This is a genomic window from Anaerobacillus alkalidiazotrophicus (assembly GCF_001866055.1).
Map to the genome: position 1 here is coordinate 519,043 of NZ_MLQS01000001.1, position 115,343 is coordinate 634,385.

Sequence of the window (115,343 nt, forward strand, 5' to 3'; positions counted from 1 at the left end):
AACTAGAACGCTATGTAGAGTTAAAAGGTGTAAGCATCTAGCAGGGATTTTCCCCTGTTTTTTGTTTACCCTTTTCTAAACTTTTCAATGTTCACTAGTAAGTTCTTAAAGAAAAAGTAAATAACTTTTTAAATTTACAAGGTAAGAAAGTATAAAATTTCTAACTTAGAAACTGTCTAGCGCCCTATCGACTAGAAAGCTTCCTTCGTCTCGTCTACGATAAGTCGAGAACGAAAGTCTAACGACTTTCGACTCTCCTATATCTCACTCGACTCAGTCCAGCTTATTACGTCGATGAGCAAGGGAACTTGCGCTTTTCTTATTAGTTAGATCTCACGACTTAAGAAACCATATCCAGTAAAATGGATCCGTTATCATCAAGTAATAGTTTTTTTCGCAAGAGATTACAGGGATCATAGAATTGATTTTAGCAATTTTTTTAATTGTTTTAAATTATTTAGTTTTGAAAAAGCAAATATTGGTTACAATTGTACAGTATATTGACACTATCAAAGCCCTGTGATATGGTTGATTAGTATGTGAATATTAACAATTACAAGATTGGGGTAATCTATAGTGCGAAAGAAAATTGTTCTTGCATGTGATGTCTGTAAGTCTCGCAACTACACTACGGAAAAGAATCATTCTTCTAATACAGAGCGTAAAGAAATGAAGAAATTCTGTAAAGTATGTAATGAGCACACCCTTCATCTTGAAACAAAATAACCTCGTAAGTACTCATCATATAGTACAAGCTTATGGATAAACGGTATAGAAAACACGATTTACCAATATTGTATGTTTATGGTTTTTCTGAAGTTCTTGCGTTTTAATCCTAAACCGAAGTTTCATGTTTAAAGTATAAATGATTCGCTAAAAGTAAGTGTGTAAAGGGCGGAGGTGGCTTAATGGCTGGAGTGGTTAAGAGAACGAATGATTTTTTGCGAGATGTAGTAAAAGAATTAAAAAGAGTTTCGTGGCCTAGTCGTAAAGAGTTAACAAGATACACCGTAGTAGTAGTAGCTACAGTGGTGTTTATTGCACTCTTTTTTACAGTCGTAGACTTTGGTATCTCTACGTTAATTCGCTTTATATTAGGATGATTGGTCTATCCTTTTTATTTATACGACCTTTAACCTTAATGGGTTAGTTGGGAGTGTAAGAAAAATCTAATTGCATGGTAGATTTTTCTAACTAAGTGGGATTGATCCATAGAGGAGGGAAGGGCGTAAGGTCCTATTCATTATGGAGAAAAATTGGTTTGTAGTTCATACTTATTCAGGGTATGAAAATAAAGTAAAAACAAATTTAGAAAAAAGAGTAGAATCCATGGATATGACAGATAAAATATTCCGTGTTTTAGTTCCTGTTGAAGAAGAAACAGAAACAAAAAACGGTAAAACGAAATCTGTTGTTAAAAAAGTATTTCCTGGATACGTACTAGTTGAAATGGTAATGACTGATGATTCGTGGTATGTAGTAAGGAATACGCCAGGAGTAACAGGGTTTGTTGGTTCTGCTGGTGCAGGTTCAAAGCCTACTGCACTTCTACCTGAGGAAGTAGAGTCTATTTTACGTCAAATGGGAGTCGAGGAACCTAGAGCAGAAATTGACTTTGAATTAAAAGAATCTGTTAAAGTAACAGACGGTCCATTCGCAAATTTTGTAGGTTCCATTGAAGAGATTCAAATAGATAAACAAAAACTTAAAGTTCATGTCAATATGTTTGGCCGTGAAACGCCAGTCGAATTAGACTTTTCTCAAGTAGAAAAAATCTAATAGAAAATAAAACTTGCTATCTTGTTTACAAAGTGATAAAATCTTCTTTGTTCTTAATGCGAATTTTGAACAAAGCTTTCTAATGAAAGTAAAATCGAGTGGGAGGATCTAATTTAGAAGATCCGGCTAACCACATCACGGACTTAAGGAGGTGTGTCGCGTGGCTAAAAAGGTTATTAAAATGGTAAAATTACAAATTCCTGCTGGGAAAGCAAATCCAGCACCGCCAGTTGGACCTGCACTAGGTCAAGCGGGAGTAAACATTATGGGATTCTGTAAAGAATTCAATGCTCGTACTGCTGATCAAGCTGGTTTAATTATTCCGGTTGAAATTACGGTATTTGAGGACCGTTCATTTACATTCGTTACGAAAACTCCACCTGCTGCAGTATTACTTAAAGTAGCTGCTGGTATCCAAAGCGGATCAGGTGAGCCGAATCGTAAAAAAGTAGCAACAGTAAAGCGTGATAAAGTACGCGAAATCGCGGAAACAAAAATGCCAGACCTTAACGCAGCTAACGTAGAGTCAGCTATGCGTATGGTGGAAGGTACTGCACGCAGTATGGGAATTGTTATTGAAGACTAATTCTCACGGTTTGCAAGAAGGTAATGAGCGAGGTTGCGGATAGGTCTATCAAAGACCTCGCAACCTTTATTTAAGGGCAAAATTGTCCTAAAACCTGGATAGCTTTCTAGCTCCAGGCGCCATCGGATTGAGCACGTTAAATCGTTGATACGATCATTAGTGTGTCGCCGATAGGCGGGCGCCTTGCGCTTTTCTTAGTGGGAGGTACTACCGCTAAAACCACAATCAAGGAGGAAATAAAATTGGCTAAAAAAGGTAAAAAGTATCAAGAAGCTGCAAAGCTTGTTGATCGTACAAAAGCTTACCCTGTAGAAGAAGCAATTGAATTAGTAAAAAAGACTTCATCAGCATCTTTTGATGAAACAGTTGAAGTTGCATTTCGTTTAGGAGTTGATCCTAAGAAAGCTGATCAACAAATTCGTGGAGCAGTTGTTCTTCCACATGGAACAGGTAAAACTCAACGTGTATTAGTATTTGCTAAAGGTGACAAAGCTAAGCAAGCAGAAGCAGCTGGAGCGGATTACGTTGGGGATGAAGATTACATTAACAAAATCCAACAAGGTTGGTTTGACTTTGATGTTGTAGTAGCTACTCCAGACATGATGGGGCAAGTAGGTAAACTTGGACGTGTATTAGGTCCTAAAGGTTTAATGCCAAACCCTAAAACTGGAACAGTTACGTTCGAAGTTGAAAAAGCTGTTAATGAGATCAAAGCAGGTAAGATTGAATATCGTGTAGATAAAGCTGGAAACATTCATGCTCCAATTGGTAAAGTTTCTTTTGATACAAATAAGTTAGTTGAAAACTTAACTACAGTTGTAGAAACTTTAATTAAAGTTAAACCTGCAGCTGCAAAAGGAACTTACATGAAGAACATCGCTGTAGCATCAACGATGGGACCTGGTGTTAAAGTTAATGTAGCAGCCGCTACAAAATAATTCCAGTTGACTCTTTTGTTTTAAATAGATATACTAACAAATGTGAATTGAATAATTCATACCGTAGACAGTAGGTGCGCATCATTCGCTTAATTTCCTACCGAGGTTGTTAAAAGTTGATCTAATCACTATAACAATAGCCTCCGTGTGTCTCGGCATATGGGGGCTTTTCCTATAGAAAGGATCACCTCATAAAAAAACGGTATGGTTTTAATACTATCAAGCTTTGATAGTATAAGAAACTTCGGGGTAAAACCTGGAAGTTTTCGAATAATCATAGGAGGTGTAAATATGAGCGTACGTGAACAAAAACAACAAGTAGTATCTGAGATTGCTGGAAAACTTCGTGATAGCAAAACAACAGTAGTTGTTGACTATCGTGGGTTAAACGTTGCTGAAGTAACTGAGTTACGTAAGCAATTACGTGAAGCAAATGTTGATTTTAAAGTTTACAAAAACACAATGACACGTCGTGCAACTGCAGAAGTAGAATTAACACAATTAGATGAAGTGTTAGTAGGACCAACTGCGATTGCTTTTAGTAGTGATGATGTTATTGCTCCAGCTAAAATTCTTAACGACTTTGCTAAAAAGCATGATGCGTTAGAAATTAAAGCAGGTGTAATCGAAGGTCAATATGCTACATTAGAAGAAGTTAAGGCACTAGCTGAACTTCCTTCAAGAGAAGGGTTACTTTCTATGTTGCTTAGCGTTCTTCAAGCTCCAATGCGTAACTTTGCATTGGCTACAAAAGCTGTTGCTGAACAAAAAGAAGAACAAGGTGCTTAATCCGAGCATAACTTTAATTTAAATTTAAACTTACATTTAGGAGGAAATATAAAATGAGTAAAGATCAAATCATTGAAGCGATTAAAGAAATGACAGTTTTAGAATTAAACGATCTTGTAAAAGCAATTGAAGAAGAATTTGGTGTAACTGCTGCTGCACCTGTAGCTATGGTTGGTGGCGCTGGTGCTGCTGCTGAAGCTGAGCAAACAGAATTTGATGTAATTCTTACATCTGCTGGTGCATCTAAGATCAACGTAATCAAAGTTGTTCGTGAAATCACTGGTTTAGGATTAAAAGAAGCAAAAGCATTAGTTGATGGTGCTCCAGCTCCGCTTAAAGAAGGCGTTGCTAAAGAAGAAGCTGAAGAAGTTAAAGCTAAACTTGAAGAAGCTGGTGCTTCTGTAGAAGTTAAGTAATAAATAAAAAGCTCGCATTTATGCGGGCTTTTTATTTGCAATTTCATAGGGTTATTTTAAAAGCAGAAAATTTGTATAGTTTTTATTTATTAAAGTAATAATGAATATTGGTGTAATAAGTAAAGGTGTGATGGATTTTGGCGAATCACTATTATTCGGAAAAACCGACAGTGAAAAGTTCTCGTAGAAGTTGGGAGTCGCAGCTAAGAGGAATGAAAATGTCATTTACTTCTGATGCGGGTGTGTTTTCTAAAAAAGAAGTAGATTTTGGTACACAATTACTTTTGGAAACATTTCGTTTCCCAGAAAGTATGGCTGCCATTTTGGATGTAGGATGTGGGTATGGTCCTATAGGTTTAACGTTAGCAAAAGAAAGAGCTGATTATCGTTTTGTTATGGTGGATATTAACGAAAGGGCTCTAGAGTTAACGGAACTAAATGCAAAATTAAATGGTATAAATAATGTAACGATTAAAAAAAGTAATTTGCTTAGTGATGTAAAGGGGGATACTTTTGCTGCTGTTCTTTCAAACCCACCTATAAGAGCCGGTAAAAAAGTTGTTCACCAGTTGTTTGAGGATGCATTTGAGCAATTAGAGCATTTGGGAGAATTGTGGATCGTCATTCAGAAAAAGCAAGGAGCTCCATCTGCCATTGAAAAGTTGGAGAGCTTATTCAAAGATGTAACTGTGGAGAAGAAATCAAAAGGGTATTATATTATAAAAGCAAAAAAATATTGACTTTATTTTCCGGTTGTGATAGTGTTATTTAATGCGTATGAATATCGTTTATACTAGTTTTTCTCGAAAGTCAACATGTTTTTTGAGTATAAAAAAACCATTTTATGGGCAAACTAATATAATCTTAAATTTTCTCAATTGCTTAAGTATTTTTGTTTATTATAACACAATTTGAAGAATCAGAACGTGATTTTGTAATTTGATTTGAGCAAAAATACATAGTTGCATTTTTCGCATCCGAGAATGAACTTTTTTACAACGTGGTCTTTTGGAACAAAAGGCCTTTATGAGTTGTATTTTTTTGAGAAAACCTTTTTCTTTTTAACAAAGGAAAAAGTTGTTGTCAAAACTAAGTTTTATCCTTTAATAAAGATTTCCTTTGTTAAAGTGTTATTTTTTGAAAACTAAGATCGATACTAATGTTTGTCTATCTTCATTGTTAGCAAATGTAGGTATGTACCTAGTTTTCCTAATAGACTTGGTTTCAAAGCTAAGTATTAAAAATCATATGTATTCCATATGATAATTATTTCATTGAAAACAAAAACGCTAGATTTAAGGGGTGAATCAGTTGACAGGTCAACTAGTTCAGTATGGACGACACCGCCAACGAAGAAGTTACGCTAGGATTAAAGAAGTATTAGATTTACCTAATCTTATTGAAATTCAGACGGCTTCTTATCAATGGTTTCTTGATGAGGGTTTAAGAGAAATGTTTCAAGACATCTCTCCGATTCAAGATTTTACAGGAAACTTAATTTTGGAGTTTATTGATTACAGTTTAGGTGAACCTAAATATTCTGTAGAAGAGTCGAAGGAACGTGATGTTACTTACGCTGCTCCTTTACGAGTAAAGGTACGTCTTATAAATAAAGAAACAGGAGAAGTGAAAGAACAAGAAGTCTTTATGGGTGATTTCCCTCTTATGACTGAAACAGGTACGTTCGTCATCAATGGTGCAGAACGTGTTATTGTATCACAGCTTGTTCGATCTCCGAGTGTTTACTATAGTAAGAAAATCGATAAAAACGGTAAAAAAGGTTTTACAGCAACTGTAATTCCTAACCGTGGAGCTTGGTTAGAACTTGAAACAGATGCTAAGGATATTGTTTATGTTCGTATAGACCGTACAAGAAAAATCCCTGTTACAGTTCTACTACGCTCCTTAGGATTCGGATCTGATCAAGAAATCATTGATCTACTTGGAGAAGATGAGTATTTAAGAAATTCATTAGATAAAGACAACACTGATAGTACGGAAAAGGCACTGCTTGAAATCTATGAGCGTCTTCGTCCTGGTGAGCCACCAACGGTAGAAAACGCTAAGAGCTTATTGGAATCCCGCTTTTTTGATCCAAAGCGTTATGATCTAGCAAATGTAGGCCGCTATAAAATTAATAAAAAGTTACACATAAAAAATCGTCTCTTCAACCAGCGTTTAGCTGAAACGTTAATTGACCCTGAAACAGGAGAAGTTTTAGCGGAAGAAGGAGTCATGATTGATCGCCGTCTTCTTGATCGCTTAATTCCTTATTTAGAAAACAATGTAGGATTTAAAAATGTATCTTTACATGGTGGCGTTATGGATGATGTTGAAGTCCCGTTACAATCAATAAAAGTTTATGCGCCGAACAACCAAGAAGAAGATGTGGCTATTAATGTAATTGGTAACGGTAATGTTGATAATAGCATTAAAAACATTACCCCAGCTGATATCATTGCATCAATAAACTACTTCTTTAACCTTCTTCATGGAATTGGTGATACGGATGATATTGATCATTTAGGAAATCGTCGCCTTCGTTCTGTTGGGGAATTATTACAAAATCAGTTTAGAATTGGTTTATCAAGAATGGAACGTGTTGTTCGTGAACGAATGTCTATTCAAGATGCGAATATGATTACCCCTCAAGCGTTAATTAATATTCGTCCGGTAATTGCTTCTATTAAAGAGTTCTTTGGTAGCTCGCAGTTATCGCAGTTCATGGATCAAACAAATCCATTGGCGGAATTAACACATAAACGTCGTCTATCGGCGTTAGGTCCTGGTGGTTTGACTCGTGAGCGTGCTGGATTTGAAGTACGTGACGTTCACTATTCGCATTATGGGCGTATGTGTCCGATCGAAACACCGGAAGGTCCGAATATTGGGTTAATCAACTCTTTATCCTCATTTGCGAAGGTTAATCAATTTGGGTTTATGGAAACGCCGTACCGTCGTGTTGATCCTGAAACTGGAAAGGTTACGGAACAAATTGACTACTTAACAGCAGATGAAGAAGATAACTACGTAGTTGCCCAAGCGAATGCAAAGTTAGCAGACGATGGTTCGTTTGTCGATGATAACATTATTGCTCGTTTCCGTGGAGAAAACACAATTGTTAAGCGTGAACGTGTAGACTACATGGATGTATCACCGAAACAAGTTGTGTCTGCAGCGACAGCTTGTATTCCGTTCTTAGAAAACGATGACTCCAACCGCGCGTTAATGGGAGCGAACATGCAACGTCAAGCTGTACCTTTATTACAACCTCAATCCCCGTTAGTTGGAACTGGGATGGAACACGTATCTGCTAAAGACTCTGGTGCAGCTGTAGTAGCTAAGTACAAAGGTGTTGTTGAGCGTGTAACAGCGAAGGAAATTCAAATTCGCCGCTTAATGGATGTAAATGGTAACGAGGTAAAAGGAGATCTTGATCGTTACAATCTTTTGAAATTTGTTCGTTCTAACCAAGGGACTTGTTATAACCAACGTCCAATTGTTAAAGAGGGTAACGTTGTTACTAAAGGAGAAATCCTTGCTGATGGACCTTCGATGGAATTAGGAGAACTAGCTCTAGGTAGAAACGTACTTGTAGGGTTTATGACTTGGGAAGGGTACAACTACGAGGACGCGATTATCTTAAGTGAGCGCCTTGTTAAAGATGATGTATACACTTCTATTCATATTGAAGAATATGAATCAGAAGCCAGAGATACAAAACTAGGTCCAGAGGAAATTACACGTGACATTCCAAACGTTGGTGAAGATGCGCTTCGTAATTTAGATGAGCGTGGAATCATTCGTGTCGGTGCTGAAGTAAAAGATGGTGATATTCTCGTAGGTAAAGTTACACCAAAAGGGGTTACGGAACTTACTGCAGAAGAACGTTTATTACATGCTATTTTCGGAGAAAAAGCAAGGGAAGTTCGTGATACATCACTTCGAGCTCCTCATGGTGGAGATGGTATCATTTTAGATGTTAAAGTCTTCAATCGCGAAGACGGAGATGAGTTACCACCAGGTGTTAACCAACTTGTTCGTGTATATATCGTTCAAAAACGTAAAATTCACGAGGGAGATAAAATGGCCGGTCGTCATGGTAACAAGGGTGTAATCTCAAGAATTATGCCAGAAGAAGATATGCCATATTTGCCTGATGGAACGCCAATTGATATCATGCTTAACCCACTAGGGGTACCATCGCGTATGAACATCGGACAAGTGCTTGAGCTCCATATGGGAATGGCAGCCAGACGTTTAGGTATTCATATTGCATCTCCTGTATTTGACGGAGCGCGTGAAGAAGACGTTTGGGGTACTCTTGCAGAAGCAGGCATGGCTAGAGACGGTAAAACTGTACTTTATGATGGAAGAACAGGTGAACCGTTTGATAACCGTATTTCTGTTGGTATTATGTATATGATCAAGCTTGCTCACATGGTTGATGATAAACTACATGCTAGATCAACAGGTCCATACTCACTTGTAACGCAACAACCATTAGGAGGAAAAGCTCAATTTGGTGGACAGCGTTTTGGTGAGATGGAGGTGTGGGCACTAGAGGCATATGGTGCAGCATATACATTACAAGAAATTCTTACTGTGAAATCAGATGATGTAATTGGTCGTGTGAAGACATATGAAGCGATTGTTAAAGGCGAAAATGTACCAGAACCTGGTGTTCCAGAGTCATTTAAAGTATTAATAAAAGAGCTTCAAAGTTTAGGTATGGATGTCAAAATGTTGTCAAGTAATGAAGAGGAAATTGAGATGCGTGAGCTTGATGATGAAGAAGAAGATCAAACGAACGAAAAACTTAATTTGAATCTTGAAACCACTGAATCTAACGGATAATCGTAGAACCTGAAAGTTGAAAGGGAGGTTGACCCCTTGATAGATGTAAACAATTTTGAATACATGAAAATTGGTCTCGCTTCGCCAAATAAAATCCGCTCGTGGTCTCGCGGAGAAGTAAAGAAGCCTGAAACAATTAACTACCGTACGTTAAAGCCAGAAAAGGATGGTCTTTTCTGTGAGAGAATCTTTGGACCTACAAAAGACTGGGAATGTCATTGTGGGAAATATAAACGCGTTCGTTACAAAGGTGTTGTTTGTGACCGATGTGGAGTAGAAGTAACAAGAGCGAAAGTACGTCGTGAGCGGATGGGGCATATTGAGTTAGCTGCCCCTGTCTCACACATTTGGTACTTTAAAGGGATACCAAGCAGAATGGGTCTTGTTTTAGATATGTCACCAAGGTCATTAGAAGAGGTTATTTACTTTGCTTCCTACGTAGTGACTGATGCTGGTGAAACTCCTCTAGATACAAAGCAACTTCTTTCTGAAAAAGAGTATCGTACGTATCGTGAAAAATATGGAAAAGGCTTTACAGCACAAATGGGTGCAGAGGCAATTCGTAAACTATTATCAGATATTGACCTTGAAAAAGAAGTAGATTCTTTAAAAGAGGAATTAGTTACGGCTCAAGGTCAACGTCGTACAAGAGCCATCAAACGATTAGAAGTACTGGAGGCATTTAGAAATTCAGGTAACGATCCTTCTTGGATGATACTTGATGTTCTGCCTGTAATTCCGCCAGAATTACGTCCTATGGTTCAGTTAGATGGTGGTCGTTTTGCAACGTCAGATTTAAACGATTTATATCGACGTGTAATTAATAGAAATAATCGTCTTAAGCGTTTATTAGACCTTGGGGCACCCAATATTATTGTTCAAAACGAAAAGCGTATGCTTCAAGAAGCGGTAGATGCTTTGATTGATAATGGTCGCCGTGGTAGACCGGTTACAGGTCCAGGTAATCGACCGTTAAAGTCTTTATCACATATGTTAAAGGGTAAGCAAGGACGTTTCCGCCAAAACTTACTTGGAAAACGTGTAGACTACTCAGGTCGTTCGGTAATCGTTGTAGGCCCACATCTACAAATGTATCAATGTGGTCTGCCGAAAGAAATGGCTCTAGAGTTATTTAAACCATTTGTAATGAAAGAGTTAGTAGCTCAAGGGATTGCTCATAACATTAAAAGTGCTAAGAGAAAAGTTGAGCGTGTTCAACCGGAAGTTTGGGATGTACTAGAAGAAGTAATTAGAGAGCATCCGGTTTTATTAAACCGTGCCCCAACACTTCACCGTTTAGGAATTCAGGCTTTTGAACCAACTCTAGTTGAAGGTAGAGCAATTAAGCTGCATCCGCTTGTTTGTACTGCTTATAACGCTGACTTTGACGGAGACCAAATGGCCGTTCACGTTCCTCTCTCAGCAGAAGCGCAAGCTGAAGCAAGAATTTTAATGTTGGCAGCACAAAATATCTTAAATCCTAAGGATGGTAAACCAGTTGTTACACCATCACAGGATATGGTATTAGGTAACTATTATCTCACATTAGAGAGAAAAGATGCTGTAGGTGAAGGTGCAATTTTTAAGGATACAAACGAGGCGTTGATTGCCTATCAAAATGGCTATGTACATTTACACAGTCGCGTAGCTATTCCGGTCGCATCGTTAAAGAAAACAACGTTCTCAGAAGGCCAACAAGGGCAACTATTATTGACTTCAGTTGGGAAATTAATCTTTAATGAAATTTTACCTGAAACGTTCCCATATATTAATGAGCCATCAATGACAAATCTTCAGGTAGCAACGCCTGAAAAATACATTGTTCCTCTAAGCTCAAATGTAAAGGAAATCTTCCAGGAAAGAGACGTTGTGTCTCCGTTTAAGAAAGGTTTCTTAGGTAACGTCATTGCAGAAGTATTTAAAATCTTTAAAATTTCTGAGACATCAAAAATGCTTGATAGAATGAAAGCATTAGGATTTAAATACTCAACAAAAGCGGGTATTACGGTTGGTGTTGCTGATATTGTCGTATTAGCTGAAAAGAAAGAGATTTTAGCTGAAGCAGAATTAAAAGTAGACAGAGTTGTAAAACAATTCCGTCGTGGTTTAATCACGGAAGAAGAAAGATATGACCGAGTTATCTCTATTTGGAGTGCGGCAAAAGATGTTATTCAAGATAAGTTAATGGGAACGCTTGACCACTTAAACCCTATCTTTATGATGAGTGACTCTGGTGCCCGTGGTAACGCATCGAACTTTACGCAGCTTGCGGGTATGCGTGGATTAATGGCTAACCCGTCAGGTCGCATCATTGAGTTACCGATCAAATCAAGTTTCCGTGAAGGTTTAACTGTATTAGAGTACTTTATCTCTACTCACGGTGCTCGTAAGGGTCTAGCGGATACAGCGTTAAAGACAGCTGACTCAGGTTACTTAACTCGTCGTCTAGTTGATGTGGCTCAAGATGTTATCGTTCGTGATGATGATTGTGGTACAGATAGAGGACTTAAGGTTGCTGCTATTCGAGAAGGAACAGAGATTATAGAAAGCTTATACGATCGTCTCGTTGGTCGTGTAGTATTCAAAACGGTTCACCATCCAGAAACAAATGAGTTAATCATTAATAAAAATGAATTGATTACAGAAGACCTTGCGAAAGAAATTGATGATGCAGGTATTGAAGAAGTAACGATTCGCTCTGCATTTACATGTGACACTAGACATGGTGTGTGTAAGGCGTGTTATGGACGTAATTTAGCGACAGGTTCTGACGTTGAAGTAGGGGAAGCTGTAGGAATTATTGCTGCCCAATCTATCGGAGAACCTGGAACACAGCTTACAATGCGTACATTCCATACAGGTGGGGTAGCAGGAGACGATATCACTCAAGGTTTACCGCGTATTCAGGAGTTATTTGAAGCGCGTAACCCTAAAGGTCAAGCGGTTATATCAGAAATCGACGGTAAAGTTATTGATGTATCAGATGCTACTGAAAAGCGTGAAGTTACTGTTCAAGGAGAGATTGAAACAAGAAACTATCCAATTCCTTACGGTGCTAGAATCAAAGTAACTGTTGGGCAAGAAGTGATTGCTGGTGAAGTTTTAACAGAAGGTTCAATTGACCCTAAAGAACTATTAAAGGTTTCGGGTATTAATGGAGTACAAGAATACTTGTTACGAGAAGTTCAAAAAGTTTACCGTATGCAAGGGGTAGAGATTGGCGATAAGCACGTAGAGGTAATGGTACGTCAAATGCTTAGAAAAGTTAGAGTATTAGATGCTGGTGATACAGATGTTTTACCTGGCTCATTAATTGAGATCCCGCAATTTAATGATGCCAATAAGAAAGTTCTAATTGATGGTGGTCAACCTGCTACAGGTCGCCCAGTACTTTTAGGTATTACAAAAGCATCCTTAGAAACAGACTCATTCTTATCTGCAGCATCGTTCCAAGAAACAACACGTGTACTTACAGATGCAGCTATTAAAGGTAAACGTGACGAGTTACTAGGTCTGAAAGAAAATGTAATTATTGGTAAGTTAGTTCCTGCTGGTACAGGAATGACTCGTTACCGTAATATTGACCTTAAGCTTGAAGGCCAAGAAGACCTAATAGATCTAGAAGTAGAAGAGAATGAAAAAGAAATTGTACTTCATGACTAAGATAGGTTGACAATAGCGCGCAAGGATGATACTATGTCTAAGTGCGTCAAAGACACCTGATACTTTGGAGGATGAACAATGTCTTATGAAAAAGTAGCGCAGGCTAAAGAAAAAGTAATTGGCACGAAACAAACCTTAAAAGCTTTAGAGGATGGGATTGTTAAAGAACTCTATATTGCAACGGATGCTGATTATAAAGTTATTTATAAAGCAATTGCATTAGCGGAGAAAAAGGATGTCCCTACCATAAAAGTTCAATCCATGAAAAAGCTTGGAAAAGCTTGTGGAATTGATGTTTCAGCAGCCACTGTAGCGATAATAAAGTAAATACGTTTTTGCTGAAGGGATAATCCTTTGGCAAAAACGTTGCTTTTGGGAAAAAATGAACCACCTGGCTCAGTGGTCTTAGTAAATGTTTTAGAAAGGAGGAAAATAAATGCCTACAATTAACCAATTAGTCCGTAAAGGTCGTCAAGATAAAGTAAAAAAATCTGACTCGCCAGCGTTAAATAAAGGTTATAACAGCTTCAAAAAAGCACAGACAAACCAATCTTCGCCTCAAAAGCGCGGTGTTTGTACTCGTGTTGGAACTATGACTCCAAAGAAGCCGAACTCAGCATTACGTAAATATGCTCGTGTGCGTTTAACTAACGGTATTGAGGTTACTGCATACATTCCAGGTATTGGTCACAACCTACAAGAGCACAGTGTTGTTCTTATCCGTGGCGGTCGTGTAAAAGACTTACCAGGGGTTCGTTACCATATCGTACGTGGAGCTCTAGATACAGCTGGAGTACAAAATCGTATGCAAGGTCGTTCTAAATATGGAACTAAGAGACCGAAACCAGCTAAAAAATAATAGCAAACAAAAAAATATGTTTAAGTATTGAAAGGAGGGGAAATAATGCCTCGTAAAGGACCTGTAGCTCGTAGAGATGTATTACCTGATCCACTTTATAATTCAAAATTAGTAACTCGTCTAATTAACCGTATCATGGTTGATGGGAAAAGAGGAGTAGCGCAAACAATTTTATATAAAGCTTTTGATTTAGTTCAAGAACGTACTGGTAATGATCCAATGGAAGTTTTTGAGCAAGCTCTTAAAAACATTATGCCAGTTCTTGAAGTTAAAGCTCGTCGTGTTGGTGGTGCAAACTATCAAGTGCCGATCGAAGTTAAGCCTGAGCGTCGTACGACGTTAGGACTTCGTTGGTTAGTAAACTACTCTCGCCTTCGTGGAGAGAAAACGATGGAAGAGCGTTTAGCTAACGAAATCATGGATGCTGCGAATAACACTGGAGCATCTGTTAAAAAGCGTGAGGACACTCACAAGATGGCTGAAGCGAACAAAGCCTTCGCTCACTATCGTTGGTAGGATTAAACGAACTAATAATCATTTCTTTATAGCATGAAGTCGGACAGACGTTTAGTTTCGCGCTAAACGTCTATAGTCAGGCTTGTTACGCTATATAGAGAAAAAATAACTTTCAACACTAGGAAGGAGAAAGAAACCTATGGCAAGAGAGTTCTCCTTAGAAAAGACACGTAATATCGGTATCATGGCTCACATTGATGCTGGTAAAACAACTTGTACAGAGCGTATTCTTTTCTATACTGGCCGTATCCACAAAATTGGTGAAACTCATGAAGGAGCTTCACAAATGGACTGGATGGAGCAAGAGCAAGAGCGTGGTATTACAATCACATCTGCTGCAACGACTGCTCAATGGAAAGGTCACCGTATCAACATTATCGATACACCAGGACACGTAGATTTTACAGTTGAAGTTGAGCGTTCATTACGTGTACTTGATGGTGCAGTTGGTGTTTTAGATGCACAGTCAGGTGTTGAACCTCAAACTGAAACTGTTTGGCGTCAGGCTACTACATATGGTGTTCCTCGTGTAGTTTTCGTAAATAAAATGGACAAAATCGGTGCAGACTTCTTGTATTCAGTTAGTACATTGCATGATCGTTTAGGTGCAAATGCACATCCGATCCAATTACCAATTGGTGCTGAAGATCAATTCGAAGGAATTATCGATCTTGTTGAAAATTGTGCGTACTTCTATGAAGATGACCTTGGTACACGTACGGATGCACAAGAAATTCCGGATGAGTATAAGGAACAAGCTGAAGAGTGGCGTACAAAGTTAATCGAAGCTGCTGCAGAACAAGATGAAGAATTAATGATGAAATATCTTGAAGGGGAAGAAATCACGAAAGAAGAGCTTAAAGCGGCTATCCGTCAAGCTACTACCAACGTTGAGTTCTATCCTGTATTATGTGGGTCAGCTTTTAAAAACAAAGGTGTTCAGTTATTACTAGATGCTGTACTTGATTATCTTCCAGCTCCGACTGATGTACCAGCAATTAAAGGTACTTTACCAGATTCGGATGAAGAAGTTTCACGTGAATCTAGTGATGAAGCTCCATTTTCGGCACTTGCGTTTAAAGTAATGACAGACCCTTATGTAGGGAAACTTACATTCTTCCGTGTTTACTCAGGTACAGTAAAATCTGGTTCATATGTAGTTAACTCAACAAAAGGTAAGCGTGAAAGAATGGGGCGTATCCTTCAAATGCACGCTAACTCACGTGAAGAAATCTCTATTGTATATGCTGGAGATATTGCTGCTGGTGTTGGTCTTAAAGATACAACAACTGGTGACACACTTTGTGATGAGAAAAATCAAGTTATTTTAGAGTCAATGCAATTCCCTGAGCCAGTTATTTCATTATCAGTAGAACCGAAGTCAAAAGCGGACCAAGATAAAATGGGTATGGCTCTTTCAAAATTAGCTGAAGAAGATCCAACGTTTAAAACTCACACTGACGAAGAAACTGGACAAACAATCATTGCTGGTATGGGTGAGCTTCACTTAGATATCATCGTAGATCGTATGCGCCGTGAATTCAAAGTAGAAGCAAATGTTGGTGCTCCTCAGGTTGCTTACCGTGAAACAATCCGTAAAGCGGCAAAAGTTGAAGGTAAGTTCGTACGTCAGTCTGGTGGACGTGGACAATACGGTCACGTATGGATCGAGTTCTCTCCACTTGAAGAGGGCGAAGGTTTTGTCTTTGAAAACAAAATCGTTGGTGGTGTAGTACCACGCGAATATGTACCTGCTGTTGAAGCTGGTATTAAAGAATCTATGCAAAATGGTATGCTTGCAGGGTATCCATTATTAGACCTTAAAGCTACTATATTTGATGGTTCTTACCATGATGTTGACTCTAACGAAATGGCGTTTAAGATTGCCGGATCTATGGCTCTGAAGAACGCGAAATCACATTGTGCTCCTGCAATTCTTGAGCCAATGATGAAAGTAGAAGTTGTAGTTCCAGAAGAGTATATGGGAGATATCATGGGAGACGTAACAAGCCGTCGTGGACGCGTTGAAGGAATGGAAGCTCGCGGTAATGCGCAAGTAGTTCGTGCGATGGTTCCACTTTCTGAAATGTTTGGTTACGCAACTTCACTACGTTCTCGTACTCAAGGACGTGGAACATACTCAATGCACTTCGATCACTATGAAGAAGTACCAAAGAGTATTAGTGAAGAAATTATTAAAAAGCAAACAGGACAATAATTAATTAACATTATTGTATCTGAGAGTAAAATGTTGTAAGCTAAGAAAGGTGATTTAAGGTCGCCTTTCCTAAATAATAAAAAATAATTCTCGTTTATTTTAAGGAGGAATTCCAAATGGCTAAAGAAAAATTCGACCGTTCGAAAACGCATGCTAACATTGGTACAATCGGACACGTTGACCATGGTAAAACTACATTAACTGCTGCTATCTCTACAGTTCTTCATAAGAAGTCTGGTAAAGGTACTGCTATGGCTTATGATCAAATCGATGGTGCACCTGAAGAGCGTGAGCGTGGTATCACAATCTCAACTGCACACGTTGAGTATGAAACTGATTCTCGTCACTATGCACACGTTGACTGCCCAGGACATGCTGACTACGTTAAGAACATGATCACTGGTGCTGCTCAAATGGACGGTGGTATCCTAGTAGTATCTGCTGCTGATGGTCCAATGCCACAAACTCGTGAGCACATCCTTTTATCTCGTCAAGTAGGTGTACCATACCTTGTTGTATTCATGAACAAGTGTGACATGGTTGACGACGAAGAGTTACTTGAGTTAGTAGAAATGGAAGTACGTGACCTTCTTTCTGAGTACGACTTCCCTGGTGATGATATTCCAGTAATCAAAGGTTCTGCTCTTAAAGCTCTTGAAGGAGACGCTGAGTGGGAAGCGAAAATCTTTGAACTTATGGATGCTGTAGATTCTTACATTCCAACACCACCTCGTGACACTGAAAAACCATTCATGATGCCAGTTGAGGACGTATTCTCAATCACTGGTCGTGGTACAGTTGCTACTGGACGTGTAGAGCGTGGAGTAGTTAAAGTTGGGGATGTAATTGAGATCCTTGGATTAGTTGAAGAGCCAAAATCTACAACTGTAACTGGAGTAGAAATGTTCCGTAAGCTTCTTGACTATGCTGAAGCTGGAGATAACATTGGTGCATTACTTCGTGGTGTATCTCGTGAAGATATCCAACGTGGGCAAGTACTTGCTAAGCCAGGTACTGTTAAAGCACACACTAAATTCAAATCAGAAGTTTACGTTCTTTCAAAAGAAGAGGGTGGACGTCACACTCCATTCTTCTCTAACTACCGTCCACAGTTCTACTTCCGTACAACTGACGTAACTGGAATCATCCAACTTCCAGAAGGCGTTGAGATGGTAATGCCTGGAGATAACATTGAAATGACTGTTGAACTAATCGCTCCAATCGCAATCGAAGAAGGAACTAAGTTCTCTATTCGTGAAGGTGGCCGTACTGTAGGTGCTGGAGTAGTTGCAACTATCGTTGAGTAATTTTGATTAATAAAAAGGTAACCTTTCGAGGTTACCTTTTTTTATATACAGAATTTATAAATTTATAAATTTCTAACTTAGAAACTGTCTAGCTCCAGGCGCCATCGGCTCGACCACTTCAGCCAAGCAACTAACTTCAATTACCTCTTGAAATTCTTCGTTGATTAGCCTCATGGAGCTTTGCTTCGAGGAAGCTTACTACGAAGCAGTACTTGAAGACGCTTTGCTCTTGAGCATACGGAGTGGCACAGGAGCACCTGATCGGGACCAAGGCTCTTGCGATTTTCTTATATAGAATTTGAGATAGGGGGTTTATATGTGTAATAATGAAATCGTGTATTATAAAGAGCATCGGGTTGAAAATGGTAAGCGAGTAGAACGTAATCGAGTATGATAAGCGTGGGAAATCAGTATTAGGGTGCGCGAATAGAAGTAAAAAGCTATAACTAAACATAAAGAAGATCGTCCATGCCTCTTTAATGAAGATTTCCGTTTAGTACTTTTTAGAAACAACCCAACACGAATCGAACATGATTGTTGTTGTAATTGGCTGTGTTGAAAATAGCATCTTCCATTCATCCCACTTCGTAAAACAGCTCCTTCAATTCTTTCATTATTATTAAGTAATCTCTGAAACAGTGTATCATACCTTTGTAATTGAACATGGAGGTTTATAATTTCAGATTTACGGGACAAATACCAGCGGCCTCCTTCTATATAATAGTCACCTTCATAATTTTTAACTTGAAATATATAAGTTTGGTCAGGAGATATTATAACCTTATAAACCTGAAAGGTGGTGTTATTAATTTTAACGAGTAAACCATAAAGTATGAGCCAACTTTCTATTAAATGGTCAATTATGTTATCAAAAGCTAACTCTCCAATCCCCTTTTCTAAATAAGAGTAATACATTCTACCCTTTTCAAGTAAATTCAGACGTATATTCAACTGACTAAATAGCATCAATTCGTACTGTCATTCCGGGTTTTAATGATCATAAGTCAATACCACTCTAATTACTAACTGTATTTTATATTTCCGTAACAATAAAACAATTATAAATTTAGAACATCAATAAGTAATCAATATATTATAGAAGAAACACGAAAGCGCTTCAAATATTTCTCTGACAACATAAATTAAAACAAACGAAACTCTTGGGAAAAATTCCATGCTGCATAAGTGTATAAATTTTTTCGACAACACTTGCAATAGTAATAAGATGTATATATAATAGTAAAAGTGCGACCGAGCAAATTAAATAAATACTTGCTTTATATATTTGAAGTATGTATAATATATAATGTTGGTCGTTGACAGCGATGATGTGGAAGGTTGCTGACACACCCGAGCCCGTTGCCATGGCTAGTGGTGAGGAAATTTTCACGGAGTATGTCTGTTTATAAAATGGACGATAAAGGAGGTTATCAAATGGCAAAGCAAAAAATTCGCATTCGTTTAAAAGCTTATGATCACAGAATTCTAGATCAATCTGCTGAAAAAATCGTTGAAACAGCTAAACGTTCAGGTGCTCAAGTTTCTGGACCGATCCCTCTTCCTACAGAGAAGTCGATTTACACGATTTTAAGAGCGGTTCATAAGTACAAAGATTCTCGTGAGCAATTTGAAATGCGCACACATAAGCGTCTGATTGATATTGTGAACCCAACTCCACAAACTGTGGATGCTTTAATGCGTTTAGACTTACCGTCAGGCGTAGATATCGAAATCAAACTTTAATTGTTTGACCAAACAAAAAATAAATGGCAAAAACAAATAAATTACTTAATATCAGGAGGTGTGACTCATGACCAAAGGAATCTTAGGGAAAAAATTAGGAATGACTCAAGTTTTCACTGAAAAAGGCGACGTGGTGCCAGTGACTGTTATCGAAGCTGCTCCAAACGTTGTTCTTCAAAAGAAAACAGTTGAATCTGACGGATACGTTGCGATTCAATTAGGTTTTGATGATGTGAAAGCATCGCGAGTAACGAAACCAGCTAAAGGCCATGCCGCTAAGGCGAACGCTAATCCTAAGCGCTACATGAAAGAAATTCGTGGCACGGAATTTGATGCTTACGAAGTTGGTCAAGAAGTCAAAGTAGATACATTTAGCGAAGGTGACGTAGTTGACGTAACTGGAACTTCGAAAGGTAAAGGTTTTGCGGGTGCGATCAAACGCCACAACCAATCACGTGGACCGATGGCTCACGGATCGCGTTATCACCGTCGTCCTGGTTCAATGGGACCAGTTGCTCCAAACCGTGTTTTCAAAGGTAAATTATTACCTGGTCGTATGGGCGGAGAGCAAATTACAGTTCAAAACTTAGAAATCGTTAAAGTAGATACAGAGCGTAACTTATTATTAGTAAAAGGTAATGTGCCTGGAGCTAAAAAGGGTTATGTAACTATCAAGAGTGCTGTTAAAGCGAACTAATTGTTAATAGGAAAGGAGGATGCCTCATGCCAAAAGTTGCATTATTTAACCAAAACGGAACGCAAGTTGGGGATATCGAATTAGCTGAAACAGTATTCGGTATTGAGCCAAATGAAAGTGTATTACATGATGCTGTTGTAATGCAGCAAGCTTCATTACGTCAAGGGACACATGATGTAAAAGGACGTTCAGAAGTTCGTGGTGGCGGACGTAAACCATGGCGTCAAAAAGGAACTGGTCGCGCAAGACAAGGTTCTATCAGATCACCTCAATGGGTTGGTGGTGGAGTAGTATTCGGACCAACACCTCGTAGCTATAGCTACAAATTACCAAAGAAAGTACGTCGTTTAGCGATCAAATCAGCTTTATCTTCAAAGGTGGTAGCTGAAGAAATCGTAGTACTTGAAGGTTTAAATTTAGAAGCTCCAAAAACAAAAGAAATGGTTTCGATCTTAAGTGGTTTATCTGCTGATCGCAAAGCGTTAGTAGTTACAGCTGATTACAATGATAATGTTGCATTATCAGCTAGAAACATTCCAGGAGTAACGTTTGTTACTGCTGAAGGAATTAACGTTCTTGATGTATTAAAGCATGACAAACTAATTATTACTAAAGAAGCTGTTCAAAAGGTAGAGGAGGTGCTAGCGTAATGGAAAACGCTCGTGACATCATTAAGCGCCCCGTAATCACTGAACGTTCTACTGACTTAATGTCAGAAAAGAAATATACATTTGAAGTAGATGTTCGTGCTAACAAAACTCAAGTTAAAGATGCTGTCGAAGAGATCTTTGGAGTGAAAGTTGCTAACGTAAATACGATGAACTACAAAGGGAAGTTCAAAAGATTTGGACGTCACTCAGGTTATACACCTCGTCGTAAGAAAGCAATCGTTACGTTAACTGCTGATAGCAAAGAACTAGAATTCTTTGAAGGTGTTTAAGTTTTAAGTGAAGGAGGGAAATAACAATGCCGATTAAAAAGTATAAACCGACCTCAGCTGGTCGTCGTGGTATGTCTGTTTTAGACTTCCAAGACATCACAACTGACAAGCCGGAAAAATCATTACTTGCGCCACTTCATAAAAAGGGTGGACGTAATAACCAAGGTAAGTTGACTGTACGTCATCAAGGTGGCGGACACAAACGTCAATATAGAGTAATCGATTTTAAACGTAACAAAGATGGAATTCCAGGACGCGTTGCTACGATCGAATATGATCCAAACCGTACTGCTAACATTGCATTAATTAACTATGCTGATGGAGAAAAACGTTACATTCTTGCGCCAAAAGGACTACAAGTTGGTATGGAAGTAATGAGTGGTCCAACAGCTGATATTAAAGTAGGTAATTCATTACCGCTTATTAACATCCCAGTAGGTACTGTTATTCATAACATTGAGTTAAAACCAGGTAGAGGTGGCCAATTAGTTCGCTCTGCAGGAACAGAAGCTCAATTACTAGGTAAAGAAGGACAATATGTACTTGTACGTCTTAACTCAGGCGAAACTCGTATGATCCTTTCTGAGTGCCGTGCTACAATCGGTCAAGTTGGTAACTTAGAACACGAACTTGTGAACATTGGTAAAGCTGGTCGCTCTCGTTGGTTAGGTAAAAGACCTACTGTTCGTGGATCTGTAATGAACCCTAACGATCACCCACACGGTGGTGGTGAAGGACGTTCGCCAATCGGACGCAAATCACCAATGTCTCCATGGGGCAAACCAACTCTTGGTTACAAAACTCGTAAGAAAAACAAACATTCCGACAAGTACATCGTACGTCGTCGTAAAAAATAACGGGATTGCACTACGGTTCATAGGAACCGTAGCACAATCGCGAAGGGAGGTATACTCATGGGTCGTAGCTTAAAAAAGGGACCTTTTGTTGATGATCACTTGATGAAAAAAGTTGTTGAAATGAATGAAAAAGACGAAAAAAAGGTAATTAAATCTTGGTCACGTCGTTCAACAATCTTCCCAGAATTTATTGGTCACACAATTGCGGTATATGATGGACGCAAACATGTACCAGTATACATTTCTGAAGATATGGTCGGTCATAAGTTAGGTGAATTTGCACCAACAAGAACTTATAAAGGCCATGCTGCAGATGATAAGAAAACAAGACGTTAATTCGAGAGGAGGTTCTCTATATGCAAGCGAAAGCAGTTGCTAAACAAGTGCGTATTGCTCCTCGTAAAGTTCGTCTAGTTATAGACTTAATTCGGGGCAAGCAAGTTGGTGAAGCTGTAGCGATTTTACGTCATACACCTAAAGCGGCTTCTCCAGTAGTGGAAAAAGTATTAAACTCTGCGATTGCAAATGCAGAACATAACTATGAAATGGACGTAAACAATCTAGTTATTAGTGAAGCATTTGTTGATGAGGGAGTTACATTAAAAAGATTCCGTCCTCGTGCTATGGGACGTGCAAGCAGAATAAACAAACGTACTAGTCATATTACTATCGTTGTTTCAGAAAAGAAGGAGGGATAAAGCGTGGGTCAAAAAGTAAATCCGATAGGACTTCGTGTCGGGGTCATCCGTGACTGGGAGTCAAAATGGTATGCTGAAAAAGACTATGCAGATTTATTACACGAAGACTTAAAAATTCGTGAGTATATCGAAAAACGTCTTAAAGATGCATCTGTATCTAAAATTGAAATCGAACGCGCTGCTAACCGTGTGAATGTTACAGTTCATACAGCTAAGCCTGGTATGGTTATCGGTAAGGGTGGTTCAGAAGTAGAAGCTTTACGTAAAGCTTTAAACCAACTTACAAACAAGCGAGTTCATATTAACATTTTTGAAATTAAGCAAGCTGATTTAGATGCTAAATTAGTAGCTGAAAATATTGCTCGTCAATTAGAAAATCGTATTTCATTCCGTCGTGCTATGAAACAAGCGATCCAACGCACAATGCGTACTGGTGCTCTTGGTATCAAAACTGAAGTATCTGGTCGTCTAGGCGGAGCTGATATCGCTCGTTCTGAACACTATAGCGAAGGAACTGTTCCACTTCACACGTTACGTGCTGATATTGATTACGGAACGGCAGAAGCTGACACTACTTATGGTAAACTTGGAGTAAAAGTTTGGATTTACCGTGGTGAAGTCCTTCCAACGAAAGGAACGAAAAAAGAGGAAGGAGGCAAATAATCATGTTATTACCTAAACGTGTTAAATACCGTCGTGAACATCGCGGAAAAATGCGCGGAAAAGCAAAAGGTGGTACTGAAGTACATTTTGGTGAGTTTGGTCTTCAAGCTACTGAAGCTTCTTGGATTACAAACCGTCAAATCGAATCTGCTCGTCGTGCGATGACTCGTTACATGAAACGTGGCGGTAAAGTTTGGATTAAAATTTTCCCATCAAAGCCTTATACAGCTAAGCCTCTTGAGGTTCGAATGGGTTCCGGTAAAGGTGCTCCTGAAGGATGGGTAGCAGTTGTTAAACCTGGAAAAGTTATGTTTGAAATTGCAGGTGTTTCTGAAGAAGTGGCGCGTGAAGCATTACGTTTAGCTTCTCATAAATTACCAGTAAAATGTAAGTTTGTAAAACGCGAAGAAGTGGGTGGTGACGCAAATGAAAGCTAATGAGATCCGTAACTTAACCACTGCCGAGATCGAACAGAAAGCAAAGTCACTGAAAGAAGAGTTATTCAACCTACGCTTTCAATTAGCGACTGGACAATTAGACAATCCAGCCCGCATTCGTGAAGTTCGTAAAGCGATAGCTCGTGCAAAAACAGTATTGCGTGAGAGAGAGCTAGGTATAACTAACGAATAATTTGAAAGGAGGTTTGCGCAATGACTGAGCGTAACCAACGTAAGGAATATACTGGTAAAGTTGTATCGGATAAAATGGATAAAACAATTACAGTAGTAGTAGAAACTTACAAAACTGATAAGTTGTACGGCAAACGTGTTAAGTATTCAAAAAAATATAAAGCTCATGATGAAAATAACTCTGCAAAAATCGGTGATATCGTAAAAATTATGGAAACACGCCCATTATCAAAGGATAAGCGTTTCCGATTAGTTGAAATCGTTGAAGAAGCAGTAATCATTTAATTAAAATAGATCTTGTATTGGTTCCGAAGGGAGGTAAGATCGTATGATTCAACAAGAAAGTCGTTTAAAAGTTGCTGATAACTCAGGTGCACGTGAAGTGCTTTGTATTAAAGTTTTAGGTGGTTCTGGACGTAAAACTGCTAATATTGGTGATGTAATCGTTTGTTCGGTGAAACAAGCAACACCAGGCGGCGTTGTCAAGAAAGGTGACGTTGTTAAAGCTGTTATCGTTCGTACTAAAACAGGTGCTCGTCGTAATGATGGTTCATACATTAAATTTGACGAGAATGCTGCAGTAATTATTAAAGAAGATAAGAGCCCTCGTGGAACTCGTATTTTCGGACCAGTTGCACGTGAACTTCGTGAAAAGCAATTCATGAAGATAGTATCACTTGCTCCAGAAGTTCTTTAATAACAATTATCAAAAGAAGCAAGAAGTCCGAGAACGAAGTTTCGCGCTTATTTTGATAATTGATGAACGGATTAATATAGAAAATGCCTTTTAAGGAGGTGCGATTATGTCAACACCTAGAATGCATGTTAAAAAAGGTGACACTGTCAAAGTGATCTCTGGTAAAGATAAAGGTAAGCAAGGCGTTATTTTAGAAGCATACCCAAGCAAAGGACGTGTACTTGTAGAGGGAATTAACATGGTAAAGAAACATGCTAAACCATCTCAAGCAAACCCACAAGGTGGTATCATCAATATGGAAGCGCCGATTGCTTCATCAAACGTTATGCCTATCGATCCAAAAACAGGTGAGCCTACACGTGTAGGATATAAAGTTGAGAACGGTAAAAAAGTACGTATTGCAAAGAAATCTGGCGAAGTTTTAGATAAGTAGTCAGGTCTGAAAGGAGGTCAATCACATGAATCGTTTAAAAGAGAAGTACCAAAACGAAATCGTCCCTGCACTAGTTGATAAATTTAACTATAGTTCAGTAATGGCTGTACCTAAAGTTGAAAAGATCGTTATCAATATGGGTGTTGGTGACGCAGTTTCTAACGCAAAAGCTTTAGATAAAGCTGTTGAAGAATTAACTCAAATTACAGGTCAAAAGCCACTTATCACAAAAGCAAAAAAATCAATCGCTGGTTTCAAGCTTCGTGAAGGTATGCCAATTGGTGCGAAGGTAACTCTTCGTGGCGAGCGCATGTATGAGTTTTTAGATAAATTAGTTTCAGTTTCCTTACCACGTGTACGTGACTTCCGTGGGATTTCAAAGAAAGCATTTGACGGACGTGGAAACTACACTTTAGGAGTTAAAGAACAATTAATCTTCCCAGAAATCGATTACGATAAAGTTGACAGAGTTCGCGGTATGGACATCGTAGTAGTAACTACTGCTAATACGGATGAAGAAGCTCGTGAATTATTAACTCAAATGGGAATGCCATTTCAAAAATAGTCGGTAAATAATTGAAGAAGGAGTGAAAACTTTGGCGAAAAAGTCTATGATTGCTAAGCAGAAGCGTCCACAAAAGTTCAAAGTGCAAGAGTATACTCGTTGCGAACGTTGTGGTCGTCCTCACTCAGTCATTCGTAAATTCAAATTATGTCGGATTTGCTTCCGTGAGTTAGCATATAAAGGTCAAATCCCTGGCGTTAAAAAAGCAAGCTGGTAATTTCCAAGTACGGAAGGAGGTAAAACAGATGGTCATGACAGATCCTATTGCAGATATGCTTACTAGAATTCGTAATGCAAACACTGTTCGTCACGAAAAATTAGAGCTACCTGCATCAAAAGTTAAAAAAGAAGTCGCTGAAATCCTTAAGCGTGAAGGTTTTGTTCGCGATGTTGAATATATTGAAGATAACAAACAAGGTATCATTCGCATCTTTTTAAAGTATGGTGCGAATAACGAGCGTGTAATTTCCGGACTAAAGCGCATTAGTAAGCCTGGTTTGCGTGTATACGCTAAAGCTACTGAAGTACCTCGTGTTCTTGGTGGTTTAGGAATTGCGATCGTATCTACTTCTAACGGAATTCTTACTGACAAAGAAGCACGTCAACAGCAAATCGGCGGAGAAATTTTAGCATACGTTTGGTAAGAATATAGAAAAGAAACGGAGGTGTATCGAATGTCTCGTATTGGTAATAAGCCAGTTGAAATTCCAGCTGGTGTAACTGTTACGTTAAATAATAATACTATTACTATAAAAGGACCTAAAGGAGAACTTAATAGAGAAGTTCATCCTGACATGGTTGTAAAAGTAGAAGAAAATACTCTCACAGTAGAGCGTCCTTCTGATAATAAATTACATCGTTCTTTACACGGTACTACTCGTAGTATCATCAGTAACATGGTCGAAGGTGTAACGAAAGGGTATGAAAGAGCATTAGAACTTATCGGTGTCGGTTACCGTGCGTCTAAACAAGGACAAAAATTAGTTCTTAATGTAGGTTATTCTCACCCAGTAGAAATCACTCCTGAGGCAGGCCTTGAAGTTGAAGTTCCTTCAAACACAAAGGTTATCGTTAAAGGGATTGACAAAGAGCGTGTAGGTGCTCTTGCATCAAATATCCGTGCTGTACGTTTACCTGAGCCTTATAAAGGAAAAGGTATTCGTTATGAAGGTGAATTTGTTCGTCGTAAAGAAGGTAAGACTGGTAAGTAAATAGTAAGATAACGGAAAGGACTGACGTTCAATGATTACGAAGCCAAGCAAAAATCTGGCACGTAAGAAGAGACATGCACATGTTCGTCGTACAATTACAGGAACTGCTGAACGTCCTCGTTTAAATGTATTCCGTTCTTCTAAGCACATCTATGCACAATTGATTGATGATGTTGCAGGTGTAACTGTAGCTAGTGCAAACAGCTTAGACAAAGAACTTAATCTTGAAAACGGCGGAAATATTGAAGCAGCTAAAAAAGTTGGCGAGCTTGTAGCTAAACGTGCTATTGAAAAAGGTTATGAAACAATTGTATTCGATCGTGGTGGTTACTTATACCATGGACGTGTTAAAGAATTAGCAGACGCAGCCAGAGCAGCTGGATTGCAATTCTAAAGAACAAAGGAGGGAAAATAATGCGCATTGACCCAAATACTTTGGAACTAGAAGAAAAAGTAGTAGCGGTCAACCGTGTAGCAAAGGTTGTTAAAGGTGGACGTCGTTTCCGCTTTGCTGCACTGGTTGTTGTTGGAGATAAAAACGGTCATGTTGGCTTTGGAATGGGTAAAGCACAAGAAGTACCGGAAGCAATTCGTAAAGCAATTGAAGATGCAAAGAAAAACTTAGTAACTGTGCCGATCGTTGGTACAACAATTCCACATCAAATCATTGGTCACTTTGGTGCGGGTAATGTATTATTAAAACCTGCTAGTGAAGGTACTGGAGTTATCGCTGGTGGTCCAGTACGTGCGGTACTTGAACTTGCTGGTGTAGGTGACATCTTATCTAAGTCTTTAGGTTCGAACAACCCAATCAACATGGTTCGTGCTACAGTAACTGGACTTAAAAACTTAAAACGTGCTGAAGATGTTGCTAAATTACGCGGAAAATCCGTAGAAGAACTATTAGGATAGGAGGGAACGTAAATGGCTAAGAAATTAGAAATTACCCTCACTAGAAGCTTAATTGGTCGCCCTGAGGATCAACGTGTTACTGTAAACACATTAGGTTTACGTAAAATGCATCAAACAGTAGTACAAGAAGATAATGCTGCTATTCGCGGTATGGTTAACAAAGTATCTCATTTACTAACTGTTAAAGAAATAGAAGCTTAAAATTTATAGATTGAGGAGGTGCTAAGATGAAACTTCACGAACTGAAGCCTGCTGAAGGTTCACGTAAAGAACGTAATCGTGTAGGACGCGGTATTGGTTCTGGTAACGGAAAAACAGCTGGACGTGGACATAAAGGTCAAAATTCACGTTCTGGTGGTGGAGTACGCCCAGGTTTTGAGGGTGGTCAAAACCCGTTATATCGTCGTCTTCCTAAACGTGGATTTACGAACCCAACTCGAAAAGAATATGCGATTCTTAACCTTGATCAGTTAAATCGTTTCGAAGATGGTACAGAAGTAACTCCAGAGTTACTACTTGAAACAGGTACGGTAAGTAATGCAAAGGACGGAATTAAGATCCTCGGAAACGGTAAGCTTGAAGTTAAGCTTACGGTAAAGGCTAACAAATTCTCTGCTTCTGCAGTAGAGGCAATTGAAGCTGCTGGCGGAAAAACTGAGGTGATTTAATGTTTCAGACGATCTCCAATATACTACGCGTGGGTGATTTGCGACGTAAAGTCTTTTTCACCCTGCTAATGCTCATTGTATTTAGGATTGGTGCCTTTATTCCTGTTCCTGGAGCAAACGCTGAAGTGCTTCAGTTTCAAGATCAAATGAATGCATTTGGTTTCCTAAATACCTTTGGTGGAGGTGCCCTAGAAAACTTCTCAATTTTCGCAATGGGGATTATGCCTTACATTACTGCATCTATTATTGTTCAATTACTACAAATGGATGTTGTACCAAAGTTTGCTGAATGGGCAAAACAAGGAGAGGCGGGCAGACGTAAATTAGCTCAGTTTACCCGTTATGGAACAATCGTACTAGGTTTCATACAAGCGATTGGAATGTCGGTTGGTTTTAATCGACTCGTTCCAGGCTTAATTCCTAATCCTAGTTTTGGAAAATTTATTATAATTGCATTAGTATTGACTGCAGGTACAGCCTTTCTAATGTGGTTAGGTGAACAAATTACCGCTAAAGGTGTAGGAAATGGTATATCTATCCTAATCTTTGGAGGGATCGCCGCAGGAATTCCTAATGCCGCAAACCAAGTTTATGCAACAAGAATTCAGAATGCTGGTGAACAGTTATTCTTAAATATAGTAGTAGTTTTATTACTGTTACTAATACTTCTTGCTATTGTTGTTGGAGTTATCTTTGTACAACAGGCATTAAGAAAAATCCCAGTACAATATGCTAAACGATTAGTTGCTGGAAAACCACAAGGTGGCGGCTCAACACATTTGCCATTAAAAGTGAATGCTGCAGGGGTAATTCCTGTCATTTTTGCAATGTCATTGTTTATATTTCCACCAACGATAGCTGGATTTATAGGTGATGATAATACTGTAGCTAGATGGATTACTACTTATTTTGATTTCTCAAACCCATATGGAATGGTTGTTTACGCGGCCTTAATTATTGGGTTTACGTATTTTTATACGTTTATTCAAGTTAATCCAGAGCAAATGGCAGAAAACCTTAAAAAGCAAGGTGGCTATGTCCCTGGTATTCGTCCCGGTAAAACAACACAAGTTTACTTAACTAGAATTTTATACCGTTTAACATTTGTTGGCGCACTATTCCTAGCGACAATTTCTATTATCCCAGTGTTTTTTACAACAGGTCTTAACTTACCATCATCTGTTCAAATTGGTGGAACTGGTTTGTTAATTGTTGTTGGTGTAGCCCTGGATACGATGAAGCAAATTGAAGGTCAACTTATTAAACGTCATTATAAAGGGTTTATTAAGTAATAAAGGGAAATGGGGAGATCCTCCCCAAATCCAGTTGTTAAAACGGATGATGGAGGGATATATATGAACCTAATTTTAATGGGGCTTCCAGGTGCTGGTAAAGGCACACAAGCTGAAAAAATTGTTGAAAAGTACGGTATTCCACATATTTCTACAGGAGATATGTTTCGTGCAGCAATTAAGGATGGTACAGATTTAGGTAAACAGGCAAAATCTTTTATGGATGCTGGTAACCTTGTTCCTGATGAAGTAACAATTGGTATTGTTCGCGAACGTTTAAGCAAAGAAGATTGCAACAAAGGCTTTTTACTTGATGGTTTTCCAAGAACAGTAGCACAGGCAGAAGCATTAGAAACGATGTTAGCATCGCTAGATCGTAAAATTGACTCAGTTATCTATGTTGAAGTTCCTAAAGAAGAACTTTTTGAACGTTTAACAGGTCGTTGGGTTTCTCCTACTTCTGGTGCTACTTATCATATTAAATTTAACCCACCAAAGGTTGAAGGTATTTGTGATAAAGATGGAAGTACTCTTGTACAACGTCAAGATGATAAGCCAGAAACAGTAGCAAATCGCTTAGAAGTTAATTTAAAACAAACTCAACCATTAATCGATTTTTATTCTGAAAAAGGATATTTAGAGCGAATTGATGGTAATCAACACATTCAAAAAGTCTTTGAAGATGTTGAAAATATCTTGAAAGGGATCCCTGCATGATTATATGTAAAACGCCTAGAGAAATTGAAATAATGCGTGTTGCTGGTAAAATTGTTGCATTGACCCATCAAGAGTTGAAGAAATATATACAACCAGGCATTTCTACTAAGGAATTAGACTCAATTGCTGAAAAATTTATTAGGCAACATGATGCGATTCCATCTTTTAAAGGCTATAATGGATTTACCGGTAGTATTTGTGCTTCAGTTAATGAAGAATTGGTACATGGAATACCAGGAGAAAAAATATTGAAAAATGGTGATATCATCAGTATAGATATTGGTGCGAAATACAATGGGTATCATGGTGACTCGGCTTGGACTTATGCTGTTGGCGAAATTTCTGCTGAAACTCAGAAACTTTTAGACGTTACTGAACAGTCTTTATATAAAGGACTTGAAGAAGCAAAGGCAGGAGTAAGACTATCTAATATATCCCATGCTATTCAAACGTATGTAGAATCGTACGATTTCTCCGTTGTTCGAGAGTATGTTGGCCATGGTATTGGTCAAAATTTACATGAAGATCCACAAATTCCACACTTTGGACCACCTGATAAAGGACCAAGATTAAAACCTGGAATGGTACTTGCAGTTGAACCAATGGTAAATGCAGGGAAACGTTATGTTCGGACTCTCCCTGATAATTGGACGGTTGTAACTACTGATGGAAAGATGTGTGCTCATTTTGAACATACTATTGCAATTGTGGAGACAGGGTATGAAATTTTAACGAAAGCCTAAAGTGATGGTGATTAATTATGATCGATCCTGATTCAATACCTCACATCGGACAAATGGTGAGGATAATGAAAGGCAGAGATGCTGGTGGAGTAGCATGTATCATTCAAATAGAGGATTCGCGTTTCGTGTATATCGCTGATGGTGATAAACGAAAGGTAGATCGCTCTAAGAAGAAAAATGTGAATCACTTACATTTGTTTGACTTTATTTCTCCAGAAGTGAAAAATAGTATTGAACAAACTGGACGTGTAACCAATGCGAAGTTGCGTTTTGCAATTTCCACTTTTATGAACGATTATAATTTCCTGATGGAAGGAGAGTAAATTCATGGCCAAAGAAGATGTAATCGAGGTAGAAGGTACGGTAATTGAGCCGCTACCAAATGCCATGTTCCGAGTAGAGCTTGAAAATGGACATAAAATATTAGCTCATGTTTCAGGTAAAATTCGTATGCATTTTATTCGTATATTACCAGGAGACAAAGTAACTGTTGAATTGTCACCGTATGACTTAACACGTGGGCGTATCACGTATCGATTCAAATAAATAAAGAGCATGTTTAAAAAAGAAAACTTATTTCCGTATTTTTTAAACATCCTCTAAAGAAAAACGTGAACACACTCCGTAGTAATAGGGAGGTAAAAAACATGAAGGTAAGACCATCTGTCAAACCAATTTGTGAAAAGTGCAAGGTAATCCGTCGTAAAGGTACGGTTATGGTTATTTGCGAAAACCCTAAGCATAAACAAAAACAAGGTTAAAATAAAGGAGGTGCGATAAAAAATGGCACGTATTGCTGGTGTTGACATTCCTCGTGATAAACGCGTGGTTGTGTCTTTAACATACGTATTTGGTATCGGTAAAACTAGAGCTTCTGAAATCCTTGCTCAAGCAGGTATTTCTGAGGATACTCGTGTACGTGATCTAACAGAAGAAGAATTAGGTAAGATCCGTGATATTATTGATGGATACAAGGTAGAAGGTGACCTTCGCCGTGAAGTATCATTAAACATCAAACGTTTAATTGAAATTGGTTGCTACCGTGGTGTTCGTCACCGTCGTGGGTTACCTGTTCGTGGTCAAAATTCAAAAAACAATGCTCGTACGCGTAAGGGACCTCGTCGTACTGTAGCTAATAAGAAGAAATAGTAAAGGAGGTAGCATAGAATGGCAAAAGGAAAAACAACTCGTCCTAAACGTCGCGCTCGTAAAAATATTGAAGCTGGTGTTGCTCATATCCGCTCAACATTTAACAATACAATTGTGACAATCACTGACACACAAGGAAATGCAATTTCTTGGGCAAGTGCTGGTGGATTAGGATTTAAAGGTTCTCGTAAATCAACACCATTTGCTGCGCAAATGGCAGCGGAGACTGCTGGTAAAGCTGCTATGGAACATGGCATGAAGACACTTGAAGTTTCTGTTAAAGGACCAGGCGCTGGTCGTGAAGCAGCTATACGTTCATTACAAGCAGTAGGACTTGAAGTAAGCATGATTCGTGACGTTACTCCAGTTCCACATAATGGCTGCCGTCCACCAAAACGTCGTCGAGTATAAAAAAGAAATCGAATTATTGTATAGATTTCCTTGATTTGTCAATAATGTGTAAGAAGTTATTTTTTAATTAATTAAAGTACGGTTCTTACAAAGGTTGACTCAATTAGGTATGAACGGCTCAGAACTACCTAATCGGGAATTCCGGTTGGACTAATACAAGTCGACCGGAGTTTCGACGTTTTGAAGGAGGGTTTGTTTAATGATAGAAATTGAAAAACCAAAGATTGAAACGGTTGAAATCAGCGACGATGCTAAGTATGGTAAGTTTGTTGTTGAACCACTTGAGCGAGGCTACGGAACGACTCTAGGCAATTCGTTACGTCGTATTTTACTATCATCATTACCAGGTGCAGCTGTAACAGCGGTACAAATTGATGGCGTATTACATGAGTTTTCTACTATTGAAGGTGTAGTAGAAGATGTGACCTCAATCATCCTTAACTTGAAACAACTTTCTCTTAAAATCTATTCTGATGAAGAAAAAACATTGGAATTAGACATTCAAGGAGAAGGTGTAGTTACAGCAGCAGATATTACTCATGATAGCGATGTTGATATTTTAAACCCTGATTTGCATATAGCAACTCTTTCAAAGGGAGCACATCTTCATATGCGTTTAACCGCTCGTCGTGGACGTGGTTATGTTCCAGCTGATGGAAACAAGAAAGAGGACTTGCCTATTGGAGTAATTCCAGTTGATTCTATTTACACGCCTGTATCTAGAGTTAACTATCAAGTGGAAAATACTCGTGTTGGGCAAGTAACAAACTATGACAAACTAACCCTTGATGTCTGGACAGATGGAAGCATTCGACCAGAAGAAGCTGTTTCTATTGGTGCAAAAATCTTAACAGAACATTTAAACATTTTTGTCGGTCTTACTGACCAAGCGCAAAATGCTGAGATTATGGTTGAAAAAGAGGAAGATCAGAAAGAAAAAGTACTTGAAATGACGATTGAAGAACTTGATCTTTCAGTTCGCTCTTATAACTGCTTGAAGCGTGCTGGGATTAATACTGTACAAGAATTAACTCACAAGTCTGAAGAAGATATGATGAAAGTTCGTAACCTCGGACGTAAATCACTAGAAGAAGTTCAGGAGAAGCTTGGTGAGCTAGGACTAGGTCTTCGTAATGAAGATTAATTCATAGTTTTATTGGTAAAGAAAAAAGTCAGGAGAAACCTGTACTTTATATCGTTTAGATTGTTTAACCATGTTAAATAATTAAAGTATGACAAACTTTTGCTTGAACATATTGTTTAGCAAAGTTTTAGATAGATTTGATTACTAAATGAACAGAAGAGTTACAAAAGAATGATATCTCTTCTTACTTCAAAACAAAAAGGAGGGAATCTCTAATGGCATACGCAAAATTAGGCCGTGATAGTTCTGCTAGAAAGGCTTTGTTCCGTGATTTAGCTACAGACTTAATCATCAATGAAAGAATCGAAACTACTGAAGCAAAAGCAAAAGAACTTCGTTCAATCGTTGAGAAAATGATCACACTTGGTAAACGTGGCGACCTACATGCTAGACGTCAAGTTGCTTCTTTCGTTCGTCGTGAAGTTGCTGACCAGGAATCAGGTCAAGATGCAATTCAAAAGCTTTTTGCTGATATTGCTCCACGTTATGAAGAGAGACAAGGTGGATATACTCGTATTTTAAAACTTGGACCTCGTCGTGGAGACGGTGCACCAATGGTTATTATCGAGTTAGTTTAATAAACTATAACTCCAAGGGCGAGACAAAGATTTTATGATCTTAGTCTGGTCCTTTTTTACAATTTTATGATGTATATCCAATTCACCTTTAGAAGGGTATCTATTCTTCTTTAATAGGCTTGGGTTCGGATAATTCGTATATAATCTACATACATAACAGAAGGTGAGTTGCAGGTGAGTAACACGTTAATTAGAATAAATGGTTTATCATTTAAATATGACGAAGAGTCTTTAAATGTCCTTAACAATATTCATATGCAGGTATGTAAAGGAGAATGGGTATCGATTGTTGGGCATAACGGTTCAGGTAAGTCTACATTAGCAAAGTTTCTTAATGGTCTTCTTATTCCGACTCAGCCTAACATTGTAACTGTCGAAGATCTAGATAGTTACGATGAAGAAATCGTATGGAAGGTTCGTAATAAAGTTGGTATGGTTTTTCAAAATCCTGATAACCAGATGGTGGCAACGACAGTTCGTGATGATGTGGCTTTCGGTTTGGAGAATATCGGAATTAAACGGGAAGAAATGCTTAATAGGATTGATTGGGCTATCCAAAAAGTAAAAATGGAAAACTATTTAGAGCATGAACCACATCGTTTATCTGGTGGACAAAAACAACGAGTAGCTATTGCTGGTATCATCGCTATGCGTCCATCAGTTTTAATCTTGGATGAGGCGACATCGATGCTCGATCCAATGGGGAGAAAAGAAGTACTAGATACAGTATGGAAGTTGAATAAAGAAGAAGGAATGACAGTAATTAATATAACGCACGATTTAGAAGAAACCGTTCTATCAGATAAAATCATTGTTATGAACAAAGGTGAAATTTCAACTTATGGTTCACCAAAAGAAGTTTTTGCTCAAGGAGAGAAACTAGTGGAAGCAGGGCTAGATTTACCATTTTCTCTTCAAATACAACAACTTATAAAAGAAAAAGGCTATAATATTCCTACAGCTTGTTTAACAAAGAAAGAATTGGTGAATGAACTATGGAGATTACAATCAAAAACCTAGACCATACATACATGCCTGGAACCCCTTTTGAACATGAGGCGTTAAAAGGTATTAATTTACATATAGAATCAGGAAAGTTTGTAGCTATTATCGGTCATACTGGATCAGGCAAGTCTACAATTGTACAACATCTAAATGGGCTATTAAAGCCCACGAGTGGAAGTATTCAAATTGGTGAATATTTAATTGAGGCAAATAAAAAAAATAAAGATATATCTAAGCTACGCAAACACGTTGGTGTGGTTTTCCAATATCCGGAACATCAGCTTTTTGATGAAACGGTTGAGAGTGATATTGCTTTTGGACCATTAAATTTTGGATTATCGAAAGAGCAAGTTCAAAAAAGAGTGGCAGAGGTAATACCATTAGTAAATTTAAGTGAGGACGTACTTAAGAAATCTCCTTTCGATCTAAGTGGTGGTCAAAAGCGTCGTGTAGCTATTGCCGGTGTCTTAGCAAGTAAACCACATGTTCTTGTATTAGACGAGCCTACTGCCGGGCTAGATCCGTTAGGTAGAACACAAATGATGGAACTGTTTGTAACACTTCACAAAGCAGAAAAACTTACAACAATACTAGTTACACATAATATGGAATTTGCTGCGATGTATGCGGATGTTGTAGTAGTTATGGACAAAGGTAAAATACTATTACAAGGATCACCAGAGGAGATATTTAATTCTAAGGACCTTCTTAAACAAATTGGACTTGATGTACCCCAAACAGTTCAGATGGCTATGATGTTAGAAGAACGCTTTGATATAAAGCTTCCAAAGCATTTATTTACGAATGAGAAACTTGTAGAAGCTATAGTAAAACTACTTGAAAAGGGGGGAGAATAACTGTGCTACAAAATATTATTATCGGTCAATATGTTTCAGGAAACTCAGTTATTCACCGTCTTGATGCTAGAAGTAAATTAATAGCAACTTTTCTATTTGTTATGATTGTTTTTATAGCTAATAATTGGATTACATACCTAGTTTTATTTACAACTGTAATATTTGCGATTGGTATTTCTAAAGTGTCTCCAAGATATATATATAAAGGGATGAAGCCTATTTTTTTCTTAATCATCCTTATGTTTATTCTCCATGGAATTCTGACTAAAGAAGGAGAGTTACTCTTTGCATTCGGATGGTTTGAGGTCTATGTAGGGGGGATTATTCAAGGTTTATTTATAGCATCAAGGTTATTGTTACTAATTATGATGACAACGCTATTAACATTAACTACAGCTCCAATACAACTTACGGATGGGTTAGAAGACATATTTGGCCCTTTACGAAAGTTTCACGTTCCAGTTCATGAAATAGCACTCATGATGTCTATTTCTTTACGTTTTATTCCTACGTTGTTGCAAGAAACAGATAAAATTATGAAGGCACAAATGGCAAGAGGAGTAGATTTTCAAGGGGGATCTCTAGTAAATAGAATAAAGGCAATTATCCCTTTATTAGTTCCTCTTTTTATGCAGTCATTTCGTAGAGCGGAAGATTTAGCAACTGCCATGGAAGCAAGGTGTTATAGAGGTGGGGAAGGTAGAACGAGATTAAGAGAGTTACAATGGACAATACTAGATACAGTAGCAGTTTTGTTAATTATTATATTAGGATTTCTATTATTTTTACTAAGATCATAGTAAGGGTGTGTAATAAGTGAAAAGAATAAAATGTGTAGTTGCTTATGATGGCACCTTTTTCAATGGGTTTCAAATTCAACCTAAAGGTAGAACCGTACAAGCGGAAATTGAGGGGGGATTACAAAAGCTCCATAAAGGTCAAGAAATTAAAATTTTTGCATCAGGTAGAACAGATGCCTTGGTTCACGCAAAAGGACAAGTTATTCATTTTGATACGCCATTACAAATTCAAATGGAGCGATGGCAAAATGCCCTTCAGACCGTTCTTCCTTCCGATATTTCAGTTTTAGATCTATGTGAAGTTGAACCAAAGTTTCATGCTAGATTCGACGTAATAAGTAAAGAGTATCGATATTATGTTCAAAAAGGTAGAAAGCTTGACGTTTTTATGCGTAATTTTCGCTGCTTTTACCCCTATCAGCTATCCGTTGAAAAAATGAGGCAAGCTGCAAACCAAGTAGTTGGGACTCACGATTTCACTTCATTTTCTTCAGCAAAGACAGACAAAGAAGATAAAGTAAGAACGATTTACTCCTTTGATATAGTTGAGAACAGTGATGTGATCGAATTTAAGATTGTGGGAGACGGCTTTTTACGTAATATGGTAAGAATACTGGTAGGCACTATTCTTGAAGTGGGTAGAGGGAAACGTGATCCAAATGAGATATCACAAATAATAAAAAGCAATGATAGGGAAACTGCAGGCCCTACAGCTCCAGGCCAAGGTCTCTTTTTATGGAAAGTAAATTATGACAACTGATCCTAGTGTAACATTTGTTGTTGACATTGTGCTTGAGATATTATAAGATGATCTATGGTATTTCAAAAACCCACTAGCCCCGGGTTTGAGAATGTTACTTTAGACACGTTGAAATAAAACTATATTAATTTAGATGTGAAAGCTTTAGGAGGGAAATAAGCATGCGTACGACATATATGGCAAAGCCAAACCAAGTTGAACGTAAATGGTACGTTATCGACGCTGAAGGTCAAACTTTAGGTCGTTTAGCTAGTGAAGTAGCCTCTATCCTTCGTGGTAAAAATAAACCAACTTTTACTCCACATGTGGATACTGGTGATTTTGTAATTATTATCAATGCTGAAAAAATTCATTTAACTGGTAAGAAGTTAACGGATAAGATCTACTACCGTCACTCTAACCACCCAGGTGGATTAAAGCAAAGAACTGCGCTTGAAATGCGCACAAACCGTCCAACTCAAATGATCGAGTTAGCGGTAAAAGGAATGCTTCCTAAAAATACTTTAGGACGTAAGCAAGGTATGAAATTACACGTTTATGCTGGTAGTGAACATCCACACCAAGCTCAAAAACCAGAAGTTTACGAACTTCGCGGTTAATATATAAGGAGGGTTTTCTTTGGCACAAGTACAATATTACGGTACTGGTCGTCGTAAGCACTCTGTTGCACGTGTACGTTTAGTTCCAGGTGAAGGACGTATCGTGATCAACGGTCGCGACTTAGACGAGTATTTCGGATTAGAAACATTAAAGCTTATCGTTAAGCAACCACTTGTAGAAACTGAAACTGAAGGTAAATATGATGTATTAGTAAACGTTAACGGTGGTGGATACACTGGACAAGCGGGTGCTATCCGTCATGGTGTTGCTCGTGCACTTTTAGGAGCAGATCCAGAATTCCGTGCTGGCTTAAAGCGCGCTGGATTCTTAACTCGTGATGCACGTATGAAAGAACGTAAAAAATACGGTCTTAAAGCAGCACGTCGTGCACCTCAGTTCTCAAAACGTTAATATCATTACGTTTCAAGGCTCTCATCCTTTTGGATGGGGGTCTTTTTTTATGAGAGTAATGCAGTAATGACTATATTTAAAAGCTGAATTTTTGTACTTGCAGAAGAATGTAGTATTATATACATATTAATTTGGTTTGGAGGATTATTTATGGATGCTAAAGAGAAGAATTTGTTGGCTTGGAACAGTGGTGCATATCAAGCTTGGCTTAATCGGTTTGGTACACCAGAAGAAGCTGCTAGGAAAATAAAGGTGGATCCGCATAAAAGGGTAGGATCAGTCTTAAACTATATGGGTGAAACAATACATGGAAAAAAGATAATAAATTTACTCGGATCAAATGGAAATAAAGCCGTTGCACTGGCTCTGCTCGGAGCAAGTGTCACTGTTGTTGATTTTTCAATAGAAAATGAGGCTTATGCCAATGAACTTGCAAAAGAGGCTGGAGTAGAAATTCGGTACATTGTTTCAGACGTACTTCAATTACCACCTGATGAACTAACGAGTGATTATGATATTGTCTTTATGGAATTTGGGATTCTTCACTATTTCAAGGACCTACATCCGTTGTTTGAATTAGTTTCAAAACTACTTGGAACAAAAGGACGTTTAGTACTACAAGATTTTCATCCAGTAACTACGAAATTAATTTCATCTCGTGGTACAACGGCAAAGGTTAGAAAGCATAAAGTGACAGGGAACTATTTCGATACGACTCTAGAAGAGAAAGAAGTATCTCACTCAAAATTCTTAGAAGCGAACAAAAAAATCTCAACTGATCATAAAGTTTACTTACGGAATTGGACTATTGGTGAAATTGTCACATCCATTGCTGATGAAGGTTTATTTATTAAGGTGCTAGAGGAGTTACCAAATCAATCTTCTGAAATTTTTGATCAGGGAATCCCTAAAACCTTCACAATCATTGCAGAAAAAATGTGAAAAAATAATACAATCAGAAAAATAACCCGCAACAGACTATTTTTGCCTATTTAGTTGCAATTTCCATAGCATTAACTATGCCTCCTTGATTGAAACTAACAAAAAAAGGGGGGATAATACAGTGAATGTGATCACTACCTTTGAGGATCGCAGACGTAAAAAGCAATGGAACTTTGAAAGACAAGTGTTGCGAAAGCTCTCTTTATCAAAAATAAGAGGCTACATTCATATGCACTTCCCTTCAGTTTTCGAAAAACACCAAAAATTAGGGAGTAGTTTTGCTGAAGATGCATGCATTGATTTTGCTATAGACGCTTATTTATTAGGTGCTGAATTTAGTCGCTTTGGCTATTACGGGGAAACAGAAGTGTTAGTAAGAAGACGTTGCCAAGAAGAGTATAATGAACAGATAAATCATTTATATGACCAACTATCTGGTTGGCTTTTCAAATATGAGCAAGACGATCATTTTTTTGCTTTGTGTGAAAGTTTTATTCTCTTTTGGTGGGAAAAGGGCTTTCAAGAGGGAGAAAAAAGGTATAGGATGAAGCTAAACTAATTTGAAATTCTCGTTACTTAAGTATGCTTGATGAGGGGTACTTCTTTCGGAAAGATGTTAAATTAAGTTCATATTTTCCTCCTTGTCCCAATATAATGTATGGAGACGATAGGAGGGGAAGGGATGAGCAAGTGGTTTAAAGGTGGAGTCTTTGCAGCTGGATTAATCATTTTATTATTTTATATTCAATATCAATTTGTAAGTACCGATTCAGGTTCTTCATGGTCATTACCTTTATCAGGGAAGATAATTATTGTGGATCCCGGACACGGTGGGATAGATGGTGGAGCTAGTTCAGATAGTGGGCTTTTAGAGAAAGATGTTGCATTAAGTATTAGTTTAATCCTTAGAGATTATCTCCAAGAGGCAGGTGCTCTTGTCATTATGTCTAGGGAAGAAGATACAGACTTGGCAGACCCAACAACTAAAGGAGTTAGGAATCGGAAAGTCCAAGATTTGAAAAGAAGAGTTCAGCTTGTAAATGAAACAGGCAGCGACTTATTTGTTTCACTCCATCTTAACGCAATACCTTCACCCAAATGGTCAGGTGCACAAACCTTTTACAATCGGTCAATAGATCAAAACGAAAGATTGGCAAAATTTATTCAAGAAGAAATAAGGTATAACCTTGAAAATACAAATAGATTAGCAAAACCAATTGGTAATGTATATTTATTAAAACATGCTCAAATACCCGGAGCGTTAATTGAAGTTGGCTTTTTATCTAATCCAAGCGAAGCCGACTTACTTAATACGAAGGCTTACCAACAAAAAGTTGCGGCTTCTATTTATCAAGGTATTATGAGGTATTACACAGAAGAGCCAGTTCCTTCTAGTTAATAGAAGACTGGCCTTTTTAACACGAATTAATATTTCCTATTTATACATTTAATAAATTGTTAAATTTCATAAGCTTTGTAACATTACTATTAAAGTGGCTGTGTTATACTATTTACATAACCTAATACATAAGGGGTGTTTATTTTGCTTACACAAGAAAAAATCTTAGATGCGTTAAAAACAGTGCGTGAACCGTTTTTAAATAAAAGTATTGTTGAAATTGATGGGATTCGTGAAATTAAAATAAAAGATGGTTTAGTAAGCATTAAAGTTGCCATTTCTAAAACTGGAACACAAGAGCAATTGCAGTTACAACAACAAATTGTATCTACCGTAAAAGAAGTTGGTGCGCAATCTGTTGGTTTACGGTTTGAGCAACTTACAGATGAAGAAATGAATAAGTTAGGTGTAGATCCAAATGGAGCTCCAAAGTCACTGTTAGACGAAGGTGTTCGCACAACCTTCATAGCAGTTACTAGTGGTAAGGGTGGTGTTGGTAAATCTACAGTCTCAGTAAATTTAGCTACCTCACTAGCACGATTAGGGAAAAAAGTAGGAATTATTGACGCCGATATATATGGATTTAGTGTACCGGATATGATGGGGATTGAAGAAAAACCTAAAGTTAAAGGTGAAAGAATTTATCCGGTTAATCGCTTTGGTGTGCAAGTAATATCAATGGGATTTTTTGTTCAAGATAATTCTCCAATCATTTGGCGTGGACCTATGCTAGGTAAAATGTTAAATAACTTCTTTACACAAGTAGAGTGGGATGAACTAGATTATCTAATTTTAGATTTACCTCCTGGTACTGGTGACGTTGCACTTGATGTCCATAACATGTTGCCAAGCAGTAAAGAGATTATTGTTACTACCCCACATCCAACAGCTGCTTTTGTTGCAGCTAGAGCAGGTGTAATGGCAATAAAAACAGAGCATGAAATTTTAGGTGTTGTTGAAAATATGGCTTATTTCAAAAGTCAGCTAACAGGGGAAAAGGAGTTTGTATTTGGCCAAGGTGGTGGTAAAAGATTAGCTCAAGAATTACAAACAGATATCTTGGCCCAAATTCCGCTAGGGCAGCCTGAAATAGATGAAGAAGATTTCGCTCCTTCTATCTATGCACCAGATCATTCTATTGGTCAAATTTATATGAAGATGGCTCAAAAAGTTATTGATAAAATTGAAGCATAATACAAAAAGCCCAACTATGAGTCTAACATAGTTGAGCTTTTTGTTATCATAAGGTTTTCGGGTTGGTAATAGTAATTAATATTTAATATTTAAATACTGGCTCAATTATTCGCCTTCTTCTTGTTCTTCAGCTGCTTCTTTTTTCATTTGTTCACTTGCCACTTTACCTAATATTTCATTGACTTGTGCTTTAAAGTATGGGCTTTCAAATGCGTCGGTCATGATGTTCATGACTTGTTGACGATATTCCTTACTTTTCATCAAATCGAGAGCCGCACTTTCCATTTCAGGATCTTGTAATATGTCCATCATCATCGTTTGATATTCAGGGTCTTTCATTAAATTTTTTAATATTTTTTCAACTTCAGTTTGTAAGCTTTCCGCTAAGGATTTTGCAAATTCAGGATCTTGCATTAAATCTTCCCAAAATTGCTTTCCTTGCTCAGAGGTAAGAACTTGCTGAATTGTTTCTTTAACAAGAGCTTGTTCAAGAACGATTTCTTGTTTGACCTCATCATCGCTTAATACTTCTTGAATAGATTTTTTTCCTTCATCGGTCTTAAGCATATCAACCATCATTTGCTTTGTGCTTTCATAGTCAGGTTGACTTCCTTGATCCTCTACAGCGCAGCTAGCTAATAATAGTAATAATAAAAGTAAGAGGAGCTTCTTAAAGCTTTTCAAGGTAGTATTCGCCCCTTTCCATATCATTTCAGTATTAATATGAAACAAAAAAACAAAAATTATCCAAAAAATAATGATTAAAGAGGAAAATACTTTTTAGATTACGCCCTAATTATGTGAGAATATTAAATATAAGTACCTTATGTAAGGTTTAACTACAAAAGGCACTTTTTCTTATACAAAGAAAAAGTGCCTTTTAATAATAATTTAAGAAATAGTTGTTTGGTGCGTACCTTTATAAAAGAAGTGTCACTTTAATAACTTTCCTTATTAAGATATAAGTAATTTCTTGCTGGAGCTTTTAAATTTTAAAATTTAATTTTATCCAGTAGCGGTGAATGTTGCTTTTTTGAGTTGAATCTATTTAATTTCTTTGCTTTTAGCATCTGTGTTAGCTAACAATTCAGTTACAGTAACAAAAGAATAGCCTTTATTTTTTAATTGGTCAATAACAACAGGTAAGGCTTTGTGTGTTTGTTTTACACGGTCTGAAGCATGGAAGAGGACAATATCCCCACCGCTAACATTGTTAACAACATTACTAATAATTTGTTCAACTCCTGGATTACTATAATCCTTTGAGTCTACACTCCAGTGAATTAATGTATATTTCTCGGCTTCTGAAATCCCTAAAACTCTTTTATCGAAATTTCCATTTGGTGGACGTAAAAGTTTTGGTGTTTTATTAGTTAGTTCAAATAATGTTTGGTGTGCTCTACGAATATCTTTTCGTATTTTATCGTCGTCCCATTGAGGATAGTTTTCGTACCTGTATCCATGATTGCCGATTTCGTGTCCATCTTTCCATATTCTCTCTACAATATCCGGGTGTCTTTCAGCCCATGAAGCAGATAAGAAAAACGTTGCGTTATTTATTCCCTTTTCTTTTAAAATATCTAAAATAGGTAAAGCTTTTTCTTCACCCCAACTAATATTAAAAGTTAAGGCGATCTTTTTCTCATTGGTCTCAGCCTTATATATAGCAGTAGCTTCGGCTGACGGAGAAAAAACAGCAATTTGACTTCTTTCCACATACAAAATACCTGATGTAAAAAATGCGGCGATGACAATGATTAAATATTGCTTTATTTTTTTACTATTCCAAACCCAGATGAAATTCATACCAGCCCTCCTTGTCCCTTTATTTGCATTATATGTATGCTTATTACTGAGTTGTTATGAATAAATTGGGCAAAATTAGAAAATAATTTCATAAGAGTACAAATTTTGATTGTTACTTTTACTCATATATTGAAAGGAAGGTAATTATGATTGGGGTAATGTTAAATAGCAAAGAATCTCAAGAAATTGAGTATATGTTAAAAAGAGAATTAGAAGAATTGTTATTGGATTTAACAGACTCAAGAATAGATGGAATTGTAAAAAGATCAATGGAAGAAAGGTATAAAATTATCTTTGGTCTATACAAGCGTTTTGCCTCCCCAAAAGAATGTTATAAGTATATTAGAATGAAACCTCGTCATAGCGAAAAAATGTAAAAAAATATTGACTTTATTATCATAAGTTGATATAGTATTAAACGTTGCTGTTAGAGATTAACTCGAGCAAAAAAAGTATTTTACTTAATTGTTCAGGAATGATATATTATTCAAGTCGCTGATTGAAAAAAGATGTTGACAAGATTGTGGTGACCTGATAAAATGAATTCTTGTGACCGTAACGAAAGACAAGAATTGTTCTTTGAAAACTGAACACACAGCCAAGCGAATTAAAGAGATAGTAAATATCTCGTCAATGAATTTAAATTTTGAGCTTTATCAAACACTTTTATGGAGAGTTTGATCCTGGCTCAGGACGAACGCTGGCGGCGTGCCTAATACATGCAAGTCGAGCGAATGGATGGGAGCTTGCTCCCTGAAATTAGCGGCGGACGGGTGAGTAACACGGTGGGCAACCTGCCCTGTAGACTGGGATAACTTCGGNATTGTTCTTTGAAACTGAACACACAGCCAAGCGAATTAAAGAGATAGTAAATATCTCGTCAATGAATTTAAATTTTGAGCTTTATCAAACACTTTTATGGAGAGTTTGATCCTGGCTCAGGACGAACGCTGGCGGCGTGCCTAATACATGCAAGTCGAGCGAATGGATGGGAGCTTGCTCCCTGAAATTAGCGGCGGACGGGTGAGTAACACGTGGGCAACCTGCCCTGTAGACTGGGATAACTTCGGGAAACCGAAGCTAATACCGGATAATCTTTGGAGCCTCATGGTTCNNAAGTAAAAGTTGGGTTTTACCTAACACTACAGGATGGGCCCGCGTCGCATTAGCTAGTTGGTAAGGTAACGGCTTACCAAGGCGACGATGCGTAGCCGACCTGAGAGGGTGATCGGCCACACTGGGACTGAGACACGGCCCAGACTCCTACGGGAGGCAGCAGTAGGGAATCTTCCGCAATGGACGAAAGTCTGACGGAGCAACGCCGCGTGAGCGATGAAGGCCTTCGGGTCGTAAAGCTCTGTTGTTGAAAGAGATGTCTGTGAGGATTATCGTTTTAGCTTGAAAGAGTAACGTATAAGCTTTTAATAGAATTGGAGAGCAAGAAAACAAGGACTTGTAAAAAAATGACATACAAGCCCCGGGTATCCTATTGCCTTTTTTCCTAAGTTGATTGATAGTTGATTGATCAACTTTTCTTTAGGCTGTATTATATTTTCCTAATTTAGAGGTTTAGATGTAATTTGTAAGTTATTGGCTCTTTAGCCTGATGACATTGGGGTCTTACTTGCCCCTTAAGTGTGGGATAAAACACCTGTAAAACCTTACAAAAAGGTCTTCAATTTGGTTATATTAAACAAGGAAAAAATGAGTGGTTCTCAGTTTAATGGGTTCTGTTGAGGGATGCAAAACTTGTATTGAAACTAGTTTTATCACTCAAAATGACAAATTATAGTTATCAAAAGACACCAGAAAAAAGATGGCAATTGCCATCTTTTTTGACATATGTTGAATCTTAATCATTTTTAAAGGTCTTTCTTCAACTAATGCTCACCGTTAATTGATGAAGAAATGTAGAATCGGGGGTGATAATAGTAATACAATCGCACTTATTATTAACGTTTTGGACACCGCTATAGGTAGTTTTTCTCTACCCTTTCCTTCGTACCATCCACTGAATTGTAGTTTATTTCTATATAAAACAAAGATTAATATAAAAACACCGAGCATAGCTGTCCATCCATATTTTTCTGTATGAATTCCAATATTTGAATAAATAGCATGAGGTATTCCACCTATTAGTGTTGCAAGAATAGCAAAAATAAAAATAATCCTTAGTAGTTCCAATAATACTCGCACATTACTCTCCCCTTTACGCTTCGTCACTAACGCGTTCGTTACTTCAACAGAATCAATAGTTGAATCTAGGATTTTCTCTTATATTCGAAAGCATTTCATTTAAATTTGATGGTTGTATGTTGGTTGTATTATAGACAAAGCGTTTATCTATTCCTTTACTTTCAAACTCATCCACTAATTCTAAACATCTTACTCCCATCTGATGTTCTTTAATCCTTAAAGCGTCTCTTCTTAACAGTTCAGCATGATCCACCCATAAAACAACATATTTAATTTCGACATTCTTAACCTTGGCATAAATCTTTTGAGAAAACTTTTCTACTTCTTCTGGAAAAGCAACGTAATCAATAATCACATTCTTTTTTGCCTGAACAAAATTGATACTTAAATCAGCAAAATTTTCCCAAGTTAATGATAGTAATTCTTCGCTTTCCCACGGCGGTAGGTATCCACCAATAACCATATGATTAATTAAATCGCCTTCAATATAAGCACTATGGTCAAACTGTTTAGCAAGTCTTATGGAAGTAGTAGATTTACCAACTCCTGCGGGTCCAGATATAATATAAATTTTATTCATTATTTACCACCTATTTTTTATATGTACATATGTAATTCAATGTTAAATCCTTAAAATCCTTTGTTCAACTAAACTCAATACTGTAACGAAAGTCGAACTATCGCTATTGAAGTAACGATTATCGTTAGTTAGAAATTTATTAATTCTGATTATAGAACAAACCAACAGAGTCTTCTAATTCAAATAAGATATTATTTAAAAAATTAAAGAGTGAAATCGTTAGTGAAAATCCCATGTAGATATTTTTTCTCTTCGAATCTCCAATAGCATCCTTACTATATTTAATATATGTCAAAGATAGCCAAATGAAAAAAGGAAAATATAATACCGCTAAAAGAATATACACTTCCAAGATTATCCTTCCTCTGCTTTCTTTTACCAGAACAATTGCACGTTCTTCAATTCTTCGTATAATAATCATTTTATGTGTATTCATTTAAAGAATAAGTTTCCTAAAAACAAACTGTCATTCTTCTACTAGCTTCGTTCGAATAAGAAAGTTACCTTAATAAAAGTTGTGATCTTTAACTCTTGCATCCGTTACTTTAAGTGTAATTCTTCGCATGTCTCCGATATAATTTGAGCAAATAAGAAGTAGGCATAGATTGTAGGTAATTAATTCATACTATATTAAGACTATTATTTTTAGGAGAATTTATGTGCAGATACCATTCGACCTTTATAGTGTAATTAATTATTCTCATGCTGAAAAAGACTGGAATACCATAATTGAATTGCGTGAATACATGTGGGAGTTACTTTTAGATTATTGGAAAACCCATACTTTGTTCTCTTTTAATTGGTGGTTTCTACTCATAACGACTGTTGGGTTTCTAGTTGTATGGTTATGGCTTTTGGACAAATCAAGGATTATTGAAATCATTACTTTTGGACTTTTACTTTCAACTGCTGCATTTAATCTTGATTTAATTGGAATTACTATGGTGTTATGGTCATACCCTGACAGATTAGTACCAATTATGACAACTATCATTGAAATTCACAAAGCACAAATGCCAATTATTTATATGCTCATTTATCAATATTTTAAGCCATGGAAATCATTTATTGTAGCCCTTACTGTTGCATCTATTATTTTTGCTTTCGTTTTAGAGCCCATTACAGTGTGGTTGGATATATACAACATTCATAATTGGAAATACGTATATTCATTTCCCATTTACATATTACTAGGTATTATTTTCAAATGGTTGATGATTAAATTAAAACAAATTGAATTCAATTATAAACATTAAAAACTGGTTGCACTTAACACAACCAGTTTTTGTTCATAGTTTTTATCGTACTTAATCAGCACTTGTTTTGACAGTGTTTTTGGCGGGTTATTAATGGCGTAATAAGAAACACATGAATCCCGCTTAATAACTTCCAATTAAAACCATTTCCCGCGTATTCGAACACAAGATGACGCTTGTATTTTTTTCTAAAGCTCGTTATCAAGACAAAAAGAGTGCAACTCTGTTAATCTTAATCAATGCCCCCGTTTATTCTTAAAAACTGATTAAGGCCTCTTTAAAGACAACTACTATACTATTACTTACCTACTTGTTTCATTTAATTGAAAAAATTCACAGTCTAACCTATTCCTAACATCAGAATAACATTTATATCCAATTATGAATATTAAAACTTCATGACGTAAATTCATCATAAGAAAGGCGACCACATTAATGTGATCGTCACTCGATACTTGTTTTGTTACCTGTATTGTTGTACTACACAGCAAATGCCTTAGTTTTGTTAGTTGTTCTCCTTAATGTCATTAACCTTTTTAACAAACTATTCATTTTCTCTGTCTAATTGTTGCTTAATGTTCTTTTTCTGACGCAACAGTTTTTGAAATGTTTGGTCAAGTTCTTCGGTCGGTCCAATGCTTAACTGGCTCAGCACATTCGTTATTTCCATCTCCACTTTCAACATTTCTTCTTTCAATGGAGTATGCTCTGCAGCCGGTTGTGCTTGAGCTTTCACATACTCTTCGTATTTGCCTTCGAAAGAATAGATGCGTTTGTCTTGAAAGGAGAAGACCTTGGTGGATGTGTTTTCTAAAAAACGGCGGTCATGTGAAACGAATAATACCGTTCCGGGATAATCGACAAGCAGAGACTCCAATGATTCTACCGCCTCAATATCTAAGTAATTCGTCGGTTCATCGAGAATCAGTACGTTTGCGTCACTGACAAATAACTTTCCGAGTGCTACTTTTACTCGTTCTCCACCACTCAAGACATGTACCGGTTTAAACACATCGTCTCGGAAAAAACCAAGCCGTGCTAGAATAATTCTTATGAGTGTTTGGTCTTGAGTCGAAGTCTTTCGGACATTATCCAGTATGGACTCCTTTACATCTAATACCTCTAGCATCTGACTGAAATATCCCAAAGAGACTGAAGGTGACACGTAAATCCCATCCGCCTCCTCTAAGATCATGCGTAAAAACGTTGTTTTCCCGCTACCATTTGGGCCAATGACCGCCACTTTATCGCCCGCCGTAATTGTGAAATCAAACTCCTTCCAAAGCAGCCTATCCCCCACGGTTCTGGCCACCTTTTTTCCTCGGATAATCGTTCGATTTTTTAGCTTCTCTTCATGCGCTACTTGCATTTTGATAGGAGGCAGTTCTTTTATTTTTTCTACTTTATCAAGCTGGCTAATCCGGGATTGAATGGCTTTTACTCCTTGGTTTAGCTTCTTTTGTTTTTTTGCAAAATATGGCTTTGCACCTGTTATTTTTACTTCGGAAGAGGAAATGTCCTTCGGTTTCTTCGTTGCTCTCTGCGCTTTCTGTTCTTTCTGGTGCATCGCCTCTTCTAATTGTTTCCGCTTCTGAACGTACTTCTCATACTCTTTTTCATGGTTTTTACGAGAAGCTAGTTTTTGCTGCTCATAATCCGTGTAATTTCCTGTATAAAAATGGACTTTGCCATCTTCTATTTCCCATATTTGTGTACAAATTGTATCCAAAAAAGCACGATCATGAGAGACAACAATGATTGCTTCCTTCCGTTCTTTCAGTTGCCTCTCCAATTTTTCTACGTTTTCCATATCGAGATGAGTAGTCGGTTCATCCGCGAGAAGGACACCTACTTCTTTAGCTAGCGTTTCGTAAATAATCGCCTGAGAGATTTCTCCCCCGCTTTTTTGTTTAACCCAAGGTTTCAACTGAGGGAGCAGGGATACCTCAGCGTTTTTATCCACAGTTCCTGACGTAGGTTCTACATTTCCCGCAATAACGTTGAGTAAAGCTGTCTTCCCTGAACCATTACGACCAACAAGTCCAATTCGATCTTTAGGGTAAATGGCTACATGATCAATATGAAATAACGTACGGTCCTTCACTTCACAACGGATATCTTGAAGGTGAATTAATTCCATTTTATCATCTCCATTTTCAATATAGTTGGAGACTAATTTCAAAAAAAATAGCCTCCTATTCATGGATAGACACGTTCAGAATAGGAGGCATAGGCATACATATTTCCCGTAGTGAACCCTATAGACCCTACTAATCCTATTCTGAACAGTGATGAATTCCATGCAAAAGAAACCCTCTCATCGAAAGGTTTTGGCATATGCATTCATCTGTTCTAAAAAATAGGATTAATACTTCATGAGCCTACAGTTCACCCTCTTTCATTTTGTTACTACTTATTTTAGTTTCTCGCATCTTAGAAGTCAAGCGACGTTTTTTATTGAATAGTAAGCTTCTACTACGTAATACAAGAGGTAACCCGGAGCCAAAAGAATACCAATTCATGCAAAAAGAGCCGTAGTCAAAAACGTTTTATTGAGGTATGCATTTACCTTTTTCCTCCAACCCCCTTGTTCCCATTTTTTTCTATATAAAGCTGAATTTCCATCAGTGGGGGCTCCCTTCATCCCCCACCTAAACTTCTCGATTTTCTTACGTTTTGAGGTGGGGGTCTAACTGCCCCTTAAGAGTGGAATAAAACAATCTATTAAATTTCCAACTTTTCACTACTAGGCAATTTCTATTAAACTATTATAATAAACTTAAGCGCTTATTTTTAACGCGATCACCTGGCTGTCCAACAGACAACAAACATTTATTACATCTTAAGAGGAGTTTTTTATGTCAATTAATAGAATAACAATTACTATTATCATAGCTTTTTTTCTTAGTTTAGGAGTTTTTCAGCCTTCTTTCATTGTGCATGGACAAACAACAAAGGTAGAGGCTTCTAGCCTGTTTCGTCCTCTTCCGTTCGAAGATGCAGAATTAGGAAGAAACTCTCATGCGTATTTAGGTAGAATTCAAGCCCCTACGGATCAAGAAAGAGAAACCTTCGTTAATCAAATTACGGAATACGGAATTCAGGCAAGCAAACAATATGGCATGCCAGCAAGTGCGATTATCGGTATGTCTATTATTGAAAGTGGCTATGGAACAACAAGAACGGCCCACTTTGCAAACAACCTTTTCGGTATTAAAGTGTGGGGATTTAACCCACCAAATGCATGGCAGTTAATAGGGCAGCCTGATGAAGATTTTGATAGAGCAATACCTGTCATCGCTAAATATGGATCTGATCGTATCGTTTTTGATGAAACACAAAGACAAGATAATTGGTACCGTAAATTCGATTCCTATGAGCATTCTGTACAATTCTTAACTGGAACTCTATTAGTCAACCAACGCTATCATTTTGCTATCGATAACTATCAAAATAGAATTGCAAACGGTTGGGATGTGAAAGATGCTTCAAAGGAATATCTTTATGAAATTGCGAACGCTGGGTACAATCACTTAGGCGGAGATTATTATCGAGATGTAGTCAGCAGACTCATGGATCAATGGGATTTATACCGTCACGATGTCATCGAGGATGATATAAAAGAGGCAGAGACACAGGTCACAGGTGTGTATCACACTGTAGTTTCAGGTGATACTTTGTGGATACTATCTCTTCAATATGGAACAACAGTCGATGCTATTGAGTCAGCAAACAACTTAACATCTGACATGTTATTTATTGGACAAGTTTTATTTATTCCTGTCAATCAACCTGTTTCAGAACCAATCGTTACGGAACCTGTAGCACCAACAGAACCTGAACCAACTAAAGAAGAAGTCGTTGTAGTACCTCAACCTGTCGTTGAAGAAGAGCCAGTGGCCCAAAAGCCTAGAGGAAATGGCAACAATAATGGCGGAGGTAATAATGGTGGCGGACCTAAGAAAAAATAGTTGAATTTAACTTTTCTCTGTTCAAATTAATCTAGATTAAAAGAAGATAGTCTTTAGGCTATCTTCTTTTAATTTAGCCCCCCATTCGACAGGTTCCTTTGAATCACGCCCATTAAGTGATTATTCCAATACGAGGAGAATTTATTCCGGATTAATGTAGACTAATTTTGAGTATTACACAAACGGATAAAGGGAAACCTATATTCAAAAATTATACAAATACAGGTGTCCTTAATCCCTAGAAACAACATACTTAAACAGCTAAAAAAAGCAATAAATAAAGCGGAATTTGTAAGGATTTACTTTTACCCTCTGCAATGAAAAATGTCGGTCGCTTTTCTTTTGATGAAAGCCATTCAAATGCTAAAAGCGTAGTACTAAAGAAAAACTGACAACTCCATTTCAAGGGGGCTGTCATTATTCTTAAAAAGGAGTATTATGTTTCAAAATAAATTATCAATAATCATTTCTTTTCACTAAATTCAATACTACAACCAAACCATTATTGCTCCTATTCCAGTAACGCCGCCATTCGTTAAATAAGAAATATCTTATCCTTCGCGAAAACCTAAATATCGTATTTCTCTTCCATCTACAACGGCAATATAAATATCACCTTTTTCATTCGTTTTATATATTTTTGTTCCTACGGGTAATTTTGTTGCTGTACCTTCAGTGAAATCTTCGCCATCTTTTGATTGTCTAACTATTTCTAAAACTGCATTTCCTAATGTCAAATCTGCTTTTTTTACCCAATCAATTCTTTCGGCATTAACGTAAACCACTTCATTCATAAGGAAAATATCTTCTCTTTTGTTTTTGGATAAAATCTCATTTGCGGTAGGACTACCAATATAAAGCTGTTCTTCTTCACCCATCTTCAATTGTTGCTCATTATTACAGGCAGATAACGAAATTGTTATAAGAAAAACGATCAAGAAACTTTTCAATTCACAACCTCCCTTTATTTGCTACTAATTTATATTCAATTAATAGCTTAATGAGAAGTTCAGCTTCATGAAGATCACGACAACAAATTGTATAGAAAACAATCTAACTTATAGTTTTTTCTTCTGAAAAGTTCCTTTAATACTCAACCGATACCCAATATTCACTATTATGTTATGTAACAAATTTGTTCTCGAAACTCTCATTCTTTTTATGATTGATTTCCATGAGTAAAACTCTTTCCTAAACCACATATAACCTTCAAACAATTCTTCTGGAGTCATCTGCTTTGGTTGAAAAGCAACTCTTGTTTTCCCATTATAAGTACTCCAATCCTCAGTAAGGAGGCGACCTTCTTTTTTGTACTGTTCATAAACTGGTGTATTTGGTAAAGGTGTCAAAATACTAACGGTAACACCATCGATACCTAGATAATTACATGCTTCAAATGTCTTTTTAAACACATCTTTCGTATCCGTGTCAAAACCAAAAATAATCCCCGCTTGAATTGAAATACCGTGTTTATGTACATTTTTTATGAGGGTCTCATATTTTCCTACATTATTAATCTTTTTGTTAACACTTTCTAGGCTTTCATTTGAAAAAGATTCAATTCCAACAAAAAAATATATACAACCTGCTTCCTTAGCAAGCTTTAATAATTCTTCATCCTTACACCTCTCAAGTGTCACTTGTGCTGCCCAGCGTTTATTCAAAACTTTGAGTTCTTTCATTAATGCTTTGGCATATTTTATATCACCAAAAAAATTATCATCCCAAAAAACAAAATACTTACTTTTAATTTGCCTTATGTCCTCTATTACTTCATGTATTGGTCGCGTCCTAAACGCATCATGATAGATTTGTTTTAAATTACAATATGAGCAATGATAAGGGCAACCTCTTGAGGCTATAACGGCCCCTTTTGTAAAAAAACGATTATAAATTAAATCCCTTCTAGGGATGGGGAGGCCTACTAATGAAGGTACTTCATTCATTTTATATAACTTCTTTTTACAATCCTCTCGATAAAATTCAGTTAAAAAATGAGGCCATGTATGCTCTGCTTCACCAACTATTAAATAATCACAATGTTCCATTGCTTCATCTGGTAGTAATGTTACATGTGGACCACCGAAAACAACCTTGGCACCTTTACTCCTAAATTCTGCTGACATACGATAACAATGTGAAGCATTTGAAGTATTAACTGTTATTGCTACTAAGTCAAAATCCTGGTCTATTGGTATTTCTTGATTGTATTCATCAACTAAAGTAATTAAATACTTTTCCTCATCTACGAAAGCTGCCAAATACGGCATTGTTATTTGAATAAAATTATTAAACTGCTTTTTTCTAAATCGGTTAATCTCCTTATTTTCAGGAGTAATCATTAACAGTTTCTTTTTCATTCTCCACCAACTTCTTTAAACTCATTAAATTTGTAGGTCCTTACTAACTCAACAGAATTGATTAGTAACCGATAATAACTAAATGCTTTTACTACTTTCAAGGTTTTTCGTCACTTTTGTACTCTAAAATATCTCCTGGTTGGCAGTCTAAAGCTTTACAAATTGCCTCTAAGGTTGAGAATCGAATCGCCTTTGCCTTTCCATTTTTCAATATAGAAAGATTAGCCATCGTTATTCCAACCCTCTCTGAAAGTTCTGTAACGCTCATTTTCCTTTTTGCTAACATCACATCAATATTGATTATAATTGCCATTTTTTTCACCTCAGACCGTTAAATCATTTTCTGATTTTATATCAATCGCCTCTATAAAAAGCCTTTGAAGAACTGCTGCAAAGAACGCAATTACTATAGAAGTAAAAATAATGACCATTCCAATTAAAATGACGCCTGTGGCGTCATCTTTTTCTGCCAAGGTGTAAATAAATGGAAAAATCACCACGTATACCGTACTAATTGTAAAAGCACAGTATTTTATTTTCGTTAAAGCCTTAACGGATAATTCTGAAAAAGCTTCGTTTTTATCAATATAAATTAAAAGGTTAAAAGCGTGATAAAGAGCATAGTAGAACGGTATTACTGTAACATACAAACCTATTATAATAGGATAAAGTATATGGACATAATTGGAATTAACTGGATTTCCCACCAACAGAAGTAACCCATATATACATAAGGCTAGAATTGGCGTTCCGATAAGAAAAACAGCTATTTTTAATAATAATGTTGTTCCTTTTTTCATAAAAAGCACCTCACTTATTTGTTATCAAATTCAACTTAACATTCAATTTATCGTTTTACAATAAATTTTTATTATTTTTTATAATGTTTTTGTTGTTAGTCTTTGTTAATTTAGACATAATAAAAAGCATTCCTCATGACAAGGAAATGCTCTATAACCTAGACGAATCATTTAGTAACATTTTAACGGCTGCCCGTTAGCCTCACATTAAAATAAAAGTTTGCTTTCAGATTACAGAAGATCTGATATATCTAGTTCGACATAAAGTCTTCTCTAATCATGCTTCGTTACTTCCATAGAATTTCAGCATGTCGAATTCATTTTGTAAAGGAATTCCTTATTTTTTTGTTCAAGTAAACTGCTCAATACTAAAACAAAACGTCACTAACAAAGTTCCACTATCGCATCGTTTGTTGAATAAGATTTATAAACTTCTTACTCTTTCTTAATTTATTCATGCATTAAATATTTTATCTACACTGCGACAAAAAACAGACTTAATAGAATTAAGATAATCGTAATCAAAGATAAGGTTCTACCTAATTTTGCCCACAAGTCATTTTTGAACTTATAACCCAGAATCAATGCTGGTAAATAGAAAATAAGCGAATAAAATATTGTATAATGAAATCCTGTGTCACCGTTTGACCAAGGGCTTAATCCAATAAATCTTAATATATTATCTCCATAAGATTCTCGATTACCGAATGAAACGGAAAATAATATTCCAAATATAAATAGCAATAATGAAATCGAACCTAACCCAACTTTATTATAATCTTGTTTCAAGATTAACCCCTCATCCCAAAACTCTTTTTTACAATTATTTTTTCGGTACTCATTTAAAACTTCCTTATTCCTCAATACTGCTTCGTTTAAGTGTATTTCTTCACAAACAGAGGCAATATTTCTTACACTCTTATATTAACATAATTAGCCATTAACCTTGAAAAACTTTCGAAATAATCATCAAATTGTTTGTAAATTAAAAAAGCAAAGGAATTTACCGACTCCCTTGCTTTTTATAATGCTAATTTACTATCAATAGTGATGTTAAAACTATTGCAAATGTAACTGCTAAATGCGTTTTTCTACCTCAAAACCGAACCCGTTACTAGGTATCACACCGCTTTTTTTACTCTTCTAATCACTAACATCCCTTTTCGGAATTTATAACTACATCAAAGGTTTTACCGATTTTTTTCGATGAAACCATATCATTACCGGAATGAGTAATAATGACAACAATCCTCCAGAAAATGATAATATGGCGTAACTTGAACCAGCAACAACCATTCCTGAAAGAGCTCCACCCGAAGCACCTGCTAATGCAATAAAGACATCGACTGTTCCTTGTGTTTTAGCTCGTGTATTCGGTTCGGTTGAGTCTACAATTAGAGCTGTACCACTTATCAATCCAAAATTCCATCCAATTCCTAGTAATGCAAGAGCAATAATCAAGAAGATCATAGAATCACCTGGAGCGATTGCTGCTATTATACCTGATAGTAGTAAGGTTAGCCCAGAAGCAATCGCCATATTTATGCGACCAATCTTATCTACAAGAATACCAGTAACAAGTGATGGGAGATACATTGCACCGATATGAATCCCAATCACAAGTCCGATTTGGCTTAGTCCATGACCATGATGTTGCATGTGTACTGGGGTCATTGTCATAATCGCAATCATCACCATTTGACTTAGGACCATGATCAATGCACCAACTGAAATTCCCCTTTTGTTATTTTCTTGAACATCTCCTATTGAAGATTCGCCGTTCTTGTTAGCCGTACCGTTCATCATTTTAACAATCAAGAATGGATCAGGACGAAGCATAAGAAAAATAACTAAACCGGCTATGATAAAGGCACTTCCAGACAATATGAAAGCACCAGCAAGCTCTGGAATACCGATAGAAAGAGCAAAACTCCCCATTACACCGACCAAGTTAGGTCCTGCAAATGCTCCAATCGTTGCTGAGACCATTGCAATACTAATAGCAGTTCCGCGTTGATTCTTATTAGCCAAATCAGTTCCAGCATAACGTGTTTGCAAATTTGTTGCTGTACCTGCACCATATATAAACAGAGCAATAAATAAAAGAAATATACTATTTATAATCGCAGCTAGCACAACCCCAAGCGCTCCAATACCACCTGCTAAAAAGCCTGTCGCAAGTCCAATTCGTCGTCCAAACGTTTGAGAAAGTTTTCCTACGATAAAAGCAGCACCTGCTGAACCTAGAGTAAATAAAGTAGCAGGAATTCCTGCCAATGCACTCGTACCCATCATTTGCTGGGCTAGAAGAGCACCTACAGTAATGCCGGCTGCTAATCCTGCCCCACCAAAAATTTGAGAGATACTCACAACGACAAGTGTACGTTTATATAATCTGCTTTGTTTCTCAGGAGAATCTAAGTAACTTCGTGCTAATTCATGCGAGCTAGACATTATTAAACTCCTTCTTTATAAAAATTTTAACCTGTAATTGCTTAGAATGTTACTACCTTATCTGCCCATTCTACTAATTCAACACAATCATTCATTGTCGAAATTGGACAAACTGTTTGATCCTCCAGCTTTCGAGACTTAATACAAGTACCACAAGCAAATAATATACCTTCACTATCAAGGAATTTGTTCATTTCTTCTGGAACATTATATTTCTCGTGTTTGACTTGCTCACATTCAACAGCTTCACCCATTAAAAAAAACTTTACTTCATGGTCTCTACCTATACAAGCATTGGCAAAACGGAAAGCATTCCAAGCCTTTTCAGATTCCTTTGTTTCAAGAATAATCCCCAGTTTCATCTGAAGCACTCCCCTTATCGATCAAGTGATTTATTTTCTAATTTTATTGTAAGACTATTTCTTTAATAAGTAAAATGCATTATTATTATGTTTGTAATGCAAAATACGCATTATTTGTGAAAAAAAGAAAAGCAACCGATCATAGGCTGCTTTACAAAAATGTATGCTTTGTTATAATTTGAACATCGTTTTTTTCAGTTACAGTGCCGATAACGTGACCTGATATTTCTTTGTCCGATAATTTTGTAAGTAACTCATCCACTTGATCTTGTGGAAGAACAATTAATAAGCCTCCCGATGTTTGAGGATCATGCAGTAATAATTCTTCTTCTGAAGTAATGTTTTCTGTATAATGTACTTTTGTTTTATAAGTAGAGATATTATTATATTTTCCTTCAGATGTAGCACCCTCTTTTAACAAAGAGAACACATCATTTAAATAAGGAATATTTCTCAAATCAAGCTCAATTGACAATTGACTATGATCGGCTATTTCACACAAATGACCAAGTAAACCAAAGCCAGTAACATCGGTACATGCATGTGTTTCAACTTGTCTCATAGCCAAGGAAGCGTCTTTATTTAACTTTAACATTTCATTAACGGCGATTTCTTGCTGGTCTTTAGTTGCAATCTTTTGGTCGATGGCTGTTGTGTAGACACCTATTCCAATTGGCTTCGTTAAAATGACAGCATCACCGACACAGGCACCTTTTTTCGTTATGAAACGTTCTCCATATGGGATTTTTCCAGTAACTGAAAGACCATACTTCGGACAAGTATCATCTATCGTATGTCCACCAACAATACTTGCACCTGCTTCATGGATTTTATCTACTCCACCTTTCAACATTTCTTCAAGATAACGTAACGGAAGTGTGGATGTAGGAAAGCCGATAATATTTAAAGCAAATAACGGCTCTGCCCCTTTTGCATAAATGTCACTTAATGCATTAGCACAAGCTATCGCACCAAATTGATAAGGATCATCTACAACAGGTGTAATAATATCAACAGATTGCACCATTATCTCGTTTTGCCATGAGTACCCAATAGCATCTTCTCCAATCCCAGCTATTAATTGTTTATCAGGCGAAACAGGTATATTACGCAAAACTTGCGTAAGGTCTAGGGACCTAACTTTACTAGCTCAGCCCGAACCAGTTGAATATGAAGTTAATGAGATATGAGGTTTCATTCTAGTTCCTCCTTTCTCTACTTACTATGAATTAGTTTATCATTTTTATTTTGAGAGGTGAATAGCTTTGGAATTTCATCAACTAAAGACCTTCTATGCTGTTGCTACACACCTTAATTTTACCAAAGCTGCAGAAGAACTTTCCTTAAGTCAACCTGCCGTTTCAAGGCAAATTGAAGCTTTAGAAAAGTATTATGAATTACCTTTGTTTTATCGTACGAAGAAAAAAGTTGAATTAACAGATGCAGGGAGACAACTGCTTAAATACGCAATGCAGATTATCTCAATAGCAGATCAAGCAGATAAGGCACTATCCTCACTTACTAACCTAGAAAGTGGTGAGCTTAATGTAGGATGCGGATCTACAATTGGTACTTATATCATTACGAATCTAGTTATTGACTTTCAAAAAAAACACCCAAATATAAAAGTTAATCTTATGATTAATAACACATCAACAATTATTGAAAAACTTATGGATAATAAAATTGATATTGCGATAGTTGCTAAAAGATTTTATGATCAGAAATTCAACTTCCAGCCATTTTTACAAGATAAAATTAATGCCTATTGTTCAATTGAACAGAAAGAAAAGTTTAAAGATATACATTCATCTACTGAGTTAAAAAACGAAACTCTACTTTTACGAGAACGTGGATCACACACTAGAGAATGTATTGAAGAGCAATTAAACATTGTTGGTTTATCTCCAAAAATCTTTGAACTAAGTACTAATGAAGCAATAAAACAAGCCGTTTTAAATAATAGTGGAATTGGATTTCTTTCCTCTACAACAGTTCGTGTAGAATTGAAGCATAATCTATTATTTAAAATACCCCTTAAAGATAAGTGCGAAAGGGAATTTTCAATCATTTCTCCAAAAGGAAAATATCTTTCACCGATCATGCTTATATTTAATTCTTTTTTATCGAAAAACATAAGAAGATGCTTTTAAAGAATATAAAGAGTTGTTGATCTGACTTTGATCTACAACTCTCCAACCCATTCTTCTTATCGAGATTTTTCATTGCTGTATATTCTTATCTTTCACCCTTTGTTAATTCTTCCTTTTTTCCTCCCAAAGCTGTATACGTTCTTCATGACTAACCTCTTTATGTACTTGATGCAGCATCCATATATAACCAAAGGGGTCCATGAATATGGCGTTCGACACTCCGTAGTCTGAGAGCTCAGTCACCGGTTGCACCTCTGTACAACCTAAATCCATCGCCATTGCATAGGTTTCCTTAATGTCTGGGACAGTAACATTAACCCAACTAGTTTTAGGGTCATCAGGATTTGGTGCGATTAAATGGAATTCTGGGTTTTCATCTAACATATGAAAGTGAACGTCATATAGGGTAAAAACTACCTCATTTTCACCGCGAGGAAAGTTTGAAACCTCCACACGCTCGATATCGAATATTTTTTCGTATAATTCCAATGCTTTTAAGCTATCTTTCACAACTATATCAATTTCTACCCCAACCATAATGGAAACACTCCTTTTACAAGTTAATAAATAACTTTACCTCACCATTTTCCCCAGTTTATCAATTAAAGTATACCAAATTCAATATTATTAGCGCGGTTAATATGGTTTTCTTATTGTACTATTGTACTTCAATCGTTCAATAAGTGAAAACACCCGTAACATCTTCTACACGAATGATAATCAGATTTTTTAAGGTGTTGTGAATTGGCAAATTAATTCAAGTGGAAGAAGCTAAAATAAGAGCAGAATTTATGAAAAAGAAATTAAAACACTACCAAGATGTTTTGAATCAAGTAATTCCTGATGACACCAATCCTCAAAAGTGGAAAGAAAACCACAAGCCGGTTGCTCATTAATTGCTGTTAAATCCGAATTATTGCTTTTTAATTTTTATTATTAACAAACTCGTAGATTTCTTTAACAGAACTAATGGGCAGTGAATATATCGTATGTGTGTCTTTTGTGTTTATTATTGTTCCAGAGTCGTTAGTAATCCAAAGAAAATAGCTATCTTTACCGATACTGAATTGATACTGTGGATTTGTCATATTGACAATGCCAGGCTTTTTCTTTGAATTAGCTATTGCTTTTATAAAAACATCAGTTTCTTCAATTTTTATTAATTCTAAAGAATTTGGAATACTATTAGCGCCTGTTTCGGAACTACTTTCATACTCAATATCTACTAAAAAAGAATAACTAGCATTACCTTGCTCCCAAGTTGCAAAAATTTCAAAAACAGCTCTCCCTTTATGATTTAAAGTGTCTATTTCAGTATATGTGCCTATAACACCACTACTTTCATCCCAAGTCCTCACTTCGTATCTAATAGGAGCTATCTCAAAGTCTATCGAAATAACCATACTAGAAGTTACTTTAAAGGGTTCCTCGTGTTGAACTAAGTTCGGTGGTGCATCAGCTGACGCTTCAATACTTATTGCTTTTCCATTACTGCAACAATAAGTCCAGCTATATGGGCCAAGTACACCCTTCACCTCCTCTACACCATTAGAAATTGAAACTTTAGGTGGATTCTTCGGGGTACTTTCTTGTAGTTCTTCATTTTCGTTATTCATTTCATTAGACATATCAGTTTTATTCGTGCAACCACCTAATATTAATAACAGCATACTTAGAAGAATTAGTAAAAATTTCAATTTCATATTATTCCCCCATAAAAAATTTTACCTACTGTATTTTCAATTAATTAGCCGGATAAGAGGGTTTAAAGTTTCAGTTATTACTCGTTTTTCTTTTCCTCTTCTGCTTGTTAGTAAAAGAGGAGAAGAATTAATATGTAACAGCTCTTACCCTTTAGTAACTCATCAATTAAATGATTGATCACTTTTTAATCTTTTGCCAGACTGAATCTTTTTATCTCCCTACTTTCACCAGAAGCAGTTACTAGCAGCACAACAATATCAGCTTTTCTTGCATTTTCAATTACTTTATCTAAATCTTGATTATCGGCAATGATATAAGTAAAGAAATACACACCTTTATCATTTGGATTTATATACGCTTGTTGACTCCCTCTCCCTCTCCACATGTTAGAATTGTTATTTTCGAACAGGTTTGGTTCCATAAAAGCGAATAAATGATCATGTGCTTCAATATACACTTCCACCTTTTCGCCGTCGATTTTCTCTGAACCAATTTTCTCAACGCCAGTATTTAAAAGGGTAAATTGATAATATAATGCATTTTTGTGAAATGTTTGATCATCTTTATCGTTAGGATTGTTACTGCTTTTCAATTCGTAATTACTCACTTCGAACTTTACATCTTCTAATTCTATTACACTTTCAAAAGACTTATGTGAATTCTGTGATGAACAAGCAGATAGTAACATTACAAACATAATTAAGATAATAAATTTCCTCACAAAATATTTTCCTCCTTATGAAGCGGTAAAAAAATTAGCATTCAATCCATGCCCAAATCACTTGGATAAGACCAACTCACAATATTGTACAACAAAAAGTAAAATATTTCCTTGATTATTTTTTCCTTTTTCATAAGCCTTAAACTTTACGAGAAGAGCCTTTTGTTATTACATTTTTACTTACCCCTTCATGAACTATCCTACCACGATTTTTAAACATGCCTGCTTCAATAGCAAAAAGCGTATCTTCCTTTTGTAGATACGCTACGCTTTCTTACTAGAAAAAGAATTTTCATCATCCATCTACTAAGACTTTCATCCTGTAATTCAATAACCTTCGCCCATTCCCATTGTGCAATTTCTGGAGCAAAAACAGCTAAGTCAAAATCAAACGTTCTTTATTATCACCGTAAGCTCTTGATCCAAATAGAACCACTTTTTGTATACAAAGGGATCACTGGGAATTTTTTGCACAAATACCGAAACGGAGCTCTAACTTCCCTTTTTTAGTAAAACGAACGAAGCAAAAGATCCGTCCCCTCGCTTCTCACAGTTTGGCGAGCCCTTTGAAAAGTTCCACTGCGATTTCGATGATCTCATCTGGGAAATCATACTTCACGGTATGGATATGAGGATAATCTTCTCCGTTTCCGATGTAGCAGATTGCGCCCTTTGTCTCTTTTAAATAATGGCCGAAGTCTTCGGACGCACGGAATGCTTCCTTCATCTCAACTAACGGAATCCCTTTCTTTTGACATACTTGACGTATCTTATCAGAGCTTTCCTTATCATTTACCGTTTCAGGAAAGATGTCACGATAAGAAAAGCTGGTCTTTAGCCCGTATTGTTCTGAAAGAGATAGCGAAAGATTTTCAAGATTCTTCTGTAGCTTATCCAATTCTTCTTCATAGAACGCTCGAATGGTTAGAAGCAATTCTCCCTTGCTTGCTGATACACCGAACGCGCTTTCCCCAACATTTACTTGTACTACAGTACAGAGTACCAATCCTTTGTTGTTCATTGAAGATGTCAACCGAGGAATCGCATCAATAATCTTTGCAATCGCAAATGCTGGATTTACTCCATCTTCCGGTTGACTTGCATGTGCTGGCGTCCCTTCCATGTGAATCGTCATCCCCTTAGATGCACAGTGAGCAGTTCCATCAATGACATGAACGGAATTTAAAGCCATACCACTCATATTGTGGAAAGCAAAAATTTCTTCGATGTGATTCTCCTTTATAAAAGAGACACACTGAAGAGCACCATCTCCTGTTTCCTCTGCATGTTGAAACAAGAAAAAAATGTTTTTGTCCGCACCTTTCTGATCGATTTCAAGTGCAAAGCCGGCAAGACAGGCAGAGTGACCATCATGTCCACATTTGTGGGAAACACCTGGGATCTTTGAAGCGTACGGAAGCAAAATGGTTTCTTCGATAGGAAGTGCATCAAAATCCGCGCGGAACGCAATGTTCTTTTTATCTTCGCCTGCACGATAAATCGCATAAAACCAGCGGCCTTTGTCTACAATCTCTAGTTTTGTATGTGCTTTAAGAAAATCGATTAAATGCTGTTTCGTCCAAATTTCTTGGTTTGAGAGTTCGGGATGCATATGTAAATGATGACGCAGTTTTCTTGTTAAGTCTAAATTTTTATATTCCACTCTATCTCTACCTCTATTTTTAAAGTCAATAAATTATATTTAAAAATAATATTTCGATTAGATCAATCCCTTAGGTACAATCAATAAGCTCAATGATGTTGTTTTTATCCAACATAGTCTGGATAATCAGTAATAATTCCATCAACACCCGCTTTCATTAATGGGGTGATTTGGCTTTTGGATCGAACCGTCCAAGACATCATTTTCATATGGTGCGAATGAATCCTTTCAACTAACTGTTTCGTTACTAGGCGACGGCTTGTGTTCACATAGTCGGCATACGATGTGAATTCTTTTAAATAATCATCCGTTAGATACCTTCTTTTCGAAATGATGACAGCGGTCGTCACTTCAGGTAAAAGTTCACGGATTTTTTTTACAAAATGAAAATTAAATGATTGAATGATAATGTTTGAATTTTGGGACTGATCCAATTGACGTCCAATCAGTATAGCAGCTAGTTTTTCTTCAATTTCTGGATACAATTCAGGTTCTTTCACTTCAATGATAATACCAATTTTCCTGCTAAACTCATCTAATACTTCTTTTAAAGTTGGAATACGTTCTCCGCAAAATTCGGTTCCATAATAGCTTCCGGCATCTAATTGTTTTATTTGGGCTACGGTTAAATCCGCTACATATATCGACCTTCTCGTATTCACATTCGTTGTACGGTTTACCGTTTGATCATGAATGACTACGAACTCACCTTCTTTACTCATTTGTACATCGAGTTCCAAATAATCACATTTCATTTCTACCGCTTTTTTGAATGCGGCCATCGTATTTTCAGGTGCATAGCCTGCCCCACCGCGATGCGCGATCGTAACATGGCGATTGGCTGCTTTGGGAAGAGTGCTCATTTTTATTGAAAATAAACTAGCTAAAAAAATAAAACAAAGTGTCAATGCTTTAAAAATGTTCAACCATCTTTTTTTACTCAAAAAAAATTACTCCCTTTTCATAATCTTTCCATTTATTATATCCTACACTAATTAAAATCTGTCATTCGCTTATTAGAAAAGAAGAATTAGAATAATCTTCCAGCGAATTCACAGGGAAGGTTGCGTTCCTCTTTTGTTCAGTAAAACGAAAGAAGCAAGAAATCCTACCACCTCGCTTTATAAAAATTAGTATGCTTTCTATATGTAAGAGTTTCAATAAGGTAATATATTAACAAAAACCGTTACACCTGAAACACAATACACAATTAATTGTCGTACAAGCAAAAAAAAACACACCGATTAAAAGTTGTCATTTAAATTGAAGTAAGCTAGACAACTCTATTAAAAACATTGGGAAAGAGAACAAATTGGTAAAGTTATTGACGTTGAAACAACTCCCTTAGCCATATTTTCTTTAAGTAATTCGCCACTAATAAATGAAACAACACCGCTAAAATCGGTTAGTTCCATACCCACCGGAATAGAATTAGTGACGATTGAGATGTCTTTTCCTTTCAAACAATTTGCTACAGCCTTTTTGGGCCAGATATTGAAAATTATTAAAAAAACTTCAAGTGAATAAGCATATCCTTAGAACAAGTGGTGTAAGATTAGATACCGGGTTGACCACTTCTTCTATAAAATCTTCAATAAAAAGGCAGATGGTACAGTGTGCTATCAATATAATCGCAGTTCTAGACCATTCAAAATTCTCTAAAATTAAAACTACTCTGTTGGCTCGTTTTAATGAAATTGACGTGATTGTAACATCATCCAAAGTGCCAAAACATTTTATAAAATCAATCGAAAAAGAAGGGTTTATATAACAGTTTAGTTAAAATTAGTTAATCTTTTCTAAATTTTACCATCTTAAGTAAGGGTTTTTATTTTTGTATTCAAATAATTAATAGATTGTAATAAAATGGATTTATAGGAGTTGTCTTCATGTACACAATAAAAGAAACAGCAAACATTATAGGGGTTTCTAGTTCCACGTTACGTAGGTGGGAAAAAGAAGGTAAAATCACTTCAACAAGAACTTTCCGGAGAGCACAGGAGATACACAACCGAAGATTTATCTAAAGTTAATAAAAAAAATTTAAAAAAGTAGTGATCTTCGTTCAATCACTCATTTGCTATGTGCAAACAGCTTACATCTAATCAATGCTTAAAGTTATCCAATATATTTGCAGCTAATAGTTGTCAAGCTCTTGGTGGACGTGGAAATCTACGAAACTTTGAATTAATTAAACACCTAATTAACTAAAATACTTAATGTTTAAGGAATTACTATACTATAATCAATTTTTATTTTGAAAGGATGATTAATTCTATGAAAGGGAAATTGTATATTAATGGTGAATGGATTGACCATTCCAATGAAACAATAGATGTACTTAACCCTGCGACTGGTTATAAAATAGGTACTATCCCATTTGCAGGAACAAAGGAAACAAAAGCAGCCATAAATTCTGCCTACCAAGCCTTTTCAAAATGGTCATCACTACCAGCTCAAGAGCGAGCATCCTACTTAATGGCTTGGCATGACCTTCTACTAAAAAGAAAAGATGAAATTGCCGAGATCTTAACCATTGAAATGGGAAAACCATTAGCAGAAGCAAAAGGAGAAATAAATTACTCTGCTTCCTTTATAGCTTGGTATGCTGAAGAAGCTAAGAGGGTTTACGGTCGTACCATACCTACTCACTTACCTAACAAACGTCTTCAGGTGATGAAACAGCCAGTTGGAGTGGTAGCATCTATTACTCCTTGGAATTTTCCTGCTGCTATGATTGCACGTAAGATGGCTCCAGCTCTTGCAGCCGGCTGTACATTTGTTGGTAAACCGTCAGAACTAACTCCATTTACTGCAATGAAACTTGTTGAACTTTGTGAAGAAGCAGGGTTCCCAAAAGGGGTTGTTAATCTTGTTATGGGTGATGCAGTTAGCATTGGTAAAGAAATGACAACTAACGATAAAGTAAAAAAATTAACTTTTACAGGATCAACAGAGGTTGGAAAGTTACTAATGAAGCTATCTGCGGATCGAGTTCAGAAACTCTCACTTGAACTTGGTGGTCATGCCCCAATCATTATTTGTGATGATGCGAATCTAGATTTAGCTGTACAGGGTGTCACCGCTTCAAAATTCCGAAATGCTGGTCAGACTTGTGTTTGCGCAAATAGAATTTATGTCCAAGAAGCGATCCTTGAACCATTTCTTAAAAAGTTTGAAAAAGTCGTGAAAAATTTACAAGTCGGAAATGGATTAGATAAAGGGGTTGAAATTGGTCCTTTAATTGATAAGAAAGCTTATAAGAAAGTAAAACGGCATGTAGATGACGCTGTTTCAAAAGGAGCTAACCTTGTTGTTGGGGGAAGCGGAATTGAAAAAGAAAATGCATACTTCTTTAATCCAACTATCCTAGCGAATGTTACAGACAAGATGGCTATTATGCAAGAAGAAACCTTTGGTCCCGTTGCACCTATTCAAACGTTTAAGACGATTGACGAAGCCATTGCAAANGCGAATGATACACGTTTTGGACTAGCAGCTTATTTCTTTACTGAAAATTTATCTAGAGGAACAAAAATTGCAGAAGCGCTAGAATACGGAATTGTTGGATGGAACGATGGGATGCCCTCAGTAGCTCAAGCTCCATTCGGTGGTATGAAGGAAAGTGGAATTGGTCGTGAAGGCGGAATAGAAGGTATTGAGGCTTTTCTAGAAACCAAATTCCTATCCATTACCTTAAATGACTGATGAGCTCAGACGAAATAGTCATTATACATTTTATTACCAATATTAAATTTAATAATTTTTATGTTAAACAACCAACCTCCCTGGTTCTCCACCAGTTTGCCTATGTTACTGAGAGGCTTGGCACCTACTCAGACTGGATTTTCACAAGTTAGCAATTAATATCGTGCTCAGCACGCAACACAAAAAACACATCCCTTGGAATGTGTTTTTCCATTTTACCTAGCAACGTCCTACTCTCAAGGGGAAGCCCCTAACTACCATCGGCGAAGCTACTAACTTCAATCACTTCATGAATTACGTCCTTGAATTTACTACGTGCAGCTTTGCGACGAGGAAGCTTTCTTATGCAAGAGGCTGAGCATTATATGAATGAGGTTATTGAAAAAGCCTTTGAAGAAGCAATGAAGTCTGGGGAAATAAATCGAGTTAATCCGCTATTTGCTACACAAACATTTTTAGCACTAATGAAGGTCGGTAACTATAAAAACCCTGATAACACTTCGATTCTCCCTACAATTCAAGAAACAGCAGTACAACTTGCCGATTTTGAAATGGTTATTTTCAAAAAAACTAACTTTTTAATCATTGATACATTTTCTTGAAATTTTCTTAAACGACCACCTTAGGGTTTGCTGCTGGTATTTATTTAGTATTTAGGGGCGCTTATCCCACACGTACCCTTCATATTTAGCACCAACAGCAATTGCTTTCAACAATCAATGACACTTCCACCGCCAACTGCCAAAAAAAGTCAACTCGTTTCCCTTTCCTATTTCAATTCCCTATTGAACAGTAGTTAAATTTTTAATTTAAAGTTGTAATACTTTTTTTAACATAGTTACTTCTTTTAAACCTTGTCTTACAATTGTCTTTTATTATTGTATCTTTATTTGCAGTGAAATTTATTCACCAGCTCATCAAATTTCTCAATAGAATCATCATATTCATTTACTTTTCCAAATCCGTACTTTGGCATAAACAAATGGAAGCCCCGCATACAGAGATGCCTTTAAGTCACCTTCAGTGTCCCCAACATAGACGGGAGCCAATAAGTTATTACCTTTATACTTGAAATATCTCCACTTAACATCTTCGGTATATTATAAGTGGAGAATTCCTAAGAACACCAAACTACATGTTCATTAATGACTTCACAATTTATTATTAAATCTTTCTACCTATTATTGAGACCGCAAACCCTGAAAGATGTGTCTTCACTTCAATTATGTTCAAGCCAACATCTTTAATCATTTGTATTGTATTTCGGTTAAGGTGGCATCCGTCACAAACACGTTTCCAAAGCGGTGTTACTAATTTTGAAGTGTAGCAAAAAGTGGGTGTTTCATTTGAACATGTTTAATTGATAAATTTTTTTGAAAAAATGACAATCTCCTCACTTACAATATCCCATTTATTTATTGAACAATGAATAGAACTAGAGTAAAGTAAACATTAGTTTATCTAACATAACAAAGTAATGATCTCTGACCGCCGGAAAGGAAACTAGGTGTTTTTTATAATGATGAAACAAAACTTTTTATTTAGAAATCTCTATATCTTTTATTCTTGCGCTTTCATCTTACATATTTTTAACGTATTTTTACAAAAAGATTTTCTCAATTATATTGTTGGGATATTAGCTATTCCTATGTTAGTGATATCGTTTTTTGGTGCGACAACACTTTTTAAAATTCTAGGATTCTCTTTTCTAGGAATTGGTACTTTTATGTTTTTAAGTGAAGGTCATCCCATTTCACAACTACCGCTGTTTTTTACATCTTCCATGTCCTTGCTGACCTTATTAGCAGTTTTACCTTGGATGAATAGTGTAGTCAGGAGCGGAAGGTTTGATCAAAAATTGAGGGATTTAATGAAAGCCAATGTGAACAATTTAGGTCAGCTATACCCTAGAAGTACAGCAACTACATACACTTTAGGGGCATTTTTAAATTTATCTGCTATTCCAATTTCTCAGGAAGTTTTGATGAATAGCTTAACGAAGATCAAAACGAAAGTTCAACAATCGTTTATTACTACGGCAACTTTAAGAGGGTTTTCATTAGTAATAATATGGAGTCCCGTAGAAATTCTACTTGCCCTTACGATTCAATCGACCCAAGTAAGTTATGCTAGTTTTTTACCTTGGTTATTACTCCTATCGTTTATAGGGCTCCTTTTTGATTTAGTATGGGGAAGATTTTATTATCGAAAGTTTCCATATGAAGCAACTGGCCCTAGTCACACGTTAAATCTAAAAGAACTAGGAATGAAAATTTTTCACTTAGTCACTGCTTTATCCTTATTCTTAATAGTAGTCATCTTTACTGGCAATTTATTAAATCAAGATTTTGTGATCATTGTTACCCTAGTTATATTACCATTTTCCGTCATTTGGGCAATTGTCATGAAACGTTGGCGAAGTTTTTGGTCAATCGGTTGGAAGACGTGGAAAATAAAAACGAATTCGATGCAAAATTTTATCGTTCTTTTTTTATCTTTAGCATTTTTCACCAATAGTTTACAAGGAACTGAATTACTACAATCGATTCAATATGTTTTTATCGCAAACGCAGATTATCCTATTGTCATCCTATTACTGATCCAGTTTACTTTTTTACTATTAGCGTTTTTTGGTGTTCATCCGGTAGCAACCCTCGGAATATTAAGCGAAGTTATCACACCATTATTAACGTTCATGAACCCATTAAGTGTTGGAATTGCCTTAATGATTGGAGCAGTAATTAATGCTTCTATAGGAACTTACGGCCTAGTAGTTACCATAACATCAATAAATACAAAACAAAGCCCATATCGAATTTCCTTAATAAACTTGCCTTTTGCCCTGTTTATGATTGTGGCGGGTACGACGTTAGCTTACCTATTACTTTAAAAGGATCACGAGTACTAAAGTAAACGACTTTAGCAACTCCTTAACACGAATTCAAAGGGATGGTTTAATCGCTTCTTAATTTTAGCAAAAATATGAAAGAAGCAAGAGGCCCGTCCCTCACTTCCCCACTGTTATCGATTTACTGTTTCCCACAAGCGAATTAATTTTTGACCGCTAACGTTTAACCATTGTTGATAGGCAGCTATTTTTACAATTTGTTTCTTTAGCACCGATGGATCGTCTATTCCGTCTAAATACCTTCCTAAAAAGTGGATAAAAACATCTAACCTTCTAAGTTGAACTAATAGTGGTAAGGCTTCAATTTCAGAATCCATTATATTCATCGTTGAAGCAAAGCCAGAGAAAAAGTGATGAGCTTTTTCTAAATAAACGCCTTCATTTACTTCTTTAGATATTATATCTGAAATACATACAGCTACCTCCATAATTCGGAGGTCACGAGTCGTAAATTCAAAATCAAGAATCGCATTTATCTTTCGATCAGTATTTATTAGTATATTTGATGCATTTAAATCTCCATGAATGATCTGATGAGGAAATTTCTTTATACTAGGGACGAACCTTTTGAGATCAACCAACTGAGAAGCTATCCACAAAAGTTCACTTTTAAATTCTTTCCATTCATCAGGTGGGTTGCTACACCACTCTACTACTTTACTGATCGAACATTTTGGGTGTGCATGTTCAATCTCATAATAAGGGCGATAAATCAAAGGCTGTTGAATCTGGATACCCTGTAGAACAGTTAACAAATGACCTACACTTTCTCCAAACGAAAAAAGAACTTCTTCCTTATTAAAAATTGGGTTGTCTCCTTCAATATAGTGATAGATACAAGCAATTTTATTTGAGGGCAATCGAAGTAAGGATTTTCCATCTTTCATCACCGGTAAAGGGATTTTAAAAGGAAGATCTGCAAGTTGATTCAGTTTTAATAAAACCTCATGTTCTAGCTTTACTTTTGCTTCCTCGTTATGTGTATCATAGATGCGTAGTATATATTTTTTCGCATCTCTTTCAAGATACCGAGTGGTATTGTTATATCCACTTTTCCCACGATAGATTGACACTGGTAATTTTTCTTGAAACATACTCTCTATAAGATAGTCAAACTCGCGGTCTTCATTCATTCCATGTATACCTCACATTGTTTTCTTTGTTATCAATATAATCATATACTAATTCTGAGCCTAAATAAATGTAATAAGAGCATAATCTAGATTTACAGTATCAAGTACAATTGCTTATAGGCACCACATGTACCTTAACCAATAAAGCTAAACTTCAATCAGTGGGGTTTCCTTCATCCGCCACTGGTTGTTAGTTTAACTTATACCACAGGCATTAGAATAACTAATCATCAGCTTCACTGATGAAAGTTATTCAATATCGGACCTATAGGGGCAGTTAATCCCCAACCTAACTTTTCGATTTTCTTAAGTTTTGAGCTGGCGGTCTTACTTCCCCATAAGAGTGGGATAAATATCTAATCACGTTGTGCCACTGGACTTAACTTGTGAATTCATTTCATTTAGTAACTTTATAATGTAGTTCCACAAACTGATTGAAGGACCTTGTACCTTCTAATGACAGCTCTAATTGGTAATCTCCTTGTTTAAATAAAGGAATTCCATTTCCTAATACTGTTGGGGCGACTGTTAAAATAATCTCATCCACTAATTTTTCTTTTACGAAAGATTGAAGTAAATCTCCACCACCAACAATCCAAATATTTTTCCCTTCCTTGTTTTTAATTTTGTTCGTAAAACTAACTATATCTTCATTTATAAATCTTACATCTTCGGTATCATCCATAATCGACCTTGTAAAAACATAACATCCTTTGTTTTTATATGGAAATTCACTTGCTTTGTGTTTCATTATCCAATCGTAAGTTTTTTTCCCCATTAAAATTGTATCCACTGTATCATAAAACTCTGAATATCCATTATCTCCTTCGCCTTCTACATTAAATAACCAATCTAGTGACTCATTTTTTGTAGCTATGTATCCATCTAAACTCGTAGCAATGAATAATACTAAACTCCGTTTTTTATTCATAATCCACTTCCTCAATCAGGAATATTTGTCCGTTTTTAATGTATCAAAGTAAAACTATTATTTCAAATATCCTACTTTGTTACAATAAAAGCGCAAGCGCCTTGGTCACGAGCGAAAGGCACTGGAAGGCCTTTGACAGAAGCCGCTCTTTGGCTTCCGAAAAGGACTGAAGTGACCGAGCTCGTAGGCGCTGAAGCTAGACAGTTTCCAAGTTAGAAATTTATAAATTCTGATACTGCAAGAAAAGCGCAAGGCCCCCGCCTATCAGCGACAAACACTGGAAGGTCGACAAGTAGCGGTCTGCTCTTTGATCGCAATCTATGTGCTTCTGCGTCTGACAGCAATGCTTCGAAGTAGGCTTCCTCGAAGCATTGCTGCATGAAGCTATTCAGAGACGTTATTCAAGTAGTTATTGAAGTCCGTTGCTTGACTGAAGTGATCGAGCCGATGGCGCCTGGAGCTAGACAGTTTCCAAGTTAGAATTTTATAAATTCTGATACTGCAAAAAAGAGGAACTGCCATTACAACAGTTCCTCACCTAATACACCCTAACTTTAAAAACTTCCGGTGTTATCGAATTTTATTAAATCACTAACTTTATATTCCTTTTCAAAGGCTTCTTTTGTTAGCTATCTAATTCTCCTTGTGGCCCAAAGAATTCAAAGTGTATATCTTCATTACGTACACCCCAATCTTTTAAGGCGCTGTAAATCACTTTCATAAATGGGACTGGTCCGCAAAAATAAAATTCGGCATCATTATTTTCTAAGATAGATTGAAGATACTCAAGATCTATTAAACCTTCTTTTTGATAATCTTTTACTACTCTATCCTCTTGTGTTGGTGCTTCGTAACAGAAAAAATAGTTTGCATGGTTACTTTTTGAAGTAGCTTCGATTACCTCTTCTTTAAGGGCATGATAAGAACCATTGATTGCTGCGTGAATAAAGGTTACCTTTCTTTCAGGATCCTTTTCTACTATTGTCTTAAGCATACTAACCAATGGAGTTTGGCCAACGCCGCCACTAATTAAGACGACTGGTCGCTCAGTTTCCTGTTTAAGGATAAAATCACCAGCAGGTGCCGTAACTTCTAATACATCTCCTTCATCTACTTGATCATGGAGGAAATTAGAAACCATTCCATCAGGTAATCCATCGCGCCCTTTTTCACGCTTAACACTTATTCGGTAATAGTCTTTGAAAGGAGAATCAGATAAACTGTATTGTCTAATATGTGTATACTCTTCTCCATCAATCACTGCTTTTATGGATATATATTGCCCAGGCTCAAACTCAGATATTTCTCCACCATCTTTTGGCTTTAGGTAAAAAGATGTAATCACATCACTTTCCTTAATTTTGTTTGTTACTACGAACTTTCGATACTCTCTCCAACCGCCCTGTTTTTCTTCAGCTTCATCATACATTTCTTTTTCTACTGTAATAAACACATCTGCAATCACACCATAAGCTTCTCCCCAAGCTTGAATAATGTCATCAGTAGCAGCATCTCCCAAAACGTCTTTAATGGCCAATAGTAAATGTTTCCCAACAATCGGATAGTGCTCTGCTTTAATAGTTAAACTACGATGTTTATGGGCGATTTGTTTGACTACTGGAAGGATTGCCTCAAGATTATCAATATACATGGCAGCTGCATAAACTGTATTTGCTAAAGCTTTAGGCTGATGTCCTTGTTTTTGGTGTGCATGATTAAAAATGTTTAAAAGTTCAGGATGATTTGAAAACACCAATTCATAAAATCTTTTTGTAATGGTTTCACCATGTTCAGCAAGTACTGGAACGGTTGACTTAATAATATTTATCGTGTCTTGACTCAATGATTTTACCCCACTCATAAAAAACCCCTCCGATAAATTTTAAATATGTATTTGAAATACCTCTTTATTAAAACATCAATCAACTATAAAAGCAATATTTTAGATACATCTTTTAAGCCACGATTTATTCTTAAGAGTTAAATGTGATACTATTATAATGACAGTCTATTTTTTAAAAAAGAGGAAGATGTTTTATGCAGTTAACAACATATACTGATTATTCTCTTCGACTTCTGATCTTTTTAGGGACACAACCGGAAGGAAAATTATCAAGTATTAAAGAAATTTCCAACATTTACGGCATATCAAATAACCACTTGAGTAAAATAGTTTATGAGTTAGCACAACTAGGACTCATCAAAACCGTCCGTGGTAGAAATGGTGGCATTAGATTAGCAAAGCCACCACGAGAGATTAACATTGGTTGGGTCATTCGTCAGACTGAGGATAACCTTGATTTAGTGGAGTGTTTTAATAAAGAGCACAATAGATGTATTATTACTTCTGCTTGTGGCTTAAAACATGTACTTAAAGAGGCATTGCAAGCCTATTTCCAAATTCTTGATGCCTATACTCTTGAGGATGTAATAGTAAATTCAGGATCTTTCAATACATTATTACATTCAGAACCAATCGAAAAAACCAATTCCTAATTACAATGGATTGGTTTTATTTTTGAGTAAGGATAACCGAAAAATCATTATGCTTGTGTCAAGACTTTCGTCACACTTTTTGTTTCCGGTGAGTAACATCACTGCACTAAAAAGATGAGTACATTATCATCAATTAGTCAGATATTTCTCGCAAAAATGGTTAGTGGATTTATCGCTTTAAATATGCTACTAATTTTATTAATTACAGGTTATCGACGTCACGTAAAAGCAAGGAGATTTAGAAGAAAGTCACATATTTTAATGGCTTTTTTATTTCTTTTTTTCGTGATCATTCATATTTTTTTTACTAGAATTGAGCGATTGAGTCACAGGACGTCCCTCGTGAAGTTTTGTACGAAGAAGTACACTTCGAAGTTAGACTAGTATGCAAAATAACACAAAACCGTAAAATGCATACTTTCTCTACGTTTTGATTGATTTGACCTTTTTTCTTTCACTTGCAATTGAAAAGAGAAATGTTTAGCTTGATTGAACAAACGAAGGGCGTGCGATATAGCATTTTGCATAGTTTCTGGCAGTGTATTTTTGTAAATTCGTTTAGAAAAATATGCTCGTTTCATTTCACACACTCCTTTCGTTTATAGATATTTCTATTACACAAGAACCTTTGTTTGTATACGGTATTTTAAGGTGATTTTTTCATATTTTTTCAAACAAAAATGCCATTCAACCCCCACTTATCCGATTGCGCGTATTGAAGCGGGGGTTGAATGGCCCAAATTGATAAATTTATGATAGAGACGGAAGTAGGGACAGTGTAATAAATCACTGTCCCTAGCTTTTCACGCTAATTCCATCGAGAAATAAGAATGAATGAGATAGACCTCTATAAACTTTGCAAGAGCATCTTCTTCATGATCGCCAATAACTAAGTTAGCTGCTGCTTTTACATTAGAAGCTGCGTTCCCCATCGCAACACCCATCCCAGCATGATTAAGCATTGAAATATCATTCGGTCCATCACCAATGGTAACTATCTCGTCTTTTCGAATTCCGTATGCACGTATTAACGTTTTTATAGCAGACCATTTGGATACTCCACATGCGACTATTTCAAATCCATTCTCCCAATTGATAAGTTCCGCTTCATTAGTAAATAGCATTGATAATGAATGGTTAGCTTTTCCCGTAATTACACTATATTTTAGAACATCTCCATAGTTAGCGTGGCGCAGGTCTCCAACGTATTTAGGCTGTTTGCGACCTTCTTGGATCCATTGGTTTACGTCTCTTGACCTTTCCTTACAATAAATGCCTTCCTCTGTGTGAATAATAACGTTACACGGTTCATCAGCAGTCAACCGATGAAACTTTTCTTCATCAAGAATAACTGGTTTCTTTTGAAGTGAACTACTCACCACTTATCCGACCTTACTGTCTGATTGAAGTGGGAGCTTCTTAGGAACTAGATACTTTTACTAGCTATCTATATTTACCAAGCTTTGAGGGTAGTCCCTACCCCTTCAGAAAATACCAATTTACATGGCTAGTTTTAGCAAGTTGATACTTGCGTTTATATCTCTGTCATGATGGGTTTTACATTCTGGACAAGTCCATTCACGAAGATTCAAGGTTTTTACATCTTTGTTTTTGTAGCCACAGCAAGAACATAATTGACTACTAGCATAATTCTTAGGTGCGATGATCAAGTCACGGCCTTTCCACGTTGCTTTATAGTCAAGATATTCTCTGAATTTAGACCAAGACACTTCGCTGATGGCTTTCGCTAACTTATGATTCTTTTGCATATTCTTCACTTTCAAGTTCTCAATCACAATAACTTGGTTTTCGTTTGTGATTTCGTTACTTATCTTGTGAAGAAAATCGTTACGAGGATTTGCAATCTTTTCGTGAAGTTTTGCTACTTGTAGTCGAAACTTGTTTCGATTCTTAGAACCTTTCTTTTTCCGTGACAAAGAGCGTTGCAAAAAAGTCAATCTTTTTTCAGCTTTTCGCAACCATTTAGGGTTTTCATATTTTGTGCCATTAGACAATATGGCGAAGTCTTTCAAGCCAACATCAATACCCACTCTTGTGTCGATTTTAGGAAATAGTTGTTCATTTTCCTTAACAAGAACGGAAGCAAAATATTTGTCCCACTCTTAAGGGGCAAGTAAGACCCCCACCTCAAAACTTAAGAAAATCGAGAAGTTTAGGTGGGGGATAAACTGCCCCTAAAGGTCCGATATAGAATAACTTTCATCAGTGATAGCTGATGATTAGTTATTCTTATGCCTGTGGTATAAGTTGAACTAACAATCAGTGGGGGATGAAGGAAAACCCCCACTGATTGAAATTCAGCTTTATTAGTTGGTGTTTGGGAAATGGTTACAGACTTAATCAAACCTTGGAATAATCGATGTTGCTTGATTCGTACCAGTGTTTTTAGTTTTGGTAGCTTGATATAGCCATTCTCAATGTAGACTGTTCCCTTTTGGTTGTTCGTTGTGTAACTACGATAATTGTTTTTTTACTTTTGAATTTTGGAAATCCAACAGATTTGTCACGAAAGAAATTAGTGCATGATTTGTTTAGATTCATTTGGGCATTGGCTAAAGCAAGGCTATCTACTTCTTTTAGAAACGAAAATTCAGCTTTATATTGTGCAGGAGTAGGATATTTGATAGATTTATCAATTTTTTCTTGAGATTCCTTATAAGAATCAATTCTATCAGAAAGCATTTTGTTATACACAAAACGTACACATCCAAAAGTTTTTGCGAAAAATAGTTTCTGTTCCTCATTTGGATAAATACGATACTTATATGCTTTCACCATTCTCTACACCTACTTTCTGCCTTGTTTTTCAATATATTGCTTGATTGTTTCTATGGAAGCACCGCCTGTTGTAATCAAGCAAAAACTTCTTGTCCAAAACATTTCTTTCCAAAGTTTATTGCGGATAATAGGGAAGTCACGTTTTATCAAGCGAGAACTTGCACTTTTGTACGCATTTAGAAACTTTGACAATTCACTATTAGGATGTGCCTTGAACATTACATGAACATGGTCTTTGTCGTGATTCCAGTCTTCAATCGTAATGTTATATGACTGTCCTATTCTCTCAAAAATATCCTTTGCATAATTTGATATTTCGTCATCAAACACTTGCCTGCGGTTTTTTACTACTAGTACAAGATGATAATGCAAAAGAAAGACTGAGTGCTTATTGTTATCTAATTTCATCGCGCTAACAACCTTTCTATATGTATAGACTGATTGTAGCATGATCTTTGGCAAACACCAACCGAAAATTCATCTCCCACTTATCGTTGGGCTTCACCCTTCACACGATTGAAGTGAGAGAATTCTTTTCGGAAGCCTTGTTAAATTACCTGTATGCCCATCGTAAATTGCGGCGCCATTTAAACAAATCATAGTCGTTTGAAGTCTACGTTGCTTGTGATATGGAACGGTAATATCAAATGGTCTTCCTGTAGCAAGAAATACTTTTACACCTTGATTAATTAACATATAAATTGCTTCAGTATTCCTCTTTGAGATCTCATTTTTCTTCGTAAGTAACGTACCATCCATATCGATGAATACTGCACGAATATCCAATACGATCATACCTCCTCAATATTTTGTTAAGTTGAGCGTATCATTTATTTGTAAAGTAGATTTTAACGTAGCGTTTAGATTTCTTTAATATAAAGACAAGCTACTAAAATACTAAACTCATTACTTCTTCCATCTTGAATTTTTGTCTTGTGCATCAAACTTTACTGCTATATTTGTTCTTTTTGTGTAGTAAATTTTTTCATGATCACCTAATTTTAATTTATGATATAAGGAGCTACTAAGTATATATTTATACTCCTTATCAACTTCTATATAAAAATCTATTGACTTAGAATTATTATCACTCCACTTGTAGGTAATATACCCTTCTTTTTCTTGTAACCTACCTGTGTGTATATCAAATACGTCTAGAAGATTTGTTATCCCTATGAATAAGAACAAAACCGCTAGAAGTCGTTGGAATACCATTAAAAACATTTTTGATCTTCTTGAATTCAAGTCTTTTAAAGGAATAAAAAAGAATAATAGAGCTATTAAAGGTCCGCCAATTGCAGTGAAATAAAGCCAAAACATTTTTTCACTACCTTTCTATTCATCTAACTTCAATATTTAATTGGTACGCTGCGATCATAAATCACTGAGAATAAACCTCTTTTTCGAACGTTTTCCCATCACTATAAACTACTTTTATTCGCAAGCTTGTATATTCAAATTTTTCATCTGTAACATTTTGATACAGGTGAATGCCATGTTCTTGTTTATTGGCCTCGTCCATCCATTCACTTGGCGTTAATTTCTCTTCACGTATAAAAATGCCATCCTTAAACTTTTGTATATAAGCTTCTTGGAGATCATTAGTTCTATTACTATATGACGGTGGTGCGGAAATAGAAATATGGTATCCACCTTGATTAATGTCAACAAAAGTATCAATGGTCCCATAATATTGTGATCCTAAATAGCCAAGATCGGATGTATGAATGTCGCCACTTTTGACTACATCATCATAGGAAACAGACACATAATATAAAAGGTGATTTGGATTATTTTTTCTCATATCGTATTCTTCAATCGTTTCTACTACTTCTTCTACAGCACTATATCTATTTCCCATTGTTATACTCGTATACCACTCCGGCTCTAATTGAAGTTCAGCAGGAATACTTGCTTCAAATAAACCACGTCCGATTTCCTCTACCAGTATTGAGTGATAGTCTTGTTCGTTACCATATTTGTAATGAAACTCAACTTTAGCATCATTGATCAGCTCTTTTATTTGCCAGTTAAAGCTTAAAGTTGCTTTATTATTCTCTATGCTTTTTGTTCCTACTTCCATTTCAATTGAACTAATCCAGCTTTGCTCCCTAATAAATTCATCCATAAGATTGTACAAATGACCTGTTTGATTATCGACACTTCGCGTGATGTCTATTTGCTGATAAGAAATGGAGTCCAATCGATTTTCCAGATCGCTGAATTTCGTTAATAATCGTGCATTCATGAATAAACTTATCAATAACAGCGCAACAACAAAAAGTTTCAGATGCTTCATCTTTTTCCCTCCTCATAAACTCACTCTCTATTATAACGATTAATTGCTTAGGAAAGTTACATTTTTCCATTATATTTGATTACTGCATATCACCTTACGATTATAATTAGAAATATATTTAATTGCCACAGCCCCATTGCTTACTAGTACTTTTGTAAATGAACTCTGCAACAAAAATAAGGGAACCACAGTTATACTGAAGCTCCCTTTTTCTATAAGTCTAAAAACAAAAAAATAATTCCCGCTCACCATCTAAACAAGTCCATCAGGCGCGTCCAAAATCCTTTTTCTTCTTCTACCTGGATTTCGTTTGTTTCTTGTACTTCTTTTTTAATCCTTTCTGTTTTCATCACAAACTGGACAAGGTTGATCTTTTCATTTTGAGAAGACACAAAGGATATGGCATCGAAATCAGATTTATCATATTCTGCAATCATCCGATCGATCTCCTCTTGCACTTGTGTAGGTAATTCGCTTGTTGCTTCATATAGTTGATTTGTACCATCATATAGTTCACCTACACCATCCTCTAACTTTGCTGTTCCTGTTGATAGTTCTACAATTCCAGCATGTAAGTTATGATATGAATTGGATAATTGACCAACACCTTTTGTATAGCTAACAAGGCCTTTATGAAACTCTTGATAATTGGCGGAAAACGCAGCTAATCCTTCTAGTAGTTGTGCCAAAGACTCGAGATCGTCCATACTTTCTAAAGTAGACGAAAGTTCATGACCGACAAATGCCAGTGAATTCCCCATATCTATCATAGATCCACTCATTGCCTCTAGGATCTCATCTACTCCGATAAAAGCTTCATTCGTCATAGAATAAGTCTCTCTGACAATCTGTGCAGCAGAATACGTCTCGATCAATTTATCAATGATCGCAGGGTCGGCACCACTTACATATAAGCTATTCATATCTTCTTCACTAATCTCAAAACTCGGAATGGCTCCAATTGCATCATCTAATTTATCAAAGGCTAACGTGTAATTCTCCTTTAGCGTAGCTAATCCATCAGCTGTTTCGAGAAGTCCATTCGCTAATTGCGTTAGCCCTCCAGGAAGATTCTTTAGATCACTTACATCTATTCCTCCGGGTAAATCTTGAAGAGATGTACCAATTGTCGCAAGAGCTTTGTTAATGGAATTTGAAGCATGAACAAGATCCCCAGATGATTGATCGATTTCACTCATTCCATTTTTAAAATCTAATGAACCGTTTCGTAGGCTACTAACACCTTTGTTAAGATCAGAAACACCATTCTTTAATTGTCCAACACCATTGTTAATTCCTTTAATTGCATCTGTTAAAGACTTCATTTCTTCCGTCATTTCATCAATATCTGGGGAATCAATCGCAAATGACGAAGGAACCGCGGCAATTTCAATCCCTTCTAACTCGAAATCCAGGACATCTGCTTTAAGATACAATTCTTCTTCATGATCTGGCATAACTGTAAAAGTGATTTGCTTATTTTTTCCGGCATTAGCGATCATTCCATCTGATATCTCAATGTCACGATAGATATCAGGATCAAGCATGAGGGATATTTGTAATAGATAATGCTCAAAAAAGACAGGATCGACATTTTCATTAGCTGACGTTTTAATCGTTATTTTTAGATGTCCATTTTTTCCCACATGTTCACTTGGTACGATTTTCTCGCCATCTAATTCATAAGAAATGGAAATATCCCATGGTATTTCTCCATCTTTTATGTTTCCTTGATAATAAAACTTTCCTTTAGTGGCATTAATTCGAATCGTATCATCAACATATACGATCTCTGATAAATCAGTTAAATTTTTAATATTATCATAGGTACCATAATCAATAATTATCCCTGGTTTTGTAACATCTAATGAATTCACGATATAGATCTCATGCAGCTCACCATTCGCATGTAAATTTGCATACACCACTTCATCCTTCGACGCCAACTCTCCGGCTATTTCAATCGTTTCGGCTAGAACAAGAAATGACGGCAATAGTAGACTTATAGCGAGAAGGACTAGCAATAATCGTTTTTTTCTCATCATCATTTCTCCTCATAAAAGTTTGCTTTATAGGTAGTTTTATTAATAACTTTATCCAATACCAATAGCATCGCTGGTAAGAAACAGAGAACCAAAATAAAAGCTAGCATTGCTCCTCTTCCAAGCAGTAATCCAATTGAGGATACGATCGGGTTAGAAGATGTAGCCCCTAAAATAAAGCCTACGCTTGATAATATGGAAGCAGAAATAGAAATTGAAAATGTTTTTTCGTCCAAAGTTTCCTTAATTGCCTTTCGTGCTGACATTTCTTTACGCTTCTCTTTATACGCCTCCGTGAGTAAAATCGCATAATCTACCGTAGCCGCAAGCTGTACAGTACTAATAATTAAGTACCCTACAAAAACTAACGAAGTATTGGTGAAATATGGAATTGAGAGATTGATCCAAACGGCAGACTGTATCGTGATGAGTAAGATTAAAGGAATGGAAATTGATTTAAAGGTAACAAGTAAAACGATAGCAATCGTTATGACTGTTACTATATTTACAACCCTATTGTCCCTGTTAACCGTATTTTTCATATCGTATAATGTGACACTCTCACCAAGGCTAAGGCCCTCAGCTCCATAATAAACGTTCACTTTTTCCTGTATCGCTTCTACGACAGAAAAAGGGACGTCTCCTTCCTTACCAGTGTTCTTATGAATAATAATCCTGCTATAGTTTTCTGAAAAAAATTCATTCTTTATTGTTTCATCTAGAAATTCAGGTGGGATAACGGTACCGACTGTACTTACATAGGAAATGACACTCGTAACATGGTTCAGCTTCTGTAGCTCTTGTACTAGTTCAGTCTCTCTAACCAAATCTCCTTTAGGTACTAATAAAACAATTGGGGTTAGCTCCCCAAATGCCTCTTCAATCATGTTAAAATCACTACCTGCACGCGTGCCCTCTGGTTGATCACCAAGACCATACATAAAGTTCGTATTACTTTGCGCTAGAAAACTCGGAATAAAAATAGCAAAAACAATGATTAAGCTTGGGATTTTAATTTTTAACAGACGAGCTCCAATTCCTTTGAAGCTTGGAACAAAATTTTTATGTTGCGTTTTATCTACCCATTTGTAAAAAAATAAGGTGAACGCTGGTAAGAAAACCATCACACTAATATAACTTAAGAATATCCCTTTGACTAAATTTACTCCAAGATCTGATCCAATTTCGAACTTCATTAGCGTCAGCGCCATAAATCCAAAAAACGTTGTTGCTGCACTTGCCGTAATCGCCGGAAAAGATTTCTTCATCGCAAGCTCCATCGCTTCTTCAGGATTATTCGTTTGCTTCCTAGCATCTGAAAAACTATGAAGCAGAAAAATCGCATAATCTAGCGAAACCGCTAGTTGTAAAATCGGGGCAACAGATTGTGTAACAAAAGAAACTTCCCCTATAAAAATGTTTGTACCTAAGTTAATAAGTACTGAAACTCCAATGGCCACCAGAAAAAATACTGGCTCTACCCAAGAGGTAGTTGATAAAACAAGGATCAGTATAATAATAGGGACTAACAGTAATGCCGCATAGAGCGATTCTGAACCTGCCATTTTTTGTGATATAGCTGTATCTAAAGCATCACCAGCCATGGAATTCTCTTCACCGATTAATTTATAAATCTCCTCGGTAATCGCAACTTCATCCCCATCTCTTACACTAAATGAAAAAAGTGCTTTGCCGTCCTTATAATAGCTTTCTACCGTCTCTTGGTCTGCCATTTCTAATGGCACTTTTAAATCAATGACATTATCCAGCCATATAACATCTGAAACCCCATCAATACTCGCGAGCTCCTCTTTATAAACAAGTGCTTTCTGTATGGTTACATCGTTGATCATCACTCTTGTATTTGGTACAGAGGCTGTAAATTCCTCTTCCATTATTTTCATCGCTCGAGTAGATTGCGCATCTTCTGGCAAGTAATCCACCATATTATAATTTACAGAAACAAAAAATTGCGCCACAGCAGAGATCATTGCGATGAGCACAAAAGTGAATACAATTAACTTTTTATGTTTGATCATTCGTGCTGCTATACCAATAATCGTTCATCCTCTCTTGCCCTATCCTATTTTTCACTTTATCATTATATAGACACAGTGTTGGATATACAACAAACAGTTCGTATGAATACGTCCAATCCCCAACATAAATTAATAGTTTGTTGGATAACACAAAAAATATAGGAGGATTTAATGTGACTTCTAAAATGGACAGGCGCAAAAAATATACCCGAATGGTTTTAAAAGATAGCTTAATGAAACTAATGAAAGAAAAACAAATTTCTAATATTACGGTAAAAGAAATATGTGAAACAGCCGATATTAATCGCTCAACCTTTTACACTCATTACTCTGATCACTACGACCTTCTATATAAAATTGAAGAAGAAATTATTGGCGATATGTACACCACACTTAGCTCCTACAATTTTACCAAAGAGGAAGAAGCGTTACAGATGACAGAAAAAATACTAGACTATATCGCCTTAAACAGTGATTTGTGTCAAACACTCATGAGCGGACACGGCGATTCCTCCTTTCAAAAGAGGATCATGAACATCACTCATCAATTTACAATGAAAAATTGGGTTACTATTAACAATCTTGATGAGAAAATCTCAGAATATGTAAGTATCTTTGTCGTGAGTGGAAGCATTCACGTTATTAAAACTTGGTTGGATAATGGAATGGATAAATCTCCAAGAGAAATGGCCGAAATCATTAACAACTTTGCAAACAAAGGACTTTCCTCTTTTCGGTAATAAGACGGAGGACAATAGAGATTTAAGAGGATCAGGGGTTTTTATGATTTTTAACTTATCAATTAGATCAATTCTTTCTAACAGTGCTTTTCCACCCTTTTCATCCTTCACTAATTCATAAGAACGCTCCGAGCTATTCGTAGCCACGGTAGGTAGTTCATTCTTTTTTAAACATTCATCAATTTTCATGATCCATGGCTTATCCTCCACCCACTTCTTTTCTGAAGAAGAAAAATAAGCACGTAGTTGAAATTCATTAAAAACTACATACTTATTCTTCCTTATATTTTATTAAACTTTACTCTACTTTGAAAAGAGCGATAACTAAAATTAAGTTACCGCTCTACGTTTGATTAAGATGGAAATTTGTATTCACTTTATCTTTTTTTCACTTGAAAGTAGATTGAATTTAATTTTCTCTTTGAAAATCAATTGTTTATTTACATATAACCTACAAGTTAAACTTACAAAACCGCCTAATTTAGCTTTAACTAATAGAGTATGGCCGTTTTCCTCAATGACACCAGTTAACGTTTGATACGGTATCATCCACGAATACCAACTTTTTCTTTTTTTCTTACATACAAGTTTATCGTTTATATACAATTCCTCTTGATTATATTTATTTACAATCTTTATACAATTATTTTTATAGTTAATACACCATGTTTTCTCAATCTCTTCTTTTATTTCTTTCAACATATCCTCCCAAGTTTCAATATCCTGATTATTATCGTCAAAAGCTTCCGGTTTCCTTTTTTCCTTAATGAGACTAATTATCCATTCAAATAAGAAAATCAAGATAAATACTAGAATTATCATGACAAAAAAATTGTCAAAAACTGGTCCCTTCGAAAAAACGCCATAATAATAACCTATCAAGTAAAAAATCACAAAATAAATTATAAATTTGATCATGAGATAATTCCTCCTTCCTAATCTTATGTTATGAACATTTTGTTTTTCTCTATTCATACCTTAATGCTTCAATCGGGTTTAACTTGGATGCTTTGTTAGCTGGTATGAACCCAAAAACAATGCCTATTATCATCGAAAATAATAATCCACCTATAATCACTGGAAATGAGAGTAACGACGGCCATCCGGCTATTAATGAAACTAAAGAAGCGATTATTGCCCCTAATAGGATACCAATCATTCCCCCTATCAATGTTAGAATGATCGATTCAATAATAAATTGGAATAAAATTTGTCTACGTGTAGCACCTAATGCTTTTCGAATGCCAATTTCTCTCGTTCTCTCAGTCACTGAAACTAGCATAATGTTCATTACACCAATGCCACCTACAAAAAGAGAAATTCCAGCAATTCCACCAATAATCATTGTCATGATTCTTGTAATTTGACCTATTGCCTCAGCTATCTCTTCCATATTTAACACATGATATGAATCTTCAGTGTTATTTAAACGATTTAATAGAGTAACAGCCTTATCGCCTGCAATTTGAAGTTCTTCCAAGCTATCGGCTTGAATAGAAACTTGGCTAATGTCTGTTCTCATATAAATGTTTCTCCAAGTCATCCATGGGATATAAACATCCATCGAACCGAAGGCAAAAAGTCCTTTTGGTTTTTCTAATACACCAATGACTTCGACAGGTTGATGACCAATACGAATTATTTCTCCAACCGCGCTTTTATCTTCAAAAAGCTCCTCTTGTAAAGCATGTGAAATTAGTGCTGTTCTACGGCCACCTAAAAAATCTGAAGTAGTAAAAGATATTCCTTCTGAAAGTGATAAATCATGAACATATAAATACGCATCATTTATACCAATAATTGCTGCCTCCGCTATATCTGTTTGATATCTCACAGTACTAAATTCTGAACTACTGGTAACCACTCGCTTCACTTCAGGAATTTCCTCAAGTGCCTGGATATCTGTATATGAAAATGCTGAATAGAAATCAACGTTTGGATTTGCTCTCAGTTCTTCCTCTGAAGGCATATAATAAACCTCCATCGTATTACCAACACCAGTAAGTTCAGATTTTAACATCTGTTCTCCGCCTTGACCAATTGCGACAACAATAATAACTGCTGCTACCCCAATGATTACCCCTAACATCGTTAAAATAGATCGCAATTTATGGGCACGGATAGATTGTAGCGCCATAAGTATGTTTTCAGTTACACTCATACTCAAGATGTTCCTTTCCTTCTTTTCGCTCATTCACGATTTCCCCATCACGTACAATAATTGTTTTTTGTGTAAATGCAGCAACTTCTTGCTCATGTGTAACAATGAGAATGGTTGTTCCTTCTCGATTTAATTCAGTTAGTAGTTCCATAATGGATTCGCTCGTTTTCGTATCAAGAGCTCCTGTAGGTTCATCGGCTAATATCATCCTTGGGTTATTCACTAATGCCCTTGCTATAGCGACTCGTTGTTTTTGGCCACCTGAAAGTTCATTAGGTAGATGGTGAACTCTATTTGCTAAACCTACTTTAGTAAGTGCATGCAACGCCATTTCTTTTCTTTCCTTTTTACTAAAACCAGCATAAATCATTGGTAATTCAACATTTTTTAATGCGGTTAACCTTGGAAGCAGCTGAAACTGTTGAAATACAAAACCAATGAATTGATTCCTTACTTTTGATAGTTCAACATCATTATAGGCTGTAATATCATTGCCTTCGAATTGGTACGTTCCGGCAGTTGGCTGATCTAAACAACCGATAATATTCATTAACGTTGACTTGCCAGATCCTGAAGGACCCATAATCGCAAGAAAATCACCTTGATTTATAAAAAGTGAAATATCTTTTAAAACATGGACATTTTCTAAACCTAGTCGATACGTTTTTGAAACAGATTGCAAGTTAATCAAGAACGATCACTTCCATTCCTTCATTTAACGTCAACATCGGTTCTTTAATTACCTTTTCGTCTACTGAAAGTCCACTAACAACTTCTATGTTATCCCCATAGACAATACCTAGCTCAACTTCCCTCTTATATGCTAAATTTTCCTCTACTACAAAAACATAGTTCATTCCACTTTCTTGTAAAATTGCTGCTAACGGTATCACCATCGATTTTCTTTCGTCCGTCTTGATTTGCAAAATCATTTGTAAACCAGGTCTAAGCTGATGAATATTTTCAGAATTGATTTCAACTGTGATAGGATACTGAACGGAAATCTCACTTGTGATGGGACTATAAGCAACATGACTGACAGTCCCTTCCCACTCTTCATCGTGAATCGCATCTGACTGGATCTTCACATGTTGCCCTTCTTTTACAACTAAGGAATTGTATTCAGATAAATTTCCATTAACAATAAAACCTTCTGTATTTACGATATGTAAAATCATTGGACTGCTTTCTAAGTACGCTGTCTCCACCGTGTCATTAGCAATAATCACTTTCCCATCTATATTACTTATGACGGTTAATTGCTCTTCGTTTGAATCAAGTAATCTTTTTTGCAATTTTTGCTGTTTTATTTCTAAATCTATTAGTTTTCTTTCATATTCGAATTGCTGTTGTTGTGTTAAAATGTGCCGTTCTTCAGCTTTAATTTGTTGTTTTTCTACTTCCAACATTGCTAGTGCTTCTTCTTTCCCTATTTCTTTCTTTAACTCCGCTTCTTTTTTCTCTAAGTCATCTTTTTGTTTTTTCAAATTAGCTCTCTGTATATTTAAATTGTTTTCTTGATTTTTTATTTGTGATAAACGTAGATTACTAGCTTCTACTGTTAAGACATGCTGCTCTTTTTGAAGCAAAAGAGAATCACTTTTATATTTCATTAGTGCAGTGCCTTTCTCTACTATTTCTCCTTCCTCAACTAACAACTCATAGACATGTCCTTTGTCTGGAGAATGATAAATAATTTGTTCATCTTTGACAAGAAGGGTTCCTGGCACCATCACTTCAGTTGCTAAAGGTTCCATCTTAGGATTTACTATTTCAACCTCAAAAATGTTTTCTTCTAATGAACGAGCAACCCCTACCGTTGTCATAGCTCCTATTAATAAAATAACACCTGTTATGATCCATTTTTTCTTATTCTTCATAAACTCTCCTCTTAATAATTACTAGTACTTAATACATATCCATCATGCCAAACTCAACGTCACTAACTAACAATTCTGATCAATTTTCTTTTAATAATGGATGTGTTTCTAACTTAAGAGACCTGTATACAAAGTCTGTTAGCATTTTGTTTTACATACATTAAAGTGCTTTCGCAACGACACTTGCAAAAAGCCGCATTTATGAATAATCCCCTTTAACTAATTAATAGAGCAATAATTATGCTAATGACATAAAATACAATGGTGGCTATCCATGCTAACACAGCATCAAAATTAGCTACTTTTCTTAGACCTGTTACGGTAACAATTAATTGCCAAATCGAGAATACTTCAATACCGATTAATAATGCGCTTTCCTCACCAAAGAATAACGCTAAACTAGTAAAAGGAATATCTGGATTCGTTCCAAAAAAAGTCGTCATAATCGCGTTAAATAATACTCCTATTCCGCCAATCACTGATACAAAAATTCCTAATGAAAATAACTGTTTAAACGTAACGGCACTTCTACTAATCTTTGCAATAATAATAAAAACAATAGCAAATAAAAGTGCACTTATAATTGGGATAAATAAACCGAAAAATAAGATTCCTATACGCATGAATATTTCCATTTCAGCAAAAAGATCGGCTTCCTCAGGACTAATTTGTACAAGTAACCACGAACTATCCATTCCAAAAGCCATAATAGCAGTTCCGAGAGTGTAAATAAGAGTTACTAATAGTAACGGTACGAAAATAAGTGGTTTAGCTTTTAACTTCTCAAACTGTTCACCAGGATATAAAAACATACCGAATAACGAAGGCTTCCCTTGCTTTAATATAATTTCATTTCTCTCGTGTAATTCTGACATTCACTACACCCTCTCTAAAATTGTAAATATTTAATAAGTCAATGAATTTCATAATCGATCATTATCGCCACTTAGATACTGTATCTAGTTACGTTGAACCAATCGTAACTAGATATTGATTTATGTAGCTCGTTTTTTATAATGATGAAATTCACTAAAGTGTTAATCTATTTATAATGATACGTTAAAAATGAATTTTTCGAACCGACAATATGTGGCGGAGTACCGCCATTTTTTGGCGGTCATTGACTGATTTAAGAGATTTTCTTCATCTAGAATCTCAAAAGGATGCTCTCAAATTGAGAGCATCCTCTTTTCAAATCAAAATCTCTGGTATCACCCCTAGCTGGCGTCCTTTTTCAATCACTTCAGATCTAGAACTTACATTCAATTTCTTAAAAGTCCCACTTAAATGCCTTTCTACAGTCCTACAACTCGTAAACAAGTCTTTTGCAATTTGTTCGTTTGTTAATCCTTTTGCGACCTTTACTAGAATTTGTTCTTCTTTTTGAGTTAACTTTATTTTTTTTCCAGTCTCTAGACATGGTTTAATTTCCGTTCTACGAAGTTGATGCAATAATTCTAAAGGAATTACGGCTTGGTTATCAACTACCCCTCTTATTGTACGGATAAGTTGCTGTTTTGAACTCGTTTTACTTAGGAACCCTGAAGCACCTACTTCAATTAAATAGTTAAAATGGCTAGAAATATCATGGCCGGTATAGATAAGTACTTTAGCTTTATCGTGAACACATAAAATTTTTTTTGTTAATTCTATACCACTTAATTCAGGCATATGTAAATCCAGCAAATAAACATTATATTTTTTTTCTTTTATTAAATCCACGATTTCTACACTTGATCCAAGAAAGTCAACACTAAAATCAGGTTCACTGTCTAATAATGTTTTTGTACCTTCTCCAACAAGCGAATGATCGTCTACAACAAGAATAGTAATCATACTGTCACCTTCTTACATCCTACTTATTTTAATGGAATTTCCGCTTGAACAGTCATGCCTTTATTAGGTTCTGAATTGAATTTCATACGTCCCCCTACACTATGAACCCGCCCTGCCATACCTACTAAACCTATTTTTTTTCGATCTGTACTTATTAAGTTAAGATCTGTGCCTACTCCATTATCTTGGTAAGATAATTTCAAATTTCTATCATTAATTTGAATCAAAATAGTTACTTCAGTAGCTTTTGCATGTTTATTGGCATTGTTTAACAGTTCTTGTACAATACGATAAATGACTAATTTATAATCGTTATTTAATAAAGGATTTGGGCTTTCTACAACTTTGATATTTAGCTTACTATTAGAACGTAATTTAAACTTCTCTACTAAGTCTTGTAACGCTTGTTCAAGCCCCATTTCCGACAAAAGTGGGGGAGCTAATTCCTGACAAGTTTCTCTCATATTAAACATTATATCTAAAATCTCTTCTTCTATTTCTGCTACTCTATTTTCTAACTCAGGTTGTTCTTTTGCAGGTACTAGCTTTATTTCTTCAACTTTCCTTTTAAGAATGATAATATCTTGCAGAAAAGAATCGTGGATATCACTAGCTAACTTCTTTCTTTCTCTTTCTGCCCAATGAAAGATTAATTGACTGAAGAACTTGCAATTAGTAGAAGTTAATTTTTTTGATTTTAAGCTCTTTAATTCTTTTATTAAATCTTCTACCTCAATCATATTTCTTATATCGTTTTTCAACACATGATTTAGAAGAGCAGTTCCTGATTTTATTTCCGGCATTGTATATCCATATTGCTGACGGTGCACTTGAAGCTTTAATCCCATAAAACTATATCTTATAAGACCTATAAAAAAAACTATCGCTCCAAAAGTTACAATCCAATAATTATAGCGCCAAAAATCATCAATGTTCATACTTCGTAAAATATAATTAGTAATTAATGCGAAAGTAATTGTCGGAATAAACGCTAAATTAACAAAAAGCCGTTGACGTTTTTTTGACGGATGCTGTTCCTTAATATATGCATATAAAAGTAACACAATACCGCAAATAATATAAGGTGTCACCCACCAGCTAGCAACAAAATACGGAATTATCAAAGTAGGATAGATTGGAAAAAACATACCCATAACAAAAATCGGTAAAAGGAGAATTATTTTCGAAAATTTTTTCCAAGATTTATTTAATTGGTCAGAATATACAATAGAAAAAACAAGGAATCCGTATGGAGTAACATAATGCGAAACGAAAGATAATAAATGCTCAATGAACGATAACGTACCATCCAAATAATTCCAACCTATATTCTCAACCATTCTTACTTTTACATTTTCTTCGATAACTACAGACAGTCCTCCGGCACCACCAGCAAAAGCTGTCACACTAGCCCAACGGTTTGAATCTCGTTTTGAATCAAACACTATTAATAATAAGCCTACTCCCCACAAAAGAAAAAATAAAAACAACATCGTTTATTCACTTCCATTAGTAATACAATTTTCAATGAATTCAAGCGTATCTTTAGCAATTTGCCTACGATTAAAGATAATTCCAGCATGTCCACAAGCATAAAGAAGACGCCGTGGTTTCCCCCAACCATTCCAAAGATTACTTGCATCTTGTTTTCTAACATACTGGTCATATATCCCACTAATCAGTAATATTTTTTCTTTTGGTATCATTGGTTGTGCCTCATCTGCACGAAGAATTGACCAACATCGTTGTAATTGGTGATAGGTAAAATTATGTTTTTGCAAGTCTTGTTTAATATATTTTCCAATAGGTGTATGCCAAATTTCATAAGAAAGATTATTCGCGTACATAACAGATACTAGCACATCAATCTCTTTTTCATATAAACTTATTAGGTTAGAAATATAGCCTCCTAGACTAACACCAATAAGTACTACTTTTCCACCTTTATTTTGTTTTAACCACTGAATTAACGCCCTAATCTCTACAACAGCTTGTCTAATAGCGGTTATTGTTCTGCAAATATTTGCACTTATCATATACTCTCCGCTGTATAGACTACTAGTTGCCCGATCAAAATGATATGGCAGAGTCGGAAAATAGACGTTATAACCTTTTTTTTGCATCTCTTTCAAGTAGATTAACTTAAATTTTTTCAAACAGTCTGAACGCCATCCATGTACAATAATGACATGAACAGGTTCACGACCATTTTGACTTAAATAGCAAATACCCTTTGCCATATCATTATCCGTATCTCCTGAGTAAATAGGACTGTTATAATTATAAGAACCTGACAGATCATATTTTTGATCCTTTAATTCAAACAATATATTAGGTATTTTATTTAACTGATAAAAGGAGAGTCGATTTTGATTGGATGTAAAAGAGTGCAAATCAAAATCATTGCGGAATTGTGTATGCATACTTTTGTTATAATGAAAGAAATGCAAGCCAACTTTATCAATGAGCATACTTAACCATTTATTCATGTAGGAACTCCTCACAGCTAAATCGTTTTGTCGATTTCAACTAATTTTTGTTTTATTAAATGATTTCATAATTACCAAGACGGAGCCATATAAATCTATACCTAGGTACGAAAAGTTAAACGTAACTAGATATAGGACCTTAGTGTTCAGAATACTTTATTATGAAATTCATTGTATTATTAAGTCAAAAATATGTAGACTAGTATTAGTTACTTATTTTCTTTTCGAACTAATAACAATATTTCATTAGTATGAAGCTCGAAAATATAAAGCTGAACTTCAATCAGTGGGGGTTTTCCTTCATCCCCCACTGATTGTTAGTTCAACTTATACCACAGGCATAAGAATAACTAATCATCAGCTATCACTGATGAAAGTTATTCTATATCGGACCTTTAGGGGGCAGTTTATCCCCCACCTAAACTTCTCGATTTTCTTAAGTTTTGAGGTGGGGGTCTTACTTGCCCCTTAAGAGTGGGATAAAGTAATGTATCAATTCCTAATATTATATTTTAACTAATAAAATTGTTAATTTCTACATTTTTTTCATATAATTTCATTATTTCGCGTTTGTTCTACATTCAGTCATAATCAAACGAAAGACTATTAAGTTTCATTTCAATTTCTTCCTCTCTTTACATGACCCTCATCTCATTAAACATTTCATAATTTGGCTTAAAAGATCTTTTGTATCCAATGTATTATTGTGTGAAAAAAGTTTTTCAATAGCGTTATCTTTATTTCCTTACAACAATTACTCCCCTTTCATTATGTCAATTAATTTTAGAAAAGCGCAAGGCGCCATTGTAACGATCGAAAAGCTCTGAAATGACCGAGCTCGTAGGCTGCTTGCGCTAGACAGTTTCCAAGTTAGAAATTTATTAATTCTGATTATGTAAGAAATACTATTTTCATAGTCTCTCAATAATTTTTACATTGCCACTTACCCCCAAATATGTTATTTTAGAAAAGTTGTTGAACTTTAACACATTAACGCTTTTAATTATATTAGTAGTCCTAGTATATCTAAAGAGGGATTCGTACACGAGATTGAGAGGAGAATTTGAATGTCATCAAAAGAAACATCAAATACGTCAGTACCAAGGGAACAATGGGGGTCCAGATTTGGTTTCCTATTAGCTGCAGCTGGGTCAGCAGTTGGACTAGGGAATATTTGGAGATTTCCTTTTGTCGTTGGTGAAGGCGGTGGTGCAGCTTTCGTATTATTATATTTAGGGTTTGTGTTACTTATTGGATTACCATTAATGATTGGTGAAATTAGTATTGGACGAAGAGGTCGAGCTAATGCTATGGATAGTTATAAAATAATACAACCAAATTCAAAATGGTACATAAATGGTTTTATTGGTGTGATTATTAACTTTATGATTTTAGCGTTTTATTCAGTTGTAGCTGGCTGGGCCTTTTATTATTTTATTTTAGCCCTTACCGGACAGTTAATTGCTAGTGATAAAGACTTCGAAAGTTCTTTTAGTAGTTTTATATCTGATCCGATAATGCCTATTGTCTGGCAAACAATCTTAATGACGGTTGTTGTCTTAATTGTCCTAAGAGGAGTTAAAAAGGGGATTGAAAAATGGAACAACATTCTCATGCCTACACTATTTGTCCTACTCCTTATTTTGTTATTTAAAAGTCTTACACTAGAAAATGCTAGAGAAGGAATACTATTTTTCTTAAAACCAAATTTTTCAGCAATCAATTCTGGCATTATATTAGCAGCATTAGGCCAAGCTTTCTTTAGTTTAAGCGTTGCAACAGGAATGTATGTAACTTACGGTAGTTATAAACGAAATGAAAGCAGTATTGCGCGCAATGGCGGTGGGATCGTTTTGTTAGACGTTCTTGTTGCAATTATGGCAGGGTTGATTATTTTCCCTGCAGTGTTTCACTTTGGAATTGATCCAGGAAGAGGACCGGATCTAGCCTTTATTACATTCCCAACTATTTTCAGAGATATGCAATTTGGAATTATGTTTGCTGGATTTTTCTTCTTCTTCGTTTTTGTCGCTGCATTAACTTCTGCAATTTCATTATTAGAAGTTGTTGTTGCGTTTGTTAAAGAAAAATTTAAACTTTCTCGAAAAGTAGCAGCACCTATTACTGGGGCGGTTATTACCTTAGTTGGCGGATTCTGTGCCTTATCATTTGGTCCCTTATCACATATCAAGGTATTTGATCGCACTATCTTTGGACTGTTTGACTTTATAGCTGCAGAAGTATTACTACCTTTTTCTGGACTTATTTTAAGCATCTTTATAGGATGGATTTGGAAGCCGATTGGTGTTAAACAAGAAATTGAAAAAGAAGGAAATTCATTCCCTCTCTTTAAAGTATGGAGCTTCTTAATTCGTTTTGTCGTCCCTATTGTAATCTTAATCATTCTTATAGATTCAATAGGTATCATCTAATATTTTTTATTGAAAACCCCACAACTTGGTGGGGTTTTCTAGTTGATGAGTCAAAAGTACCTAACCATTTGACAAAAAGTAACAAAGCTGAACTTCAATCAGTGGGGCTTTTCCTTCACCCGCAATGATGATTAGTTGGACCTTTAGGGCAAATTAATCCCCACCTAAACTCGATTTTCTTAAGTTTTAAGGTGGGGGATTACTGCCCCTTAAGAGTGGGGAAAATTAATTCATCCCTCTCCATTTTCCATCATTTTTAGATACTTTTTCTTTTTTTGCTTTTTCTTTGTGCGCTCGATTAGCAGCTGCACTACCAAATTCTTTTGAGAATTCTGCATCAGTTTTACTTGCGTCAAAACCTCTTTTATTCTTTTGCTCTGCGTCAGTTTTACCATTGCGTTTTGCCATATGTATCACCCCTTTTTTTATTATGATAATAAAAAAAAGAATTATACGTTATGTCTGAAGTGCAAAAGCATATCTTATCGAAAATGATATTATGTCAAAAAAATGGTCACGTTTAATAGAGATTTCCTTCAAACTATCGCGGTTTGCTTACTGGCCACTCTATCAAATTAAGGGGCGTAACCCTTAATTTGATAGAGTGAATGTTTTTTTGTTATGCATATTTTTGACCATCTTCATCAAATTGTTTATTTTCAATACACTTTAGGTATTGTTTAGTAATATTAATATCAGAGTGACCAGCTAATTGCGCTACAATTGATATATCTAAACCATTTTGTAACAACTCGTAACAAAACGTATGCCTTAATTTATGAGGATGAACTCCATAATGTTGCAACATATGTTGAACGGTACGTACAGAAATTCTTTTTTGATAATTTGACAGGAACAAAGCTTCCTCCTTATCATCTCTTGATTTCAAGTATTCTACTAGATGATAAACGAGAGACTTAGGAAGGGGAATTGTCCTCTCATTATTATCTCTCTTTTTTCTAACAACCATTTGTCCAGTTTGATTTTTATTATTTATAGATATATCTTCTTTATTCAAGTAACAAAGCTCAGATACTCGTATACCTGTTTTTAACAACGTATATACTATAGCTGTATTACGTTTGTTACTATCTATTTCGATTTTTTGTAATAATTCCTCAATCTCTACTTTAGATAAATATTCCGGAAGGACTTGATTTATTTTATTTTGTCGTGTAATATTAACATCCTGAGTAATTTCTATACGATTTATAGATTTGGCAAAAGTATTAATCGTATTAAAGACTTTCTTTATGGTAGATAAACTTCTTTGTTCAGTTTCTAAATAAGTTACATAAGCTTGTACATTTTCTTTATTTAAATCTTTCGTTGATTTACCATTACTATATAACCAGTCAAGAAATGATTGAAGAACCCCACTATACGTTTTCACTGTATTCTCGGACCTTCCCATTTCATGAAGATAGATTGCAAAGGAATTAAGAATATCATGTGTTTCAGAATTTTTATTTGTCAATACTATCTCCCCCTTTTTAACAAACTATACTTCAATTATTCGTCTTTGTCAAATTCTGCGCAAATACAATAGATAAAAAATATCCATAAAATTTCAACAATTGTTGAAATTTTATGGATATTTTTTTGAGTGAATTTTAGAATTACCTATATGGAGCTACATAAGTCTAAATGTTGTTGAAAATGGTCTTTATCCAATAACATTTAGTAACAGAGAATCGAAAAAACAATTATGAAATTCATTAATGTAAAATTCATTCTTAAAAATGGCGCACCCTAGAGGATTCGAACCTCCGACCGACGGCTTAGAAGGCCGTTGCTCTATCCAGCTGAGCTAAGGGCGCATGTTGTTTGTGCAATGATGTTATTTCATGAAGTCTACGGACGATGTTTCGCTCCGTAGATATCCTGTCTCTTCCTCTGCAAGTAACACTTTGTAGCAGGCTGCGTCGAAACAACTCGCAGTTTTTTCATAGATGTTATACTCGTCGCTGAGCTAAGGGCGCATGTTCATTTAACTTCCTAAAAATATAATAAAATTTATATGAGATACTTACAAAACAAACATGCGGGTGAAGGGACTCGAACCCCCACGTCAAAGACACTAGATCCTAAGTCTAGCGCGTCTGCCAATTCCGCCACACCCGCGTATGGAAAGTTATTTTGCTTAGCAAAATTTTGGTGAGCCATGAAGGATTCGAACCTTCGACCCTCTGATTAAAAGTCAGATGCTCTACCGACTGAGCTAATGGCTCTTAAAATATAAGAGTGCCGGCCAGAGGACTTGAACCCCCAACCTACTGATTACAAGTCAGTTGCTCTACCAATTGAGCTAGGCCGGCAAATATAGGTAAGTCACTTTCGCTCTACTTTGTTACGAAAAAAACTCTGGTGGAGGATGACGGGATCGAACCGCCGACCCCCTGCTTGTAAGGCAGGTGCTCTCCCAGCTGAGCTAATCCTCCAAGTAAACAACCATTGATATAAATCAAGAAAAACTATACAAATAATGTAGTTGGTGACCCGTACGGGATTCGAACCCGTGTTACCGCCGTGAAAGGGCGGTGTCTTAACCGCTTGACCAACGGGCCAGTATAAAAACTACGACTGGCGGAGAAGGAGGGATTTGAACCCTCGCGCCGCTTACACGACCTACACCCTTAGCAGGGGCGCCTCTTCAGCCACTTGAGTACTTCTCCTTAATTTGGCTCCACAGGTAGGACTCGAACCTACGACCGATCGGTTAACAGCCGATTGCTCTACCACTGAGCTACTGTGGAATATACATGGTATGGTGGGCCTAAGTGGACTCGAACCACCGACCTCACGCTTATCAGGCGTGCGCTCTAACCAGCTGAGCTATAGGCCCATACTCTTGGAGCGGGTGATGAGAATCGAACTCACAACATCAGCTTGGAAGGCTGAGGTTTTACCACTAAACTACACCCGCATTAATATTCAATTGCATGGTCGGGAAGACAGGATTTGAACCTGCGACCCCCTGGTCCCAAACCAGGTGCTCTACCAAGCTGAGCCACTTCCCGACATTTCTATGGCGCGCCCTGAGAGATTCGAACTCCCGACCTTTTGATTCGTAGTCAAACACTCTATCCAGCTGAGCTAAGGGCGCATGTTGCCTTTTAAATTTTTCTGGTACCGAGGGCCGGACTTGAACCGGCACGATAGTCACCTACCGCAGGATTTTAAGTCCTGTGTGTCTGCCAATTCCACCACCCCGGCAATTTACTAAAGACTTAACAAAAAAATGGCTGGGCTATCTGGATTCGAACCAGAGAATGACGGAGTCAAAGTCCGTTGCCTTACCGCTTGGCTATAGCCCATTAATATAATAATATGGGGCGATCGATGGGAATCGAACCCACGAATGCCGGAGCCACAATCCGGTGCGTTAACCACTTCGCCACGACCGCCATAGTTTTGTAAAGTAAGGACATTCAAAAATAAATCTTACCATGTTCTAGCGTTAAATTATTCACCTGTAATATCTAAATGGTGGAGGGGGACGGATTCGAACCGCCGAACCCTAAGGAGCGGATTTACAGTCCGCCGCGTTTAGCCACTTCGCTACCCCTCCAAAATATTAAAATGGTTGGTTATTAATGGCGGAGGAAGAGGGATTCGAACCCCCGCGCGGTTTAACCCGCCTGTCGGTTTTCAAGACCGATCCCTTCAGCCGGACTTGGGTATTCCTCCGTATCATATCAATAAATTAAGTTGATAAGTTATTTTCGCTTCACGAAAAAACTTTGGTAGCGGCAGAGGGGATCGAACCCCCGACCTCACGGGTATGAACCGTACGCTCTAGCCAGCTGAGCTACGCCGCCAAAAAATAAATAGGTAAGAGGAAGAGCGGAGGAAGAGGGATTCGAACCCCCGCGCGGTTTAACCCGCCTGTCGGTTTTCAAGACCGATCCCTTCAGCCGGACTTGGGTATTCCTCCGTATCATATCAATAAATTAAGTTGATAAGTTATTTTCGCTTCACGAAAAAACTTTGGTAGCGGCAGAGGGGATCGAACCCCCGACCTCACGGGTATGAACCGTACGCTCTAGCCAGCTGAGCTACGCCGCCAAAAAATAAATAGGTAAGTTATTTTTGCTCCACTTCGTTTCACAAAAAAACTTTGGTGGAGCCTAGCGGGATCGAACCGCTGACCTCCTGCGTGCAAGGCAGGCGCTCTCCCAGCTGAGCTAAGGCCCCATAAAAATAATCTAGCAACGTCCTACTCTCGCAAGGGGAAGCCCCCAACTACCATCAGCGCAAAAGAGCTTAACGATCGTGTTCGGCATGGGAACGAGTGTGACCTCTTCGCTATCGTTACTAAATTAACTGACTTCAATCACATCGTGAGATACTTCTATGAATTGACTACATGCAGCTTTGCATCGAGGAAGCCCACTACGAAGCGGCGCTTGTAGACGCAGACGCACAAAATCTAAATTCAGAACAGTAATCTATTTAATTGAAGGATTATTCCTTCAAAAAAGCTACTGACTTCAATCACATCATGAGATGCTTCTTTGAATTGACTACATGCAACTTTGCGTCGAGGAAGCTTCCTTCGAAGCGACACTTGTAGACGCAGACGCACGGTCTACATTCAGATCAGTAAACTATATAATTTGGAGGATTATTCTTCCAAAACTGAACACAAATGCACAAGCGTTACTTCTACTCTAAAGCAAAAGTATCGACTAGAGTATTACTCCATAGAAAGGAGGTGATCCAGCCGCACCTTCCGATACGGCTACCTTGTTACGACTTCACCCCAATCATCTGTCCCACCTTAGGCGGCTGGCTCCAAAAAGGTTACCCCACCGACTTCGGGTGTTACAAACTCTCGTGGTGTGACGGGCGGTGTGTACAAGGCCCGGGAACGTATTCACCGCGGCATGCTGATCCGCGATTACTAGCAATTCCGGCTTCATGTAGGCGAGTTGCAGCCTACAATCCGAACTGAGAATGGCTTTATGGGATTGGCTCAACCTCGCGGTTTCGCAGCCCTTTGTACCATCCATTGTAGCACGTGTGTAGCCCAGGTCATAAGGGGCATGATGATTTGACGTCATCCCCACCTTCCTCCGGTTTGTCACCGGCAGTCACCTTAGAGTGCCCAACTAAATGCTGGCAACTAAGATCAAGGGTTGCGCTCGTTGCGGGACTTAACCCAACATCTCACGACACGAGCTGACGACAACCATGCACCACCTGTCACTTATGTCCCCGAAGGGAAATCCCTATCTCTAGGGAGGTCATAAGGATGTCAAGACCTGGTAAGGTTCTTCGCGTTGCTTCGAATTAAACCACATGCTCCACTGCTTGTGCGGGCCCCCGTCAATTCCTTTGAGTTTCAACCTTGCGGTCGTACCCTTCTCATACCCTATGTATTCAGATATGGATACCATCCCATTACGGATGGTGGGTTCCCCCATTCGGAAATCCCCGGATCAAAGTTTACTTACAACTCCCCGAGGCATATCGCTGTTCGTCGCGTCCTTCGTCGGCTCCTAGTGCCAAGGCATTCACCGTGCGCCCTTTCTAACTTAACCTAATTTTTCCGTAATAAGCTGCNGATCTCTTCGTTGGCTTCGCTTTTCTGCGCTGCTCATGTATCCTTAAACATACACTCCGCTGCTCGAAAGCTNGCCGCCTCGATCTCCTTGCTTCTTCCGAAAAAATACCTGTTTTTTCAAAAGGATTTTTCGTCGAATTGAATTCTTGACTACTCAAGATTTACTCAAAGTCATAATGACTTCCGGTAAAACTTAAATGTATTNTTGTTATCTAGTTTTCAAAGAACGAGTCGGTAAATGATAAACGTCGTATTTCTTCGTCAACCGCGCTCCCCAATCGTCCTCATGTACCCTTAAATGTACACTCCGGCGATTGCCTCGCTTGTTTCCTCGAACTACTCGTTTCTAATTTACCTTTGGTAATTGATAAGTGGCGAATGTCTTCGTCAGCTTTTAAATTACCTTATTATTTAATAGAGAGATTATTCTCTCAAAACTGAAACACAGCGTCAGCGTACTTTTCTCTAAAGAAAAGCATCGACTAGAGTTATACTCCATAGAAAGGAGGTGATCCAGCCGCACCTTCCGATACGGCTACCTTGTTACGACTTCACCCCAATCATCTGTCCCACCTTAGGCGGCTGGCTCCAAAAGGTTACCCCACCGACTTCGGGTGTTACAAACTCTCGTGGTGTGACGGGCGGTGTGTACAAGGCCCGGGAACGTATTCACCGCGGCATGCTGATCCGCGATTACTAGCAATTCCGGCTTCATGTGACTCCATAGAAAGGAGGTGATCCAGCCGCACCTTCCGATACGGCTACCTTGTTACGACTTCACCCCAATCATCTGTCCCACCTTAGGCGGCTGGCTCCAAAAGGTTACCCCACCGACTTCGGGTGTTACAAACTCTCGTGGTGTGACGGGCGGTGTGTACAAGGCCCGGGAACGTATTCACCGCGGCATGCTGATCCGCGATTACTAGCAATTCCGGCTTCATGTAGGCGAGTTGCAGCCTACAATCCGAACTGAGAATGGCTTTATGGGATTGGCTCAACCTCGCGGTNTCGCAGCCCTTTGTACCATCCATTGTAGCACGTGTGTAGCCCAGGTCATAAGGGGCATGATGATTTGACGTCATCCCCACCTTCCTCCGGTTTGTCACCGGCAGTCACCTTAGAGTGCCCAACTAAATGCTGGCAACTAAGATCAAGGGTTGCGCTCGTTGCGGGACTTAACCCAACATCTCACGACACGAGCTGACGACAACCATGCACCACCTGTCACTTATGTCCCCGAAGGGAAATCCCTATCTCGCGGCTTCATGTAGGCGAGTTGCAGCCTACAATCCGAACTGAGAATGGCTTTATGGGATTGGCTCAACCTCGCGGTTTCGCAGCCCTTTGTACCATCCATTGTAGCACGTGTGTAGCCCAGGTCATAAGGGGCATGATGATTTGACGTCATCCCCACCTTCCTCCGGTTTGTCACCGGCAGTCACCTTAGAGTGCCCAACTAAATGCTGGCAACTAAGATCAAGGGTTGCGCTCGTTGCGGGACTTAACCCAACATCTCACGACACGAGCTGACGACAACCATGCACCACCTGTCACTTATGTCCCCGAAGGGAAATCCCTATCTCTAGGGAGGTCATAAGGATGTCAAGACCTGGTAAGGTTCTTCGCGTTGCTTCGAATTAAACCACATGCTCCACTGCTTGTGCGGGCCCCCGTCAATTCCTTTGAGTTTCAACCTTGCGGTCGTACTCCCCAGGCGGAGTGCTTAATGTGTTAACTTCGGCACTAAGGGCATCGAAACCCCTAACACCTAGCACTCATCGTTTACGGCGTGGACTACCAGGGTATCTAATCCTGTTTGCTCCCCACGCTTTCGCGCCTCAGCGTCAGTTACAGACCAGAGAGTCGCCTTCGCCACTGGTGTTCCTCCATATATCTACGCATTTCACCGCTACACATGGAATTCCACTCTCCTCTTCTGCACTCAAGTCTCCCAGTTTCCAATGACCCTCCCCGGTTGAGCCGGGGGCTTTCACATCAGACTTAAGAGACCGCCTGCGCGCGCTTTACGCCCAATAATTCCGGACAACGCTTGCCACCTACGTATTACCGCGGCTGCTGGCACGTAGTTAGCCGTGGCTTTCTCGTTAGGTACCGTCAAGGTACCGCCCTATTNGAACGGTACTTGTTCTTCCCTAACAACAGAGCTTTACGACCCGAAGGCCTTCATCGCTCACGCGGCGTTGCTCCGTCAGACTTTCGTCCATTGCGGAAGATTCCCTACTGCTGCCTCCCGTAGGAGTCTGGGCCGTGTCTCAGTCCCAGTGTGGCCGATCACCCTCTCAGGTCGGCTACGCATCGTCGCCTTGGTAAGCCGTTACCTTACCAACTAGCTAATGCGACGCGGGCCCATCCTGTAGTGTTAGGTAAACCACTCTCCTCTTCTGCACTCAAGTCTCCCAGTTTCCAATGACCCTCCCCGGTTGAGCCGGGGGCTTTCACATCAGACTTAAGAGACCGCCTGCGCGCGCTTTACGCCCAATAATTCCGGACAACGCTTGCCACCTACGTATTACCGCGGCTGCTGGCACGTAGTTAGCCGTGGCTTTCTCGTTAGGTACCGTCAAGGTACTACCCTATTCGAATAGTACTTGTTCTTCCCTAACAACAGAGCTTTACGACCCGAAGGCCTTCATCGCTCACGCGGCGTTGCTCCGTCAGACTTTCGTCCATTGCGGAAGATTCCCTACTGCTGCCTCCCGTAGGAGTCTGGGCCGTGTCTCAGTCCCAGTGTGGCCGATCACCCTCTCAGGTCGGCTACGCATCGTCGCCTTGGTAAGCCNTTACCTTACCAACTAGCTAATGCGACGCGGGCCCATCCTGTAGTGTTAGGTAAACCCAACTTTCACTTTAGAACCATGAGGCTCCAAAGATTATCCGGTATTAGCTTCGGTTTCCCGAAGTTATCCCAGTCTACAGGGCAGGTTGCCCACGTGTTACTCACCCGTCCGCCGCTAATTTCAGGGAGCAAGCTCCCATCCATTCGCTCGACTTGCATGTATTAGGCACGCCGCCAGCGTTCGTCCTGAGCCAGGATCAAACTCTCCATAAAAGTGTTTGATAAAGCTCAAAATAAAACATTGACGAGATATTTACTATCTCTTTTAATTCGCTTGGCTGTGTGTTCAGTTTTCAAAGAACGCACCCGTCCGCCGCTAATTTCAGGGAGCAAGCTCCCATCCATTCGCTCGACTTGCATGTATTAGGCACGCCGCCAGCGTTCGTCCTGAGCCAGGATCAAACTCTCCATAAAAGTGTTTGATAAAGCTCAAAATAAAACATTGACGAGATATTTACTATCTCTTTTAATTCGCTTGGCTGTGTGTTCAGTTTTCAAAGAACCATCATTTGTTTTACGCCGTTGTTTTTTTCAGCGACAAGAACTAGTGTACCACAACATTTAATTCCGCGCAAGTTATTTTTTGAAACTTTTTAAAAACAACAAGTCATTCAACTTCGCTTTTTAGCGACAAGGAATATCTTATCACAACAAACCATACAACGCAATAACTTTTTTAAAAAAGTTCTACACGAAGCTCGGCTGAAATGACAACTTTATAACACTATCATACATCTATTAAAATAGCAAATAATAAAATCCTCACATTATATAGCAGCTGAACTAAGACTTCCTTGTTCCTTCTCCTTCTTCGGCTAAATCCCGTTGCCCGAGAATTTAGACAGGAAGGTCTAAATAATATACATGACTCAGGACAGGCTATCTTATCTTGTTTCACTATTGACCCTGTTTACCAAATTACACCGAAATATCTCAGATTATCATTCCACTAACTTCTTTGAATAAAACTGGTGAAACGAGGAATCTCGTTCCACCTAACTCAATAACTGCAGAATACCTTGAGGTAATTGATTTGACTGAGCCAACATAGCTGTTGCTGATTGGGTCAAGATATTTCGTTTTGTAAACTCCGTCATTTTCAAAGCCATATCGGCATCTCGAATTCGCGAATTGGCTGATGTAAGATTTTCATGAGAATTTGTTACATTTGAAAGAATATGCTCTAATGCATTTTGATAGGAACCAAATGAAGAGCGTTTTGTTGATACTGATGCAATAGCCTGATCTAATTTTTCAATAGCATCTGTCGCTGTTTCACTTGTCAAAACCGAAAGATGATCAATTTCTAGTGCACGGGTTCGAACATCAACAACGTTAACGATAAAGTTTTGATCTTCATTTGCGCCTACTTGTAAAATGACTGGTTCATTAGCTGGCCTTCTAATGATTTCAACCGTTTGAACCGTCTCCGTTACCTGTTGTTCTACTTCTGTTGTTACTTCTCTTTGAACTTTTCTTTCTAGTTCGATCACTTCTTGATTGACTCCATGAAACTTAACCGTCAGCTGAGTGAATCCTGTACCATTATGTCCACTAGTAAAAGAAACATGTCCTTCTGGTCTTTTTAACGATTCGGTATTTCTAATTTGACCAAGATAAGAAACAATGTCACCTTCAATTCGATCATAGCCATCGACACCGACTATATCAATGAAGGAAAGGTGCATAAACGTCGGGTGATTGAATTTGTCGACAATGATTGCATTTTGATCTAGATCAATATACACTTCATAGTTTTCATTTGCTTGAGTAGTAAAAGTAAATGTCTCTCCATTAATTAGCTGTTCGAGTGGAATTTCAAATTCATCTGGGATCCCAGTCGTTTGTTCATGTAAAATTACCTTTTCAATTGTTGATAAGTCGATATCACTAATCGTTTCAGATAACACTTCTTCAATGAACGTTTCTGTTACAATGGTTGTCACTGGGACCATTATCGTGTAATCCGTTTCAATCGTCCTAACAATTCTTTCCTCTATATAACTATCTCCACTTCTATTTAACAAGTAAATCCCATTAAAATGCGTTTGGTTGGCAATATCATTAATACCTTTCTTTAATTGATCAATTTCTTCTTGAATGTACTCACGATCAGGAGTAGTCAGCGTATCGTTGCTTGCTTGTAACGTTAATTCTCTTATTCTTTGTAATTTGTTCTGAACCTCTTGGAGTCCTCCATCTGCCGTTTGTGTAAGAGATATCCCGTCTAGAATGTTGCGGCTAGCTTGATTTAGTCCTCTAATTTGACCTTTCATTTTCTCTGAAATAGCCAATCCTGCCGCGTCATCCACCGCTCGGTTAATACGTAATCCAGAAGATAACTTTTCCAATACTTTCGATGAATGAAATTGGTTCTGATTTAGATTTCTATATGAATTAAGTGCTGAAACATTGTTATTGATGATCATAGATAATTCTTTCTCCTCAGTTTAATTGCATAAATACACAGTACCAAAAACCTAGCTAAGTGGAAATATATGTTTTGCTACTTAAATTATAAAAATGTTTCAGACCAACTAAGATTTAACGTTACTAGAGAACTAAATCTAGGTCAGCTCAACCACGCTTAACTAAATTAAGGTGAAACACGAGGCCCGTCCCTATACCCTCCCGGTAAATTTATACTATATAACTTTTAACCTTATAAAAATGATCCCAATTACAATTACAGAGAATAGACGTATAGTTCCTGAATTATTCATGCACGATTACCGATATAATAATGATTACTCTTGACGATTTTACTACTCATCAAATGCCACACTAGCTCCAACGCATCTCTTCCACCTTGTCCCCTTTTTCACTTTCACGTGTATTTATAAAGTGAATGGACATCGGGGTCTGACCCCCACCGCGTTAAATCGTTAAAGTGATTAGGTTAATATATAGAGAGGAGGCGACCGCTTCCTCTTTTTATTTTAGGGTGACAGGTGCGAATCCCTACTAAGGGAAGCAAAGGGACACTTCCTAAGGAAGCAAGGGAACCGTCCCCGTGCTTCCCATGCTTACCCCTTCGCTGACTTGCTGAAACTGCGAAAGATGGTGTATACTTTAGTTAGAAATGACGTAAAATAAAAAGTACCTGAGCGCAGCTACGCTCAGGCAATGCAACTACATGCCGCTTAAAGAGCGGCTGAAAGAAAGATTTTTCCTGAAATAGCTCACCTTACTTTCTCAGGGCAGGGTGGCTATTTCTTTTTGTTTAAATTGACGACAATAGTTATAATTAGTGTGAGTAGCGCTATTAACACTAAACTAGATTGTGCTATTAAGCTAAATACTTGATATGTCGTCATATGCTTCACCCCCTTTCGTTCAGGGAGTTCAGCCGCCACCTTGCTTTATGTAGTTACTATCGTAATTATAGCAAACACCTATTCCTTATTCTACTGTTCTAGTTATTTGTTTCCTACTAAAGTCAAAGCACCCTCATTATTATGAACTACTCTATACTCTACTATCACATAGAAATTTCTTAGATTATCAATCTATTTAACTTACAACGTTCGACATATTTCACACGGCGACAGACATGAACTCTAATCGAGCTTCCCCAATTCCTGAATATAGCAAAGGGACACTTCCTAAGGAAGCAAGGGAACCGTCCCCATGCTTCCCTACAAAACCAATCAGAATCGAGGTCTACCTTTGATATCCGAAATCCATAATAAAATCTCACAAACTGGCAGCAACCTCTCGGATCGACTTGAAGATAAGCTAACTGGCGACTTCTTTGGGGCCATCCGATATCTACCTTTTGAAATAGGCTTAAAACATGTACTTACAACTACCCTATTTTCTAACCAAAACACCCAAGTAAAATGGCTATCCTTTATTTCTAATCAAAAACGCTATGATTATGAAATGGAGTTTTGGCCCCGCCAAGAGGGTGGTGAAATTGATTTATTGATTACATTTGAAGACACAGTCATTGGGATAGAAGTAAAGTATTTAAGTGGTATTTCATCTGAAGACCAGGAAGAAGACATAGTAGTTGATTATACTCAAAGTTACAATCAATTGGCCCGCTATTCCCGTATGTTGGAGAAGTTTTCTGTTAATAAGGATGTTTACTTACTTTTTCTAGCCCCATATGAAATGATGAACACAGTTAAGAAAAATATTGAAGATCGCTCTATTATTTCACCCTCGGTTCAATTAGGTTTTCTTTGTTGGCAGAATATCCTTGAAGCGCTAAAGGAACAAGAGTTAATAGATTTAGAAAAAGGACAGAAGTTGATCTTAGAGGATTTGCAGCTGCTACTAACGAAGAAAGGGTTTATTCGCTTTAAAGGGTTTAATGATACCATCTTTCATCAACCAATCATCAAAGGTGGGTATATATTTCAAAGCGACATGACACTAACAAAGAAAACTGGCATTGGCCTACTCAAATGATAAAGGAGAGAGATTATTATGTCTTCAACGAATCCTAATATGGGGGGAAATATTTCTATAGCAGTCGATGTATTAAGAGAAACGTACAAAAATCTCCATTTACTATTTTCAGAACTCGACCGTATTGGAGAGGATGAGGGCTTTGTTCCTATTACTCCTAAATTTCTAAGATGGAAATCTGACTCAGCCCACGAAGGCTGGCTAACCAGTAATTTTATAAAGCTATATCAAATAGAAAATGAGCACCCATCAACGAATATTACCGATTTAAAAAATGGGCCTATCTTTGGAATTGAAGTTGATCTTGGGGAAGACGAATATCCAGTGATAGCACTTATTCGCTATCATTTTGACTACTCTTATTGGACAAGACTGCCTAACGTCTCGGATCATTGGGTATTTATAAGCCCGTCCCCCTTTTTTGTCATTAAAATATTTATGGTTTCGTGCCTGTTACCACATGGAAATAACTAACACCACCCCTAGCCTTATATAATAAAAGATGATCAGAAATGGGTGTGTTTTCAGTAGACTCCCTCCAATCTACCTCTTCTAACAATCTGGGAGTTTTCGTTTTATCATCTATCCCATCCTCATATACACACCTGACATAAGTAAAGGCTTAACTTATTCTCTTTGTAAAAAAAGAACTTCTGGTAAAAAGAAGTTCAATAAGGGACTAGTAATATATTATCCGCTGCCATTAAAAATGCAGCAAAACATTCGTAAACCTACAATGAAACTATACTAACACCATGTTGCGAAATATCTAGTCTATCGCGCATTAAGAGTCAAATATGAAAAGACGATTACTTAGAATGCAATCGTCTCTTAGATGGTTAATCCATTACCTGTATCGTTGTACTGCTCAGCAAAAGATTATTATATTAGTTGATCTTCTTCAACACAAGCTCCCATTAGCTTAACAAACATTTAACATACATCTCAAATTTAAACTTATTTTTTCGATATAAAAGGATCGGAATATCCAATCCTCTATAATCACTTTAAAATTGTTCTTTCAAAGTTTTTTGGACCAAGAGGCTCACTGATATAGGGTACAGTTTACTGTCCCCCTGTTCCTGCGTAACTAGATATAATTTGATGTGGTTCGTTTTTGGCAATTATTAAATTCACTCACATGAGAATTTAATAAACTACTGATTCACTAACTACACAATCTTCGACATACTTCGGGTGGTGCCAGGCACACACCCCTCACCCTATTCCCTCTCCAACCTCAAAATATCATTGATATCATCTATATTTAAAGCGTTGGCGATTTTTTCAATATGCTCAAATTGTATCCGCTGTCTTTTTCCATTGGCTAACTCACTTAACGTAGCACGACGAATTCCGGTTATTAAATGTAATTGATGAATAGAGAGATCATGTTTATATAACAGTTCGTTTAGACATAGTTTTAACTTCCTCAATTTTTTTCCTCTCTTTTCCATATAAAGTGGTTGACTGTACTCTTAAGGGTACAATATAATATGTATAATTATTGTACTCATATGCGTACAAACTTATACTTATGCTTTGTAATTCAAATAAGTAATACTCGTGCACTTTATCCTGATTTAAGGGATGAGCATAAGCAAATGAATTTCCAAACAGCATCTTTAAAGGGAAATTTAATAAATAATAGAGAAAGAGGGATGAATTGAAGATGAATGTTGATAAACAACTGATTACCGTATTATTGGAAACACTACATTCTGATCAAACTGAACAAGTAAGAGATATAGTATTATCAATGTATCTGGAAAATAAAGAAGGCGAAGCAAATGATGATTGCGAACATTAATAAACGTAAAAGATGGAATAGGGCCATACTACTTTCGTAGAATAATAGTTTCGAAAGGAAGGGGATATTAAGGACAAATATTCTATACTTAGCAAAACTAGAATTAGTATATAAACAAATGGTCAGGAATACAAAAAAAGCCCCCCCGAGTCGGTTGGTAATACATACGACTCGGGGGGAACTATTTTAACTTGCTCTCCATTTACATAGACATTCTCAACTTGCAATTTTCGACAAATTCCGGGTGGTGACTGGCACGCAAAACCTTGTCCCCTTTTTCGCGTTTACGTGTATTTATAAAGTGAAGGAGGTGATAAGGATGAACGAAAACATTATGCAAACGAGATTATCATTAGTATTTCACGGTGGTTTCGATGATGAAGGTAAGGAAATTTTAGTAACAAAGAACTTCTCTAACATTGACATTACTGCAACAAGTGAACAACTTAAGAATACAGCACAAGCTCTAGCAACACTGCAGCAATTCACGTTAGAAGGTGTGACACGAAACAATGTGTATGACGTGTTGAACTAGTTACTAGATTAATAGAAAAACGGAGGTGAAAGTAGATGGCTAAAAAGATTGAACTTATCTTTAAAAATGAAATGGGTCGAAACGTAACAGTATCTTTAGACAATCCAATTGAACCAGTTGATCCAACCCAAGTTGCTCAAGTTATGGATGCAGTTATCGCTGAAGATGCGTTTATTTCCACAGGCGGTAAGTTAGTAAGCAAACATACGGCACGTATCGTCGAACGTTACGTATCTGACATTGAAATTTAAGGGGGTGACCCGATCACACTAAAGAGGAAGCGAACGCTTCCTCTTTTTGAATAAACATTTCAATCTAAACTTAGAAAGGAGCTCGATGACAAATGGAAATATGGATCCCACTGATCAGTGAATACGGTTTTCCAGTAATGATCACATTATATTTACTGCACAGAATCGAAAAGAAGCTAGATACGCTAAACGATTCCATGACCCAGTTAGCTAACCATCTTAAGTGAGGTATGCTCGTTGATACAGTATAAACTCATACGCAAACACAAAGAACGAACACGCAATCCGAAATGATGCTGTTCGTTCTTTTTATCGCTTTAAAGCGATGGGGGTCAGACCCCGAATAACCAATAAGTTATTAGTATGAAGGGAGTCTTTTATTGCTCTCGATTCTTTCAGTTTTTTCATTATATTTTAGCTCAAGATTAGTGATTTTCTCATCAATAAAAATTATCTCATTTCTCATTGTTATTTGAGCTTGATTTATTTCTGTTATATTGATAGTTTCACCCGCATATAATATAGGACTTTTTCCTTTAGCAGACCCAACTATACCTGCATTAATCGTCTTAACTGCTTCAACCTTTCCACCACGGATTACTGAATCTCTTTTCTCAAAATTAATTTCAGTACCTGCAAAAAGGGTCGAATTGATAATCCCTTCCTTTTTCACAATTATTCTACCATTTGTTTTGATTTGTGAAAGGTTTGAACTATAAAATGAGATATCACTTTCCTCTTGAATATCCGCTTCCATTTTTTGAATTAATTCATTAATTGAAAATTGGATACTTTGAAGCGATTGTTCAGAATCTATCGAATGGATCGCCTGATAATCTTTCAACTTCTTTAATGAATTCATAACAATTTGAAGATGGATCGGGAATTGAAATTTATTTTCCAACATTTTATTAATGATTTGATAAAAATCATTAACATTTTTTGTTATTTCTTTAAATTTAGTTTCCACTAGTGTAGCCACAATATAACCTATTTTATACTCGGTATTTTTAACACTAAGTGCTACTTTTAATTGGCTATAAGCGTATTGTAATCGCTTTAACGACACAGATAAATCTTGAGCAATTTTATAAACGCTACTATAATACATTCCAAATTGGCCACCATTCACTTTTGAACCGATAATATTACCAGTTACATAAACATTTTGTGAAGCAGTTAGAGTACTATGATAGACATTTCCAAATACAAACAGACTTCCTGAACAATCAATCCTCATGCCATCCTTTATATTCCCGCGGACAATGACATCTCCGTTAAAAAAGATGTTTCCAGTTTTCATATCAACATCGCCATTGATTTCATACGTATCCAGAATATCAAACTGTTTTACCGAGCTACCAGTTACAGAAGGTCTACCAGATAAAAGGGCAATCACTTTCCCATCATCAGATATTTTCACTCTTGGTTTAGGACGAACAATCACTTCTTTTGGCGTCTTAGGTTCTAAAGAATCGCCGTAAACATTATGACCAGCTTTTCCTTCTCGTGGCGAAAATATTTGGGCAATGACTTCACCAGCCTCTACCGTAGGAATTTTAACCCGATTTTTAAAATCTACCATTCCACTTACTTCTTCTAAAACTTCAGATATGACTGACGAAAAATATTGTTGAATATATCCATCCTTTGAAGGAATTACTGGAAGGCCTTCAGCTACTAAAATTTCTTTAAATTTAGGATCTAAAATTTCTTGCATAATTGCTGAAGTATTTATTTCTACACGGATACCTTTTTTTACAATATTTTCAGCTATTTGAGATATTATCTCTTCAACATCAAAATATTTCTCAACTGGCTCTATATCGATCATAATACGACGTGCTCTTTTTTGATCTTTTAAACGGTACCCTATAAAAAGATCAGGATAAACCTGCAAGGAAACTTGAAGGTTATCTTTACTGATCGATATTCCATAATCATTTGTTGGCTTGACATTCCATCGAATATCATCGTCATCAAAAACAACCTGCTCTTTTTTTAACAACGATCCATTTACATATATTTGAAGTTTTGAATTAGGAATCAAAACTGGCTGTTTTCCATTATTGCTAGGATTTATGACAAAAATCTGATGGTCCCTAACTTCAACATAGCCATCATCCTCACCAAGTATTTCTTGATTGTTAACAACTGGATCTTTTGTATCCGTATAATTAATTATATTTGACTTGTTAATATTAAGGCCTTTAATTAATTCTAATAAGTCATTATTTTTATTAGTCATAACAATCCGTCCTCCCTATGTAATTAATCTTAATAATCAATCTCAAAAATAAATATGGCCTTAACATTATTTACTATCCATCGTAATTAAACGGATCCTATACAATTTACTTTGGCACCCCGGCGATCATAGTACTTCACCTTAGACCCGTGGCTTTGCGTCCTTACCATTTAATAAGTTTGCCGTTTTTATTTTTTAAAACAGTTAATTAGCACTATTTATCTATACCATAATTATAGAGATTGTAAACGCATGATTCAACAAAATATATCCAAGTACTATATTTAGTAATAATCTTATAAAGTTAAACTTCAATCAGTGGGGGTTTTACTGCCCCTTAAAAGTGGGATAAATTTATGATCCAACGTAAAAAATCCTTTTAACGAATTTATGTTAAAAGGATTTTACCTGAATTATTCATAGAAAATCATTAACTAGCTACTAATGGCTATCTAGTAAGCTTTTTTGTTAAATAGTCATTCTCTTAAAAAATGAAAAAAGAATCCAATTCTGATAAGGTTAAATCACCACAAAATAACCACCAGATTTATTAACCTTACAACTTTCAACAAACTTCGGGTGGTGACTGGCACGAAGCCCCGAGGAGTGGCAGTGTTCCAATTGTGTATAATAATGTTAAATAAACTTGTTAAAGGAGTGGTCTAATGAGTATTCGAAAAGAAGACCTTCATACACTAATAGACCTTGTAAATGAACGTGATACAAAATTGGTTTATGATCTTATTAGAGTTGTAATTGAAAAAGACCATGAAGTGGATATTACTTTTGAAGCAGATAATTCTCCATTAACAGATCGAGAAAAAGAAGTATTAAAACAAGCAAATATTGATATTGAAAATGATGATCTCGTTGATTGGGATGACGTACGTGCCTAAATATAGAGTAAAAGTTAGAAAACCTGCTGCAAAGTATGATGAAAAATTACCACTTAAATTAAAAAAATAGGGTCAACGAAGTTATTAGTCAACTTTGCGAAAATCCTTACGCTATACCAAATGTAAAACCGTAGAAGGATCCGATCATGATGATTATCGAATTCGTATCGGATCTCTTCGTTTATTGTATCGAATA

At 36.8% G+C, this 115,343-nt stretch carries 120 protein-coding genes, 21 tRNA genes, 2 rRNA genes, 4 pseudogenes, 1 riboswitch and 3 other annotated features (2 of these 151 only partly in view); of the genes and pseudogenes, 77 read left to right on the forward strand and 70 right to left on the reverse strand.

Translation table 11 applies throughout. The annotated features are described in order from the left end of the window. The 16 genes from sigH to tuf all read left to right on the forward strand — a co-directional run. Window positions 1–41, forward strand: the end of a protein-coding gene (sigH, locus tag BKP45_RS02445) for an RNA polymerase sporulation sigma factor SigH (RefSeq protein WP_407639570.1). 613 nt of this gene lie to the left of the window's left edge; only the last 41 of its 654 coding nucleotides appear in the window; its start codon lies off the left edge, out of view; its stop codon occupies window positions 39–41. 535 nt (window positions 42–576) lie between these two features. Beyond that, window positions 577–726 carry a 50S ribosomal protein L33 gene (rpmG, locus tag BKP45_RS21370; RefSeq protein WP_084034485.1) on the forward strand — a complete coding sequence of 50 codons (150 nt, stop codon included), beginning with the start codon at window positions 577–579 and terminating at the stop codon, window positions 724–726. 182 nt (window positions 727–908) lie between these two features. After that, window positions 909–1,103 (forward strand): preprotein translocase subunit SecE, encoded by a 195-nt coding sequence (gene secE / locus BKP45_RS02450; protein WP_071388212.1) that lies wholly within the window; start codon window positions 909–911, stop codon window positions 1,101–1,103. Between the two features lie 142 nt (window positions 1,104–1,245). Beyond that, a complete protein-coding gene (gene nusG, locus BKP45_RS02455) occupies window positions 1,246–1,779 on the forward strand; it encodes a transcription termination/antitermination protein NusG (RefSeq protein ID WP_071388213.1) in 534 nt (177 codons plus the stop codon). Between the two features lie 160 nt (window positions 1,780–1,939). Further along, the gene (gene rplK, locus BKP45_RS02460; RefSeq protein WP_071307852.1) at window positions 1,940–2,365 is read left to right on the forward strand and encodes a 50S ribosomal protein L11; all 426 of its coding nucleotides are present in this window, start codon (window positions 1,940–1,942) and stop codon (window positions 2,363–2,365) included. Between the two features lie 197 nt (window positions 2,366–2,562). Further along, a complete protein-coding gene (gene rplA, locus BKP45_RS02465) occupies window positions 2,563–3,303 on the forward strand; it encodes a 50S ribosomal protein L1 (protein WP_281243117.1) in 741 nt (246 codons plus the stop codon). A gap of 43 nt (window positions 3,304–3,346) precedes the next feature. After that, window positions 3,347–3,485, forward strand: a sequence feature (ribosomal protein L10 leader region). A 109-nt stretch (window positions 3,486–3,594) separates the two neighbouring features. After that, complete coding sequence (gene rplJ, locus BKP45_RS02470) at window positions 3,595–4,092, forward strand: 50S ribosomal protein L10 (RefSeq protein WP_071388215.1); 498 nt, start codon at window positions 3,595–3,597, stop codon at window positions 4,090–4,092. A 53-nt stretch (window positions 4,093–4,145) separates the two neighbouring features. Further along, window positions 4,146–4,508, forward strand: coding sequence for a 50S ribosomal protein L7/L12 (rplL, locus tag BKP45_RS02475; RefSeq protein ID WP_071388216.1), 363 nt, complete (start codon window positions 4,146–4,148; stop codon window positions 4,506–4,508). 137 nt (window positions 4,509–4,645) lie between these two features. Next, window positions 4,646–5,248, forward strand: a complete 603-nt coding sequence (locus tag BKP45_RS02480) for a class I SAM-dependent methyltransferase (protein ID WP_071388217.1) — start codon at window positions 4,646–4,648, stop codon at window positions 5,246–5,248. 571 nt (window positions 5,249–5,819) lie between these two features. Beyond that, window positions 5,820–9,365 carry a DNA-directed RNA polymerase subunit beta gene (rpoB, locus tag BKP45_RS02485; protein ID WP_071388218.1) on the forward strand — a complete coding sequence of 1,182 codons (3,546 nt, stop codon included), beginning with the start codon at window positions 5,820–5,822 and terminating at the stop codon, window positions 9,363–9,365. 36 nt (window positions 9,366–9,401) lie between these two features. Continuing rightward, window positions 9,402–13,028 (forward strand): DNA-directed RNA polymerase subunit beta', encoded by a 3,627-nt coding sequence (gene rpoC / locus BKP45_RS02490; protein ID WP_071388219.1) that lies wholly within the window; start codon window positions 9,402–9,404, stop codon window positions 13,026–13,028. A gap of 78 nt (window positions 13,029–13,106) precedes the next feature. Further along, a complete protein-coding gene (locus tag BKP45_RS02495) occupies window positions 13,107–13,355 on the forward strand; it encodes a 50S ribosomal protein L7ae-like protein (RefSeq protein WP_071307859.1) in 249 nt (82 codons plus the stop codon). Between the two features lie 109 nt (window positions 13,356–13,464). Beyond that, window positions 13,465–13,887 carry a 30S ribosomal protein S12 gene (gene rpsL / locus BKP45_RS02500; protein WP_071388220.1) on the forward strand — a complete coding sequence of 141 codons (423 nt, stop codon included), beginning with the start codon at window positions 13,465–13,467 and terminating at the stop codon, window positions 13,885–13,887. 45 nt (window positions 13,888–13,932) lie between these two features. Continuing rightward, entirely contained in the window at window positions 13,933–14,403 is a 471-nt protein-coding gene (gene rpsG, locus BKP45_RS02505) for a 30S ribosomal protein S7 (RefSeq protein ID WP_071307861.1), read from the forward strand. A 139-nt stretch (window positions 14,404–14,542) separates the two neighbouring features. Beyond that, window positions 14,543–16,621 carry an elongation factor G gene (gene fusA / locus BKP45_RS02510; protein ID WP_071388221.1) on the forward strand — a complete coding sequence of 693 codons (2,079 nt, stop codon included), beginning with the start codon at window positions 14,543–14,545 and terminating at the stop codon, window positions 16,619–16,621. A 116-nt stretch (window positions 16,622–16,737) separates the two neighbouring features. Continuing rightward, on the forward strand, window positions 16,738–17,928 hold the full coding sequence (tuf, locus tag BKP45_RS02515) for an elongation factor Tu (RefSeq protein WP_071388222.1): 1,191 nt from the start codon (window positions 16,738–16,740) through the stop codon (window positions 17,926–17,928). A gap of 339 nt (window positions 17,929–18,267) precedes the next feature. Here the strand turns inward: tuf and BKP45_RS23500 are convergent, their stop codons facing one another. Next, a complete protein-coding gene (locus BKP45_RS23500; RefSeq protein ID WP_407639581.1) occupies window positions 18,268–18,894 on the reverse strand; it encodes a nuclease-related domain-containing protein in 627 nt (208 codons plus the stop codon). Between the two features lie 468 nt (window positions 18,895–19,362). Between BKP45_RS23500 and rpsJ the strand changes: the two genes are divergently transcribed. The 41 genes from rpsJ to BKP45_RS02720 all read left to right on the forward strand — a co-directional run bounded on the left by rpsJ (window position 19,363) and on the right by BKP45_RS02720 (window position 42,643). Continuing rightward, window positions 19,363–19,671, forward strand: a complete 309-nt coding sequence (gene rpsJ, locus BKP45_RS02520) for a 30S ribosomal protein S10 (RefSeq protein ID WP_071307865.1) — start codon at window positions 19,363–19,365, stop codon at window positions 19,669–19,671. Window positions 19,672–19,738: 67 nt separating this feature from the next. Further along, window positions 19,739–20,368, forward strand: a complete 630-nt coding sequence (gene rplC / locus BKP45_RS02525; protein WP_071388223.1) for a 50S ribosomal protein L3 — start codon at window positions 19,739–19,741, stop codon at window positions 20,366–20,368. Window positions 20,369–20,394: 26 nt separating this feature from the next. Then, window positions 20,395–21,018, forward strand: coding sequence for a 50S ribosomal protein L4 (gene rplD / locus BKP45_RS02530; RefSeq protein WP_071388224.1), 624 nt, complete (start codon window positions 20,395–20,397; stop codon window positions 21,016–21,018). Continuing rightward, window positions 21,018–21,308 carry a 50S ribosomal protein L23 gene (gene rplW, locus BKP45_RS02535; RefSeq protein WP_071307868.1) on the forward strand — a complete coding sequence of 97 codons (291 nt, stop codon included), beginning with the start codon at window positions 21,018–21,020 and terminating at the stop codon, window positions 21,306–21,308. The genes rplD and rplW overlap by 1 nt, the downstream gene beginning before the upstream one ends. Window positions 21,309–21,334: 26 nt before the next feature. Beyond that, window positions 21,335–22,165: a 50S ribosomal protein L2 gene (gene rplB / locus BKP45_RS02540; protein WP_071388225.1), complete on the forward strand. Its 831-nt coding sequence runs from the start codon at window positions 21,335–21,337 to the stop codon at window positions 22,163–22,165. A 57-nt stretch (window positions 22,166–22,222) separates the two neighbouring features. Continuing rightward, window positions 22,223–22,501 carry a 30S ribosomal protein S19 gene (gene rpsS / locus BKP45_RS02545; protein WP_071388226.1) on the forward strand — a complete coding sequence of 93 codons (279 nt, stop codon included), beginning with the start codon at window positions 22,223–22,225 and terminating at the stop codon, window positions 22,499–22,501. A 20-nt stretch (window positions 22,502–22,521) separates the two neighbouring features. Continuing rightward, window positions 22,522–22,863: a 50S ribosomal protein L22 gene (gene rplV, locus BKP45_RS02550; RefSeq protein ID WP_071388227.1), complete on the forward strand. Its 342-nt coding sequence runs from the start codon at window positions 22,522–22,524 to the stop codon at window positions 22,861–22,863. A gap of 3 nt (window positions 22,864–22,866) precedes the next feature. After that, window positions 22,867–23,526 carry a 30S ribosomal protein S3 gene (rpsC, locus tag BKP45_RS02555; protein WP_071388228.1) on the forward strand — a complete coding sequence of 220 codons (660 nt, stop codon included), beginning with the start codon at window positions 22,867–22,869 and terminating at the stop codon, window positions 23,524–23,526. A 2-nt stretch (window positions 23,527–23,528) separates the two neighbouring features. Beyond that, complete coding sequence (gene rplP / locus BKP45_RS02560; RefSeq protein WP_071388229.1) at window positions 23,529–23,963, forward strand: 50S ribosomal protein L16; 435 nt, start codon at window positions 23,529–23,531, stop codon at window positions 23,961–23,963. After that, the gene (gene rpmC / locus BKP45_RS02565) at window positions 23,953–24,156 is read left to right on the forward strand and encodes a 50S ribosomal protein L29 (RefSeq protein ID WP_071307874.1); all 204 of its coding nucleotides are present in this window, start codon (window positions 23,953–23,955) and stop codon (window positions 24,154–24,156) included. The genes rplP and rpmC overlap by 11 nt, the downstream gene beginning before the upstream one ends. Window positions 24,157–24,176: 20 nt before the next feature. Next, the gene (gene rpsQ, locus BKP45_RS02570; protein WP_071307875.1) at window positions 24,177–24,440 is read left to right on the forward strand and encodes a 30S ribosomal protein S17; all 264 of its coding nucleotides are present in this window, start codon (window positions 24,177–24,179) and stop codon (window positions 24,438–24,440) included. 43 nt (window positions 24,441–24,483) lie between these two features. Further along, window positions 24,484–24,852 carry a 50S ribosomal protein L14 gene (rplN, locus tag BKP45_RS02575; protein ID WP_071307876.1) on the forward strand — a complete coding sequence of 123 codons (369 nt, stop codon included), beginning with the start codon at window positions 24,484–24,486 and terminating at the stop codon, window positions 24,850–24,852. Between the two features lie 121 nt (window positions 24,853–24,973). Further along, window positions 24,974–25,285 (forward strand): 50S ribosomal protein L24, encoded by a 312-nt coding sequence (rplX, locus tag BKP45_RS02580; RefSeq protein ID WP_071308377.1) that lies wholly within the window; start codon window positions 24,974–24,976, stop codon window positions 25,283–25,285. Window positions 25,286–25,310: 25 nt separating this feature from the next. Continuing rightward, entirely contained in the window at window positions 25,311–25,850 is a 540-nt protein-coding gene (rplE, locus tag BKP45_RS02585) for a 50S ribosomal protein L5 (protein WP_071307877.1), read from the forward strand. Between the two features lie 31 nt (window positions 25,851–25,881). Continuing rightward, entirely contained in the window at window positions 25,882–26,067 is a 186-nt protein-coding gene (gene rpsN, locus BKP45_RS02590; protein WP_011064535.1) for a 30S ribosomal protein S14, read from the forward strand. A 28-nt stretch (window positions 26,068–26,095) separates the two neighbouring features. Further along, window positions 26,096–26,494 (forward strand): 30S ribosomal protein S8, encoded by a 399-nt coding sequence (gene rpsH, locus BKP45_RS02595; RefSeq protein ID WP_071307878.1) that lies wholly within the window; start codon window positions 26,096–26,098, stop codon window positions 26,492–26,494. 30 nt (window positions 26,495–26,524) lie between these two features. Then, window positions 26,525–27,061 carry a 50S ribosomal protein L6 gene (gene rplF, locus BKP45_RS02600; protein WP_071388230.1) on the forward strand — a complete coding sequence of 179 codons (537 nt, stop codon included), beginning with the start codon at window positions 26,525–26,527 and terminating at the stop codon, window positions 27,059–27,061. A 31-nt stretch (window positions 27,062–27,092) separates the two neighbouring features. Then, a complete protein-coding gene (rplR, locus tag BKP45_RS02605; RefSeq protein ID WP_071388231.1) occupies window positions 27,093–27,455 on the forward strand; it encodes a 50S ribosomal protein L18 in 363 nt (120 codons plus the stop codon). A gap of 17 nt (window positions 27,456–27,472) precedes the next feature. After that, entirely contained in the window at window positions 27,473–27,973 is a 501-nt protein-coding gene (gene rpsE, locus BKP45_RS02610; protein ID WP_071307881.1) for a 30S ribosomal protein S5, read from the forward strand. Between the two features lie 12 nt (window positions 27,974–27,985). Beyond that, window positions 27,986–28,174: a 50S ribosomal protein L30 gene (gene rpmD / locus BKP45_RS02615; RefSeq protein ID WP_012957154.1), complete on the forward strand. Its 189-nt coding sequence runs from the start codon at window positions 27,986–27,988 to the stop codon at window positions 28,172–28,174. A 26-nt stretch (window positions 28,175–28,200) separates the two neighbouring features. Beyond that, the gene (gene rplO / locus BKP45_RS02620) at window positions 28,201–28,641 is read left to right on the forward strand and encodes a 50S ribosomal protein L15 (RefSeq protein ID WP_071307883.1); all 441 of its coding nucleotides are present in this window, start codon (window positions 28,201–28,203) and stop codon (window positions 28,639–28,641) included. Then, complete coding sequence (gene secY / locus BKP45_RS02625; protein ID WP_071388232.1) at window positions 28,641–29,933, forward strand: preprotein translocase subunit SecY; 1,293 nt, start codon at window positions 28,641–28,643, stop codon at window positions 29,931–29,933. The genes rplO and secY overlap by 1 nt, the downstream gene beginning before the upstream one ends. 63 nt (window positions 29,934–29,996) lie before the next feature. Then, window positions 29,997–30,650 (forward strand): adenylate kinase, encoded by a 654-nt coding sequence (locus BKP45_RS02630; RefSeq protein WP_071388233.1) that lies wholly within the window; start codon window positions 29,997–29,999, stop codon window positions 30,648–30,650. Continuing rightward, on the forward strand, window positions 30,647–31,393 hold the full coding sequence (gene map / locus BKP45_RS02635; RefSeq protein WP_071388234.1) for a type I methionyl aminopeptidase: 747 nt from the start codon (window positions 30,647–30,649) through the stop codon (window positions 31,391–31,393). The genes BKP45_RS02630 and map overlap by 4 nt, the downstream gene beginning before the upstream one ends. Before the next feature lie 17 nt (window positions 31,394–31,410). Next, a complete protein-coding gene (locus BKP45_RS02640; RefSeq protein WP_071388235.1) occupies window positions 31,411–31,716 on the forward strand; it encodes a KOW domain-containing RNA-binding protein in 306 nt (101 codons plus the stop codon). A 4-nt stretch (window positions 31,717–31,720) separates the two neighbouring features. Next, window positions 31,721–31,939 carry a translation initiation factor IF-1 gene (infA, locus tag BKP45_RS02645; protein WP_071307888.1) on the forward strand — a complete coding sequence of 73 codons (219 nt, stop codon included), beginning with the start codon at window positions 31,721–31,723 and terminating at the stop codon, window positions 31,937–31,939. 101 nt (window positions 31,940–32,040) lie between these two features. Further along, a complete protein-coding gene (gene rpmJ, locus BKP45_RS02650) occupies window positions 32,041–32,154 on the forward strand; it encodes a 50S ribosomal protein L36 (protein WP_003322638.1) in 114 nt (37 codons plus the stop codon). 22 nt (window positions 32,155–32,176) lie between these two features. After that, window positions 32,177–32,542 carry a 30S ribosomal protein S13 gene (gene rpsM / locus BKP45_RS02655; protein WP_071388236.1) on the forward strand — a complete coding sequence of 122 codons (366 nt, stop codon included), beginning with the start codon at window positions 32,177–32,179 and terminating at the stop codon, window positions 32,540–32,542. Between the two features lie 18 nt (window positions 32,543–32,560). Next, a complete protein-coding gene (rpsK, locus tag BKP45_RS02660; RefSeq protein WP_071388237.1) occupies window positions 32,561–32,953 on the forward strand; it encodes a 30S ribosomal protein S11 in 393 nt (130 codons plus the stop codon). 199 nt (window positions 32,954–33,152) lie between these two features. Continuing rightward, on the forward strand, window positions 33,153–34,097 hold the full coding sequence (locus BKP45_RS02665; protein ID WP_071388238.1) for a DNA-directed RNA polymerase subunit alpha: 945 nt from the start codon (window positions 33,153–33,155) through the stop codon (window positions 34,095–34,097). Window positions 34,098–34,312: 215 nt separating this feature from the next. Then, window positions 34,313–34,675, forward strand: coding sequence for a 50S ribosomal protein L17 (gene rplQ / locus BKP45_RS02670; RefSeq protein WP_071311403.1), 363 nt, complete (start codon window positions 34,313–34,315; stop codon window positions 34,673–34,675). Window positions 34,676–34,849: 174 nt separating this feature from the next. Then, window positions 34,850–35,695 (forward strand): energy-coupling factor ABC transporter ATP-binding protein, encoded by an 846-nt coding sequence (locus tag BKP45_RS02675; RefSeq protein ID WP_071388239.1) that lies wholly within the window; start codon window positions 34,850–34,852, stop codon window positions 35,693–35,695. Continuing rightward, window positions 35,671–36,537 (forward strand): energy-coupling factor ABC transporter ATP-binding protein, encoded by an 867-nt coding sequence (locus tag BKP45_RS02680; RefSeq protein ID WP_071388240.1) that lies wholly within the window; start codon window positions 35,671–35,673, stop codon window positions 36,535–36,537. The genes BKP45_RS02675 and BKP45_RS02680 overlap by 25 nt, the downstream gene beginning before the upstream one ends. 2 nt (window positions 36,538–36,539) lie before the next feature. Continuing rightward, a complete protein-coding gene (locus BKP45_RS02685; protein WP_071388241.1) occupies window positions 36,540–37,337 on the forward strand; it encodes an energy-coupling factor transporter transmembrane component T family protein in 798 nt (265 codons plus the stop codon). Window positions 37,338–37,353: 16 nt separating this feature from the next. Continuing rightward, on the forward strand, window positions 37,354–38,097 hold the full coding sequence (gene truA, locus BKP45_RS02690; RefSeq protein WP_071388242.1) for a tRNA pseudouridine(38-40) synthase TruA: 744 nt from the start codon (window positions 37,354–37,356) through the stop codon (window positions 38,095–38,097). Between the two features lie 161 nt (window positions 38,098–38,258). Continuing rightward, complete coding sequence (gene rplM, locus BKP45_RS02695) at window positions 38,259–38,696, forward strand: 50S ribosomal protein L13 (protein WP_071307897.1); 438 nt, start codon at window positions 38,259–38,261, stop codon at window positions 38,694–38,696. Window positions 38,697–38,715: 19 nt separating this feature from the next. After that, window positions 38,716–39,108 carry a 30S ribosomal protein S9 gene (rpsI, locus tag BKP45_RS02700; protein ID WP_071307898.1) on the forward strand — a complete coding sequence of 131 codons (393 nt, stop codon included), beginning with the start codon at window positions 38,716–38,718 and terminating at the stop codon, window positions 39,106–39,108. Window positions 39,109–39,258: 150 nt separating this feature from the next. Continuing rightward, window positions 39,259–40,050: a class I SAM-dependent methyltransferase gene (locus BKP45_RS02705; protein WP_071388243.1), complete on the forward strand. Its 792-nt coding sequence runs from the start codon at window positions 39,259–39,261 to the stop codon at window positions 40,048–40,050. 121 nt (window positions 40,051–40,171) lie between these two features. Next, entirely contained in the window at window positions 40,172–40,609 is a 438-nt protein-coding gene (locus tag BKP45_RS02710) for a DUF2521 family protein (RefSeq protein WP_071388244.1), read from the forward strand. Window positions 40,610–40,732: 123 nt separating this feature from the next. Beyond that, entirely contained in the window at window positions 40,733–41,449 is a 717-nt protein-coding gene (gene cwlD, locus BKP45_RS02715) for an N-acetylmuramoyl-L-alanine amidase CwlD (RefSeq protein WP_071388245.1), read from the forward strand. Between the two features lie 144 nt (window positions 41,450–41,593). Beyond that, window positions 41,594–42,643: an Mrp/NBP35 family ATP-binding protein gene (locus BKP45_RS02720; RefSeq protein ID WP_071388246.1), complete on the forward strand. Its 1,050-nt coding sequence runs from the start codon at window positions 41,594–41,596 to the stop codon at window positions 42,641–42,643. Between the two features lie 105 nt (window positions 42,644–42,748). Here the strand turns inward: BKP45_RS02720 and gerD are convergent, their stop codons facing one another. Then, on the reverse strand, window positions 42,749–43,327 hold the full coding sequence (gene gerD / locus BKP45_RS02725; RefSeq protein ID WP_245747368.1) for a spore germination lipoprotein GerD: 579 nt from the start codon (window positions 43,325–43,327) through the stop codon (window positions 42,749–42,751). 360 nt (window positions 43,328–43,687) lie between these two features. Further along, on the reverse strand, window positions 43,688–44,449 hold the full coding sequence (gene pdaB / locus BKP45_RS02730; RefSeq protein ID WP_071388247.1) for a polysaccharide deacetylase family sporulation protein PdaB: 762 nt from the start codon (window positions 44,447–44,449) through the stop codon (window positions 43,688–43,690). Window positions 44,450–44,595: 146 nt separating this feature from the next. On the opposite strand from pdaB, the gene BKP45_RS02735 reads away from it, so the two are divergent. Next, complete coding sequence (locus tag BKP45_RS02735) at window positions 44,596–44,826, forward strand: hypothetical protein (protein ID WP_071388248.1); 231 nt, start codon at window positions 44,596–44,598, stop codon at window positions 44,824–44,826. A 538-nt stretch (window positions 44,827–45,364) separates the two neighbouring features. Further along, window positions 45,365–45,985, forward strand: a sequence feature (16S ribosomal RNA rRNA prediction is too short). A gap of 357 nt (window positions 45,986–46,342) precedes the next feature. On the opposite strand, the gene BKP45_RS02740 is transcribed toward BKP45_RS02735, so the two are convergent. Together BKP45_RS02740 and BKP45_RS02745 are read right to left on the reverse strand one after the other, a co-directional pair. Beyond that, entirely contained in the window at window positions 46,343–46,645 is a 303-nt protein-coding gene (locus tag BKP45_RS02740; RefSeq protein WP_071388249.1) for a DUF6962 family protein, read from the reverse strand. 52 nt (window positions 46,646–46,697) lie between these two features. Further along, window positions 46,698–47,225: an AAA family ATPase gene (locus tag BKP45_RS02745; protein WP_071388250.1), complete on the reverse strand. Its 528-nt coding sequence runs from the start codon at window positions 47,223–47,225 to the stop codon at window positions 46,698–46,700. A gap of 659 nt (window positions 47,226–47,884) precedes the next feature. On the opposite strand from BKP45_RS02745, the gene BKP45_RS02755 reads away from it, so the two are divergent. After that, window positions 47,885–48,481: a CBO0543 family protein gene (locus tag BKP45_RS02755; protein WP_245747369.1), complete on the forward strand. Its 597-nt coding sequence runs from the start codon at window positions 47,885–47,887 to the stop codon at window positions 48,479–48,481. 544 nt (window positions 48,482–49,025) lie between these two features. Here BKP45_RS02755 and abc-f read toward each other — a convergent pair. Beyond that, window positions 49,026–50,621 (reverse strand): ribosomal protection-like ABC-F family protein, encoded by a 1,596-nt coding sequence (gene abc-f, locus BKP45_RS02760; RefSeq protein WP_071389024.1) that lies wholly within the window; start codon window positions 50,619–50,621, stop codon window positions 49,026–49,028. A 718-nt stretch (window positions 50,622–51,339) separates the two neighbouring features. Here abc-f and BKP45_RS02765 point away from each other — a divergent pair. Continuing rightward, entirely contained in the window at window positions 51,340–52,452 is a 1,113-nt protein-coding gene (locus BKP45_RS02765) for a glucosaminidase domain and LysM peptidoglycan-binding domain-containing protein (RefSeq protein WP_071388252.1), read from the forward strand. 551 nt (window positions 52,453–53,003) lie between these two features. On the opposite strand, the gene BKP45_RS02770 is transcribed toward BKP45_RS02765, so the two are convergent. The 8 genes and pseudogenes from BKP45_RS02770 to selD all read right to left on the reverse strand — a co-directional run. Continuing rightward, window positions 53,004–53,402, reverse strand: a complete 399-nt coding sequence (locus tag BKP45_RS02770) for a hypothetical protein (RefSeq protein WP_071388253.1) — start codon at window positions 53,400–53,402, stop codon at window positions 53,004–53,006. A gap of 108 nt (window positions 53,403–53,510) precedes the next feature. Beyond that, window positions 53,511–54,812 (reverse strand): B12-binding domain-containing radical SAM protein, encoded by a 1,302-nt coding sequence (locus BKP45_RS02775; RefSeq protein WP_071388254.1) that lies wholly within the window; start codon window positions 54,810–54,812, stop codon window positions 53,511–53,513. Between the two features lie 97 nt (window positions 54,813–54,909). Next, window positions 54,910–55,125, reverse strand: coding sequence for a helix-turn-helix domain-containing protein (locus tag BKP45_RS02780; protein ID WP_071388255.1), 216 nt, complete (start codon window positions 55,123–55,125; stop codon window positions 54,910–54,912). Between the two features lie 10 nt (window positions 55,126–55,135). Beyond that, a complete protein-coding gene (locus BKP45_RS02785) occupies window positions 55,136–55,612 on the reverse strand; it encodes a DUF2975 domain-containing protein (RefSeq protein WP_071388256.1) in 477 nt (158 codons plus the stop codon). Between the two features lie 474 nt (window positions 55,613–56,086). Further along, window positions 56,087–56,401, reverse strand: coding sequence for a hypothetical protein (locus tag BKP45_RS02790; protein ID WP_084787543.1), 315 nt, complete (start codon window positions 56,399–56,401; stop codon window positions 56,087–56,089). Between the two features lie 387 nt (window positions 56,402–56,788). Further along, window positions 56,789–58,066 (reverse strand): MFS transporter, encoded by a 1,278-nt coding sequence (locus BKP45_RS02795; protein ID WP_139193724.1) that lies wholly within the window; start codon window positions 58,064–58,066, stop codon window positions 56,789–56,791. Window positions 58,067–58,107: 41 nt separating this feature from the next. Next, on the reverse strand, window positions 58,108–58,428 hold the full coding sequence (locus BKP45_RS02800; RefSeq protein ID WP_071388258.1) for a DsrE/DsrF/TusD sulfur relay family protein: 321 nt from the start codon (window positions 58,426–58,428) through the stop codon (window positions 58,108–58,110). 151 nt (window positions 58,429–58,579) lie between these two features. Next, window positions 58,580–59,563 (reverse strand): annotated as a pseudogene (gene selD / locus BKP45_RS02805) (selenide, water dikinase SelD); the annotation flags it as partial. Between the two features lie 130 nt (window positions 59,564–59,693). On the opposite strand from selD, the gene BKP45_RS02810 reads away from it, so the two are divergent. Further along, complete coding sequence (locus BKP45_RS02810) at window positions 59,694–60,581, forward strand: LysR family transcriptional regulator (protein ID WP_071388260.1); 888 nt, start codon at window positions 59,694–59,696, stop codon at window positions 60,579–60,581. Between the two features lie 102 nt (window positions 60,582–60,683). Here the strand turns inward: BKP45_RS02810 and BKP45_RS02815 are convergent, their stop codons facing one another. The 6 genes from BKP45_RS02815 to BKP45_RS22350 form a co-directional block, all read right to left on the reverse strand. Next, a complete protein-coding gene (locus BKP45_RS02815; protein WP_071307941.1) occupies window positions 60,684–61,118 on the reverse strand; it encodes a VOC family protein in 435 nt (144 codons plus the stop codon). A 386-nt stretch (window positions 61,119–61,504) separates the two neighbouring features. After that, on the reverse strand, window positions 61,505–62,284 hold the full coding sequence (locus BKP45_RS02820; RefSeq protein WP_071388261.1) for a hypothetical protein: 780 nt from the start codon (window positions 62,282–62,284) through the stop codon (window positions 61,505–61,507). Window positions 62,285–62,469: 185 nt separating this feature from the next. Next, entirely contained in the window at window positions 62,470–63,006 is a 537-nt protein-coding gene (locus BKP45_RS02825) for a putative periplasmic lipoprotein (RefSeq protein ID WP_071388262.1), read from the reverse strand. 547 nt (window positions 63,007–63,553) lie between these two features. Continuing rightward, window positions 63,554–64,669 (reverse strand): M20 metallopeptidase family protein, encoded by a 1,116-nt coding sequence (locus BKP45_RS02830; RefSeq protein WP_071388263.1) that lies wholly within the window; start codon window positions 64,667–64,669, stop codon window positions 63,554–63,556. Window positions 64,670–64,773: 104 nt separating this feature from the next. After that, window positions 64,774–65,613 carry a glycerophosphodiester phosphodiesterase gene (locus BKP45_RS02835; protein WP_245747370.1) on the reverse strand — a complete coding sequence of 280 codons (840 nt, stop codon included), beginning with the start codon at window positions 65,611–65,613 and terminating at the stop codon, window positions 64,774–64,776. Between the two features lie 342 nt (window positions 65,614–65,955). Continuing rightward, window positions 65,956–66,132: a hypothetical protein gene (locus tag BKP45_RS22350; RefSeq protein WP_169824047.1), complete on the reverse strand. Its 177-nt coding sequence runs from the start codon at window positions 66,130–66,132 to the stop codon at window positions 65,956–65,958. Between the two features lie 50 nt (window positions 66,133–66,182). On the opposite strand from BKP45_RS22350, the pseudogene BKP45_RS23505 reads away from it, so the two are divergent. The 5 genes and pseudogenes from BKP45_RS23505 to BKP45_RS02850 all read left to right on the forward strand — a co-directional run. Next, window positions 66,183–66,440: pseudogene (locus BKP45_RS23505) on the forward strand (hypothetical protein); the annotation flags it as partial. A gap of 118 nt (window positions 66,441–66,558) precedes the next feature. After that, window positions 66,559–66,696, forward strand: coding sequence for a MerR family DNA-binding transcriptional regulator (locus BKP45_RS23510; RefSeq protein WP_084787548.1), 138 nt, complete (start codon window positions 66,559–66,561; stop codon window positions 66,694–66,696). A 250-nt stretch (window positions 66,697–66,946) separates the two neighbouring features. Continuing rightward, window positions 66,947–68,377 carry an NAD-dependent succinate-semialdehyde dehydrogenase gene (locus BKP45_RS02840; protein ID WP_071388264.1) on the forward strand — a complete coding sequence of 477 codons (1,431 nt, stop codon included), beginning with the start codon at window positions 66,947–66,949 and terminating at the stop codon, window positions 68,375–68,377. Window positions 68,378–68,721: 344 nt separating this feature from the next. Further along, a complete protein-coding gene (locus BKP45_RS02845) occupies window positions 68,722–68,979 on the forward strand; it encodes a hypothetical protein (RefSeq protein WP_071388265.1) in 258 nt (85 codons plus the stop codon). 917 nt (window positions 68,980–69,896) lie between these two features. Continuing rightward, window positions 69,897–71,267 carry a hypothetical protein gene (locus BKP45_RS02850; protein ID WP_245747371.1) on the forward strand — a complete coding sequence of 457 codons (1,371 nt, stop codon included), beginning with the start codon at window positions 69,897–69,899 and terminating at the stop codon, window positions 71,265–71,267. 131 nt (window positions 71,268–71,398) lie between these two features. On the opposite strand, the gene BKP45_RS02855 is transcribed toward BKP45_RS02850, so the two are convergent. From BKP45_RS02855 to hmpA, 3 genes are all read right to left on the reverse strand, one after another. Continuing rightward, entirely contained in the window at window positions 71,399–72,418 is a 1,020-nt protein-coding gene (locus BKP45_RS02855) for a phosphotransferase (protein ID WP_071388266.1), read from the reverse strand. A gap of 397 nt (window positions 72,419–72,815) precedes the next feature. Continuing rightward, window positions 72,816–73,349 (reverse strand): dihydrofolate reductase family protein, encoded by a 534-nt coding sequence (locus BKP45_RS02860; RefSeq protein WP_071388267.1) that lies wholly within the window; start codon window positions 73,347–73,349, stop codon window positions 72,816–72,818. 625 nt (window positions 73,350–73,974) lie between these two features. Further along, window positions 73,975–75,210 (reverse strand): NO-inducible flavohemoprotein, encoded by a 1,236-nt coding sequence (gene hmpA / locus BKP45_RS02865; protein ID WP_071388268.1) that lies wholly within the window; start codon window positions 75,208–75,210, stop codon window positions 73,975–73,977. Between the two features lie 176 nt (window positions 75,211–75,386). Between hmpA and BKP45_RS02870 the strand changes: the two genes are divergently transcribed. Beyond that, window positions 75,387–75,845 carry an Rrf2 family transcriptional regulator gene (locus BKP45_RS02870; protein WP_071388269.1) on the forward strand — a complete coding sequence of 153 codons (459 nt, stop codon included), beginning with the start codon at window positions 75,387–75,389 and terminating at the stop codon, window positions 75,843–75,845. A 380-nt stretch (window positions 75,846–76,225) separates the two neighbouring features. On the opposite strand, the gene BKP45_RS02875 is transcribed toward BKP45_RS02870, so the two are convergent. The 10 genes and pseudogenes from BKP45_RS02875 to BKP45_RS02920 all read right to left on the reverse strand — a co-directional run bounded on the left by BKP45_RS02875 (window position 76,226) and on the right by BKP45_RS02920 (window position 85,024). Continuing rightward, complete coding sequence (locus BKP45_RS02875; RefSeq protein ID WP_071388270.1) at window positions 76,226–76,426, reverse strand: hypothetical protein; 201 nt, start codon at window positions 76,424–76,426, stop codon at window positions 76,226–76,228. Between the two features lie 222 nt (window positions 76,427–76,648). Next, entirely contained in the window at window positions 76,649–77,224 is a 576-nt protein-coding gene (locus BKP45_RS02880; RefSeq protein ID WP_071388271.1) for an HAD hydrolase family protein, read from the reverse strand. Window positions 77,225–77,344: 120 nt separating this feature from the next. Next, window positions 77,345–77,959: pseudogene (locus BKP45_RS02885) on the reverse strand (RNA-guided endonuclease TnpB family protein); the annotation flags it as partial. Window positions 77,960–78,174: 215 nt separating this feature from the next. Beyond that, window positions 78,175–78,644 (reverse strand): annotated as a pseudogene (locus tag BKP45_RS02890) (helix-turn-helix domain-containing protein); the annotation flags it as partial. A 9-nt stretch (window positions 78,645–78,653) separates the two neighbouring features. Next, window positions 78,654–79,052 carry an IS200/IS605 family transposase gene (gene tnpA, locus BKP45_RS02895; protein WP_071388272.1) on the reverse strand — a complete coding sequence of 133 codons (399 nt, stop codon included), beginning with the start codon at window positions 79,050–79,052 and terminating at the stop codon, window positions 78,654–78,656. Between the two features lie 93 nt (window positions 79,053–79,145). Then, window positions 79,146–79,430, reverse strand: a complete 285-nt coding sequence (locus tag BKP45_RS02900) for an HAD family hydrolase (RefSeq protein ID WP_071388273.1) — start codon at window positions 79,428–79,430, stop codon at window positions 79,146–79,148. A gap of 120 nt (window positions 79,431–79,550) precedes the next feature. After that, window positions 79,551–79,964, reverse strand: coding sequence for a hypothetical protein (locus BKP45_RS02905; protein WP_071388274.1), 414 nt, complete (start codon window positions 79,962–79,964; stop codon window positions 79,551–79,553). Between the two features lie 61 nt (window positions 79,965–80,025). Beyond that, window positions 80,026–80,943 (reverse strand): hypothetical protein, encoded by a 918-nt coding sequence (locus tag BKP45_RS02910; RefSeq protein WP_071388275.1) that lies wholly within the window; start codon window positions 80,941–80,943, stop codon window positions 80,026–80,028. 245 nt (window positions 80,944–81,188) lie between these two features. Continuing rightward, complete coding sequence (locus BKP45_RS02915; protein WP_071388276.1) at window positions 81,189–82,985, reverse strand: hypothetical protein; 1,797 nt, start codon at window positions 82,983–82,985, stop codon at window positions 81,189–81,191. 2 nt (window positions 82,986–82,987) lie between these two features. Next, window positions 82,988–85,024, reverse strand: a complete 2,037-nt coding sequence (locus BKP45_RS02920; protein ID WP_084787556.1) for an efflux RND transporter permease subunit — start codon at window positions 85,022–85,024, stop codon at window positions 82,988–82,990. A gap of 173 nt (window positions 85,025–85,197) precedes the next feature. Between BKP45_RS02920 and BKP45_RS02925 the strand changes: the two genes are divergently transcribed. Continuing rightward, window positions 85,198–85,764, forward strand: coding sequence for a TetR/AcrR family transcriptional regulator (locus BKP45_RS02925; protein ID WP_071388278.1), 567 nt, complete (start codon window positions 85,198–85,200; stop codon window positions 85,762–85,764). 372 nt (window positions 85,765–86,136) lie between these two features. On the opposite strand, the gene BKP45_RS02930 is transcribed toward BKP45_RS02925, so the two are convergent. The 8 genes from BKP45_RS02930 to BKP45_RS02965 all read right to left on the reverse strand — a co-directional run bounded on the left by BKP45_RS02930 (window position 86,137) and on the right by BKP45_RS02965 (window position 94,130). After that, complete coding sequence (locus tag BKP45_RS02930; RefSeq protein ID WP_071388279.1) at window positions 86,137–86,682, reverse strand: hypothetical protein; 546 nt, start codon at window positions 86,680–86,682, stop codon at window positions 86,137–86,139. Between the two features lie 49 nt (window positions 86,683–86,731). Next, entirely contained in the window at window positions 86,732–87,925 is a 1,194-nt protein-coding gene (locus tag BKP45_RS02935) for an ABC transporter permease (RefSeq protein WP_071388280.1), read from the reverse strand. Then, window positions 87,912–88,616 (reverse strand): ABC transporter ATP-binding protein, encoded by a 705-nt coding sequence (locus BKP45_RS02940; RefSeq protein WP_071388281.1) that lies wholly within the window; start codon window positions 88,614–88,616, stop codon window positions 87,912–87,914. Before BKP45_RS02940 ends, BKP45_RS02935 begins: the two co-directional genes overlap by 14 nt. Then, window positions 88,609–89,805: an efflux RND transporter periplasmic adaptor subunit gene (locus tag BKP45_RS02945; RefSeq protein WP_071388282.1), complete on the reverse strand. Its 1,197-nt coding sequence runs from the start codon at window positions 89,803–89,805 to the stop codon at window positions 88,609–88,611. Before BKP45_RS02945 ends, BKP45_RS02940 begins: the two co-directional genes overlap by 8 nt. Window positions 89,806–90,020: 215 nt before the next feature. Continuing rightward, entirely contained in the window at window positions 90,021–90,680 is a 660-nt protein-coding gene (locus BKP45_RS02950; RefSeq protein WP_071388283.1) for a YIP1 family protein, read from the reverse strand. A 316-nt stretch (window positions 90,681–90,996) separates the two neighbouring features. Continuing rightward, complete coding sequence (locus BKP45_RS02955; protein WP_071388284.1) at window positions 90,997–91,641, reverse strand: response regulator transcription factor; 645 nt, start codon at window positions 91,639–91,641, stop codon at window positions 90,997–90,999. Window positions 91,642–91,664: 23 nt separating this feature from the next. After that, a complete protein-coding gene (locus tag BKP45_RS02960) occupies window positions 91,665–93,134 on the reverse strand; it encodes a sensor histidine kinase (protein WP_071388285.1) in 1,470 nt (489 codons plus the stop codon). Between the two features lie 3 nt (window positions 93,135–93,137). Further along, complete coding sequence (locus BKP45_RS02965) at window positions 93,138–94,130, reverse strand: alpha/beta hydrolase (RefSeq protein WP_071388286.1); 993 nt, start codon at window positions 94,128–94,130, stop codon at window positions 93,138–93,140. Window positions 94,131–95,197: 1,067 nt separating this feature from the next. Here BKP45_RS02965 and BKP45_RS02970 point away from each other — a divergent pair. After that, window positions 95,198–96,562, forward strand: coding sequence for a sodium-dependent transporter (locus BKP45_RS02970; RefSeq protein WP_071388287.1), 1,365 nt, complete (start codon window positions 95,198–95,200; stop codon window positions 96,560–96,562). Between the two features lie 225 nt (window positions 96,563–96,787). On the opposite strand, the gene BKP45_RS02975 is transcribed toward BKP45_RS02970, so the two are convergent. From BKP45_RS02975 to BKP45_RS22895, 27 genes are all read right to left on the reverse strand, one after another. After that, on the reverse strand, window positions 96,788–96,970 hold the full coding sequence (locus tag BKP45_RS02975; protein ID WP_071388288.1) for a hypothetical protein: 183 nt from the start codon (window positions 96,968–96,970) through the stop codon (window positions 96,788–96,790). A 211-nt stretch (window positions 96,971–97,181) separates the two neighbouring features. Continuing rightward, the gene (locus tag BKP45_RS02980; RefSeq protein WP_084787558.1) at window positions 97,182–98,039 is read right to left on the reverse strand and encodes a tyrosine-type recombinase/integrase; all 858 of its coding nucleotides are present in this window, start codon (window positions 98,037–98,039) and stop codon (window positions 97,182–97,184) included. 266 nt (window positions 98,040–98,305) lie between these two features. Continuing rightward, a tRNA-Arg gene (locus BKP45_RS02985) sits at window positions 98,306–98,382 on the reverse strand. Between the two features lie 223 nt (window positions 98,383–98,605). Next, window positions 98,606–98,686 (reverse strand) — tRNA-Leu (locus tag BKP45_RS02990). A 31-nt stretch (window positions 98,687–98,717) separates the two neighbouring features. After that, a tRNA-Lys gene (locus BKP45_RS02995) sits at window positions 98,718–98,793 on the reverse strand. A gap of 14 nt (window positions 98,794–98,807) precedes the next feature. Further along, a tRNA-Thr gene (locus tag BKP45_RS03000) sits at window positions 98,808–98,880 on the reverse strand. A gap of 47 nt (window positions 98,881–98,927) precedes the next feature. Further along, a tRNA-Val gene (locus tag BKP45_RS03005) sits at window positions 98,928–99,003 on the reverse strand. Window positions 99,004–99,054: 51 nt separating this feature from the next. Next, window positions 99,055–99,129 (reverse strand) — tRNA-Glu (locus BKP45_RS03010). Window positions 99,130–99,146: 17 nt separating this feature from the next. Beyond that, window positions 99,147–99,237, reverse strand: a tRNA-Ser gene (locus BKP45_RS03015). 6 nt (window positions 99,238–99,243) lie between these two features. Next, window positions 99,244–99,318: transfer RNA gene (locus BKP45_RS03020), tRNA-Asn, on the reverse strand. Window positions 99,319–99,330: 12 nt separating this feature from the next. Further along, a tRNA-Ile gene (locus BKP45_RS03025) sits at window positions 99,331–99,407 on the reverse strand. 7 nt (window positions 99,408–99,414) lie between these two features. Next, window positions 99,415–99,488 (reverse strand) — tRNA-Gly (locus tag BKP45_RS03030). A 17-nt stretch (window positions 99,489–99,505) separates the two neighbouring features. After that, window positions 99,506–99,582 (reverse strand) — tRNA-Pro (locus BKP45_RS03035). A gap of 9 nt (window positions 99,583–99,591) precedes the next feature. After that, window positions 99,592–99,668: transfer RNA gene (locus BKP45_RS03040), tRNA-Arg, on the reverse strand. A 21-nt stretch (window positions 99,669–99,689) separates the two neighbouring features. Further along, window positions 99,690–99,778, reverse strand: a tRNA-Leu gene (locus tag BKP45_RS03045). Between the two features lie 26 nt (window positions 99,779–99,804). Then, window positions 99,805–99,879: transfer RNA gene (locus tag BKP45_RS03050), tRNA-Gln, on the reverse strand. Window positions 99,880–99,893: 14 nt separating this feature from the next. Beyond that, a tRNA-His gene (locus BKP45_RS03055) sits at window positions 99,894–99,969 on the reverse strand. Between the two features lie 80 nt (window positions 99,970–100,049). After that, a tRNA-Tyr gene (locus tag BKP45_RS03060) sits at window positions 100,050–100,133 on the reverse strand. 26 nt (window positions 100,134–100,159) lie between these two features. Continuing rightward, window positions 100,160–100,252, reverse strand: a tRNA-Ser gene (locus tag BKP45_RS03065). 54 nt (window positions 100,253–100,306) lie between these two features. Further along, a tRNA-Met gene (locus BKP45_RS03070) sits at window positions 100,307–100,383 on the reverse strand. Window positions 100,384–100,409: 26 nt separating this feature from the next. Continuing rightward, window positions 100,410–100,499: transfer RNA gene (locus tag BKP45_RS03075), tRNA-Ser, on the reverse strand. A 54-nt stretch (window positions 100,500–100,553) separates the two neighbouring features. Beyond that, window positions 100,554–100,630, reverse strand: a tRNA-Met gene (locus BKP45_RS03080). Window positions 100,631–100,683: 53 nt separating this feature from the next. After that, window positions 100,684–100,759 (reverse strand) — tRNA-Ala (locus tag BKP45_RS03085). A 9-nt stretch (window positions 100,760–100,768) separates the two neighbouring features. Next, window positions 100,769–100,884 (reverse strand): 5S ribosomal RNA (gene rrf / locus BKP45_RS03090). A 388-nt stretch (window positions 100,885–101,272) separates the two neighbouring features. Then, window positions 101,273–102,063: a sequence feature (most likely nonfunctional fraction of RNA operon), on the reverse strand. Window positions 102,064–102,858: 795 nt separating this feature from the next. Then, window positions 102,859–105,201: ribosomal RNA gene (locus BKP45_RS03095) — 16S ribosomal RNA — on the reverse strand. Between the two features lie 782 nt (window positions 105,202–105,983). Beyond that, window positions 105,984–107,417: a flagellin N-terminal helical domain-containing protein gene (locus BKP45_RS03100; RefSeq protein ID WP_071388289.1), complete on the reverse strand. Its 1,434-nt coding sequence runs from the start codon at window positions 107,415–107,417 to the stop codon at window positions 105,984–105,986. Between the two features lie 780 nt (window positions 107,418–108,197). Continuing rightward, entirely contained in the window at window positions 108,198–108,305 is a 108-nt protein-coding gene (locus tag BKP45_RS22895; protein ID WP_245747372.1) for a putative holin-like toxin, read from the reverse strand. A 352-nt stretch (window positions 108,306–108,657) separates the two neighbouring features. On the opposite strand from BKP45_RS22895, the gene BKP45_RS21970 reads away from it, so the two are divergent. Both BKP45_RS21970 and BKP45_RS03110 read left to right on the forward strand, forming a co-directional pair. Beyond that, entirely contained in the window at window positions 108,658–109,407 is a 750-nt protein-coding gene (locus BKP45_RS21970) for an NERD domain-containing protein (protein ID WP_139193759.1), read from the forward strand. A gap of 18 nt (window positions 109,408–109,425) precedes the next feature. Next, window positions 109,426–109,881: a hypothetical protein gene (locus tag BKP45_RS03110; RefSeq protein WP_071388291.1), complete on the forward strand. Its 456-nt coding sequence runs from the start codon at window positions 109,426–109,428 to the stop codon at window positions 109,879–109,881. A 749-nt stretch (window positions 109,882–110,630) separates the two neighbouring features. Here the strand turns inward: BKP45_RS03110 and BKP45_RS03115 are convergent. After that, window positions 110,631–110,843 (reverse strand): helix-turn-helix domain-containing protein, encoded by a 213-nt coding sequence (locus BKP45_RS03115; RefSeq protein WP_071309253.1) that lies wholly within the window; start codon window positions 110,841–110,843, stop codon window positions 110,631–110,633. A gap of 236 nt (window positions 110,844–111,079) precedes the next feature. On the opposite strand from BKP45_RS03115, the gene BKP45_RS22355 reads away from it, so the two are divergent. The 4 genes from BKP45_RS22355 to BKP45_RS21395 all read left to right on the forward strand — a co-directional run bounded on the left by BKP45_RS22355 (window position 111,080) and on the right by BKP45_RS21395 (window position 112,230). Further along, window positions 111,080–111,217, forward strand: coding sequence for a hypothetical protein (locus BKP45_RS22355; RefSeq protein ID WP_169824048.1), 138 nt, complete (start codon window positions 111,080–111,082; stop codon window positions 111,215–111,217). A gap of 319 nt (window positions 111,218–111,536) precedes the next feature. Next, window positions 111,537–111,752, forward strand: a complete 216-nt coding sequence (locus BKP45_RS03120; RefSeq protein WP_071309245.1) for a DUF1659 domain-containing protein — start codon at window positions 111,537–111,539, stop codon at window positions 111,750–111,752. Between the two features lie 35 nt (window positions 111,753–111,787). Further along, window positions 111,788–112,003: a DUF2922 domain-containing protein gene (locus BKP45_RS03125; protein WP_071388293.1), complete on the forward strand. Its 216-nt coding sequence runs from the start codon at window positions 111,788–111,790 to the stop codon at window positions 112,001–112,003. Between the two features lie 92 nt (window positions 112,004–112,095). Next, window positions 112,096–112,230, forward strand: a complete 135-nt coding sequence (locus BKP45_RS21395; protein ID WP_071309252.1) for a YvrJ family protein — start codon at window positions 112,096–112,098, stop codon at window positions 112,228–112,230. A gap of 131 nt (window positions 112,231–112,361) precedes the next feature. Here the strand turns inward: BKP45_RS21395 and BKP45_RS03130 are convergent, their stop codons facing one another. Next, on the reverse strand, window positions 112,362–114,251 hold the full coding sequence (locus tag BKP45_RS03130) for a FapA family protein (protein ID WP_071388294.1): 1,890 nt from the start codon (window positions 114,249–114,251) through the stop codon (window positions 112,362–112,364). Between the two features lie 110 nt (window positions 114,252–114,361). Further along, window positions 114,362–114,445: riboswitch (cyclic di-GMP riboswitch) on the reverse strand. Between the two features lie 471 nt (window positions 114,446–114,916). On the opposite strand from BKP45_RS03130, the gene BKP45_RS03135 reads away from it, so the two are divergent. Together BKP45_RS03135 and BKP45_RS23515 are read left to right on the forward strand one after the other, a co-directional pair. Next, window positions 114,917–115,147 (forward strand): hypothetical protein, encoded by a 231-nt coding sequence (locus tag BKP45_RS03135; protein WP_071388295.1) that lies wholly within the window; start codon window positions 114,917–114,919, stop codon window positions 115,145–115,147. Window positions 115,148–115,241: 94 nt separating this feature from the next. Beyond that, window positions 115,242–115,343: the 5' portion of a type II toxin-antitoxin system RelE family toxin gene (locus tag BKP45_RS23515; protein ID WP_139193725.1), read on the forward strand. It continues 63 nt past the right edge of the window; 102 of the gene's 165 nt are visible here — the first part of the coding sequence; its start codon is at window positions 115,242–115,244; the stop codon falls past the right edge of the window.

Coding starts and splice junctions, on each gene's coding strand:
- secE (WP_071388212.1), top strand. CDS start 909: ATGGCTGGAGTGGTTAAGAGAACGAATGATTTTTTGCGAGATGTAGTA.
- nusG (WP_071388213.1), top strand. CDS start 1,246: ATGGAGAAAAATTGGTTTGTAGTTCATACTTATTCAGGGTATGAAAAT.
- rplJ (WP_071388215.1), top strand. CDS start 3,595: ATGAGCGTACGTGAACAAAAACAACAAGTAGTATCTGAGATTGCTGGA.
- rplL (WP_071388216.1), top strand. CDS start 4,146: ATGAGTAAAGATCAAATCATTGAAGCGATTAAAGAAATGACAGTTTTA.
- BKP45_RS02495 (WP_071307859.1), top strand. CDS start 13,107: ATGTCTTATGAAAAAGTAGCGCAGGCTAAAGAAAAAGTAATTGGCACG.
- rpsL (WP_071388220.1), top strand. CDS start 13,465: ATGCCTACAATTAACCAATTAGTCCGTAAAGGTCGTCAAGATAAAGTA.
- rpsG (WP_071307861.1), top strand. CDS start 13,933: ATGCCTCGTAAAGGACCTGTAGCTCGTAGAGATGTATTACCTGATCCA.
- fusA (WP_071388221.1), top strand. CDS start 14,543: ATGGCAAGAGAGTTCTCCTTAGAAAAGACACGTAATATCGGTATCATG.
- tuf (WP_071388222.1), top strand. CDS start 16,738: ATGGCTAAAGAAAAATTCGACCGTTCGAAAACGCATGCTAACATTGGT.
- BKP45_RS23500 (WP_407639581.1), bottom strand. CDS start 18,894: ATGCTATTTAGTCAGTTGAATATACGTCTGAATTTACTTGAAAAGGGT.
- rpsJ (WP_071307865.1), top strand. CDS start 19,363: ATGGCAAAGCAAAAAATTCGCATTCGTTTAAAAGCTTATGATCACAGA.
- rplC (WP_071388223.1), top strand. CDS start 19,739: ATGACCAAAGGAATCTTAGGGAAAAAATTAGGAATGACTCAAGTTTTC.
- rplD (WP_071388224.1), top strand. CDS start 20,395: ATGCCAAAAGTTGCATTATTTAACCAAAACGGAACGCAAGTTGGGGAT.
- rplW (WP_071307868.1), top strand. CDS start 21,018: ATGGAAAACGCTCGTGACATCATTAAGCGCCCCGTAATCACTGAACGT.
- rplB (WP_071388225.1), top strand. CDS start 21,335: ATGCCGATTAAAAAGTATAAACCGACCTCAGCTGGTCGTCGTGGTATG.
- rpsS (WP_071388226.1), top strand. CDS start 22,223: ATGGGTCGTAGCTTAAAAAAGGGACCTTTTGTTGATGATCACTTGATG.
- rplV (WP_071388227.1), top strand. CDS start 22,522: ATGCAAGCGAAAGCAGTTGCTAAACAAGTGCGTATTGCTCCTCGTAAA.
- rplP (WP_071388229.1), top strand. CDS start 23,529: ATGTTATTACCTAAACGTGTTAAATACCGTCGTGAACATCGCGGAAAA.
- rpmC (WP_071307874.1), top strand. CDS start 23,953: ATGAAAGCTAATGAGATCCGTAACTTAACCACTGCCGAGATCGAACAG.
- rpsQ (WP_071307875.1), top strand. CDS start 24,177: ATGACTGAGCGTAACCAACGTAAGGAATATACTGGTAAAGTTGTATCG.
- rplN (WP_071307876.1), top strand. CDS start 24,484: ATGATTCAACAAGAAAGTCGTTTAAAAGTTGCTGATAACTCAGGTGCA.
- rplX (WP_071308377.1), top strand. CDS start 24,974: ATGCATGTTAAAAAAGGTGACACTGTCAAAGTGATCTCTGGTAAAGAT.
- rplE (WP_071307877.1), top strand. CDS start 25,311: ATGAATCGTTTAAAAGAGAAGTACCAAAACGAAATCGTCCCTGCACTA.
- rpsH (WP_071307878.1), top strand. CDS start 26,096: ATGGTCATGACAGATCCTATTGCAGATATGCTTACTAGAATTCGTAAT.
- rplF (WP_071388230.1), top strand. CDS start 26,525: ATGTCTCGTATTGGTAATAAGCCAGTTGAAATTCCAGCTGGTGTAACT.
- rplR (WP_071388231.1), top strand. CDS start 27,093: ATGATTACGAAGCCAAGCAAAAATCTGGCACGTAAGAAGAGACATGCA.
- rpmD (WP_012957154.1), top strand. CDS start 27,986: ATGGCTAAGAAATTAGAAATTACCCTCACTAGAAGCTTAATTGGTCGC.
- rplO (WP_071307883.1), top strand. CDS start 28,201: ATGAAACTTCACGAACTGAAGCCTGCTGAAGGTTCACGTAAAGAACGT.
- secY (WP_071388232.1), top strand. CDS start 28,641: ATGTTTCAGACGATCTCCAATATACTACGCGTGGGTGATTTGCGACGT.
- BKP45_RS02630 (WP_071388233.1), top strand. CDS start 29,997: ATGAACCTAATTTTAATGGGGCTTCCAGGTGCTGGTAAAGGCACACAA.
- map (WP_071388234.1), top strand. CDS start 30,647: ATGATTATATGTAAAACGCCTAGAGAAATTGAAATAATGCGTGTTGCT.
- BKP45_RS02640 (WP_071388235.1), top strand. CDS start 31,411: ATGATCGATCCTGATTCAATACCTCACATCGGACAAATGGTGAGGATA.
- infA (WP_071307888.1), top strand. CDS start 31,721: ATGGCCAAAGAAGATGTAATCGAGGTAGAAGGTACGGTAATTGAGCCG.
- rpmJ (WP_003322638.1), top strand. CDS start 32,041: ATGAAGGTAAGACCATCTGTCAAACCAATTTGTGAAAAGTGCAAGGTA.
- rpsM (WP_071388236.1), top strand. CDS start 32,177: ATGGCACGTATTGCTGGTGTTGACATTCCTCGTGATAAACGCGTGGTT.
- rpsK (WP_071388237.1), top strand. CDS start 32,561: ATGGCAAAAGGAAAAACAACTCGTCCTAAACGTCGCGCTCGTAAAAAT.
- BKP45_RS02665 (WP_071388238.1), top strand. CDS start 33,153: ATGATAGAAATTGAAAAACCAAAGATTGAAACGGTTGAAATCAGCGAC.
- rplQ (WP_071311403.1), top strand. CDS start 34,313: ATGGCATACGCAAAATTAGGCCGTGATAGTTCTGCTAGAAAGGCTTTG.
- BKP45_RS02680 (WP_071388240.1), top strand. CDS start 35,671: ATGGAGATTACAATCAAAAACCTAGACCATACATACATGCCTGGAACC.
- rplM (WP_071307897.1), top strand. CDS start 38,259: ATGCGTACGACATATATGGCAAAGCCAAACCAAGTTGAACGTAAATGG.
- BKP45_RS02705 (WP_071388243.1), top strand. CDS start 39,259: ATGGATGCTAAAGAGAAGAATTTGTTGGCTTGGAACAGTGGTGCATAT.
- cwlD (WP_071388245.1), top strand. CDS start 40,733: ATGAGCAAGTGGTTTAAAGGTGGAGTCTTTGCAGCTGGATTAATCATT.
- pdaB (WP_071388247.1), bottom strand. CDS start 44,449: ATGAATTTCATCTGGGTTTGGAATAGTAAAAAAATAAAGCAATATTTA.
- BKP45_RS02735 (WP_071388248.1), top strand. CDS start 44,596: ATGATTGGGGTAATGTTAAATAGCAAAGAATCTCAAGAAATTGAGTAT.
- BKP45_RS02745 (WP_071388250.1), bottom strand. CDS start 47,225: ATGAATAAAATTTATATTATATCTGGACCCGCAGGAGTTGGTAAATCT.
- abc-f (WP_071389024.1), bottom strand. CDS start 50,621: ATGGAATTAATTCACCTTCAAGATATCCGTTGTGAAGTGAAGGACCGT.
- BKP45_RS02765 (WP_071388252.1), top strand. CDS start 51,340: ATGTCAATTAATAGAATAACAATTACTATTATCATAGCTTTTTTTCTT.
- BKP45_RS02775 (WP_071388254.1), bottom strand. CDS start 54,812: ATGAAAAAGAAACTGTTAATGATTACTCCTGAAAATAAGGAGATTAAC.
- BKP45_RS02780 (WP_071388255.1), bottom strand. CDS start 55,125: ATGGCAATTATAATCAATATTGATGTGATGTTAGCAAAAAGGAAAATG.
- BKP45_RS02785 (WP_071388256.1), bottom strand. CDS start 55,612: ATGAAAAAAGGAACAACATTATTATTAAAAATAGCTGTTTTTCTTATC.
- BKP45_RS02795 (WP_139193724.1), bottom strand. CDS start 58,066: ATGTCTAGCTCGCATGAATTAGCACGAAGTTACTTAGATTCTCCTGAG.
- BKP45_RS02800 (WP_071388258.1), bottom strand. CDS start 58,428: ATGAAACTGGGGATTATTCTTGAAACAAAGGAATCTGAAAAGGCTTGG.
- BKP45_RS02815 (WP_071307941.1), bottom strand. CDS start 61,118: ATGGTTGGGGTAGAAATTGATATAGTTGTGAAAGATAGCTTAAAAGCA.
- BKP45_RS02820 (WP_071388261.1), bottom strand. CDS start 62,284: ATGAAATTGAAATTTTTACTAATTCTTCTAAGTATGCTGTTATTAATA.
- BKP45_RS23510 (WP_084787548.1), top strand. CDS start 66,559: ATGTACACAATAAAAGAAACAGCAAACATTATAGGGGTTTCTAGTTCC.
- BKP45_RS02845 (WP_071388265.1), top strand. CDS start 68,722: ATGCAAGAGGCTGAGCATTATATGAATGAGGTTATTGAAAAAGCCTTT.
- BKP45_RS02850 (WP_245747371.1), top strand. CDS start 69,897: ATGATGAAACAAAACTTTTTATTTAGAAATCTCTATATCTTTTATTCT.
- BKP45_RS02855 (WP_071388266.1), bottom strand. CDS start 72,418: ATGAATGAAGACCGCGAGTTTGACTATCTTATAGAGAGTATGTTTCAA.
- BKP45_RS02860 (WP_071388267.1), bottom strand. CDS start 73,349: ATGAATAAAAAACGGAGTTTAGTATTATTCATTGCTACGAGTTTAGAT.
- hmpA (WP_071388268.1), bottom strand. CDS start 75,210: ATGAGTGGGGTAAAATCATTGAGTCAAGACACGATAAATATTATTAAG.
- BKP45_RS02870 (WP_071388269.1), top strand. CDS start 75,387: ATGCAGTTAACAACATATACTGATTATTCTCTTCGACTTCTGATCTTT.
- BKP45_RS02875 (WP_071388270.1), bottom strand. CDS start 76,426: ATGAAACGAGCATATTTTTCTAAACGAATTTACAAAAATACACTGCCA.
- tnpA (WP_071388272.1), bottom strand. CDS start 79,052: ATGAAATTAGATAACAATAAGCACTCAGTCTTTCTTTTGCATTATCAT.
- BKP45_RS02905 (WP_071388274.1), bottom strand. CDS start 79,964: ATGTTTTGGCTTTATTTCACTGCAATTGGCGGACCTTTAATAGCTCTA.
- BKP45_RS02910 (WP_071388275.1), bottom strand. CDS start 80,943: ATGAAGCATCTGAAACTTTTTGTTGTTGCGCTGTTATTGATAAGTTTA.
- BKP45_RS02915 (WP_071388276.1), bottom strand. CDS start 82,985: ATGAGAAAAAAACGATTATTGCTAGTCCTTCTCGCTATAAGTCTACTA.
- BKP45_RS02920 (WP_084787556.1), bottom strand. CDS start 85,024: ATGATCAAACATAAAAAGTTAATTGTATTCACTTTTGTGCTCATCGCA.
- BKP45_RS02930 (WP_071388279.1), bottom strand. CDS start 86,682: ATGATCAAATTTATAATTTATTTTGTGATTTTTTACTTGATAGGTTAT.
- BKP45_RS02935 (WP_071388280.1), bottom strand. CDS start 87,925: ATGAGTGTAACTGAAAACATACTTATGGCGCTACAATCTATCCGTGCC.
- BKP45_RS02945 (WP_071388282.1), bottom strand. CDS start 89,805: ATGAAGAATAAGAAAAAATGGATCATAACAGGTGTTATTTTATTAATA.
- BKP45_RS02950 (WP_071388283.1), bottom strand. CDS start 90,680: ATGTCAGAATTACACGAGAGAAATGAAATTATATTAAAGCAAGGGAAG.
- BKP45_RS02955 (WP_071388284.1), bottom strand. CDS start 91,641: ATGATTACTATTCTTGTTGTAGACGATCATTCGCTTGTTGGAGAAGGT.
- BKP45_RS02960 (WP_071388285.1), bottom strand. CDS start 93,134: ATGTTGTTTTTATTTTTTCTTTTGTGGGGAGTAGGCTTATTATTAATA.
- BKP45_RS02965 (WP_071388286.1), bottom strand. CDS start 94,130: ATGAATAAATGGTTAAGTATGCTCATTGATAAAGTTGGCTTGCATTTC.
- BKP45_RS02970 (WP_071388287.1), top strand. CDS start 95,198: ATGTCATCAAAAGAAACATCAAATACGTCAGTACCAAGGGAACAATGG.
- BKP45_RS02975 (WP_071388288.1), bottom strand. CDS start 96,970: ATGGCAAAACGCAATGGTAAAACTGACGCAGAGCAAAAGAATAAAAGA.
- BKP45_RS03100 (WP_071388289.1), bottom strand. CDS start 107,417: ATGATCATCAATAACAATGTTTCAGCACTTAATTCATATAGAAATCTA.
- BKP45_RS22895 (WP_245747372.1), bottom strand. CDS start 108,305: ATGACGACATATCAAGTATTTAGCTTAATAGCACAATCTAGTTTAGTG.
- BKP45_RS03110 (WP_071388291.1), top strand. CDS start 109,426: ATGTCTTCAACGAATCCTAATATGGGGGGAAATATTTCTATAGCAGTC.
- BKP45_RS22355 (WP_169824048.1), top strand. CDS start 111,080: ATGAATGTTGATAAACAACTGATTACCGTATTATTGGAAACACTACAT.
- BKP45_RS03120 (WP_071309245.1), top strand. CDS start 111,537: ATGAACGAAAACATTATGCAAACGAGATTATCATTAGTATTTCACGGT.
- BKP45_RS03125 (WP_071388293.1), top strand. CDS start 111,788: ATGGCTAAAAAGATTGAACTTATCTTTAAAAATGAAATGGGTCGAAAC.
- BKP45_RS21395 (WP_071309252.1), top strand. CDS start 112,096: ATGGAAATATGGATCCCACTGATCAGTGAATACGGTTTTCCAGTAATG.
- BKP45_RS03130 (WP_071388294.1), bottom strand. CDS start 114,251: ATGACTAATAAAAATAATGACTTATTAGAATTAATTAAAGGCCTTAAT.
- BKP45_RS03135 (WP_071388295.1), top strand. CDS start 114,917: ATGAGTATTCGAAAAGAAGACCTTCATACACTAATAGACCTTGTAAAT.